General features: G+C 70.3%; 104 protein-coding genes, 1 tRNA gene and 3 pseudogenes (1 of these 108 running past the window's edge). 43 read left to right on the plus strand and 65 right to left on the minus strand.

Going from position 1 to position 113,531, the window contains the following annotated elements:
- The coding region (locus ABZX67_RS15390) for a penicillin-binding transpeptidase domain-containing protein (RefSeq protein WP_355359689.1) at nucleotides 1-1,381 on the plus strand (1,381 nt) is incomplete at its 5' end.
- 89 nt (nucleotides 1,382-1,470) lie between these two features.
- On the opposite strand, the gene ABZX67_RS15395 is transcribed toward ABZX67_RS15390, so the two are convergent.
- Nucleotides 1,471-1,935, minus strand: a complete 465-nt coding sequence (locus tag ABZX67_RS15395; protein WP_355359692.1) for a GatB/YqeY domain-containing protein — start codon at nucleotides 1,933-1,935, stop codon at nucleotides 1,471-1,473.
- Between the two features lie 77 nt (nucleotides 1,936-2,012).
- On the opposite strand from ABZX67_RS15395, the gene ABZX67_RS15400 reads away from it, so the two are divergent.
- From ABZX67_RS15400 to ABZX67_RS15420, 5 genes are all read left to right on the plus strand, one after another.
- Nucleotides 2,013-2,951 carry a metallophosphoesterase gene (locus ABZX67_RS15400; RefSeq protein ID WP_355359695.1) on the plus strand — a complete coding sequence of 313 codons (939 nt, stop codon included), beginning with the start codon at nucleotides 2,013-2,015 and terminating at the stop codon, nucleotides 2,949-2,951.
- A gap of 113 nt (nucleotides 2,952-3,064) precedes the next feature.
- Complete coding sequence (locus tag ABZX67_RS15405) at nucleotides 3,065-3,805, plus strand: Pr6Pr family membrane protein (protein WP_355359698.1); 741 nt, start codon at nucleotides 3,065-3,067, stop codon at nucleotides 3,803-3,805.
- A 28-nt stretch (nucleotides 3,806-3,833) separates the two neighbouring features.
- Nucleotides 3,834-3,907 (plus strand) — tRNA-Pro (locus tag ABZX67_RS15410).
- A 266-nt stretch (nucleotides 3,908-4,173) separates the two neighbouring features.
- Nucleotides 4,174-4,962, plus strand: a complete 789-nt coding sequence (locus tag ABZX67_RS15415) for a DUF1883 domain-containing protein (RefSeq protein ID WP_355359701.1) — start codon at nucleotides 4,174-4,176, stop codon at nucleotides 4,960-4,962.
- Between the two features lie 208 nt (nucleotides 4,963-5,170).
- Complete coding sequence (locus ABZX67_RS15420; RefSeq protein WP_355359704.1) at nucleotides 5,171-5,878, plus strand: hypothetical protein; 708 nt, start codon at nucleotides 5,171-5,173, stop codon at nucleotides 5,876-5,878.
- A 213-nt stretch (nucleotides 5,879-6,091) separates the two neighbouring features.
- Here ABZX67_RS15420 and ABZX67_RS15425 read toward each other — a convergent pair whose 3' ends face one another.
- Genes ABZX67_RS15425 through ABZX67_RS15435 form a run of 3 tightly spaced genes read right to left on the minus strand, consistent with a single transcriptional unit; the run spans nucleotide 6,092 to nucleotide 8,356 of the window.
- Entirely contained in the window at nucleotides 6,092-7,621 is a 1,530-nt protein-coding gene (locus tag ABZX67_RS15425; protein ID WP_355359707.1) for a LacI family DNA-binding transcriptional regulator, read from the minus strand.
- A gap of 50 nt (nucleotides 7,622-7,671) precedes the next feature.
- Nucleotides 7,672-8,052, minus strand: a complete 381-nt coding sequence (locus tag ABZX67_RS15430) for a helix-turn-helix domain-containing protein (RefSeq protein WP_355359710.1) — start codon at nucleotides 8,050-8,052, stop codon at nucleotides 7,672-7,674.
- Nucleotides 8,053-8,098: 46 nt separating this feature from the next.
- Nucleotides 8,099-8,356, minus strand: coding sequence for a helix-turn-helix transcriptional regulator (locus tag ABZX67_RS15435; RefSeq protein WP_355359713.1), 258 nt, complete (start codon nucleotides 8,354-8,356; stop codon nucleotides 8,099-8,101).
- Nucleotides 8,357-8,866: 510 nt separating this feature from the next.
- Here ABZX67_RS15435 and ABZX67_RS15440 point away from each other — a divergent pair.
- From ABZX67_RS15440 to ABZX67_RS15460, 5 genes are all read left to right on the plus strand, one after another.
- Entirely contained in the window at nucleotides 8,867-9,799 is a 933-nt protein-coding gene (locus tag ABZX67_RS15440; protein ID WP_355359716.1) for a hypothetical protein, read from the plus strand.
- Nucleotides 9,796-10,497: an ATP-binding protein gene (locus ABZX67_RS15445; RefSeq protein ID WP_355360037.1), complete on the plus strand. Its 702-nt coding sequence runs from the start codon at nucleotides 9,796-9,798 to the stop codon at nucleotides 10,495-10,497. The genes ABZX67_RS15440 and ABZX67_RS15445 overlap by 4 nt, the downstream gene beginning before the upstream one ends.
- A 233-nt stretch (nucleotides 10,498-10,730) precedes the next feature.
- Entirely contained in the window at nucleotides 10,731-12,023 is a 1,293-nt protein-coding gene (locus ABZX67_RS15450; protein WP_355359719.1) for a hypothetical protein, read from the plus strand.
- A gap of 301 nt (nucleotides 12,024-12,324) precedes the next feature.
- Nucleotides 12,325-12,720: a plasmid mobilization relaxosome protein MobC gene (mobC, locus tag ABZX67_RS15455; protein WP_355359722.1), complete on the plus strand. Its 396-nt coding sequence runs from the start codon at nucleotides 12,325-12,327 to the stop codon at nucleotides 12,718-12,720.
- Nucleotides 12,717-14,453, plus strand: a complete 1,737-nt coding sequence (locus tag ABZX67_RS15460) for a relaxase/mobilization nuclease domain-containing protein (RefSeq protein WP_355359725.1) — start codon at nucleotides 12,717-12,719, stop codon at nucleotides 14,451-14,453. Before mobC ends, ABZX67_RS15460 begins: the two co-directional genes overlap by 4 nt.
- A gap of 133 nt (nucleotides 14,454-14,586) precedes the next feature.
- On the opposite strand, the gene ABZX67_RS15465 is transcribed toward ABZX67_RS15460, so the two are convergent.
- The 3 genes and pseudogenes from ABZX67_RS15465 to ABZX67_RS15475 form a co-directional block, all read right to left on the minus strand.
- Entirely contained in the window at nucleotides 14,587-15,042 is a 456-nt protein-coding gene (locus ABZX67_RS15465) for a hypothetical protein (protein WP_141715527.1), read from the minus strand.
- A gap of 162 nt (nucleotides 15,043-15,204) precedes the next feature.
- Nucleotides 15,205-16,014 (minus strand): DUF317 domain-containing protein, encoded by an 810-nt coding sequence (locus tag ABZX67_RS15470; protein WP_355360040.1) that lies wholly within the window; start codon nucleotides 16,012-16,014, stop codon nucleotides 15,205-15,207.
- A gap of 189 nt (nucleotides 16,015-16,203) precedes the next feature.
- Nucleotides 16,204-16,545 (minus strand): annotated as a pseudogene (locus ABZX67_RS15475) (DUF317 domain-containing protein); the annotation flags it as partial.
- A gap of 190 nt (nucleotides 16,546-16,735) precedes the next feature.
- Here ABZX67_RS15475 and ABZX67_RS15480 point away from each other — a divergent pair.
- Together ABZX67_RS15480 and ABZX67_RS15485 are read left to right on the plus strand one after the other, a co-directional pair.
- A complete protein-coding gene (locus tag ABZX67_RS15480) occupies nucleotides 16,736-17,440 on the plus strand; it encodes a nucleotidyltransferase domain-containing protein (protein WP_355359730.1) in 705 nt (234 codons plus the stop codon).
- A gap of 375 nt (nucleotides 17,441-17,815) precedes the next feature.
- Nucleotides 17,816-18,439, plus strand: coding sequence for an amino acid transporter (locus tag ABZX67_RS15485; protein ID WP_355359733.1), 624 nt, complete (start codon nucleotides 17,816-17,818; stop codon nucleotides 18,437-18,439).
- 128 nt (nucleotides 18,440-18,567) lie between these two features.
- Here the strand turns inward: ABZX67_RS15485 and ABZX67_RS15490 are convergent.
- From ABZX67_RS15490 to ABZX67_RS15500, 3 genes and pseudogenes are all read right to left on the minus strand, one after another.
- Nucleotides 18,568-18,738: pseudogene (locus ABZX67_RS15490) on the minus strand (adenylyl cyclase); the annotation flags it as partial.
- 112 nt (nucleotides 18,739-18,850) lie between these two features.
- On the minus strand, nucleotides 18,851-20,077 hold the full coding sequence (locus ABZX67_RS15495) for a damage-control phosphatase ARMT1 family protein (RefSeq protein WP_355359736.1): 1,227 nt from the start codon (nucleotides 20,075-20,077) through the stop codon (nucleotides 18,851-18,853).
- Nucleotides 20,078-20,102: 25 nt separating this feature from the next.
- Nucleotides 20,103-23,630, minus strand: coding sequence for an NB-ARC domain-containing protein (locus tag ABZX67_RS15500; RefSeq protein ID WP_355359739.1), 3,528 nt, complete (start codon nucleotides 23,628-23,630; stop codon nucleotides 20,103-20,105).
- 375 nt (nucleotides 23,631-24,005) lie between these two features.
- On the opposite strand from ABZX67_RS15500, the gene ABZX67_RS15505 reads away from it, so the two are divergent.
- From ABZX67_RS15505 to ABZX67_RS15530, 6 genes are read left to right on the plus strand one after another with little or no spacing between them, the layout of a single operon-like run.
- Nucleotides 24,006-24,575 carry a class I SAM-dependent methyltransferase gene (locus ABZX67_RS15505; protein ID WP_355360043.1) on the plus strand — a complete coding sequence of 190 codons (570 nt, stop codon included), beginning with the start codon at nucleotides 24,006-24,008 and terminating at the stop codon, nucleotides 24,573-24,575.
- On the plus strand, nucleotides 24,572-25,888 hold the full coding sequence (locus ABZX67_RS15510; protein ID WP_355359742.1) for a N,N-dimethylformamidase beta subunit family domain-containing protein: 1,317 nt from the start codon (nucleotides 24,572-24,574) through the stop codon (nucleotides 25,886-25,888). The genes ABZX67_RS15505 and ABZX67_RS15510 overlap by 4 nt, the downstream gene beginning before the upstream one ends.
- Before the next feature lie 14 nt (nucleotides 25,889-25,902).
- Entirely contained in the window at nucleotides 25,903-27,045 is a 1,143-nt protein-coding gene (locus tag ABZX67_RS15515; RefSeq protein WP_355359745.1) for a glycosyltransferase family protein, read from the plus strand.
- Between the two features lie 4 nt (nucleotides 27,046-27,049).
- The gene (locus ABZX67_RS15520; RefSeq protein WP_355359748.1) at nucleotides 27,050-28,642 is read left to right on the plus strand and encodes a hypothetical protein; all 1,593 of its coding nucleotides are present in this window, start codon (nucleotides 27,050-27,052) and stop codon (nucleotides 28,640-28,642) included.
- A complete protein-coding gene (locus tag ABZX67_RS15525; RefSeq protein WP_355359751.1) occupies nucleotides 28,594-29,148 on the plus strand; it encodes an FkbM family methyltransferase in 555 nt (184 codons plus the stop codon). The genes ABZX67_RS15520 and ABZX67_RS15525 overlap by 49 nt, the downstream gene beginning before the upstream one ends.
- Nucleotides 29,149-29,168: 20 nt before the next feature.
- Nucleotides 29,169-29,807, plus strand: coding sequence for a histidine phosphatase family protein (locus ABZX67_RS15530; RefSeq protein WP_355359754.1), 639 nt, complete (start codon nucleotides 29,169-29,171; stop codon nucleotides 29,805-29,807).
- Between the two features lie 32 nt (nucleotides 29,808-29,839).
- Here the strand turns inward: ABZX67_RS15530 and metG are convergent, their stop codons facing one another.
- Nucleotides 29,840-31,561 carry a methionine--tRNA ligase gene (gene metG / locus ABZX67_RS15535; RefSeq protein WP_355359757.1) on the minus strand — a complete coding sequence of 574 codons (1,722 nt, stop codon included), beginning with the start codon at nucleotides 31,559-31,561 and terminating at the stop codon, nucleotides 29,840-29,842.
- Nucleotides 31,562-31,902: 341 nt separating this feature from the next.
- Between metG and ABZX67_RS15540 the strand changes: the two genes are divergently transcribed.
- The 4 genes from ABZX67_RS15540 to ABZX67_RS15555 all read left to right on the plus strand — a co-directional run bounded on the left by ABZX67_RS15540 (nucleotide 31,903) and on the right by ABZX67_RS15555 (nucleotide 36,055).
- Nucleotides 31,903-33,198 (plus strand): nucleotide sugar dehydrogenase, encoded by a 1,296-nt coding sequence (locus ABZX67_RS15540; RefSeq protein ID WP_355359760.1) that lies wholly within the window; start codon nucleotides 31,903-31,905, stop codon nucleotides 33,196-33,198.
- A gap of 12 nt (nucleotides 33,199-33,210) precedes the next feature.
- Nucleotides 33,211-34,185 (plus strand): NAD-dependent epimerase/dehydratase family protein, encoded by a 975-nt coding sequence (locus ABZX67_RS15545; RefSeq protein WP_355359763.1) that lies wholly within the window; start codon nucleotides 33,211-33,213, stop codon nucleotides 34,183-34,185.
- A gap of 103 nt (nucleotides 34,186-34,288) precedes the next feature.
- Complete coding sequence (locus tag ABZX67_RS15550) at nucleotides 34,289-34,480, plus strand: hypothetical protein (RefSeq protein ID WP_355359766.1); 192 nt, start codon at nucleotides 34,289-34,291, stop codon at nucleotides 34,478-34,480.
- A gap of 267 nt (nucleotides 34,481-34,747) precedes the next feature.
- Complete coding sequence (locus tag ABZX67_RS15555) at nucleotides 34,748-36,055, plus strand: restriction endonuclease (protein ID WP_355359769.1); 1,308 nt, start codon at nucleotides 34,748-34,750, stop codon at nucleotides 36,053-36,055.
- Between the two features lie 75 nt (nucleotides 36,056-36,130).
- Here the strand turns inward: ABZX67_RS15555 and ABZX67_RS15560 are convergent, their stop codons facing one another.
- From ABZX67_RS15560 to ABZX67_RS15585, 6 genes are all read right to left on the minus strand, one after another.
- Nucleotides 36,131-36,904, minus strand: a complete 774-nt coding sequence (locus ABZX67_RS15560) for a DUF6339 family protein (protein ID WP_355359772.1) — start codon at nucleotides 36,902-36,904, stop codon at nucleotides 36,131-36,133.
- Nucleotides 36,904-37,806 (minus strand): hypothetical protein, encoded by a 903-nt coding sequence (locus ABZX67_RS15565; RefSeq protein WP_355359775.1) that lies wholly within the window; start codon nucleotides 37,804-37,806, stop codon nucleotides 36,904-36,906. The genes ABZX67_RS15560 and ABZX67_RS15565 overlap by 1 nt, the downstream gene beginning before the upstream one ends.
- Complete coding sequence (locus tag ABZX67_RS15570; RefSeq protein WP_355359778.1) at nucleotides 37,803-39,611, minus strand: hypothetical protein; 1,809 nt, start codon at nucleotides 39,609-39,611, stop codon at nucleotides 37,803-37,805. Before ABZX67_RS15570 ends, ABZX67_RS15565 begins: the two co-directional genes overlap by 4 nt.
- Before the next feature lie 68 nt (nucleotides 39,612-39,679).
- Nucleotides 39,680-40,696: a PD-(D/E)XK motif protein gene (locus ABZX67_RS15575; protein ID WP_355359781.1), complete on the minus strand. Its 1,017-nt coding sequence runs from the start codon at nucleotides 40,694-40,696 to the stop codon at nucleotides 39,680-39,682.
- The gene (locus ABZX67_RS15580) at nucleotides 40,693-43,275 is read right to left on the minus strand and encodes a Z1 domain-containing protein (RefSeq protein WP_355359784.1); all 2,583 of its coding nucleotides are present in this window, start codon (nucleotides 43,273-43,275) and stop codon (nucleotides 40,693-40,695) included. The genes ABZX67_RS15575 and ABZX67_RS15580 overlap by 4 nt, the downstream gene beginning before the upstream one ends.
- Before the next feature lie 273 nt (nucleotides 43,276-43,548).
- A complete protein-coding gene (locus tag ABZX67_RS15585) occupies nucleotides 43,549-44,838 on the minus strand; it encodes a DNA cytosine methyltransferase (protein ID WP_355359787.1) in 1,290 nt (429 codons plus the stop codon).
- 130 nt (nucleotides 44,839-44,968) lie between these two features.
- Between ABZX67_RS15585 and ABZX67_RS15590 the strand changes: the two genes are divergently transcribed.
- A complete protein-coding gene (locus ABZX67_RS15590) occupies nucleotides 44,969-45,805 on the plus strand; it encodes a very short patch repair endonuclease (protein WP_355359790.1) in 837 nt (278 codons plus the stop codon).
- Here ABZX67_RS15590 and ABZX67_RS15595 read toward each other — a convergent pair.
- Nucleotides 45,786-45,974 carry a hypothetical protein gene (locus ABZX67_RS15595; protein ID WP_255137930.1) on the minus strand — a complete coding sequence of 63 codons (189 nt, stop codon included), beginning with the start codon at nucleotides 45,972-45,974 and terminating at the stop codon, nucleotides 45,786-45,788. The two genes, ABZX67_RS15590 and ABZX67_RS15595, sit on opposite strands and share 20 nt — an antisense overlap.
- 365 nt (nucleotides 45,975-46,339) lie before the next feature.
- Between ABZX67_RS15595 and ABZX67_RS15600 the strand changes: the two genes are divergently transcribed.
- Nucleotides 46,340-49,300 (plus strand): ATP-dependent DNA helicase, encoded by a 2,961-nt coding sequence (locus ABZX67_RS15600; RefSeq protein WP_355359794.1) that lies wholly within the window; start codon nucleotides 46,340-46,342, stop codon nucleotides 49,298-49,300.
- A 182-nt stretch (nucleotides 49,301-49,482) separates the two neighbouring features.
- Here ABZX67_RS15600 and ABZX67_RS15605 read toward each other — a convergent pair whose 3' ends face one another.
- On the minus strand, nucleotides 49,483-50,181 hold the full coding sequence (locus tag ABZX67_RS15605) for a hypothetical protein (RefSeq protein WP_355359797.1): 699 nt from the start codon (nucleotides 50,179-50,181) through the stop codon (nucleotides 49,483-49,485).
- Nucleotides 50,178-54,242 carry a CHAT domain-containing protein gene (locus tag ABZX67_RS15610; RefSeq protein ID WP_355359800.1) on the minus strand — a complete coding sequence of 1,355 codons (4,065 nt, stop codon included), beginning with the start codon at nucleotides 54,240-54,242 and terminating at the stop codon, nucleotides 50,178-50,180. Before ABZX67_RS15610 ends, ABZX67_RS15605 begins: the two co-directional genes overlap by 4 nt.
- Before the next feature lie 905 nt (nucleotides 54,243-55,147).
- Here ABZX67_RS15610 and ABZX67_RS15615 point away from each other — a divergent pair.
- From ABZX67_RS15615 to ABZX67_RS15625, 3 genes are read left to right on the plus strand one after another with little or no spacing between them, the layout of a single operon-like run.
- The gene (locus ABZX67_RS15615; RefSeq protein ID WP_355359803.1) at nucleotides 55,148-55,504 is read left to right on the plus strand and encodes a hypothetical protein; all 357 of its coding nucleotides are present in this window, start codon (nucleotides 55,148-55,150) and stop codon (nucleotides 55,502-55,504) included.
- Between the two features lie 49 nt (nucleotides 55,505-55,553).
- The gene (locus ABZX67_RS15620; protein WP_355359806.1) at nucleotides 55,554-57,371 is read left to right on the plus strand and encodes a prolyl oligopeptidase family serine peptidase; all 1,818 of its coding nucleotides are present in this window, start codon (nucleotides 55,554-55,556) and stop codon (nucleotides 57,369-57,371) included.
- A 23-nt stretch (nucleotides 57,372-57,394) separates the two neighbouring features.
- Nucleotides 57,395-58,213 carry an SURF1 family protein gene (locus tag ABZX67_RS15625; protein ID WP_355359809.1) on the plus strand — a complete coding sequence of 273 codons (819 nt, stop codon included), beginning with the start codon at nucleotides 57,395-57,397 and terminating at the stop codon, nucleotides 58,211-58,213.
- A gap of 37 nt (nucleotides 58,214-58,250) precedes the next feature.
- On the opposite strand, the gene ABZX67_RS15630 is transcribed toward ABZX67_RS15625, so the two are convergent.
- From ABZX67_RS15630 to ABZX67_RS15665, 8 genes are all read right to left on the minus strand, one after another.
- Nucleotides 58,251-59,450, minus strand: a complete 1,200-nt coding sequence (locus tag ABZX67_RS15630) for a hypothetical protein (RefSeq protein WP_355359812.1) — start codon at nucleotides 59,448-59,450, stop codon at nucleotides 58,251-58,253.
- The gene (locus ABZX67_RS15635) at nucleotides 59,447-60,202 is read right to left on the minus strand and encodes a SigE family RNA polymerase sigma factor (protein ID WP_355359815.1); all 756 of its coding nucleotides are present in this window, start codon (nucleotides 60,200-60,202) and stop codon (nucleotides 59,447-59,449) included. The genes ABZX67_RS15630 and ABZX67_RS15635 overlap by 4 nt, the downstream gene beginning before the upstream one ends.
- A 278-nt stretch (nucleotides 60,203-60,480) precedes the next feature.
- Nucleotides 60,481-61,542 carry an aspartate-semialdehyde dehydrogenase gene (locus tag ABZX67_RS15640; RefSeq protein WP_355359818.1) on the minus strand — a complete coding sequence of 354 codons (1,062 nt, stop codon included), beginning with the start codon at nucleotides 61,540-61,542 and terminating at the stop codon, nucleotides 60,481-60,483.
- A gap of 50 nt (nucleotides 61,543-61,592) precedes the next feature.
- Nucleotides 61,593-62,864, minus strand: a complete 1,272-nt coding sequence (locus tag ABZX67_RS15645; RefSeq protein ID WP_031077638.1) for an aspartate kinase — start codon at nucleotides 62,862-62,864, stop codon at nucleotides 61,593-61,595.
- A gap of 298 nt (nucleotides 62,865-63,162) precedes the next feature.
- Nucleotides 63,163-63,453, minus strand: a complete 291-nt coding sequence (locus ABZX67_RS15650; RefSeq protein ID WP_355359822.1) for a hypothetical protein — start codon at nucleotides 63,451-63,453, stop codon at nucleotides 63,163-63,165.
- Nucleotides 63,454-63,550: 97 nt separating this feature from the next.
- Nucleotides 63,551-64,210 (minus strand): DUF5063 domain-containing protein, encoded by a 660-nt coding sequence (locus ABZX67_RS15655; RefSeq protein WP_355359825.1) that lies wholly within the window; start codon nucleotides 64,208-64,210, stop codon nucleotides 63,551-63,553.
- Nucleotides 64,203-64,802, minus strand: coding sequence for a recombination mediator RecR (gene recR / locus ABZX67_RS15660; protein ID WP_023587387.1), 600 nt, complete (start codon nucleotides 64,800-64,802; stop codon nucleotides 64,203-64,205). The genes ABZX67_RS15655 and recR overlap by 8 nt, the downstream gene beginning before the upstream one ends.
- 68 nt (nucleotides 64,803-64,870) lie before the next feature.
- Complete coding sequence (locus ABZX67_RS15665; RefSeq protein WP_355359829.1) at nucleotides 64,871-65,206, minus strand: YbaB/EbfC family nucleoid-associated protein; 336 nt, start codon at nucleotides 65,204-65,206, stop codon at nucleotides 64,871-64,873.
- A gap of 285 nt (nucleotides 65,207-65,491) precedes the next feature.
- On the opposite strand from ABZX67_RS15665, the gene ABZX67_RS15670 reads away from it, so the two are divergent.
- Complete coding sequence (locus ABZX67_RS15670) at nucleotides 65,492-66,208, plus strand: SLATT domain-containing protein (RefSeq protein WP_355359832.1); 717 nt, start codon at nucleotides 65,492-65,494, stop codon at nucleotides 66,206-66,208.
- A gap of 34 nt (nucleotides 66,209-66,242) precedes the next feature.
- Here the strand turns inward: ABZX67_RS15670 and ABZX67_RS15675 are convergent, their stop codons facing one another.
- From ABZX67_RS15675 to ABZX67_RS15690, 4 genes are all read right to left on the minus strand, one after another.
- Complete coding sequence (locus tag ABZX67_RS15675) at nucleotides 66,243-66,893, minus strand: hypothetical protein (RefSeq protein WP_355359835.1); 651 nt, start codon at nucleotides 66,891-66,893, stop codon at nucleotides 66,243-66,245.
- A gap of 102 nt (nucleotides 66,894-66,995) precedes the next feature.
- Complete coding sequence (locus tag ABZX67_RS15680; RefSeq protein ID WP_355359838.1) at nucleotides 66,996-69,401, minus strand: dolichyl-phosphate beta-glucosyltransferase; 2,406 nt, start codon at nucleotides 69,399-69,401, stop codon at nucleotides 66,996-66,998.
- Nucleotides 69,398-70,138, minus strand: coding sequence for a GntR family transcriptional regulator (locus tag ABZX67_RS15685; protein ID WP_355359841.1), 741 nt, complete (start codon nucleotides 70,136-70,138; stop codon nucleotides 69,398-69,400). Before ABZX67_RS15685 ends, ABZX67_RS15680 begins: the two co-directional genes overlap by 4 nt.
- Before the next feature lie 66 nt (nucleotides 70,139-70,204).
- Nucleotides 70,205-71,587 (minus strand): aspartate aminotransferase family protein, encoded by a 1,383-nt coding sequence (locus tag ABZX67_RS15690; protein ID WP_355359844.1) that lies wholly within the window; start codon nucleotides 71,585-71,587, stop codon nucleotides 70,205-70,207.
- A gap of 199 nt (nucleotides 71,588-71,786) precedes the next feature.
- Between ABZX67_RS15690 and ABZX67_RS15695 the strand changes: the two genes are divergently transcribed.
- The 3 genes from ABZX67_RS15695 to ABZX67_RS15705 all read left to right on the plus strand — a co-directional run bounded on the left by ABZX67_RS15695 (nucleotide 71,787) and on the right by ABZX67_RS15705 (nucleotide 73,868).
- Nucleotides 71,787-72,413, plus strand: a complete 627-nt coding sequence (locus tag ABZX67_RS15695; protein WP_355359847.1) for a type 1 glutamine amidotransferase family protein — start codon at nucleotides 71,787-71,789, stop codon at nucleotides 72,411-72,413.
- Nucleotides 72,410-72,901: a MarR family winged helix-turn-helix transcriptional regulator gene (locus ABZX67_RS15700; protein ID WP_355359850.1), complete on the plus strand. Its 492-nt coding sequence runs from the start codon at nucleotides 72,410-72,412 to the stop codon at nucleotides 72,899-72,901. The genes ABZX67_RS15695 and ABZX67_RS15700 overlap by 4 nt, the downstream gene beginning before the upstream one ends.
- 154 nt (nucleotides 72,902-73,055) lie before the next feature.
- The gene (locus tag ABZX67_RS15705; RefSeq protein WP_355359853.1) at nucleotides 73,056-73,868 is read left to right on the plus strand and encodes a putative protein N(5)-glutamine methyltransferase; all 813 of its coding nucleotides are present in this window, start codon (nucleotides 73,056-73,058) and stop codon (nucleotides 73,866-73,868) included.
- A gap of 44 nt (nucleotides 73,869-73,912) precedes the next feature.
- Here ABZX67_RS15705 and ABZX67_RS15710 read toward each other — a convergent pair whose 3' ends face one another.
- Both ABZX67_RS15710 and ABZX67_RS15715 read right to left on the minus strand, forming a co-directional pair.
- Nucleotides 73,913-75,139 (minus strand): hypothetical protein, encoded by a 1,227-nt coding sequence (locus ABZX67_RS15710; RefSeq protein ID WP_355359856.1) that lies wholly within the window; start codon nucleotides 75,137-75,139, stop codon nucleotides 73,913-73,915.
- 43 nt (nucleotides 75,140-75,182) lie between these two features.
- Entirely contained in the window at nucleotides 75,183-75,605 is a 423-nt protein-coding gene (locus ABZX67_RS15715; protein WP_355359859.1) for a hypothetical protein, read from the minus strand.
- Nucleotides 75,606-75,761: 156 nt separating this feature from the next.
- On the opposite strand from ABZX67_RS15715, the gene ABZX67_RS15720 reads away from it, so the two are divergent.
- The 3 genes from ABZX67_RS15720 to ABZX67_RS15730 are packed head-to-tail and all read left to right on the plus strand — an operon-like array spanning nucleotide 75,762 to nucleotide 77,309.
- On the plus strand, nucleotides 75,762-76,598 hold the full coding sequence (locus ABZX67_RS15720) for a helix-turn-helix transcriptional regulator (protein ID WP_355359862.1): 837 nt from the start codon (nucleotides 75,762-75,764) through the stop codon (nucleotides 76,596-76,598).
- Complete coding sequence (locus ABZX67_RS15725; RefSeq protein ID WP_355359865.1) at nucleotides 76,595-76,831, plus strand: DUF397 domain-containing protein; 237 nt, start codon at nucleotides 76,595-76,597, stop codon at nucleotides 76,829-76,831. The genes ABZX67_RS15720 and ABZX67_RS15725 overlap by 4 nt, the downstream gene beginning before the upstream one ends.
- A gap of 37 nt (nucleotides 76,832-76,868) precedes the next feature.
- Entirely contained in the window at nucleotides 76,869-77,309 is a 441-nt protein-coding gene (locus tag ABZX67_RS15730; RefSeq protein ID WP_355359868.1) for an SRPBCC family protein, read from the plus strand.
- A gap of 33 nt (nucleotides 77,310-77,342) precedes the next feature.
- Here the strand turns inward: ABZX67_RS15730 and ABZX67_RS15735 are convergent, their stop codons facing one another.
- Entirely contained in the window at nucleotides 77,343-78,005 is a 663-nt protein-coding gene (locus ABZX67_RS15735; protein ID WP_355359871.1) for a DUF1326 domain-containing protein, read from the minus strand.
- A 122-nt stretch (nucleotides 78,006-78,127) separates the two neighbouring features.
- On the opposite strand from ABZX67_RS15735, the gene ABZX67_RS15740 reads away from it, so the two are divergent.
- Nucleotides 78,128-78,934, plus strand: coding sequence for a DUF2182 domain-containing protein (locus ABZX67_RS15740; RefSeq protein WP_355360046.1), 807 nt, complete (start codon nucleotides 78,128-78,130; stop codon nucleotides 78,932-78,934).
- Nucleotides 78,935-79,234: 300 nt separating this feature from the next.
- Here the strand turns inward: ABZX67_RS15740 and ABZX67_RS15745 are convergent, their stop codons facing one another.
- The 4 genes from ABZX67_RS15745 to ABZX67_RS15760 all read right to left on the minus strand — a co-directional run bounded on the left by ABZX67_RS15745 (nucleotide 79,235) and on the right by ABZX67_RS15760 (nucleotide 82,073).
- Nucleotides 79,235-79,636: a hypothetical protein gene (locus ABZX67_RS15745; protein WP_355359874.1), complete on the minus strand. Its 402-nt coding sequence runs from the start codon at nucleotides 79,634-79,636 to the stop codon at nucleotides 79,235-79,237.
- The gene (locus ABZX67_RS15750) at nucleotides 79,633-79,896 is read right to left on the minus strand and encodes a hypothetical protein (RefSeq protein WP_355359877.1); all 264 of its coding nucleotides are present in this window, start codon (nucleotides 79,894-79,896) and stop codon (nucleotides 79,633-79,635) included. Before ABZX67_RS15750 ends, ABZX67_RS15745 begins: the two co-directional genes overlap by 4 nt.
- 114 nt (nucleotides 79,897-80,010) lie before the next feature.
- Entirely contained in the window at nucleotides 80,011-80,784 is a 774-nt protein-coding gene (locus tag ABZX67_RS15755; protein ID WP_355359880.1) for a hypothetical protein, read from the minus strand.
- 374 nt (nucleotides 80,785-81,158) lie between these two features.
- The gene (locus ABZX67_RS15760; RefSeq protein ID WP_355359883.1) at nucleotides 81,159-82,073 is read right to left on the minus strand and encodes a glycoside hydrolase family 19 protein; all 915 of its coding nucleotides are present in this window, start codon (nucleotides 82,071-82,073) and stop codon (nucleotides 81,159-81,161) included.
- A 134-nt stretch (nucleotides 82,074-82,207) separates the two neighbouring features.
- Here ABZX67_RS15760 and ABZX67_RS15765 point away from each other — a divergent pair, with 134 nt between their 5' ends.
- A complete protein-coding gene (locus ABZX67_RS15765) occupies nucleotides 82,208-84,118 on the plus strand; it encodes a serine/threonine-protein kinase (RefSeq protein ID WP_355359886.1) in 1,911 nt (636 codons plus the stop codon).
- Nucleotides 84,119-84,146: 28 nt separating this feature from the next.
- On the opposite strand, the gene ABZX67_RS15770 is transcribed toward ABZX67_RS15765, so the two are convergent.
- Entirely contained in the window at nucleotides 84,147-85,430 is a 1,284-nt protein-coding gene (locus ABZX67_RS15770; protein ID WP_355359889.1) for an adenylosuccinate synthase, read from the minus strand.
- A 143-nt stretch (nucleotides 85,431-85,573) separates the two neighbouring features.
- Between ABZX67_RS15770 and ABZX67_RS15775 the strand changes: the two genes are divergently transcribed.
- The gene (locus tag ABZX67_RS15775; RefSeq protein ID WP_355359892.1) at nucleotides 85,574-86,395 is read left to right on the plus strand and encodes a diacylglycerol kinase; all 822 of its coding nucleotides are present in this window, start codon (nucleotides 85,574-85,576) and stop codon (nucleotides 86,393-86,395) included.
- Nucleotides 86,396-86,409: 14 nt separating this feature from the next.
- Here the strand turns inward: ABZX67_RS15775 and ABZX67_RS15780 are convergent, their stop codons facing one another.
- From ABZX67_RS15780 to ABZX67_RS15855, 16 genes are all read right to left on the minus strand, one after another.
- Nucleotides 86,410-86,661, minus strand: coding sequence for a hypothetical protein (locus ABZX67_RS15780; protein WP_355359895.1), 252 nt, complete (start codon nucleotides 86,659-86,661; stop codon nucleotides 86,410-86,412).
- 25 nt (nucleotides 86,662-86,686) lie between these two features.
- On the minus strand, nucleotides 86,687-87,886 hold the full coding sequence (locus tag ABZX67_RS15785) for a cytochrome P450 (RefSeq protein ID WP_355359898.1): 1,200 nt from the start codon (nucleotides 87,884-87,886) through the stop codon (nucleotides 86,687-86,689).
- A gap of 20 nt (nucleotides 87,887-87,906) precedes the next feature.
- The gene (locus ABZX67_RS15790; RefSeq protein ID WP_355359901.1) at nucleotides 87,907-88,566 is read right to left on the minus strand and encodes a response regulator transcription factor; all 660 of its coding nucleotides are present in this window, start codon (nucleotides 88,564-88,566) and stop codon (nucleotides 87,907-87,909) included.
- On the minus strand, nucleotides 88,563-89,807 hold the full coding sequence (locus ABZX67_RS15795) for a histidine kinase (protein WP_355360049.1): 1,245 nt from the start codon (nucleotides 89,805-89,807) through the stop codon (nucleotides 88,563-88,565). The genes ABZX67_RS15790 and ABZX67_RS15795 overlap by 4 nt, the downstream gene beginning before the upstream one ends.
- A 135-nt stretch (nucleotides 89,808-89,942) precedes the next feature.
- Nucleotides 89,943-90,827 (minus strand): alpha/beta hydrolase, encoded by an 885-nt coding sequence (locus ABZX67_RS15800; protein WP_355359904.1) that lies wholly within the window; start codon nucleotides 90,825-90,827, stop codon nucleotides 89,943-89,945.
- 90 nt (nucleotides 90,828-90,917) lie between these two features.
- Nucleotides 90,918-92,126: a kynureninase gene (gene kynU / locus ABZX67_RS15805; protein WP_355359907.1), complete on the minus strand. Its 1,209-nt coding sequence runs from the start codon at nucleotides 92,124-92,126 to the stop codon at nucleotides 90,918-90,920.
- Complete coding sequence (gene kynA, locus ABZX67_RS15810) at nucleotides 92,119-92,964, minus strand: tryptophan 2,3-dioxygenase (RefSeq protein ID WP_355359910.1); 846 nt, start codon at nucleotides 92,962-92,964, stop codon at nucleotides 92,119-92,121. The genes kynU and kynA overlap by 8 nt, the downstream gene beginning before the upstream one ends.
- Before the next feature lie 280 nt (nucleotides 92,965-93,244).
- Nucleotides 93,245-94,228: a DUF3152 domain-containing protein gene (locus ABZX67_RS15815; RefSeq protein ID WP_355359918.1), complete on the minus strand. Its 984-nt coding sequence runs from the start codon at nucleotides 94,226-94,228 to the stop codon at nucleotides 93,245-93,247.
- A gap of 103 nt (nucleotides 94,229-94,331) precedes the next feature.
- Complete coding sequence (locus tag ABZX67_RS15820; protein ID WP_355359921.1) at nucleotides 94,332-94,745, minus strand: DUF3151 domain-containing protein; 414 nt, start codon at nucleotides 94,743-94,745, stop codon at nucleotides 94,332-94,334.
- A 65-nt stretch (nucleotides 94,746-94,810) separates the two neighbouring features.
- Nucleotides 94,811-95,833 (minus strand): class II fructose-bisphosphate aldolase, encoded by a 1,023-nt coding sequence (gene fbaA, locus ABZX67_RS15825; RefSeq protein ID WP_355359924.1) that lies wholly within the window; start codon nucleotides 95,831-95,833, stop codon nucleotides 94,811-94,813.
- A gap of 176 nt (nucleotides 95,834-96,009) precedes the next feature.
- Nucleotides 96,010-96,558, minus strand: a complete 549-nt coding sequence (gene pyrE, locus ABZX67_RS15830; RefSeq protein WP_355359927.1) for an orotate phosphoribosyltransferase — start codon at nucleotides 96,556-96,558, stop codon at nucleotides 96,010-96,012.
- Nucleotides 96,559-96,605: 47 nt separating this feature from the next.
- Nucleotides 96,606-97,415, minus strand: coding sequence for an aldose 1-epimerase (locus ABZX67_RS15835; RefSeq protein WP_355359929.1), 810 nt, complete (start codon nucleotides 97,413-97,415; stop codon nucleotides 96,606-96,608).
- A gap of 19 nt (nucleotides 97,416-97,434) precedes the next feature.
- Nucleotides 97,435-98,268: an SRPBCC domain-containing protein gene (locus ABZX67_RS15840; RefSeq protein ID WP_355359931.1), complete on the minus strand. Its 834-nt coding sequence runs from the start codon at nucleotides 98,266-98,268 to the stop codon at nucleotides 97,435-97,437.
- Between the two features lie 33 nt (nucleotides 98,269-98,301).
- Entirely contained in the window at nucleotides 98,302-99,852 is a 1,551-nt protein-coding gene (locus ABZX67_RS15845; RefSeq protein WP_355360052.1) for a polyamine aminopropyltransferase, read from the minus strand.
- A gap of 68 nt (nucleotides 99,853-99,920) precedes the next feature.
- Nucleotides 99,921-100,457: a DUF2617 family protein gene (locus ABZX67_RS15850; RefSeq protein ID WP_355359934.1), complete on the minus strand. Its 537-nt coding sequence runs from the start codon at nucleotides 100,455-100,457 to the stop codon at nucleotides 99,921-99,923.
- 323 nt (nucleotides 100,458-100,780) lie between these two features.
- Complete coding sequence (locus tag ABZX67_RS15855; RefSeq protein WP_355359937.1) at nucleotides 100,781-101,020, minus strand: hypothetical protein; 240 nt, start codon at nucleotides 101,018-101,020, stop codon at nucleotides 100,781-100,783.
- Nucleotides 101,021-101,506: 486 nt separating this feature from the next.
- Here ABZX67_RS15855 and ABZX67_RS15860 point away from each other — a divergent pair, with 486 nt between their 5' ends.
- Together ABZX67_RS15860 and ABZX67_RS15865 are read left to right on the plus strand one after the other, a co-directional pair.
- Nucleotides 101,507-102,700 (plus strand): pyridoxal phosphate-dependent aminotransferase, encoded by a 1,194-nt coding sequence (locus tag ABZX67_RS15860; protein WP_355359940.1) that lies wholly within the window; start codon nucleotides 101,507-101,509, stop codon nucleotides 102,698-102,700.
- 276 nt (nucleotides 102,701-102,976) lie between these two features.
- A complete protein-coding gene (locus ABZX67_RS15865; RefSeq protein WP_355359943.1) occupies nucleotides 102,977-104,029 on the plus strand; it encodes a hypothetical protein in 1,053 nt (350 codons plus the stop codon).
- 4 nt (nucleotides 104,030-104,033) lie between these two features.
- On the opposite strand, the gene ABZX67_RS15870 is transcribed toward ABZX67_RS15865, so the two are convergent.
- Entirely contained in the window at nucleotides 104,034-104,576 is a 543-nt protein-coding gene (locus ABZX67_RS15870; protein WP_355359946.1) for a YbjN domain-containing protein, read from the minus strand.
- 106 nt (nucleotides 104,577-104,682) lie between these two features.
- On the opposite strand from ABZX67_RS15870, the gene ABZX67_RS15875 reads away from it, so the two are divergent.
- Nucleotides 104,683-105,135, plus strand: coding sequence for a hypothetical protein (locus tag ABZX67_RS15875; RefSeq protein WP_355359949.1), 453 nt, complete (start codon nucleotides 104,683-104,685; stop codon nucleotides 105,133-105,135).
- A gap of 27 nt (nucleotides 105,136-105,162) precedes the next feature.
- Here ABZX67_RS15875 and clpB read toward each other — a convergent pair whose 3' ends face one another.
- Nucleotides 105,163-107,763 (minus strand): ATP-dependent chaperone ClpB, encoded by a 2,601-nt coding sequence (gene clpB / locus ABZX67_RS15880; protein ID WP_355359952.1) that lies wholly within the window; start codon nucleotides 107,761-107,763, stop codon nucleotides 105,163-105,165.
- A gap of 115 nt (nucleotides 107,764-107,878) precedes the next feature.
- Between clpB and ABZX67_RS15885 the strand changes: the two genes are divergently transcribed.
- Entirely contained in the window at nucleotides 107,879-108,292 is a 414-nt protein-coding gene (locus tag ABZX67_RS15885) for a TIGR03618 family F420-dependent PPOX class oxidoreductase (protein WP_355359955.1), read from the plus strand.
- Between the two features lie 117 nt (nucleotides 108,293-108,409).
- On the opposite strand, the gene ABZX67_RS15890 is transcribed toward ABZX67_RS15885, so the two are convergent.
- Together ABZX67_RS15890 and ABZX67_RS15895 are read right to left on the minus strand one after the other, a co-directional pair.
- Nucleotides 108,410-108,727 carry a (2Fe-2S)-binding protein gene (locus tag ABZX67_RS15890; protein ID WP_073756807.1) on the minus strand — a complete coding sequence of 106 codons (318 nt, stop codon included), beginning with the start codon at nucleotides 108,725-108,727 and terminating at the stop codon, nucleotides 108,410-108,412.
- A complete protein-coding gene (locus tag ABZX67_RS15895) occupies nucleotides 108,724-109,005 on the minus strand; it encodes a hypothetical protein (RefSeq protein ID WP_355359959.1) in 282 nt (93 codons plus the stop codon). Before ABZX67_RS15895 ends, ABZX67_RS15890 begins: the two co-directional genes overlap by 4 nt.
- 131 nt (nucleotides 109,006-109,136) lie before the next feature.
- Between ABZX67_RS15895 and ABZX67_RS15900 the strand changes: the two genes are divergently transcribed.
- Complete coding sequence (locus ABZX67_RS15900) at nucleotides 109,137-110,117, plus strand: helix-turn-helix transcriptional regulator (protein ID WP_355359962.1); 981 nt, start codon at nucleotides 109,137-109,139, stop codon at nucleotides 110,115-110,117.
- Between the two features lie 180 nt (nucleotides 110,118-110,297).
- On the opposite strand, the pseudogene ABZX67_RS15905 reads toward ABZX67_RS15900, so the two are convergent.
- The 5 genes and pseudogenes from ABZX67_RS15905 to dnaK form a co-directional block, all read right to left on the minus strand.
- Nucleotides 110,298-110,669 (minus strand): annotated as a pseudogene (locus ABZX67_RS15905) (DUF4232 domain-containing protein); the annotation flags it as partial.
- 16 nt (nucleotides 110,670-110,685) lie between these two features.
- On the minus strand, nucleotides 110,686-111,138 hold the full coding sequence (locus ABZX67_RS15910) for a helix-turn-helix domain-containing protein (RefSeq protein WP_355359965.1): 453 nt from the start codon (nucleotides 111,136-111,138) through the stop codon (nucleotides 110,686-110,688).
- Nucleotides 111,139-111,145: 7 nt separating this feature from the next.
- Nucleotides 111,146-112,330, minus strand: coding sequence for a molecular chaperone DnaJ (gene dnaJ, locus ABZX67_RS15915; protein ID WP_355359968.1), 1,185 nt, complete (start codon nucleotides 112,328-112,330; stop codon nucleotides 111,146-111,148).
- 30 nt (nucleotides 112,331-112,360) lie between these two features.
- Nucleotides 112,361-113,098: a nucleotide exchange factor GrpE gene (grpE, locus tag ABZX67_RS15920; RefSeq protein ID WP_355359971.1), complete on the minus strand. Its 738-nt coding sequence runs from the start codon at nucleotides 113,096-113,098 to the stop codon at nucleotides 112,361-112,363.
- On the minus strand, nucleotides 113,095-113,531 hold the 3' end of the coding sequence (gene dnaK / locus ABZX67_RS15925; protein WP_355359974.1) for a molecular chaperone DnaK. The gene runs 1,411 nt beyond the window's last position; 437 of the gene's 1,848 nt are visible here — the last part of the coding sequence; its start codon lies off the right edge, out of view; it ends in the stop codon at nucleotides 113,095-113,097. Before dnaK ends, grpE begins: the two co-directional genes overlap by 4 nt.

The raw sequence follows: 113,531 nt of genomic DNA on the forward strand, positions 1-113,531 counted from the left end.
CATCACCGCCGTCGACGGCGCGGGCTTCTTCTGCGACTACGTACGCGAGGCCTTCCTCTCCAGCCCGGTCTTCGGGAAGGACCGGGAGGAGCGCAACAAGATCTGGAACCGCGGCGGCCTGACGATCCGCACGACGCTCGACCCGCAGGCGCAGAAGGCGACGCAGGCGTCGATAACGGAACACGTCTACCAGAGCGACAAGGTCGCGACGGCGGTGACGATGGTCCAGCCCGGCACCGGCAAGATCCTCGCGATGGGCCAGTCCAAGCCGTACGGCTTCGGCAAGGACGAGACGCAGATCAACTACTCGGTCGACAAGCGCATGGGCGGCTCGAACTACGGCTTCCCGGTCGGTTCGACGTTCAAGCCGTTCGTCGCGGCGGCGGCCCTGGAGCAGGGCAGGCCGCCGACGCAGACGTACTCGGCGCCGTACGAGATGCCGTACCCGAGCTCGATTTCGACGTGCAGCGGCAAGCCGTGGGTGAACTACGGGGACAAGCAGCGGCTGGAGAACGAGAACGAGACCGAGGTCGGCCCGTACGCGCTCCAGGAAGCGATGGCGAAGTCGGTCAACACGTACTTCGTACAGATGATCGAGGACATCGGCCTGTGCCCGGTCGTCGAGATGACGAACAAGCTGGGTGTGGTGCAGGGCAACGGCCAGAAGCTGCCCGAGGAGCCCTCACCGCTCACCCTCGGCTCCACCGGCATCTCACCGCTGACGATGGCGTCGGCGTACGCGACCTTCGCCAACCGGGGCACGTACTGCACGCCGATCGCCATCGAGTCCATCAAGACGGCGGACGGCAAGAGCCTGGAGGTGCCCAAGAGCTCGTGCACCAAGGCCATGTCGGAGCGGACGGCCGACTCCATCAACCACCTGCTGCGCGGAGTCGTCGACTCCGGTACGGGCCGGGCGGCGGGCCTCGGTGACCGCGACAACGCCGGTAAGACGGGTACGACGGACTTCCGGAAGAACGCCTGGTTCGTCGGGTACACGCCGAACCTGAGCGGCGCGGTGTGGGTCGGCAGCGCCAGCCAGCAGGTGGAGATGGAGTACATCACCATCGGCGGGCAGTACCACGAGAAGGTCTTCGGCGGTCAGGTCCCCGGCCCGATCTGGAAGGACGCGATGACGGGCGCGCTGGAGGGCAAGGACTCGCCCGACTTCGTCCGCGTCGACATCCCGGACGCGCCGAAGCCCGACGACAAGGGGAAGGGCAAGCCGGGCGACGACCCGAAGCCGGGTGGCGGAGGCGGCGGAGGCCAGTCGCCGTGGCCGGGCATCTCCCTCCCGCCGGACCTGATCGGCGGCGGCAACGGACGCGGCGGCCAGGGCAACAACGGCGGCGGCAACGGCGGTTGGGACCGGAACCGCTGAGCGGCTGATCATCTGCGGAAAACAGGGGCGCCCACCGGCGACACACCGGTGGGCGCCCCTGTGCCGTGGCTCGTGATCGGCAGTGGCTTTCAGCCAGCGAGCAGCTGCTTGACCACCGCGGCGACGCGGCCGCCCTCGGCGCGGCCGGACACCTTCGGGTTGACGATCTTCATGACAGCGCCCATCGCGCGCGGGCCCTCGGCGCCGGCGGCCTTGGCCTCGTCGATGGCCTGGGACACGATCGAGCGGAGCTCGTCGTCGCTCAGCTGCTGCGGCAGGTAGGCGTCGAGGATGGCGCCCTCCGCCTTCTCGCGCTCGGCCTGCTCGGTGCGGCCGCCCTGCGCGAAGGCCTCGGCGGCCTCGCGCCGCTTCTTCGCCTCCTTGGCGATCACCTTCTGCACCTCGTCGTCGGAGAGCTCGCGCTTCTCCTTGCCCGAGACCTCCTCCTTGGTGATGGCGGAGAGGGTGAGCCGGAGGGTCGAGGAGCGCAGCTCGTCGCGCTCCTTGATCGCGGCGTTGAGGTCTTCCTGCAGCGTGGACTTGAGCGTGGTCATGCGCACAAGTGTGGCAGGTGCGATGACCTGCACGCCCGCTGATTTCCGCGCGCTGCTCCGTCTGGGACGATGGCCTCATGCGCGCGCGATACGGAGTCCCCCTGAAAGTCACCGCAGGAATCGCAGCGGTCGGCGCGGCCGGCCTGGTCTACGCCGCCGGCTTCGAGGTCCGCTCGTTCCGGCTCCGCCGGATCACCGTCCCCGTACTGCCGCCCGGCATGCGCGACCTGCGCGTCCTCCAGGTGTCCGACATCCACATGGTGAGCGGCCAGCGCAAGAAGCGGGCCTGGCTCCAGTCCCTCGCCGGGCTGCGCCCGGACCTCGTCGTCAACACCGGCGACAACCTCTCCGACCCCGACGGCGTACCGGAGGCCCTGGACGCGCTCGGGCCGCTCCTCGAATTCCCCGGCGTGTACGTCTTCGGCTCCAACGACTACTACGGGCCCAAGCTGCGCAACCCGGCCCGCTACCTGCTCGAGAAGGCCCAGGGCCGCCACGGCCTCAACGGCAACGCGCCCGCCGTCGGCGCCGTACACAACCCCTGGGAGGGGCTGCGCGACGCCTTCGACGAGGCGGGCTGGCTGAACCTCACCAACACGCGCGGCCGCCTCAAGCTGGAGGGCATGGAGCTGGCGTTCACGGGCCTGGACGACCCGCACATCAAGCGGGACCGCTACGACCTGGTCGCCGGCGGCCCGGAGCCGGACGCGGACCTCTCCCTGGCCGTCGTCCACGCGCCGTACCTGCGTTCCCTGGACGCCTTCACCGCGGACGGCTACCCGCTGATCCTGGCGGGCCACACGCACGGCGGTCAGCTGTGCATCCCCTTCTACGGGGCGCTGGTCACCAACTGCGACCTGGACACGGACCGCGTGAAGGGCCTCTCCACGCACCGCGCCGGGGGGAACACCGCGTACCTCCACGTCTCGGCGGGCTGCGGCACCAACCGCTACACGCCGGTGCGGTTCGCCTGCCCGCCGGAGGCGACGCTGCTGACGCTGACGGCGCGGGACTGATCACGGGCGCCTAGGGGCTGGTCAAGCATCCCTGCGGCGCCCCGGGCTGTCCGGCGCTGCTCAGGCACCGCTGAGGCACCCGGTTCTGATCAAGGACCCCCTACGGTGGAGGGATGACTGCCCCGTTTTCGACGCATGTGCCCGCATCGGCGGTCGTCCCTCCCGTCCGCCGCCCGTACGCGGCCGCCTTCCGCGCCCTGATCGCGCTGGCCGCGCTCACCGGAGTCGCCATCGACCTGGCCCTCGGCAGTCCGGGCCGGGTGCTCAGCTACTTCACCATCCAGAGCAACCTCCTGGTCGCGGCGGTCTTCGCCGCGTCGGCCCACCGCGCCTGGTCGCGCCGCCGCCCGCCGCTGCCGCCGGTGATCAGCGGCGGCACCCTGCTCTTCATCACCATCACCGGCGCCGTCTACCACCTGCTCCTGGCGGACGACGCGGCACGCTTCTCGATGACCGACGGCGGCACGTCGACCACCACCGGCTGGCACCTCCTCGCCAACCACCTCCTCCACACGGTGACGCCGATCGCGGCGGCCCTCGACTGGCTGCTCCTGATCCGCCCGGGCGGCCTGCGCCCCCGCCACGCCGCACTGTGGCTCCTCTACCCCCTGGCGTACCTCATCTTCGCCCTCACCCGCGGCGCCCTCCTCTCCCCCGGCACCCCGGCCCGCTACCCGTACCCCTTCCTCGACGTCGCCGCCCACGGCTACGCCACCACCCTGACGGACGCGGCGACGCTGGGCCTGGCCTTCGCCGCCCTGGCCTTCGCGCTCGTCGGCCTGGACCGGATCAGGCCCACGCCACGGCTCCGCGAAAACCGGATTTCGTCTCCGGGCGCCGGTGGGCTAAAGTAAACGACGTCGCCGGGACACCGGCCGACATCGGGGTGTAGCGCAGCTTGGCAGCGCGCTTCGTTCGGGACGAAGAGGTCGTGGGTTCAAATCCCGCCACCCCGACAGAGAAACACCAGGTCAGGCCCGGTGCTGAGAGATCAGCGCCGGGCCTGATTTGCTTTGTGGCCCCGTTTTGGGAGCCGTTTGGGAGCCGACTACGGAATCCGGCTCCCAGGCGGCTCCCGCGAGCGCTGCCCCGAAGGACTCGCCACCGACGGGAGTCGAGCGTCCCACCGACAGGGGTTTGCCCCTGCTCCGCATCACCCTCCGCTTGTCAGGGGCGGTCCCTACCCTGAGACGTGCTCGGCCGCACGTTCCCAGGAGCAACCGTGGACCACCTCTACAAAGATCTCGGCAACCTCAAGGGAGGTTCCGCAGTCATCGTTACTCTGCGTAACCAAGCCAACGTCCAGGTGATGATGCGCAGCGAGTACAGCAAGTACAAGTCAGGGAGGACGTATCGATACCTGGGCGGTCGTGTCACTCGCTCTCCTCACCGGATCACCATCCCCAGCAACGGACACTGGGTCGTGGCCATCGACCTGGGTGGCTATTCCGGTCGTATCGCCGCCTCTGTCCAGGTCCAGCCGCCTCCGCGGGGTTTCCTCCCCCCGGCTCAGCAAGCACAGGGCAGCCCGGCCCGCTCCGTCGCAGTCCATGAGCCGGAGGAGCCTGCCGGGGACGTGCTCGGGGGCCAGACGTGGGACGTCTTCATCTCCCACGCGTCTGAGGACAAAGGCGCTGTTGCCCGACCCCTTCGGGACGCACTTGCCAAGCTTGGCGTGACTGTCTGGCTCGACGAAGCCCAGATGCGGATCGGCCACAGCCTCCGCCGCAAGATCGATGAAGGGATCAGGGCAAGCCGATTCGGCATCGTCGTGCTCTCCGAACCGTTCTTCGCCAAAGGCTGGACCAACCACGAACTCGACGGACTCGTCACCCGCAACGTGGCTGGCGAGCAGTCGCTCCTGCCGATCTGGCACAACCTGAGTGCTGATGACGTCCGGCGCTACAGCCCCTCGCTCGCGGACAAAGTGGCTATGAGCACAAGCGAATACTCCATCGAGGAGATCGCACGGCAGATCGCTGATGTGGTTAGAGAAGAAGGCCCACCTTGAGCCCGGGAGCACTGTCGCCGAGTCAGCTGCCAGCCCACCCTCTCTAGAGTGGCATGGCCACGTTCACCGGAGAAGGGAGCACACGAGCCCCGGAGAACGGGAGGTGGCCGTCGTGTCAGATGCTAGGGACGCCAATCAAGACGGAGTCAGTACGACAGGGGGACCGATGGCCAGGTGGAGTGGGCGGGGAGGCAGTGGCGCAGTTCGCGTGGCGTTGCGCGCGGTATTAGCCGGCGTTATGGGCAGCGTGATCGGTATTGCCGCATACTCGATCAGCCAGACCGGCGGGCAGCGGCTGTCGGTCATCGTGGGGTGTCTAATCGGCGTCGCCGCAGTCCTCGGTCTGGAGCTGTACCGCAGGTCAGCTCAGCTGACAGAAGTCCGCCTCGTCTTCCTCGGCAACGAAATGTCGTTCACCACCAAGGCGGACATGCGTCAGGCCGCGCAACGGATGTTCTTCCAAGCCGCCACCCGGGTGGCCACTCGCCCGCTGGAAGAAGGCAGCGGGAACCTGCGCGAGGCCCTTACCTCACTCAAGACGCTATTCGATCTCTATCGCGAGCCCCTGGAGGGCTACACAACCCCTCCTCCCCCCGCCAAGGGGGACTCGGTGTACGAACTGGCGCTGGATATCCTCAACTTCGAGCTCGCTCCGTTCCTGGCCAAGTGGCACCCCAGCCTCAAGGACTTCGAAGACCGTCACCCCGACCAGGACGAGTCCGAGTGGCCACAGCACGCCGCGTTCCGCGTAGAGCTCAGCCAACTGCAGGAACGGCTGAAGCCGTATGTAATCGGGCTGGGAGAGATCGCCGGTATCCGTGATCCGGAGCGGCACCTACGCCCGTCAGGCCGCTACGTGCAGTCCCGACTTGTCGCGCCACGGCAGGACGGGTCGAGACCTGGGCCGCAGGAATGAGTCCCCCCGGCGCAGTCGTACGGCGGACGCGGTGTCGCATGATGACAAGGGGACGATCTTCGTGGTGCAGACGCCTCGTGGGTCGGCCCCGGACGACCAAGCGATCTACGTGCCCCCATGGCCGACCGCGCCGAGACGACGGCCTCGCGCAGGCTTCGGGGACATGACTGTGCCCTCCGGCAGGGGTCGCTGGAGGGCACAGCACTCTGTTTGCTACGACTTGATGGGCACACGTGACACCTCGCGTGCCCGCAGGAGATCACTCAGCACGCGCACTGGTGACGTGCCACTCATGGCCAAACGTGCGTCGAGTGCTGCCTCCCACTGCTCGGTCAGCCCCAGCATGAGGCGCTTACGCATGCCTGGGGTGACGTGGGCGTAGCGTGCCGAGACCGAGCCGTCGATGTGGCCCATGCGTTCGTCCATGAGTACCTTCTCGGTTCCCAGGTCCTCCATCATCGTCCGGTGGGTGTGGCGAAGGCCGTGGGGCGTGAGTCCCTTGGCTATCGGGAGCCAGCAGGCTTCGGCCCGTTCGCTGGCACCCCGCCCCCGGGCCGGGACGCCGGGCCAAGGCTCGCCGAGCAAGGGCACCGGCCGTGGCTCCTGCGGCGCCTTCTTCGGGTACCAGCCAGAGACCGCCGGCGTGAACAGCCACGTCGCGAAACCGTTCCTGCGCCAGTGGGCGGCATGCTCCGGCACGACGCCGCCCCGGACGAAGCGGAGGTCCGTGATGGCCTGCTCGACCTTCTCTCGCGTGGCCTCGGTGACGCGCTCGGGGTGGTTGAGGACGTTGGACACCGTGCCGGTCGAGACGCCGGCGCGACGGGCGACGTCGACGAGCTTCGCGCCCTGGTGGCCGCCTGTGCGGGCCGCGCCCTGCCCTCGGAAGACGTATGTCTTGCCGTGGCAGGGGCACGGCACGGGTTTCGTGCGGGCGATGTGGTTGGCGACCAGCGCGGACAGCCAGTCCATCGAGTCGATGGTGCGGTAGCTGTCGTCCTTGGGCGGGCAGCGCACCAGCTCGCCCGTGTCGAGCTCGTACAGCTGCCACTCGACACGGACGGCCCCAGGGCGGACGAACGCGGTCTCCAGGCCGACGATCTCGCCCCAGCGCATGCCGGTGTACCCCTTGAGGACCACGGCGACGAACTCGTCGTCGCGGCCGGAGAGCAGGGCGGCGCGCTCGGCGGTCAGCAGGATGCCGAGCGCGTCGGTGACCACCTTCTCCGGGCCGCGATCTCGGGAACGGCCAGCGCGCTTACCCCGTCCACGCCGCCGGGCGGCCGGGTTGGACGTGATCAGGCCCTCGTCGATCGCGTCCTCGAAGATCAGGTGGAGCGTCGAGCGCCAGGTCTTGACGCTGGAGGCCGCGTACACGGCCTTCTCCTTCTTCTCCCACAGGTCGACGTCCGTGCGCAGGATGCCGGCGAGCGCCTTGTCCTCGAAGTCGGGGAGGAGGTGCTCCTCGATGTGGCGCTTGTAGTTCTGCATGGTGGAGGCCGCCAGGTCCTGGGCCTCGTACCAGCGGTTCGCGTACTCGCCGAAGGTCTCCCGGCCGAGGGCCGGGTCGCGCCAGTCGCCGCGCCGGTACTTGTTCTCGGCCTCAGCCGCTGCCCGTTGGGCCTCGCCCTTGGTGGCGAACCTGATCGCCTTGCCGTTCTCGTCGACGACCGTGTTGTGCTTGCCGGGCGCGACCTTGTACCGGCCGCGCCAGTAGTTTCCGCGCTTCTCCGCGAAACCCAAGTCCCGCTGTCCCCTTCTTCCTTGTCTCGTCTACGGCAGATTCGCTCGGGTCACGCGACAGCGCTGTACTGCTGTTGTCGACGCGGGGGACGGGCTCGTAGGCGGGTCGTCGGAGCAACGACAGGGCGACGAGGTTGCGCGGAGCCGGTCTGCGCACCGGGCGCGGAGAACGGCTCGGTCGCCCCTGCGGCTGCCTGTGCAGGCTTGGCCGGCCGCTCCTCGTAGAGGCGGATGATCTCCGCAAGGTGCTCGGCGGTGAAGCGGTAGGCACGGCCCACCCGGGTGTGCGGTATCAGGCGCCGTCGTGCTCGGTCCTTGACCCACCAGGCCGAGCAGCCGAGGGTGTCGGCGATCTCCTCGGGACAGAAGAGGCGGGGCGGAGGGGCGTCGGACGGCCTGTGGGGGCCGGGCGCGGGCGTGGATCGGTGCAAGGGGGCGGCTCCTGGTCGCGAGGACGGGGACGGATGCGTGAGCGGCTCAGGCGGCGCCCGGGCCCTGGAGGAGGGCGGCGGGTGATACCTGCAGGGCTTCGGCGATGGCGACGAGGTCGTCGATATCGCATCGCCGCTTGGCGAGTTCGATGCGGGACAGCATCGTGTTGGACATAGGACGACCCAAAGCGGTACACCACGCGGCGAGTTGACGCTGCCCAAGGCCGCGTTCCGTGCGGAGAATTCCGATGGTTCGAGCCGCCAGCATTCCTGCGGGCCCTATTTCCAGAGATCGTGCTGCCATGGCCCCAGTTGTAGCGTGCATTCGCCGGTTTGGTTAACCGGCGATCGTCGGCTATGTTGCGCCGCGCTCAATCGGTTAGCGAAGCGGTCGGGGTGCTGCGCAAGGCCGGATCCCCGAACGGGTCCCAACACCAGAGAACCTCTCTGACGTGGGGTGTTGTGTTGTAGCTTCGTCGCTCGCAGGACGTCAACGGCTTGCCGATGTGATCCTTCTGTCTCGGGACGCGGGGCAACTTTTTGGTCAACCGCCGATCGTGCTCTACCGTTTTCGCACCGCCCTCTCCGACTCGCTTTTCAGTGGCATTTCTGCCGTGAGAGATTGCGCCGGATAGGGCTGGACTTGTGCGACCTGGGTGTGGCTATGTTGACGACACCCAGGAAAGCGCGAGCGGCCATCAACGCTCCCGCGCCAACGGCCGGACATCCCCGCCCTTCACGCCCGTCTCCGCCCCCGACCGATGGTGAACCGTGGGCGCCCAGCCCACCGGCCACCGAGTGAGGACCGCCCCTCTTGGCACGAATCCGCACCATCAAGCCGGAAGCCTTCGTCTCCGAGTCCCTGGCAGCCGTCTCCCTGACCGCCGAGCGCACCTTCTTCGGCCTGCTCACCCAGGCTGACGACCAGGGCCGCCACCGCGATCACGCCGCGATCATCGCCGGGCAACTGTGGGTCCTGCGCCCCGAACACACACCTGCCGACGTCGAGAAGGACCTCGCCCAGCTCGCCGACGCTGGGCTGATTTGCCGCTACAAGGGCCCGGACGACAAGCGCTACCTGCACATCGTCACCTGGCGGCAGCATCAGAAGATCAACCGCCCCAGCACGAGCCGCCTGCCAGCCTGCCCGCACCACGACGCGCCGGCTCGCACCGCGCCGGGCGTTGGCGCGCCGGCTGCGGGGGCTGGCATCACGGAGCCCGCACCGCTGTCTCACGGAGCCCTCCGTGAGGGCTCCGGGCAAGTGCACAACCCTGCGGTGAATCCCGCCCCAAATGAGGAAACCGCAGATCAGAGCGATTTCACGGAGTCCTCCGTGAGACGGCAGGGCGGGTTCAGTGAGGGAGCGGTGACGCCTCACGGTCCGGATCTAGGACCTAGGATCATGGATCTAGGAGATACCCCTTCGGGGGGCGCGAGCGCCCCCGCACCCGGCACCGTCTCGGCCAACCAGCTCATCGCCGAGTACGCCGCCGCTTGCGCACACCGTCCGCCCGGGAACGTCCTGGGCCATCTCGGTCGTGAGGCACGCAAGCTGCTGGAGGAGGGCATCGCGCCCGCTCACGTCCGAGCGGGGCTCGACCTGCACCGCGCCAAGGGCCTGCACCCCAGCACGCTGCCGAGCCTCGTGCACGAAGCCATGAACGCGGCCCCCGCCGCGCCGGTTGTCCACAGGGCGTGGACAAACCCCGCCGATGTCGAAGCCGCCTACGGAGGTGACCTCTGACCGCCACCCTCACCCGCGAGCCCCATCGGGTCGGCCCGCTCGCCGACCGGCTCAACGGCATCCTTGCCAGTCGCGGCATCGACCTCGCCAGTGCCGCCGTCGAGGAAGGGCACGTCGAGCCCGTCACCGGGCTGGAACTCGCCGATGCCAGGATCCCCGCCCGCTACCGCCGAGCTCTGGCCGACCACCCGAAGGTCACCGTCTGGGCCGACGAGATCACCCGCGCCGGGCGCCCCGGCCCCGGCGGGCCCGGGATCGCCGAAGGGCCGTCGCTGCTGATCGCCGGCCCCACGGGCACAGGCAAGACGTACCAGGCGTACGGCGCCATCCGCAGGCTGCTCGCCCGTGGCGTCCGCCTGCGCTGGGAGGCGATCACCACCGCCGACTTCCACGCTCGCCTGCGTCCCCGCGCTGGCCATGACGCCGAACGGGAGTTGCAGACTCTGGCGCGCTGCCCGCTGCTGTTCCTGGACGACCTCGGTGCGGCCAAGACAAGCGAGTGGACCGAGGAGCTGACCTACCGGCTTATCAATCACCGGTACGAGCACATGCTCCCCACCCTCATCACCACCAACCTCCCGACGGAGCAGCTACGCGTCGCCCTCGGTGACCGCGTCGCCTCCCGCCTCGCCGAGATGACCGAGCGCGTCATCCTCGACGGCCCCGACCGACGACGCCGCACCGCGCCCGTCGCCTAACCGGCCGCCCGCCGCCTGCCTCGCCGCGCCGCCCGCGCTCACACCTGCCTTGGCCCGCGCCCGGCCTCGCGCGCGGGGGCCGCTCAACGCACTGCCATGACAGTCCTGCCCTCCCGTCTCCTCTCACACCTTGGAGCCCCCTCCTGCCTCCTCTCGCCCTCGTCCCCCTGGCTACCCGGGTAAGCGGCACGCCGCTCCTCCCCGACTGGGCCACGTCCCCGACGACGACCGTGATGCTGCTTATCTCCCTCGTGCTGCTCGGCCTGCTCGTCGGATGGCTGATCCGCCAGCAGCGCCGCCGGGCGCCCGGCACCAACCGCTGGCGCGGCACCGTCGCAGTGCCCGTCGCGGCCATGGCCGCGCTCGGCTGCACCGCCTACAGCGCCGACACGAGCTGGCGCTTCGCCGCCGACTACCTGGACATGGGCAGCACCGTCGAGCGCGCCTTCATGTTCGCCACCGCCGAGCTCGCCCTGTTCGCCACCGCCCTGATGGCACGCCAGAACCTCAACGGGCCCGCACGCGCGCCGGGGCTCCCCGGCGCCCTGGTGTGGGTAATCACCGGCGTGCAGATCATCCCCGCCTATGCCGAGTTCGGGCTCGTCGGCGGCACCGTGCGCGCTCTCATCGGCCCGGTCATGGCCGCCATGCTGTGGCACCTGGCCATGGGCATCGAGCTGCGCCACCGCACCCCCCAGGCCGCCTCCCACAGTCTGGCCGCCGTCCTTGTCCGACAGACCCGCGAACGGCTGCTGGCCCGGCTCGGCATCGCCGACCAGGACGCCGACGCTGCCCGGCTCATCCGCGAGCGCGCCCTGAGCGAAGCCGTCGCCCTGATCCTCCGCGCCGAAGCGATGACCGAGCGGCAGCGGGGCAGGCTGTGGGGCCGACGCCTCTCCTATCGCCTGCACGAGGCGCTGGAGCGGGCCGACGTCGACGGTGACCCGCTCCAGGACGAGCTGCTGCTGCGCAAGCTCGCCACTCGCAAACAAGCTCTCGGCCTCGCCTCCATCACCCTTCCCCCGCGCTGGCACGCCCCGGCTTCGTACGCCCCCAGCACTTCCGGGCAGGCCCGCCCGCGCGCCATCTCTCCGAAGCGGGCGAAGACGGCGGGCGGCTCTTCGCCGTCGAATGCGGGCAACGAAGACGCTCACCGGGTGGTCCGCCCGCAATCCGCCCGCCCGGAACCCGCAGACCGCTCCAGCGCGAGTTCCGGTGACCGCCCGCAACACCCCGCAGCCCCAGCCGACCGCCCGGAACCGATAGCGGGCGAGGCAGCGGGGGCCGATCCGGGCAATGCCGCGGAAGCGAAACCGAAGCGGCCGGGCCGCAAGCCCGACGCCTCCTGGGACGTCCTCGTCCAGTACGCCCACCGCATCCACCAGGACACCGAACGTCTCTCCCGCGACCTGCTGGAGGCGGCTGTACGCGCTGACGGCTACCGCATCGCCAGCGACCGCGCCGCCGAGGTCGTCCGCACCGTCAAGGCCGAGCTGAAGACCGCTCGCGCCAGCCATCCCCACTGAGGCAGGCCGCGGGGATCCCACCCCCCAGCTGACACCACCCGCGCCCACTCCCCCACGATTGGGAGAGCACATGCACGATCCCACCTCCAAGGCCCTCAACGACACCGCCGTCACTCGGGAGATGACGCCTGCCCCAAGCGGAGCAAGTTGGAGGTCCGGACACTCCCCCGCTGGGGGAGTGTCCGGACCCGACCCCGCCCCGGGGGTGGCGGGGCCCGACCTGCGCCAGGGGGCGCCGGACGGGAAGGCTGCGACCGAGGGCGGATCACAGCCAGGCAAGGCCAGCCACAAGGGCAAGGCCATGAAGGGGAAGTCACGCCCGCGCGACAAGAGGCAGCGCCCCGCCCACAGCGTCCGGCTCAACGAACACGAACTCGCCATCATCCAGGCTGGCGCCGAACACGTCGGCATGAGCGTGGCCGGGTTCCTCGCCTATTCCGCCCTGGCCGCCGCCCGCGACCAAGCACGTACCGCGGCGGCCATCGCCACCGAGCGTGATGTCCTGACCGCGCTGTTCGGCGTACGCCGCCAGCTCGGCTGGGCCGGCAGCAACGTCAACCAAATCGCCAAAGCACTGAACTCCGGTGCCGACGCACCACACTTCGCCGCGGCTCTCGATGATCTGCAACGCGCCGCGCAGGCCGCCCAGCGGGCAGCCGACAGGATCACTAACCGACAGGAGGAAGAGACGGCTTGATCCCTCGGATCCACAAGCAGGGCAGCAACACCCTCGGCCTCCTGCACTACCTCTACGGCAAGGGCACCCACGAGGAGCACGTCGATCCGCACCTGGTCGCTTCGTTCGACGGCATGGCCCCGGACCCCGGCCGCGACCCTTCGGTCACGAAGAAGGACCTCCAGCACCTCCTCGACCAGCCCCTCGCCCTCCTCGACGCGGACCAGCGTCCCGACTTGCACGTCTGGCACTGCTCCGTGCGCGCCGCCCCCGACGACCCGATCCTGTCCGACGAGCAGTGGGGCGATATCGCCCGTCGCATGGTCGCCGCCACCGGCATCGACCCTGGCGACGGCGCTGGCTGCCGCTGGGCAGCCGTCCGGCACGCCGACGACCACATCCACATCATCGCCACCCTGATCCGTGAGGACGGCCGCCGTCCCGATCACCACCGCTCCGGCAAACGCGCCCAGGCCGAGTGCCGTCTGATCGAAAAGGAACTCGGCCTACACCAGGTCGCACCTGGGGACGGCACCGCCGCCAAGCGGGCCACCAGTGCGGAGCGGCACAAGGCCGAACGCGAGGGTCGGGAGCGCCCGGCGCGCGAGGAGCTCCGGGAGACCGTACGGCGTGCGGTGGCCGGCGCGACGAGCGAGGAGGAGTTCTTCGACCGGCTGGCCGCCGCCGGTCTTCTGATCCGCAAGCGCATCGCGCCCTCCGGCGACCTGCTCGGCTACAAGGTCGCGCTGCCTGATGACCGCAACGGTGAGAAGGAGCCGGTGTTCTACGCGGGCTCCACGCTCGCACCCGATCTGTCCCTGCCCCGCATCCGCGAACGCTGGGCCCTTCCCGCGGAGGCTGCCGCCTCGGCAGACGGCTCCGGGCCGGAGCGACCCGCCCTGCCGGACGTGACAGGTCCCGCGTTCGCACGGCGCCGGGCCTCCGCCACCACCTGGCAGGCCCTGCTGATCATCGACCACGGCGACGACGGCACAGCGGCAGCCCAGATCGCCGCAGCCGGGGAGATCCTCGACGCGCTCGCCAAGACCTCCGCCGCCCACACCCGCGCTCAGCTGCGCGAGGCGGCGTTCGTGTTCGAGCGGGCCAGCCGCTCCCACGTGAAGGCCGTACGCGGGCACGACCGCGCCCTGCGCCAGGCTGCCCGCGATCTCGTCCACAGCGGTCCCGCCCTCGGCCGCGGCGAAGACGGCGCCACCACCGCCATGCTCATCGACATGGCCTTCTTCCTCGCCACCGCCGCGGCGAACTGGCACGCCAGGAAGCACCACAGCCAACAGGCAGCCGCCGCCGAACAAGCCGCCCATCACCTCCGCGCCGCCTACCAAGCCGCCGCAGCCCAACCCATGGCCCTCCTGCGCCAGCGAGGCCAGCGTCTGGCCGCGCGTGTCCGGCAGCGGCAAGCCGACCTTCTCCACCAGGTGCTACCAGAGCTGGCCGAACGAATCCGGGCCGAGCCGGGCTGGCCCGCCCTGGCCACCACCCTCGACGACGCCCGTAGAGCCGGCCACGACCCGGCCGCCCTGCTCGCCGAAGCCACCCGACGGCGCGAGCTCGACACCGCCACCTCCATCAGCGACGTGCTCGTCTGGCGCCTGCGCCGCAGCGCCCACCTGCCCGCCCTACCCGTAAGTCCCCACGGCACCCCGACCCAAGGCAGTCCGCGCACCATGTTCCCGGCGCCCTCCACACAGCCGGCGCCCAGCGCAGCGAACGACGCCAACCGTCGGCGCTAACCAATGGGTCGTGGATCTGTGCGGGCGCCGACGAGGCGGTGCGGCGATGGAGTACCGGTGGTTTTTCGATGCTCCATTCGCCTGCGTCGCGTTTCATCCCTTGTCTGTTGGCACAGGCGCGCTGGACGGTGGGTCAGCTGGCCGCGAGACGGGCTCTCTTCTCGGCACGTGGTTCGGCCTGCCAGCCAGGCAGGAACGCCGAGAGCATTGGGTCGCTTTCAATCTTCTGCTGGGTGAGCCGCATGCCTTCGTCGATGATCGCGTCCCACTTCTCTGTGGCGAGCTCGACGCGGCAGGGCAAGTCCTTGATGATCTCCTCGTCCACGGTCAGGTAGTTCGAGGCCCGACTCCTACCCCCGCGGCCCGTAGGCACGTAGGCGTCGGCGCCGGCCTGGTCTGGAAGCAGGGAGATGAGGACCGCGTCCCCGTCCTCAGCGATCCTTCGGGCCGCCTTGTGGGCTGCTGAGACCTCCGTCCTGGAGGGGTCTCGTTGCAGCATCTCAACCAGGGTGCTTCGGATGCTGACCGTGTCCCGACTGGCCAGCGCATTTCGCAGGGCCTCGTGGAAGGTCTCCGTCATCGATGTCATGACCGCGATTTTCACGATTGGCTGGCCTTGGGCCATGCGCTTGAGGTCGGCACCCAGTTTGTGTTCCCCCGTTCGGCAGAAACGTGCTGGGCGTCGTCGCTGACGGTCCCGCCAGTCGGGCGGAGGTCGGTCTTCAGCTGTGACCGACCCATCGGACTGGCCCTAGCTGGCTGGAGCGCGAAGGAGCCGGTCGCGTGTGCTTTCCGGCAGCACCCGGCGCAGGACCGGTGCGCTGGAGCTGAGGGAGTCGGCGAAGGCGGCAACGAGGTCGTGCGGCACGCTGGGGCCGAAGGAAGCCGCCCACAGGTATCCCGCGCCGGGTACCGGCTCGGCCCACGCTTGCCATCCAGCCAGGGCCGCCTCGTCCGCCTGAGCCACCAGCGCCCGAGAGTCGGCGTCCTGGATGAGTGGCGGCACCTCGCCAAGGCGGATGTGGGAGGCGAAGGTCGGATCGATTGCTCCCGTGCCGGGCTGGTCGACGTCACGCAGCCAGCCGTGGGCGGTAACGGCGTCGAGGACCAGCTCGGGGCCACCGAGCGACAGGGCGGGCTGATCGCGGGCGTCGAGCGCGACGAGGAAGTCGGCGAGGGCCTCTGCGGGGACCTCGGGGGTGAAGTAGGCCGACCACTGGGCGAGCGGACTGCTCGGGTCCGTACGGGCGGAGACCTGCCAGGCGATGGGCAGATTCCCCAGATGGAACGGCTCGTCCGGCCAGACCCACTGCGCCCACCGCAGGGAGTCGGGGCTGATGTGAAGGACGGTGCTGCGCAGGACCTGGCGGTCCTCCGGAGCCTCGTCCGGCTCCTGGCGACCACGGACGATCGTCAGGCTCGTCCAGCCCAGACCAGCGAGAGTGTCGGCGACGGCGTCGTAGAGACGTCCGTCGTCACCAGCCAGGTGGCGGGGGCCGACCCAGTATGCGGACGGGTCGCTGGCCGGGGTGAGTGGGCCGACCGGGAAGTCGGGATGCAGGGTGCCTCCAAAGGCGTCGGGGTACTCATTGCCGCTGGCGGTGTGTGGCGCTGGTCAGGAGTGCCGGGCCGGTTGTATGCCGGCCTCGGGTGGCAGATGACCGAGCTTCGTGTCCGCATTGCGGCTCGGCGAGGCGGACACCGGTCCACCCGAGGGGCTCCGACTCGAGCCTCTGCTGTCACACCTGCTGGAGGTCTCCAGCACGCGAGCGACTGCGGCGGCGACGATATCGGCCGGCGTCTCGGTGTCGAAGGACATCTGGTAGCCGCGTACCTTGGCCGTACCAGTAACGGCGATCTTCCATCCCTCGCTGTCGGTGCCCGGGCGGCCGGACGGGAACCATCCGAGATAGAAGGAGCCGTCCTTCGAGTTGACGTGTACGTCCGCGCGGTCGTCGACGACCAGGTTGAAGTCGTCGGCGCAGAACTGATCCATTACGAGCGTGGGCTGGCCCGGGCCGAGCTGCCACTCACGCAACCGCAGGGCCTCTATGGTGGTGGAGAATCCCGGACGCGGGGGTTCCGGAATCACAGTCGATCACCTCTTTGACCTGGTGGTTTACCAGAAGGTCGTCCACGTTGACATGCCATTGCAGCGTTGGCCAGTCATTCATCGATCTTTGCTGTCTGCCCCGGGCGAACTGCGACGAGGCGTGAGACCGCGCCGTCGTACGGCGGAGAAACGGCGTGCGTGTGGTTGGCAGAATGCTGATAGTTGCCGCATGGATGCGATCGAGGCCGCACGTGCCGTTGTAGATGAGCACCACCCTGACGCTCTGGCTGCTTTCCTGGGAGGCAGCGTCGTGACGGGCCGCCGCACGGCAATGTCGGACCTCGACATCGTGGTCCTGCTCCGCGGAGCCCCCGCCCCATACCGGGCCAGCCTCCGGAGCGACGATTGGCCGGTGGAGATGTTCGTGCACACCGAAGCGACGTGGTACGCGTACGTTGAGCGGGAAGTACGCAATCGCCGGTCGCCGCTGCTCTGGATGTGCGCCGACGGTGAGCTGCTATTCGACACTGACGGAGTCGGAGCGCGCATCGCAGCTGAGGCCCGAAAGCTGACCGCCGCAGGGCCACCCATGGTGTCAGCCGAGGAGATCGATGATCGCCGCTACGCGATCACTGACCTTCTCGACGACCTCGCAGGGAGCAGCGACCAGAGCGAGCGACTGTTCATTGCCACCGAACTGGTTCGACGGACGGGCGAGTTGGCACTAGCCATCGGCGGCTCGTGGGGCGGAGGTGGAAAGTGGCTCGCACGCCGTCTGGAGACGACCTCACCGGGGCTCAGCTTGCGACTGCACCGTGGCCTGCGGGAGGTATTAGAGGGGCGGGTAAAGCCCCTCGTAGCCGCTGTGGACGAGGTGATCGGGCAGGCCGGTGGTCGGTTGTGGGTCGGCTACAAGCGTGGTGGAACTTCATGAACCTCGCGGGGACCGAGACACGAGGGGCGGCGAACGGCGCACTAATCATCGGGCGGCGGACCTCCTGCGGGTGACGTCGGTGGCCTCCTCGCAGGGCTCTGGAGTGGCTGCGGCAGTGCGTACGCCACCGAAAGGCGTACGAAACCTCATAAAGCACCATGGCCGAGCGTGTCCGGCCCCTGGGATGGTCGTGGCTCAAGCCCCCGGCCACGAGGCCGGTCGCGAGTCACTCGCTCAAGGGTGGCTGCCAGTGGCCCTGATGCTCATGGGCGTTTATGAGCACAGGGTGCGAGCGGGCGACAGGCGCTCCAGCGAGACCGCCGACCCGCCGTCGGCCTTCGCCTCCGCCCGTCTGGTCACTGGGAGGATGGGCGGGTGAGTGCTGACGTGTTGGGACGCTGGGTGCCGGATCGTCCGGAGGATGTGGCCGCGGTCTTCGCCAAGGCGGACTTCCCGTGGTGGATCGCCGGTGGCTACGCGATCGAACTCGCGGTCGGCCGCGAGCTGCGCGCACACGGCGATCTCGACGTCCTCGTCCTCCGGCGCGACCAGGCCCGCGTACGGGACCTGCTGGCCGACTGGGACCTGCACGTGGCAGATCCGCCCGGCCAGGGGGAATTGCGACCGTGGCGTCCTGGAGAGCTCCTACGGCCGCCGCTTCACGACATCTGGTGCCGCCGCACGCCCAAGGCGCCCTGGTCCGTGCAGCTCATGCTGGGCGAAGCCGAGGGCACCCAGTGGGTCTCGCGGCGCACGCCAGAGATCCGGCTCCCGATCGACCGACTCGGGCGAACAAGCGAGACGGGCATCCCGTACCTCGCGCCCGAGGTGCAGCTCTTCTACAAGGCGAAGGCGACCCGGGACAAGGACGAGACTGACTTCGAAGCGGTACTGCCGCTGCTGGACGCCCCGGCGCGCTCTTGGCTGGCGGGCGCCATCACAGTGATCGCGCCCACCCATCACTGGCTCCGCCGGCTCCTGCCGGTCAGCCGAACGTGAGCAGTGGAACGTCGTAGAGGTCGGACTGGACCTTGGCACTGAGAAGGTGGCTCGTCCTGCCGTCGGCAGACTGGGCCTTCAGGCCGGCGGAGACGTGGTTGTACGGGAGGATCCCGCCGGTGGTGCGAAGTGGGCTCGGCGAGGGAGCCCGGACCCAACTCGCTCTTGCAGACCTCGTGGACGCTCCCGAAACGGGCTTCTGTGTGGCCAAGGCCGAGCAGGGCGGCAGCGTGGCGGGCCGATGCCTCGTCGGGTCCATCGATCTCGAGAAACATGGGCAGGCAGGACCAGGTGTCGAAGCTGGAAGGGAGGTCCGTCCACGCACACCACGGCCCCCAGGTCGCAGTAGGTAAGACCTGGCCCCGCTCGGTGCGTGGAACACGTCAGCGAGCAGTCGCGACGAGGCCAGGGCTATGGCCGAACCTGGATCAGAGCGTGAGTGCCGCTGGTACGCCACGCCGCACCGGACTGTTCGAGGGCGTCCAGCGTTCCGTGGTCCAGGCCGACAATGACGTCGGACTTCAGGGTGCGGAGGGCTGCGACGGCCCCTGGGAAGTACGCGGTGAGGTCGGCGAACGGCGCCGTGGCGTCCCAGAGCCGGTCGCCCACCAGGCGGCGGTAGTTGAGGTCGCCCTTCAGGATGGTGATCGTGGCGGCCTCGAACTCGCTCCGGAGGTCCTCGGGCATCTCCTCGTACGGCAGCGGAGCGCAGAAGAAGGGATGGGTACGGACCTCCAGGCGCCCTGACGCCATGGCCTTCCACAGTCGGCCGCCGATCGTGCTGGCTTCGCCGGGTGCCTCGGTGAGGCGGCGGAGGCAGTCGACGACGTCTGCCGTCATCGCGTCGGACACGTAGTACGGGCTGGGCTTTACATGGAGCACGACCCGTTCGGCGTGCCGGCGTTCGAGGAGGTGGTCGATGAGGATCAGGTCCGGGATCAGCTCGCGTCCGGCGTTGTCCGCCACAACGGCGACGGTCGAGGGGGCACCGGCGGGCAGGAGCTGCCAAAGCACGCCGCTGTCGTCGGCGACCAGCGCGGAGGTAGCTTCGCCGGTCGCTGGCTCCCCCGCCGAGACACGGAAGCCGAGGTCCGCGCGGTTGCCCCAGAGCGAGGCGTGGAGCAGCGCCGCAGCCCGCTCGTCGGCAGGTGCGTCGGCGAGCGCGTCCAGGGCCCGCAGCTCCTCCTCCACCGCCTCGCCGCGCAGTTCGGCCTGCTTGAACGGAGCGAAGGGATCGACTCCCTGCCACGGGCCCGTACCGAAGTACTCGATGGCGCCAAGCAGCCGGCGGTAAAAGTAGCTCTCCGCCCACAGGAACGGGGCGTCGAACCACGACCGCCCAAAGTGCTCCCGGCCCCAGTTCTTCCACTGCCGGTGATCGTGCTCCGAGGCAGCGGGCGGTTCGATGACGCCGTTGGTGATCTCGTCCAGCAGGGCATCGAGAGCCTCGTGCTGTCGGCGGCCGTACGGAAAGGCGTCTCGCACCTGCTGGATCAGGGCCGGGTGGCGTTTGGCCAGGACGCCCCAGGCGAACGAGCCGGGCTCGTTGCTCAGGATGACCGGCGCGTCGCGGTCGGCGGCCGGGCCGGAGCTGCTGTCGGCCCTGCCGTCCGAGGTGCTGGGAATCTTCTCTGTCATGGTGTGCAAGCCCTTCGCTTGTCGCTCATGAGTCCTTGATCTCCAGGGACACGACCCCCGCCGCACTGCCGATCAACACCTCGCCCGTACGAGGTTCGAAGGCCGCGCAGTGCAAGGAGGCATCCACCCTGACCTTGGCGATCTGGTGCTGCTCGCTGAGTGACCACAGGCGCACCGTTCCATCCGCCGCGGCCGACACCAGGCGGTCCCCGTCGTTGAGGAAGCCCAGCATGAGGATGCGGCCGGTGTGCCCGGAGAGGTGGGAGGTGAACCTGTCCGTAGCCAGGTGCCGTACCGCGATATCACCGGTTCCCGCCCCAACCGCGACGCGATGCCCCGGTCCGTCGACCGTGACGGCGCGGGCCCACCCGCTGGGGCTGGAGAACCGGCCCTTGAACTCGCCGGTGAGGGCGTGCCACACGCGTACGGAGCCGTCACCGCCACAGGCGGCGAGGAGCTCTCCGCTGTAGTCGAAGGCGAGCGAGCGCAGTCGGCCAGCGTGAACATCCTGGCTCCACAGCAGGGCCCCGGTGGAGAAGTCCCAAACCCGGATGTGTCCGTCGCCCGTACTCGCGGCAAGGCGGGATGCCGAGCGAGCCATCGCCACGGCCCACGTACGCGGGGTGCCCTGGTTCAGGGTGAGGGACCACTCTGTGTCGAGCAGCGACCAGACCCTGACCGCCCCGTCGCCGCAGGCCGCCGCGACGTGCTCACCGCCGCCTGCCAGGGACCAAACACGCCCATGGGCCGCCGCGAGCCTCCTGCTGACCGTCCCGGTCGAGGTGTCGATGACGCCGATGCCGCCGGCTCCGTCGCCTACCACGGCGGTACGGCCGTCGGCGGCGAACTGCGTGGACCACACGGTGTTCGAGCCGCTGGCCAGCGTCCTGAGCCTGCTTCTGCCCACCGTCCAGACGCGAACAGCCCCGTCCTCGCATCCTGCTATCACGGTGCCGTCGCCTGTTCTGACGAGCGAACGCACCCAGTCGACTCCCGGTGGGGGCTGGGTCTCGCCCGCCGGACCTTCCGCCGAGAACGCCTGGATCCTCGGCTCTTCGGTGGCGGCGACGATGACATCGTCGTGCGAGGAAAGAGCAACGGCGCGCACGCGGGCCTTAAGATCGGCGATCCGGCGAACGAGAACGAGTTGACCGTCCGCCGCGTCCCACACAGTGATGGAGCGGTCACCTGATCCGGAGGCCAACAGAGAGGAGCCGGGGGCGAAGGCCACGGAACGTACCCAGTCGCGGTGAGCGGCTCGTTCATCCAGGAGACGACCTGTACGCAGGTCGAAGAGGCGGACGAACTCGTCCTCGCCGGCCACGGCCACAAGCGACTGGGAGTCTCCTCCGATCGCCACGGACCAGACGGGAGTGCCGACGGTACGCATCGATCGCACGAGCACGAGCCTGTCCACGTCCCACACGTGCACAGCTCCGTCCTCGGCCCCGGAGAGCAGGAACGGGCCGGAGGGGGAGAAGGCGAGGCTGCGGATGCGGCGATTGTGCCCGGGCAGCACGCCGATGGGGTCTCCGGTGTCGGTGCGCCACAGTCGGATCGCTCCGTCGTCCCCCGCCGAAGCGAGGACCAGCCCGTCTGAGGAGAGCGCGGTGGCGAACACCCACCCGATGTGCGCCTGGTGGGCTCGGAGCAGCCGGCCGGTGTTGACGTTCCAGAGCCTGACCACTCCGTCCTCACCACCCGACGCGACCATGTCGCGAGCGGCGGAGACGCTGACGATCGCACCAATGTGGCCGGGGGCCGCCGCTTCCGTGGTGTCGTCCTCGGGAGGCAGTAGCCACTTCGGGGCGAGCACGGCCTCCGCACCAGTGACGCGTTCGGGGGTTCGCGTGTCCTGGGGCAGAGGTGAGCGCCGCAGCACGATGGAAAGCGTCGAGGCGATGTCAGCCGGGCTTTCCAGTCCGTTCAGCAGGTACCCGGCGCCGGTCAGGGCGCGGGCGGTCAGCCACTCCTGACGCTGGGGGTGGCCGGCCTCGTGCCGCCCGGGCAGAGCGTCGAGGACGGCGGCGTCCGCGGTCAGGTGCTGGTGTCCGACGATCGCGACCTTGCGGATCACGTACGACGGGGACGCCAGGAGGCTGACGAGCTCGGCGTCGAGCTCGGCTTCACGCAGGTGGTAGGGAAGATGGCGCCACAGATAGCCCTCGGTCTCGTCCAGCGTCTCCCACGCGCCCTCGGTGCCGTGCCGGTATGACTCGATCAGGGACCGGTGAAGGGCCGCCCAACGATCGCCGATCAGGTGGCGCAGGTAGGACCGGAACACATCGTGCAGCACGATGGCGTCCCGGTCCGCGAGATAGGCGCTGATCAGGGACCGGTCGGACAGCAGTCGGCAGAACTGCCTCACCACGTGAGGCGCCCATCCGTGCGCTGTTCGCCACCAGTGGGTGAGCACCGACACGGGGATCGGCAGCGACGGCGGGAAGACCGCGAGCGAGAGATACCGGTCCCGCAGGTCCGAGTGCCCCGCGATCGAGACGCTCTCCTCAAGGCTGCGGAGACTGGACGCGAGTGCCTGCCCGATAGCGTTCTTCCGCTGGTCCGAGTCCCAGACGTCGAATGCCTGGGGGCCGTACGCACGGATCGCCGCGCTCGTCTCGGCGACCACACGACCGGCCGGGGCACCAGAGACGACCTCCTGTGCGACGTTCGCCCCGACGATCGACGCCAGCAGGGGCCATCCTCCACACGCGCCGGCGAGGCGCGCGGCTTCGGCCTCGTCCAGGTTGCCGACATTGCGGACGAGCAGCTCTCTGATCTCGCCCGACGCCATGGGACCCAGCCGTACGACCCTGGCGGCGCTGGGGCACACGCGCACGTTCCTGGTGGTGACAAGCCGTACGCAGTCCTCCCCACCCAGCAGGAAAGGGCTGAGGTCGGCCGCGGACCAGACGTTGTCGATGACGAGGAGCGCACGCCGTCCTTGGAGCAGACGAGCCAGGTGGAAGCCGGCCTGCTCCGGATCCGCGAAAGAAGGGCGGCTGCCGTCCAGATGAACGCACAGGTCGGAGATCAGCTCGACAACCCTCGCCACCGTGCACTCCTCGCCGGTCTCCACCCACAGGAACTCCGAGAAGGAGTTCCGTACACGAGGGTCTTGGCACACCTGCGTCGCGAGCGTCGTCTTCCCGAACCCGCCGGGACCGCAAAGGGCGACTGTGGAGGCGCTGTCGTCCGCCGACGCCTCCCGCAGGACGGAGACGAGCCCCTCGAAATCATCTGACCTGTGCACCAAGCCGGGCTCCGGGACGGGTATCGGGAGGTATCTGTCCGGTGCGGGCGCGGCTGAGGACATCGGAGCACCAACCGTGTCCCAGAAGCGCTGCCGCACCTCCGCGTCGCTCCGCTCCAGCGCCGTATCCAATAACGCCTGGGAATCCGGGGTGAGAACGATCTCCTCGCCTCGGGCCTCCCAATTGGACACCGTCCGGTCGCTGACGCCGAGGTAGGCGGCGAAGCGACGCACGCTCCGACGCGTCGCGAGCCGCAGAGCGCGCGCCTCCCTTCCGGTCCAGCGCTGCACTGTGGCCACCGAAGCTCCTCCGACCGACGCCAACGACGGTAACAGCGTAGGGCGGTCTGACCAGGGGCGTAGGGCCTTCGCTGCGACAGGAGTTCAGCACCGGTTCGACACCCGGGCCGTCCCGGCCGAGGTAACCGGCGGTCCCGCGATCGCCCACGCGAACGACGGCGTTGCCACGCGAGTGCGGCACGACGGCAGCCCGCTGTCCCGCACCGCTCGGCAGTCTGCTCACCACGGAGCACTGCCGCTCCGCGTGGACGACGAAGGGGTGGGTTTCAGGTGATCGAAGCAAAGCAGCATGGCGGTGCGGGCGGATGGTCCCAGAGGCAGATCGCCTACTACCGAGCGCGAGCCGGCGAGTACGACGACTCCTACAGCGACCGCATGCACATGCCCCAGCTCGCGAACGTCCTCGACGACCTGCCGATCCGCGGCGACGTCCTGGAGCTGGCGTGCGGTACCGGCCAGTGGACCCGACTGATCTCCGACCGCGTACGCAGCCTGACCGCGCTGGACGCCGCGCCGGAGATGCTGTCCGCGGCCCGTGAGCGGATGCACGGGACCGCGACTCGCTTCATCGAGGCGGACGTCTTCAGCTGGGAGCCGGATCGCCAGTACGACACCATCTTCTTCGCCTTCTGGCTGAGCCACGTGCCGCCCGTGGAGATGGAAGCCTTCTGGGACCTCCTGAGGTGGACGCTGGCGCCGGGCGGCCGCGTGGTGTTCCTCGACGACGCACCTGCCAAGGCGGGGATCGAGGAGGCCGTCGCCGAGGCCCAGGTGCCCACTGTGCGCCGCAGGCTCGCCGACGGATCCCACCACCAGGCCGTGAAGGTGCTGCGTGACGCCGCCGACCTCACCTCGCAGCTGTGCGACCTGGAGTGGGAAGCCCAGATCGAGCCGGTCGACCAGTACCACATCGCTGGTGTCGCGCGCCCCTGGACGAGCGCATGACGAGCATCAGCGGCTACCCCGCCCGGCCGAGCGTCCGCGCCGGCGAAGTGCTCCGGCTGCACATCGCCGCATCGACCCCGCACTTCCACGTCGACTTCTACCGCTGGGGCGCGACGCCCCACCACGCCGGCCATGTCGAGTGGCCCGGCGGCACCGCAGAGTCCGGCACGTTCGACGCGGACTGGCGGTGGCCCGCCTACGAGTTCCTCGTGCCCCCCGAGTGGAGGTCCGGGGTCTACATCGCGACGCTGAGCACGCAGCCGACATCGGACATGCCGCCGATGGACTCCCGTGAGGCGCGGATCCTCTTCGTGGTCACACCCTCCGCGCCGTCTGGCCGCAGGGTCCTCTTCAAGATCCCAACCTTCACCTACCACGCCTACAACACGGCAGGGGGAGGCAGCCTCTACAGCGCCGCCCTGGTCACGATGCTCCGCCCCGGAGGCGGCGTCGGCGGCCCCGTCAAGGGCCTGCCCGACCCATACGACGCCGCCTCCCCGCGGCAGACCTTCGCTCACTGGGACGCACCCTTCATCGCATGGATGGAGCAGAACCGGATCGAGAGCGACTTCTGCACCGACCTGGACCTTCACGAAGGCCGACACCTCCATGACGGATACCGCCTCCTGGTCGCCGCCGGCCACGACGAGTACTGGAGCGGCGAGATCCGCCGAAACGTGACCGCGTTCCGGGACAGCGGAGGAAACATCGCCAACTTCGGCGCCAACACCTGCTGGTGGCGAGTACACGTGACTCCCGACGGAGCCGGGCTGCGCTGCGACAAGTTCCCACCCGGAGCCTCGGCCGAGAAGGACCCGGACAGCTCGTACGGCTGCCCGGATCACTGGTGGGAGTCGGAGCCCGAGAACTCCCTTCTCGGCGTGAGCTACCGAAACGGTGGTGGCCACTGGGACGGCCCGCGTACTCCCCTCGGGTTCACCGTCACGGATGCGGACCACTGGCTCTTCTCCGGCACGGGCCTGCGGACGGGCGATGTCGTCGGCCGCGACGGCGCGCTGGTCGGCTACGAATGCGACGGGGCGGCGTACGAGCTCGACGCGTCCGGCCGACCGCGCCCGACAGGCCGAGACGGGACTCCCAAGGACTTCGAGATTCTCGGCATCGCGCCGCTGCCCGGCGATTGGAACTTCGCGGCTCGGGAGGCGATTGACAGCCCTCGGGCGGCGACCCTCGGCCTCTACACGGCGAACGGCACGGTCTTCACCGCCGCCACGACCGACTGGGCCCGCCTTCTGGCCACCGACTCACAGGTCGCGGCCATCACCCGCAACGTCTTCACCCGTCTCTCCTGACCGAAGGGATCGTCGTGTCTGGAAACGTACGGCCGCTCAATGTGATCATCGGCGTCAACGGCATCGGCATGGGCCACTCGGTCAGGCAGAGCGTGATCGCCCAGTACCTCCGCGACCGCGGGCATGAGGTGCGCATCGTCACCAACGGTGGCGCCCGCGCGGAGTATTTCCGGGACCTCGGCTTCCCCGCTTGGGATGCGTGGATGCCGACGCTCCTTGCCCGCGCGGACCGCATATCCGCGAGTGACGCCGTACGCGCGAACATCTGGCAGGCCCCCGCCGGCCTTGCCAAGCACATGCGCCTGCGCCGGATCGTTCGCGAGACCGGCGTCCCCGACGTGTTCATCACCGACTACGAGCCCAACACTCCCCGCCTCGCGTACCACTTCAACAGACCCCTGGTCTCCGTCGATCAGCAGAGCAAGTACCGGCACCTCGACCTGCCGGCAGTCGGCCGTTACGCCCGGACCGCCGACGAGCAGCGCCTGCGCTACTTCGCGCCCCGCGTCGACCGGTCCTTCATCTGCTCGTACGTCCCGTTGGTAGCGGACGACCGAAGGCTGGAGTTCATCGCCCCCGTCATCCCCGACTCAGTGCGTTCCACGCCGGTCACGATCGAGCCCCTCGCCACGGCCTACTTCTCTCGCTACTTCGACCACGGGCCGGAAGAGTCCGTCCGAACGCTGACCAGGGTCTTCCGCCAGTACGTCCCGGACCGCGGTCTGCGGATCTACGTGCAGCCGACCGAAATCGGAAACCTGCGTCAGTACGCCGATGGCGAGATCGAGATCCGCACCTTCGACCGCGAGGCGTTCATCAGGGACATGGCGCGGTCCGAGGCTGTCTTCTCCAACGCCGGCTTCAACCTCATCAGCGAAGCCTTCGTCCTCGGCAAACCGGTCCATCTGATCCCGCTGCCCACGTACGACCAGCACTGGTGCGCCAAGGTCGTCCACGAGGCGGAACTGGGCACATCGGCGCCCCGCATCGACGGCGGAGCGGTGCTCGACTTCCTCAACCGAAGCCGGGAACTCCGCGCGAACGTCGCACGCCACCGGGACGAGCACCTCGCGGTCGACCCTCGGGAGCGGATCGCCTCCTACCTGGAGAGTCTGCCCACAGCCGCTTCGGCGATCCTCGCGCCGTCCAGGCGGTAGGCCCATGGGGACGCCACTGCTCGCCGCGTACCTGCACACCGCCGTGACCGTCTCCGCCGTCGCGGCCTGCTACCGCTTCGCGATCTCGCCCACCGTGCGGGCCATAGCGCGCCGCCCAAGCCGGTTGATCCTCATCGCGAGCATCACACCCGCCGTACCGCTCGCCTTCCTGTCCTCACCCGATCCCGGGCCGTTCCGGTGGTTCGCCATGGTCGTGATCGCGCTGCTCACGTGGCAAGGCGCGACGAGCGACTACGACGTGACGGAGCCGATCGGACCGCAACGCCTGGACAAGCGGCTCCTTCTCGTGCTAGGTGCCGCCTCGTGCTTCTGGCCCCCGGCTCTCCTCGCCTGGATGGGCGTGTACTGCGGCAAGCTCCGAGGCTGGAAGCACCACGCGATGATGCCGTTGCGGCTGCTCAAGGCATACCTCGCCTGGTTTCTCGTGGCGACGTTCTTCGAGACCCCGGGCTCCCCGGCGGCACTCCTGCTCGTCCTTGGTTGCGTCTCACTCTCCCACTACGTGAAGCCGGCCTGGAGCAAGGCCCGACTCGGGCCGCGACCCTGGTCATGGACCTGGCACAACCGCACCCACTACCTCATCGCTTCGGCATACTCCTGGGGCTGGGCACGCTTCCTACGCCCCGAGACCGTGTCCCGCGTATTGCGCCGCGCACGCGGCCTCGATCGGCCGGTCAACGTCCTCGCGATGGCGACCGAGGCGGCGGGTCTGATCGCGTTCCTCGATCGCCGTCTCCTGATCGCGGTCCTCGCGGCGACGGCCGTCTTCAATGTCGCCGTCGCTCTCGCCTCCGGCATCCTCTTCTGGGAGAACATCGGCACCAACATCGCTCTCGCGATCACCGTCGGGTTACTCCCCGCTGCGGAGTACGACGCGGCCTTCGGTTGGCCAGCCGCGCTGCTGGCACTCGCGGTGCTCGTGCTCAGCGCCGCCGACCTGCTGTGGCAGCCCTGGCACCTGGGGTGGTGGGACTCTCCTTTCACGGCCCGTGTCCACTGGCAGGTGGAGACCGTGTCCGGCGAGCAGCAGGGCCTCTACAACGGCTTCATGTGCCCGTACGAGCGGGAGTTCGGCCGCGTCCTGGGCTACTTCCTGACGAGCGAACCGGTCCTCCACGACCACCTCGGCATCGTCTGGGACCGACGGCTCCGCGACCTCATCGTCCACGCGGACGGGGACCAAGAGACGCTGCGCCGCCTCAAGAAGACCTACGGCCGCGTGCTCAAGGACGAGCAGCAAGCGAACGAGCACTTCGACTTCCTGACCAGGATGTTCAGCCACCTCAACAACGGTGTTCCGAAAGGACCGTTGCCTCGAGCGCTGCGCTGGCTCAAAGCGCCCGGCGGCCAGCTGTACCGGTGGGGCGACCTGCCTCCCTACCGCGGCGACGAAGCCGTCCGCCGCATCACCATCCGGTACGAGGAGCGCTGCTACCGCACGACGACCGGCGACTTCGTCCTGCTCGCCGACGACGTCCTACACGAGATCGACCTCGTACGCCCGAAACCCGACCACGGGAGCACCTCATGCGCAAAATCTTCATCGACTGCGGCACCAACCTCGGAGTCGTGCTGAACCGCTTCATGCACGAGCTTCCGGATCACGACTTCTACGCCTTCGAGCCGAACGCGGAGCTGATCCCCTCCATCCGCCGGCACGTCGAACAGGCCCAGGGCTCCGCCCGTATCGAGATCTCCCAGAGCGCGGTGTGGACCCATGACGGGACGATCGACCTCTTCCTCGGCCACCACGAGAGTTCCACCGTGATGCCGGGCAAGCAGGTGCCGCCCGTGTACGACCAGCAGATCGACTACACCTCGCCGATCCCGGTACCGGCCATCGACTTCAGCGCCTGGCTGCGGCGGACGGTCAGTCCCGGTGATCACGTCGTCGTGAAGATGGACATCGAAGGTGCCGAGTACCCCGTGCTCACCAAGCTGCTGGACGACGGGACGATCAACCTCATCTCCGTCCTCTACATCGAGTGGCACTACGACCGCTTTCCCGCCATGAGCCGTGCCGAGCACGACCACGTCGCCGCGGCGGTCTCCGCTTGTGTCGACGTCCGCGACTGGGACTGATACGAGGAAGGGGCCACGCCATGCGCACCAAGCACATCTACCTGATCAAGCACGGCGAGACTGAAGAGAACCTGCGGGGCATCCACCAGGGCCAGGCCGTCGGAGGCAGGCTGAGCGACCGCGGCAGGAACGACATCCGCGCGGTCGGTAACGGCCTCGCCGCAACCGGTATCGCCGTGGACCAGATGCTCGTCAGCCCGATGTCCCGTTGCCGCGAATCGGCGGCGCTGCTGACCGCGGTGCTAAGGCCGACCGACGTACGCGTGGACGAACGCCTCGCCGCCAAGAACAGCGGCCACCTCGGTGGCCGGCCCAGGGAGCTCGCCGCCTCTGAGGCAGCACGCCATGGCGTGCCCATCCACCAGCTCCGCACGCCGGGCGGCGAGTCATCGGAGGACGTGCAGGCGCGCTATGTGGACCTGTGGAACCAGGTCCACACCGGGCCGCATCGGACGACCGTCCTCGTCGGGCACGGCGGGGGCATCGCCTGCCTGCTGCTGTGGCTGACGGGGAACGGCTTCGATCGCTACCTCCAGCACGTCCCTGGGTCAGCCGGCGTCACGTGGGTCGAGGCAGACGACACGGCTTCCCACATCCGGCTGATGAACGTGCCGCCCGCGAGCCTGCCCAGCCTTCTCGACCCCCGTACCGCCCGATGAGAGCACGAACGGTACGGGCTCGGGAGACACGGTCAGGCGTCCGGGGAACCGCCGAAGCGCGCCCGGTAGGACTCCAGGTCCTCCTCCGTGATCTTCGCGAAGAGCACGGGCGGCACGGTGAACGCGGTGCCGGCCGTGACGGCGTCCAGGGACTTGGCCTGCTCGGCGGTCACCCAGGTCGCGGTGTCGTTCTCCAGGGCGAAGGCCCCGCGCATGGCGGCGGCGGTGGTCGGGATGAACGGCTCAGAGACGACCGCGTACAGGTGGATCAGGTTCATCGCGGTACGGAGAGTCAGCGCGGCGCCGTCGGCATCGGTCTTGATCTCCAGCCAGGGCGCCTTCTCCTCCAGGTAGGAGTTGCCCGCGGACCACAGGGCGCGCAGCGCGGCGGCCGCCTTACGGAACTGGAGCGCCTCCATGTGCTCCTCGTACTCGGCCAGCAGACGCGCGATCTCCTCGCCGAGCTTCGCCTCCACCTCGCCGGCGGCGCGGCCGGCCGGAACCTCGTCACCGAACCGCTTCCGGGAGAAGGACAGCACGCGGTTGACGAAGTTGCCGAGGGTGTCGGCCAGGTCCTTGTTGACCGTGGCGGTGAAGTGCTCCCAGGTGAACGACGAGTCGTCCGACTCCGGGGCGTTGGCGATCAGGAAGTAGCGCCAGTAGTCGGCGGGGAGGATCTCCAGGGCCGCGTCGGTGAAGACGCCACGCTTCTGGGATGTGGAGAACTTGCCGCCGTAGTACGTCAGCCAGTTGAAGCCCTTGACGAAGTCGACCATCTTCCACGGCTCACGGACACCCAGCTCGGTGGCCGGGAACATCACGGTGTGGAAGGGGACGTTGTCCTTCGCCATGAACTCGGTGTAGGTGACGTCGTCCGCCTTGTACCACCACGACTTCCAGTCGCGGGTCTCGCCGTCCGTGGCGGCATCCGCCCACTCCTTCGTCGCGCCGATGTACGCGATCGGGGCGTCGAACCAGACGTAGAAGACCTTGCCCTCGGCCGCGAGTTCCGGCCAGGTGTCGGCCGGGACGGGCACGCCCCAGTCCAGGTCACGGGTGATCGCGCGATCGTGCAGACCCTCGGTCAGCCACTTCCGGGCGATCGACGAGGACAGGTGCGGCCACTTCTCGCTCACCGAGTCGATCCACGCCTCGACCTCGTGCTGAAGCTTGGACTGCAACAGGAAGAGGTGCTTGGTCTCACGAACCTCCAGCTCCGTGGAACCGCTGATCGCGGAGCGCGGGTCGATCAGGTCGGTCGGGTCGAGCACGCGGGTGCAGTTCTCGCACTGGTCGCCGCGGGCCTTGTCGTAGCCGCAGTGCGGACAAGTGCCCTCGACGTACCGGTCCGGCAGGAAGCGCCCGTCGACGGGCGAATACACCTGGCGGATCGCGCGCTCCTCGATGAAGCCGTTCTCGTGCAGCTTGCGCGCGAAGTGCTGGGTGATCTCGCGGGTCTGCTGGGAGGAGCTCCGGCCGAAGTAGTCGAAGGCCAGCTCGAAACCGTCGTACACGGCCTTCTGCGCGTCGTGGGCCTGCGCGCAGAACTCGGCGACGGAGAGCCCGGCCTCCTTGGCGGCCAGCTCGGCCGGCGTGCCGTGCTCGTCGGTGGCGCAGATGTAGAGGACATCGTGACCGCGCTGGCGGAGGTACCGGGAGTACACATCCGCCGGAAGCATCGACCCGACCATGTTGCCCAGGTGCTTGATCCCGTTGATGTAGGGAAGCGCGCTGGTGACCAGGTGTCGAGCCATCCTCGGATGCTCCATTTCGTACGTACGGCGCCGGTGACAGTGCCACGGCGGGCCCAAGTCGGGAGGCTGCAGCCGATGCGATCACTCGGATCGCACGCTGGTGTCACGCATGGTGACGGAACGGGTCTACAAGCCAACGCCATCGTATCGAACCGGGGCTTTCCCCATCCCACGGGTTTTCTGACCGGTCTGGGCGGAGCGCGAAAAGCACTCGGCCGTCCAAGACAGGCGGCCAAGCGAGTCTCGTACGGCCGAGGCGCTTTCCATCTTAAAGCCACCGCCGGGCCACGGGTCCGCGCCCGCCATACACATCCGCACGCTTACACAACGAGGTGGAGAGCATGATCGAGAAGCGTGAGACCCAGCGGCTCCGCGTCGTCGTCGTGGGGCAGGGGTACGTCGGGCTCCCGCTCGCGGTGAGAGCCGCCGAGGTAGGGCACCAGGTCGTCGGCTTCGACGTGGACGCGCGGCGGGTCAAGCGGCTCATGCTCGGGGAGTCCTACATAGAGGACGTCACCGACTCGCGTCTGGCGCCGCTCCTCGCCGCCGGCGCCTACCGACCCACCATCGACCCCTCCGACTGCGCGGGATTCGACGTAGCGGTCGTCACGGTGCCCACGCCGCTCCGCGACGGAGCTCCGGACCTGTCGCATGTCGAAGACTCGGCGCTGCTGCTGGGCCATTACCTCACTCGCGGAGCGACCGTCGTCCTGGAGTCGACGACGTACCCGGGCACCACGGAGGAAGTCTTCGGCCCCCTCCTCGAAAGCACCTCTGGCCTGACGGCGGGCTCCGACTTCCACCTTGGCTACAGCCCTGAGCGCATCGACCCCGGCAACCCCACCTGGAGGCTGGAGAACACACCAAAGATCATCTCCGGAATCGACACGGCGTCCAGGGAAACGATCAGCCGCTTTTACACGTCCCTCGTCGCCAAGGTCGTCCCGGTCGCCTGCTGCAAGGAGGCCGAGCTGGCGAAGCTGCTGGAGAACACCTTCCGGCACGTGAACATTGCGCTCGCCAACGAGCTGGCGATCTTCGCCCACGAGCTGGGCATCGACGTCTGGGCCGCCATCGACGCGGCGTCCACCAAGCCGTTCGGCTTCATGCGCTTCACTCCGGGACCGGGAGTCGGAGGCCACTGCCTGCCCATAGACCCCTCCTACCTGTCCTGGCGCGTCCAGCGGACCGTGGGCCGCAACTTCCGCTTCGTCGAGCTCGCGAACGACGTCAACAACCACATGCCCGACTACGTGGTTCGGCGCCTGGTCGACGGGCTCAACAAACGCAAGAAGTCGGTCAACGGCTCCCGAGTGCTGCTGCTCGGCCTCGCGTACAAGGCCAACACCGGGGACGCCCGCGAAACACCGGCGGCGCGGATCGCGGAGCTGCTCACCGGCATGGGCGCTGAGGTCCAGGCGGCCGACCCCCACGTCAGCGACGACGCCCACCCTCGCGCCGACGGCCTGGCGAACCTGAGGCGAGTCGGCGTCACCCCCGCCAGCCTCGCGGCGGCCAACGCCGTCGTCCTCCTCGCCGACCACGACGCCTTCGACTACCCCCTGATCACCGCGCACGCCCCCTACATCCTCGACTGCCGCCGTCGCCTCGTCGGCGCACACGTCGACTCTCTCTGAAGGGAAACCCACGTGAAGATCGTGATCACCGGTGGCGCCGGCTTCATTGGAAGCAACCTCGCCCGAGCCCTGACCGACCACCCCAAGATCACCCAGGTCCGGGTGGTCGACAACCTCTCCACCGGTCGCGACGCCAACATCGCCGCCCTCGGCGTCGACTTCTTCGAAGGCGACATCCAGAACGCCGACCTGCTGGACCAGGTGTTCCGCGGCGCGGACGCCGTCGTCCACCTCGCCGCGCTGCCCTCCGTACCGCGCTCGGTCCGAGATCCCTTGGCCAGCCACCACGCCAACGCGACCGGAACCCTCCAGGTCCTCGAAGCCGCACGCCGCGCGGGCGGCCTGCACGTGATCGCCGCTTCCTCGTCCTCCGTCTACGGCGCGAACCCGCGCCTGCCGAAGCACGAAGACCTCACCACTGCCCCGATGAGCCCGTACGCGGTCACCAAACTCGCCACGGAGGCGTACCTGGGCGCCTACCACCACAGTTACGACCTGCCGGTGCTGCCCTTCCGCTTCTTCAACGTCTACGGTCCCGGCCAGCGCGCCGACCACGCCTACGCCGCGGTCATCCCGAAGTGGATCAGCGCCACACTCGCCGGCCAGCCCGTGACCGTGTACGGCAACGGCACCCAGACCCGCGACTTCACGTACGTGGGCACCGTGTGCCGCGTCCTCACCGACGCCCTCCTCCGCCGGATCGTCGAGCCCCGCCCTGTGAACTTGGCCTTCGGGACCCGCATATCCCTGCTGGACCTGATCCCGGAGATCGAGACCGCGACTGGTCAGGGCGTCCGGCGAGAGCATGTGCCCGCTCGCACAGGAGATGTCCAGCACTCCCAGGCCGACAACGGCCGTTTACGCGCGCTCTTTCCAACAGTGGCGCCGGTGACGCTTGAGGAAGGAGTCTCCGCGACAGTGGACTGGTTCCGCACCTCGGTCATAAGCGCAGCACACCGAACTGAGCCTTCTCCTGTTTCTGGCTGAACGCGGGGGCGCGACCATATCGGCCGGCCCCCCTTCGCCACTGTAAGCAGGAGCGCTGGACAGGCACCACCCCGGCCTGGCACCGGTCGGCTACGACGCCGCCATGCTGTTGGCGTACTCCCTGCTCATCCCCGCATTCGCCCACCGCGTCCGCCACACCTTCCCCGTGCTCAAAACAGAATCCGAACGCGTTGCACAGATCATCGTCATCACCGAGCTACTGCAGTCGGCTTTGCGCGGAGACCATCCAGAGTTCGTCCCTGCGCTTCACGCCCTAGCCGCGGAACTGGCCTGATAGGCGAAGATTGCGCTTCTTGACCGGCTCACCGACGCCGCTGGCACCGGCGGATGCTCGATAGTCGGGAGTGGCCCGGCACCATCCTCATGAGACGCCCACCAGCCCCGGCCCACGGCCCAACCGCCGTTGTCACTGCCTGCCTCTCGGCCACCAGGACCATCCAGCCTCGTCAAACCTTGAGATCGGCGCACCCCGCTCTGTCAGTACCCGCCGCTACTGTCGTGGTGAAGCATCGGGGGAGCGACTCTAGGGAGAGGGCCGGCTGTGGGCGGGAAGCTGAAAGTGGAGCAGGTGTATCGCTACGCGAGTGGCAAAGATCCGAAGCCACCGTTGCTTGACGGCTTTCCGAACGTCCACCACGTGACCCACTCGTCAGGTCACAAGCGCGCCCTGCTCGAGGCTGGCATCAACGGGATGGCGAAGGTGACCACCCCGGACGGCGCTCGACGCCCGGCGATCCTCATCCGGTCCAGTCCCTGGAAGGCCGGCACCGAGCAGACACCTTGGCACGACGTTTTCGACATGGACAACGGCCACGTCCGTTACTTCGGCGACCATAAAGCCGGTTTGAGCGTCCCGCCCGGCACCACCACCGGCAACGCCGCGCTACTCGACGCATTCACCGACCACCAGGGGCACACTCCTGATGAACGGGCCGCCGCTACCCCTCTACTGCTGTTCCGCGCCGTCCCCCAGAACGGAAAGCCCAAGGGCCATGTGGCGTTCTGCGGACTCGGTGTCATCGAGCGGACCGAGCGGCTGGTGCAATGGGGAGGCCGCGAGCACACGCCGTTCGTGAACTACGTCTACGACATCGCCCTCATAGACCTGACTTCCGAGAACGACACGGTCGCCTGGGAATGGGTCGAAGCCCGCAGAGACAAGGGTGTGTCCCACCCTCAAGCCCTCGACCTGGCGCCACGGGCATGGCGTGAGTGGGTCAAGCACGGTTCCTCAGCCCTCCCCAGACTTCGCCGCCGGGTCGCCCGGGCACAGGTCACCAAAGTACGCGATCAGCGACCGAAGCCGGGTGGTAGTGATGCCACGGACCTGGAGATGGTCTACAAGTACTTCGACGGTCGCAAACACGACTTCGAGGCGTTGGCCGCTGCGGTGGCGGCCCGCGTGCTGCGTGGGGCTGGCCACAGGTATGTCGAAGGCTGGCTTACACGCCGGTCCGGTGACGGCGGAGCCGATTTCGTCGGACGACTCGATCTCGGCAGCGGAAGCGGCCTGGCCGGCACGAGTCTCGTCGTGCTCGGGCAGGCGAAGTGTGTCAAACCCGACACCCTCGTCACCGCGGAGCAGATCGCTCGGGTGGTTGCCCGGCTCCGGCGTGGGTGGATCGGCGTCTATGTCACCACTGGCGCCTACTCCGAGCCGGCGCAAACCGAGATGGTGGAGGACCAATACCCGATCACCCTCCTCAACGGCATGAGCCTGGTCGCGGAACTGCGCAGCATGGCCAGGGACGACCACGGCGGCGACCTGGCGGCGTGCATCGAGCACGTCCTCGACGGTCGGGATACCGCGATCACGAACCGACGTCCCGAGGAGATCCTGCTGCAGTAGCCGTTCGCCGGCTGACCTACCCACGCGGACGGTGCACCTTCGGCGGCGCCCCCCTTCCGGGGCACACTCCCGTCGTCACGCGAGGGTCTGTGCTCCGACCACCACGGACAACGACTCTCGGAACACACCCTCCAACTCCTCGTCGAGTACTTCCGCCGACAAGGAGTCGAAGGAGATGAAAGCGTTGAGCCTGAGCACCCGCATGAGGAAATCCCGGAGCACCCGCCTCTCCGCATTAGGCGGTATGTCGAGCTCCTGCCAGACCCTGACGATCGCCCGCACCAGATATGGACTCCCACCGATCGACGTGCGTCGGGCGTAGATCTGGTCGAAATCCGACTCGCTGAGGACGGACAGCGAGGCGTAGAGGTCCTCCCTTCCGCCGTCCTCGTCATACAGAAGGTGTGCTCGCCACCACAGCCGACCGAAGACGTGGCGTGTGACGTCGGTCCCCAGTACCCGGTCACGGTGTAGGTCCGCGAACCGCCATGCGGCCACGTCCGGCAGCACGACGAGGGAGAGGAAGGCCCAGAGGTCTCCTGCGACCGCCTCCGCCGGAACGATGCCCGAGTCTCGGTGGAGGATCGTCGCCACCTCGATGTCGAAACTCGCCGCCTGCTTCCTGCTGGGCTTGGCGGGATAACCGCGCTCGGTGGCGCATGCGAGCACCGCCTCGCGTAGGGAGCCGAGCCTCTGCTCGGAAAGGCGGGCACCACCCGTGGCCGCGTAGAACATGGCCGGGTGGGAAAGGCGGGAACGATCACGCAGATATTCGACCGAACGTTGCAGATACCCCTCCCGGAGACCGGACGCGGCTGCGGGCAGGAGGCGCGGGTACAGGTAGACCATCACGTCTCCTTGGAGAAGAGGCCGACGGCGTGCTGGATCTTCGCCGAAAAGAGCGCCGGATCTGTGCGACGTGTCATGCGTAGGGAGGTGAGGGACATGCCGGGGAGGAAAGTGCGCAGAAGACCGAGCAGCGTGTGACCGAGCGTGTCCGGCTCAAACCGTGATGTGTCCGTCAACTCCTCGTCCGCCACAGCCCGCTCGATCATCAGGCGGACGACGTCCTGCCTTACGGCGGATTGGATGAGCCGTTCCGCGTACGACGCTTTCTCCGCGCGGCGAAGCGCGTTGAGCACGGCCGGTGTGCCGCTGTTCACGAGAAGCACGACGGCGCCCATCGTCGCCGCCTCCAGGTTCGAACCGATGTCGAGGTACCAAGGGGCCTTCTCCGGATAGCCGGCACTCTTGAAGTCGACCACCGCCATGGGGAACTGCGACGCGTCGCCCTGCAGCCGCACGCCAGCCCGGTGATGCCAGAGCACGGATCCTGCGCGCCGGGGGCCGGCGGGGTCCGGGTTGTCCAGAGCCTTCGCGAGGATCAGCTGGGTGTCGACGGACAGCAGACCACCACTGTCACGTCCGATCACGGTGAACGAAAACTGTGCCGAGCGAGTGCCTCCACCGTGCAGTGTGACCCGGTCGGCCAGCCGTCGAAGGCCGCTACCCGTAGAGCTCCAGATCACGGAAAGGGCGAGCTCGGCCTCGTACGGGAGTCCGGCCGTAGCCCTGACCGCATCGAGGTCGACCCCGACCACCGACTCAAGGGACAGGTCTCTCTGAAAGTCCCAGTCGGGTATGAAGGCGGGCAACGGCACGGCTTCCCCGTCCTCGGACTTGAGGGACCACTCGGCCATCATCACCGATCCGGCGGCCGCTCTGCGATAGGGATAGGCACGTCGGTTCACCGGCCGTCGCCCCCCGCCTCCGCCACGACCGTCAACTCGGTCATGGTGTCGGGGGCCGGCCTGACGATCAGAGACCAGACCGTGCCGTCACCGCCGGCCGCATGCAACGAGGACCCGGTCGTTATGGGGCCGTTCCCCGCACGCCATCCCAATACCGTGGGAATCGACGCCCCGATGGGTGGCTCCGTCTCGACACCTCGACCGTCGCCCAGCGCGACGGCGGCACGACCCTTTACGACGCAGGAGCCCGCGTCAGGCAAGGTGAATCGCTGGACGAGGACAGCCTCACCGTCGACGACGTCGTGTTCGGGGGCCCCGTCGTACAGAATGCGCCGGCGACCGGAGGGACCGCTCGATCCCCCTCTGGGGCCGGGGACCCCGCCGGCTCCGGCCGTTCCCGCAGAGGCCCGTCCGGTACCCGCGGCGCCTCCGGGGGACGTCGTACCCGTGGCGAAAACGGCTTCCGCGCCCTCGCCCGCCGTACCCGCCATGAGCCCCGCCATGAGTCGGCTCATGCCCGCGAGGGAGACGCCTTCGCCCGCCTCGTGCGATACCGAGCCGGGTCCGGATGCCTCCTTCATAGCGTCGTTGATCTTGCGGAGGGCGTGCTTGGCCAGGCGATGGTCGTCTCCGCTGAGTTTGTCCACCAACCAGGCGTCGTGCGACGCGGGCTCCGCCGCTGCGAAGACCCGGTCCATGCCGGCGTCGGCGCGGAAGACCGCCGCGTAGCCCCCGCTCTCCTCGAAGAAGGGAGGCCCCTCGATGTATCTCACCACCAGATCGACCGGTCGCATGAGGCACGTGTGATGAAGCCGCTCCCCGATCCCCGCCTCCTGTGCCACCCGAGGGGGGCTTCCTTGGGGTGAGATGAACTTCCGCATGCCGAGTCGGCCGAGGACGCGTCCCAAAGACTTGTGTTCAACGAGACGATTCATGTCGTCGTAGGCCCAGACGAACGGGCGCAGGTGGGGGACCTCCGACGGCCTGGGAACGGGAACGGTCCGGCCCTCGTGGCTGGCGGAGAAGCGCATAGGCGCGTCACCCCCCTCCGGCAGCATCTTCGGCCAAAGGTTCCAGACCATGGCGTCGACGATCCACCGCATGGCCTCGGCATCGTCGCGTTCACCGAAGACGGGGTCGAGGATCGCGACGGAGGTCCCCGTCTCGCCGTCGGGAAGGGAGTCCAGGCCGAGGCTTCTGGCAACCTCGTCAGCCTCCTCCCCGACCAGCGGCTCGACGTAATCGTGCTGGACCTTTCCCCAGAAGTGGCGGCCGGTGAAGGTCTTCGTAGCGTCGTCGCCTTCCACGGTGTAGCTCTCGTGCACCGCCCATCCGATGAGTCGGGTCTCCAACCGGTCGTCCACCCGACAGCGCGTGTGCACGACCACCGTGTGCGATGCGGAGAGGAGGTGGAACACCGCCTTTCCGAAACCATAGGTGCCACCACGACCGGTGACCTTGCTCGAGCTGCCGGTCTTGCGGACGAACGACGCGAAGTCGGACTGCCCGGGAACCGCGACGTCGGCGCGGGTGGGTCCGCCCAATCCCCTCGTCCCCGTGTCGGTCACAATCAGGATGCGTAGGGCAGGACGTGCCAGCGAGGTCCGAAGCTTGAGATGTCGAAGCTGGGGTGCGCCCATGGCGAAGAGGTCGCGCCACACCGGCGCCTCACTGGGCCCGAGCGTACGCAGTTCCACTCGGTAGTCCACGGGGCCGTCCCCGGTCCGCGCGTCCCAGCTGTTCTGGGCCGACTCCCTCACGAGAAGCGTCAGCGGGTCCAGCTCGGTGCCGTCGAGGTTCTTCAAGGCGCCCTCGGCCGTCCCTCCGCCGCCGGGGGCGTAGGGCTCGGACGACCAACGTGGGGATTCCGCGGTCATGACGTCCGCCCCACTTCGTCCAGGAAAGCGTCCACAGCCGGATCGTCCAGCATCGGCGAGTGGACGCCCGCCAGATCGACGGTGTAACGAACGTCCAGGAGTCCGTCGGGTACCGGCTCTCTTAGGGACGCCGTCGTGAGTCGGGGGAAGACCTCATCGACCTCGTACCAACGTTCTTCGACGGGTGACACGCGCAGCGCCCCTTCGTCGTCCGTCTGCGCGTGCTGGTAGCCGACATGTGCCAGTCGAAGCCACAGCTCCGACTCGTCGACACACAGCGGTGCCGCCTCCGCGGCGAGCTCGCCGACGGTGCGCCCCCGCGGAGTCCGTTCGAACCGATGCCAGGCCAGCACCAGGCGCCCGCCCCGCGGCGCCTCCAGCTGGTCGAGCGCGTGGACTTCGAACGTCCTGCGTTCGGACGTCGTGTAGGTGCTCTTCACCTCGACGGCGTGGAGACCGTCGGAGAAGTCGTGACGCCCGCCCTCGGGACCGGTCCACAACCTCACCGCGCCGGGATCCTTGTCGAGTAGACGGAGCAGGACCAACAACTCGCCGGCGATGCCGATCTCCTGCGCCTCGGTGAGCGTACGGGGCACACCGCTGAAGAGCTGGCGCCACCGGTTCACCACCGCCAAGGTCGTGCGGTAGGGGTGCCGTCCATCCGCCTCCAGGGCCACGAGGACATCGGCACACAAGCCCGTGAAGACGTCGTCGAGGTCCCTACGGGTACAGACGATATCCGCGAAACGACCGTAGGTCTCGTCGTCCTCCAAGGCCCGATCGGCGACGCGAAGCGTTCCGCCGATCCGCCCCGTAGGGATTCGTCGTCTTCCATGGAGGGGGATCAGCAGGTGTCGCAGCCTATTGCCGTCGGTCGCTACGGAGACGGAGCCGTGTTCCGTGACGACGGGAAGCGAGGAGGTCCTGAGTGCGGCTCCGGAGCCGAGTGGAGCGAGGTCCAGCTCGGCCCAGTATCGATCTAGCAGGCGCCTAAGGTCGGTACCCCCGCTCAACTCTCGTCCTCCTCGAAGAGCAGTGAGAGGTCCTCCTCCTCGTCGTCCTGCACTCGGGACAGGTCGGCGCTGTAGTACTCCACCTCGCTGTCCTCCCCTCGTGGCATCGGAAAGACCAGACCGACGCCGATGACGTGGTCGACGGCGCCGAGCGGGGCACGACTCTCGCGGTTCGTCGGCGACGGAGAGTGCGCGTCGATCGGGTAAAGGGTCAACAGCGCGGTGTCCGGTGCCTGCTCGCGCCTGGCGTTCTTCAGAGCCGCCTCGTTGATCTCCGTCAGCGCACCGAGGTCGAGGTCGACGCCGGCGTCGCGACGGCTCATCAGGGTCTTGATGTCGGCGGCGTCGTTGCCGCTCTCCCCGAGCTTCGCTCGGATAACGCGGTCGACGGCGATCCCGGGGGCGAACTCGTACCGCTTGTCCGGATCGCCGCTGAGCGGGTTTCCGATGACCGCTACGTTCCAGCGCTTGAGCGCACCGCCGCCACCGGATCGCACCCGGCGCTCGACGTAACTGCGCAACAGGCCAGCATCGCATTCCAACGACTTGCTGTGGAAGCGATACTCGTCGAGGAAGTCCAGGACGATGTCGTAGGGCACGCCTCGGAGAACGTGGCGGCCCTGGGAGCCCCTTTCCTCGTGCCGGGCTCCCGCCAGACGCACGGAACGGTCGACGAGGTCGTGGGCGGCCTTTCGGTTGGCCTTCAACCACTCGGCGTCCTGCGTACGGAAGTAACGGGTCTGCACCCGCTGGCCTCCGTACGCCGCGCTCGCCTTCACCGCGTCCCGCATCTTGCCAGCCGCGGTGATGCGGAGTGACGGGTGGGTGCGCATGCGGACGGCGAAGGTCGTCGGTGTCTTGTCCTCAATCATGTACACGTCGATGTCGCGGCGCATCTCCGACTCGACGGTGGCGATGTGCCGGAACCAGTCGCGCATCGAGTCCGTCATCCAGATGCGTGGCAGGTCCGCGTACCCGTCGCGGAATCCGAACCAACGGCCCATCTGCAGCAACGAGTCGTACGTCGATGCGTTCCGCACGAAGTAGCTGACGGCGAGGCCCTCGAGGGTCAGGCCGCGGGACAGGGTGTTGCCGCCCACCGCGATGGCGACCACCGGACCGGCCTCGTAGTCCAACCGCTTCACACTCTTCGAGTTGTCCAGGATGATGCGGCAGTCGTCCACCACGCCGGCCATCAGCGGCAGGAGGGCGTCGAAGGGGACAGGCGTCTCCCCGAGGTCCGGCTCGTTACCGGGGACGCGGGCGACCTCGGCCTCCCAGAGCCGCCTCAACTCATCGAGAAGTTCCCCGTCGGCGGCCTCGAGATACCCGGCCGTCCGCTTACGGAACGCCTCCAAGGGCCCTTCGAAGCTCTCGTGGACCAAGGTGCTCACGCTGGTGTGGATCAGCATCGTGGAGTGGGGAACGCCCGTTCCGCGCACCCGTCGAGCGGCGGTGACGAGCCAGAAGTACAGGACGGCCGTCCTCAAGGCACCGCTGATCTCGGGCACGAACCCCTCAATCTCGTCTCGTCCCGGTCGAACGAGGGGCACCTCCTCGTCGGGGACCGTGCGGATCATGTCGTATCCGTCCGGTACTTCCTGCGGGTCCTCGCCGTCCAACGCGTCACGACCGAACAGGACCTCGGTGCCGAAATGACCGCGCGGCTTCGGCAGGTTGACGACGAAGTCTTCCGGATAGAGGTCCTTGGCGGCGGGGTCGATCAACAGGTTAGCGAAGGGCGTGGCGGTGTAACCGACGTATCCCCCGCGGGGGAACAGGTCGATGATCTCCCGGATCAGGGGATTGGTGCTGCGTGAGGCGACGCTCGCCTGGTCGGCCTCGTCGTCGATGATCAGTGTCGGGCAGTTACGCAGGTAGTCGGGCGCCTTCTCCAACCACGCCTTGAGCTTCCGCAGCCTGGGCACGTTCTTTTTGATCACGCAGAGGACGTGCTGCTGACTCTTGTCACCGAAGAAGGCTGCGGGGTTGCCCGCGGGAGGTTCGAAGTCCCCGACGCGACCGGTGAGCGTGTGCCATTGGTCTATCACCGGCTCCACCAGCTGCCGCTCGAGGCGGAGCTGGGTCTGCAGCCTCAGACCGTTGTGGATACCGGCCAGGACGATGAAGAACTTGTATCCGGCGTCGGCCGCCTTCGCGATGAGCGCGGTGAAGTTGCTGGTCTTGCCCGACTGCACGTACCCGACGACCAGTCCCCTGGTCGAGAAGGCGCTCTCCAGGGGGTGGTCGAGCATCGAAACGACCTTGGTCGACGCGGAGTCGAGGCCGCGCAGGCTGTCCTCGTTCCACGACTGTTTCGCCAACAGGTTCCTGAGAGCGGGCCAGCACCTGTCGTCGTCCTGGGGACCGACGTACCAGGTCTCGCGGTTGTTCCGAACGACGGAACCAGGCTCCCGCTTCTCGCGGACGGCGATGGTCTCCTGCTGATGACGCTCCGCGATGCGCTTGGCGAGCTCGTCAGACATGCCGAAGAGCCTGATCGTCGCCAACGCCTGTTCAGGCGTGTGCGTCTTGATGAGGCGCTTGAACGCCTCATACTGACTATCGAACTCGTTCAATCCCCACCCCTTGGATGCGCGTCGTTCCGCGATCGTGGGGCTGGCGGTCCGGTCGCCGTACGGTGGGCGTCGGTGCCGCCGTCTTGTACGGCCGCGGACATCAGCTAGGCCAAGGCACCCCCACCTCGCGCCCTCCCCAGGGCACGGGCTGACAGCGGGGCACCCCGACGTTGTTGTCGAGTGAAACAAGCTTATATCTGGTCGCTACGCCAGCAGGGTCCCAGCGCAGAAAGAGGACCCACCCGATGACAGCCGCACGAGCACGTTCACCGCTCACGCGGCTGTCGTGAGCCTGCACCGCGGCTTCCGCACGCGGGGCACCCTCGGTGTGCGGGAGTCGTGGAGATCCCTCTGGGCCAGAAGCAGCGGTGCCAGATGCTCGGCGATGGCCCGTCCCAATCCGACGGGCACGGCGTTGCCGATCTGTCGCGCGATCTGGGTCCTGCTCCCACACCACTGGAAGGTCTCGGGGAAGCCTTGCAAGCGGGCCGCTTCCAGATGTGTGATGGGACGGTGCAACCACGGGTGGAGGTAGCGCCCCTTCTCCGGTTTGAAGAATTCCGTACGGATGGTGACCGAGGGCTTGTCTCGATGCAGTCGACCCATGACGTCCGCGGAGCCGGTCTTGTGGTTCTTCCAGCAACGAGAGAGGAGCTCGAAGGGAATGTCGAACCTATTCCCCCCCTCCGGGATGGACCGATAACGCGCCATCGAAATTGGCTTTATGCCATTTCGACTCAGGTGAAGTTCGTCCATGGAGAAAGGACCAGCGACCTTTTGTCCGTTCACGATTTTCCGCCGAGCGGGAAGCTCCGGGGACAACTTGCGCAAGACAAGATCCGAGATCGTCTGCCATACCGTCCGCTGAGGCCCGTCGGCAGGCCCCGGAATCAACCGGGACTGCAGTTCCATATCCGAGATTTCCTCGACACGGCTGGGAGCCCCGGAATCCGAAGGCAACAACAGATCCTTACGGATACCGATTGCAATGGTCCGGAAGCGTCGCTGCGGGACGCCGTGATCGGCGGAGTTGAGAAGGTCATCAAAAATGCGATAGTCGGAGAGAGCCCCCCCAGCAAGCGTTTCACTGATCAGATGTCGAAATTCGGGCGACTTCCTGAATGCGTCGACGTTCTCCATAACAAACACCATCGGCCGGACCGTCGAAACCACTTTCAGGTAGTGACGCCAGAGCTGATTACGCTCATCGTTCGGATCCTGATTACCGAGTCGAGAGAATCCCTGACACGGTGGGCCACCCAACACGATGTCGGCTTCGGGGAGCGCTCCAGGCCGGCCCACCCACTGTGCGATGTCCCCTTGGTGGATGTGTGCCCCGAAGCGTTCGGAGAAGTTCACGGCGTAGGTAGCCGCCGCAGCAGGATCAAGCTCTACGGCGGCGACCGGGCGGTACACCGCCCGGCCCTCATGGAGGGCTTCCACGAAGCCCTGTGTCAGCCCCCCACACCCGGCGAATAGGTCGATCGTCCGTAGCGGCGGGAGATCGGCATCGCCGCTGGCCGCCTTCCGGGAGACGCCGACTTCGGGATGTGGTTGGGTCATTGGCGCACTGTAGCCGGCTGGCCGGCTAAAGGACAACCTTGTGACCTTACAGCTCATCGGTGTTCTACGCCGGCCCTCAATCCGGTCACCCACACGGATCCTTTTTGGCGGAAACCACTACGCTCGAAGCGTGGTCCACGTACACACGGCCGCCAAAACCCCCGCTGTCGCTGAAAAGGGCGGGCGCGCCGCCCCAGTCGAGCATCCTCCGCCCCGTGCCTGGCGTCCCCGGGCCGGGATGACAAGAAGCGACCGTGTACGCGAGCAGGATCGAGCCGCCGGCGGTGCGTCCAAGCGGTTCGTCACCGTCGATGACGGCAACAGGGTGCCGGCCACCGTCGTGCTGACCCCTGTACGGAGGACGGGCCGCGTCATCGCCCGGCTCCAGTGGACGTCCGCCGGGCGAAAGCAGCGACTTCTTCTCGGTGAGGTCCATCACCCCACCCGCAGCGCCAATCTCCGAGCCGCCTGGCGCCTCGCCGAGGAGACCGGGCTCCTGGTGGAGGAGGACGTAAGGGGGTCATGGGCCACATCCGCAGGCACACGGGCCTCCATGCGCTCGAACAGGGGACGGGACACCAAACCCGAGCGCAGGCTACGGTCGGCATTGCATCGGCAGGGGCTGCGCTACAGAGTGTCGGTCAGACCGGTGCCGACTCTTCGCCGAACCGCAGACGTCCTGTTCACCAAGTACAAGGTGGCGGTTTTCGTGGACGGTTGCTACTGGCACGGCTGTCCGGCACACGGTTCGATCCCTTCAAGCAACAGGGATTTCTGGGTCGCGAAGATCGAGGGCAACAAAAGGAGGGACGCGGAGACGGACAGACTCCTGGTGGAACAGGGTTGGTTCGTCGTCCGCGTTTGGGAGCACACGGCGATCGAGGACGCGGTGACGCTCGTGCGGCTAGCGCTCGAAGAGTCGAAGAGCCACTTCAGCCCGCGGGCGATCAGAGGGGACGTCCGTTGATCAGGTCGTCCAAGGCGTCGGCTTCCCTCCGCAGGACGATCCGCCCGTCGCCATCGCTATAGGCGAGGAGGCGTGCGCCGACCGACAGGCCAGCCTCGACGAGGAGCCCCATAGGCAGCTCTACCGAACCGTCCTCGCGCACGACGATCTCAGCCGGTTCTCGGATCATTGAGCCATGATGGCACGTCGCCGTGCCCACGAAAGGGCCGCCAGCGCGTCTTCGGGATTTGACAAGGTCCAAGACGCTCAGGAAGCACACCGAGGCAGTTCGCCTTCGCCACTGCTACCGATTCGTCTCTCGGACCGCTGGCCGAAGCCGGACTCGAGCCGGCCATCTCTTCCCCCTCTTGCGAGGGCGACTTGCCTCATCGCCCTCCGTCGAGCCGGGGACTGGCTGGAGACCGTCGGAAACGCGGTCGCTCATGGTGGGTCCGTAGGACGCCTCGGAGCACGAACTCGCAGCTCACCCCGCGTTGTCAGAGCCGGCCGGCACGATGAAGGTATCAACGGCCTTCACGAAGGGGTGGACGAGCGGTGGACGTTGAGCAGGCGCTCAAGGGGTGGCTCACTCAGGAGCAGTACGAGGCGGCCGTGGCGCCAGAGCGGGAGGTCCTGGCGATCGCCGGCGCTGGTTCGGGCAAGTCGCGGACCCTTGCGGGCCGCGTCGCCCATCTCGTGGCCTCGGGGGCCCCGCCCGAGTCGGTGGTCGCCTTCACCTTCTCCGACAAGGCGGGGGAACAGATCAAGGTCAGGGTCGCGCAGGCTCTCGAGGTATGCGGTCTGGACCCCCACCTGGTCGGCGGCATGTACATCGGCACCATCCACGCCTGGTGCCGTCGGGTACTCGGCGAGATGGACGCGAACTACCGTCAGTTCGACGTGCTGGACGAGATGCGGTATCAGCTCTACCTGATCTCGCGTTACCCGAAGCTGGGGATCGCGTCGCTGAGGGACGCCCACCCCACTTCTGGGGGGTACCGGCACGGGTACTACAAGACCCTGCGGCAGCTCGGTCGGGCTTGGCAGATGATGAACGACGAGCTGCTCGACCCCCGAGAGGTCGCGGCGGAGGACCCGGAACTGGGCGAGGCCCTCGAGCGTCTGCGCAGCCACCTGGAGAAGGACCACTTCATCGACTTCTCGCTGATGCAGCGACTCGTGGTGGAGGCACTCGAGTGTAAGGACCCTGGCGCCGCGCGTGCGCTGGCCTCACTGCGACACGTGCTGGTCGACGAGTACCAGGACGTCAACGTGGTGCAGGAGCGCCTGATCGGCCTTATGCACGCGCATTCACAGACCCTCTTCGTCGTCGGCGACGACGACCAGGCGATCTACGGCTGGCGTGGCGCCGACGTCACGAACATCCTGGAGTTCACCCGCAGATACCCTCGCGCCTCCGAGCACCGGCTGCTCACCAACTTCCGTTCCACTACGGCGATCGTGGAGGCGGCCGGTGACTTCGCCGCCCAGGAGCTCGGTGCCGTCCGCCTGCCGAAGCGCCTCAAGGCTGCCGCCGATCGAGAGCCCCGCGAATTCGCCGTCCAGCACTTCCCGGACCGGCCCTCGGAGGCGGAGTTCGTGGCGGATCGTATCCAGGAACTCCTCGGCACCGAATACGAGGAGTCCGACGGCACCGTCCGAGGGCTGACTCCGGCGGACTTCGCCGTCCTGATGCGGTCGACGGAGACGTCGGAGTCCGACGGTTCCAAGCGTCACAGGGCTTTCGTGGAGGCGCTGAGCGCCCGGGGCATCCCGTACGCGCTGAACGCCGGCAGTCAGCTGTTCGATCGGGCGCAGCCCGCAGCGATCCGCAGCGCTTTCGGCCTGCTTCGTGACGGATCCCCCGACCGTGACGAGGTCGAGCGCCTCTTCCGCTCGGATCTCCTGCTGGCGTTCCCGAAGGCGGACCTGAAGCGGGTGAGGGAGGTCTTCGCCGACTGGGGGCGACGGATCCATGCGCCTGTGGCCCAGGGTGCGCCGCGGCAGCGTCTCTTCCCGCAGGAGCTCCTGCACGAGTTGTTGCACGCCCTCGATGTCGCCGACAGCGGGTTCGACGACGGGGTCATGGCGGACCTCGGCACCTTCAGCCGCATCCTGCAGGACGTCGAGTCGGTCTACGTTTCCATCGACGGAAGCAACCGCTTCGGAGACCTTCTCAACTTCCTGGAGAACGTCGCTGGTGACGGCTACGAGACCGACAATCAGATGGTGAGCCGTCCCGACGCCGTGTCGGTGTCAACGGTGCATCGTGCCAAGGGACTCGAGTTCCCCGTCGTGTTCGTGGTGGACGTGGAGGCCAACCGGTTCCCGGCCAAGCGGCGGAGCTACGACGGGTGGATGCCCACAATCCTCATCCAGCAGGCCCTCGACAACGGTTCCTATCAGACCGGGGATGCGGACCAGGCGCGCCTGTTCTATACGGCCATCACTCGGGCCGAGCGCTACCTGTACGTCACGGGGGCGTCGATGCTTCCCGGTGGCAAGCGGGTGTCCCGCGTCTCGCGCTTCGCGGCCCGCTTGTCCCACCCCGAGATCAGACGCGACCTGCTTGACCCCGGCGCTCCGCCCTGCGTGACGCCGCCCTCGACCACTCCGCGCCGCCGGGGAGACGAATCGGTCCTACCCACTACTTACTCCCAGATCCGCTCCTACATGCGGTGCCCGTACTCGTACAAGCTGGGCGAGGTCAACGGCTTCTCTCCCGCCATCCCGGAGCTCTTCGGGTTCGGCCGGGCCGTGCACGCCGCCGTGGGCAAGCTCCATGAGATCTACAAGGATTGCCCGCCGACGCCTGAAGCCGCCCGTGCCGTCGCCGAGGACCTTTTCCACCTGAAGCACGTCGCGCCCAGCACCGACCCGGTCAACCGCCCGGGCGCCTACGAGCGGGCGAAGCAGAAGTCTTCGGACGTCGTCGCCGGCTACGCCGCCGAGTACGGGCAGGACTTCGAACGTCGGCGCCAGGTCGAGCTGCCTTTCGAGGTGCCGATCGAGGGAGCCGTCATCTCGGGCGCGATCGATCTGCTCCTCTGTGTCGACGAGGCGGAGGAGATCCAGGACGCCAAGGTGATCGACTTCAAGACGATGGAAGGCGGCGACGACCCGGTCCAGAACGAGGACCTGCACTGGGAGGACCTGTCCCTCCAGGTACAGCTCTATGGCCGGGGGGCCGAAGTCGTCCGAGGCATGAACGCGCGCACGGGCGCCGTACACCTCCTCAAGGACGGCAAGCGCGTCGACGTTCCCGTCGACGTCGACGCTATGAGGGACGCGGTCACCAACGTCGAATGGGCCGTCGAGCGGATCGTCGAAGGCGACTTCCCGCGGCGCGGTTCGGCAGGCAAGTGCGCCGGCTGCGACTTCAGGCGGCTGTGCTCCCAGAAGGTCGAGCCGTTCGCCACCGACGTCGAGCCGCCCGCCCTCCACTTGCCGGACGGGAACGGCGGGAAGAGGTTCCTGCAGATCGCTGCGTTCTCCCGTACGGGGCCTGGGAAGTGAATCGCCAGCCACCGCTGCCGGACACGCGCTCACGTCCGGCAGCGGTGGCTGCACCGTTCCCATCGGGCGCGGCACTTTAACCGGCTTCGCAGGGCGGCGTGAACTACTGAAGCGGCCGAGACCGCGTGAATGCAGTGGCGATTGGGATCACCCGCTTCGGCGCACGAATCTTTCCGTCACGATCACCGAAAGTCTATTGTTCGAAGTGCGGGAGGTAGTACGGCTCGGTATGGGATCAGACCGAGACGGCGCTGTTTGACAGTCGCCGCCATCGTGATGTGGGCCCGTGCCGGCACACCGGCGGGGACCCGGACGATGAGGGCGAGCGACTCGTCGCCGACCAACGGCGTGCCGGAGGTGGCGCTGAACCGCCACTCAGGGTCGCTGTCGCGTTCTCCCATGCCGACTACGAACAGTTCCTCACGGCCGCCCTGTTCCGGTGCGTATTCGACACCGGCCTCCACGAGCATGAGCTTGGCTGTCAACTTCAGTTGGACGGAGGTCGAGACAGGGGCAGCTCGCTTCTTCGGCGAGATGGACCATGCGATCGGCTGCCGATCGGCCGGCTCGTCGGGAGCCTCCAGCCGGATACCGATGCCCGCATCCACGAAGGGGGACCCGTCATGAGCAGGGCGGAACGAACAAACCAGGCTGAGGAGCAGGTAGTCGTACTGGCCGACCTGTGACTCCAGGAAATCTTGCCAGCCCCCGTCGCCCTCGGCGGCCTGCGCGGCGGTGAGGGGACGCACGACGGGGGTACCCAACGAAACCCGTCCCGTCAGAGGGGGCAAGGGGGTGGGCGTCCGAAGGAGGAGCGTCGGCACAAGGTCAACGTCGTAGGTCGGCGCTGCCGCTTCGGTCGTCTGATCGGGGGGCGTCATGCGGTGGCTCCATTGGGGGAATCGGTGGTCCTGCGCCAATCCCCGATGAAGCAAAAGGCTCCCCAGTCACGGTAGGCGGGGTGGCGGGCACGAGTCATGGACTGGGCGGTGCGGAACGCGGTGCGCCGGTCCGGGTCGGTGGCGAGCTGTTCGTACAACGTGCTGAAGAATTCTGTGGCCACGTCCGGAGCCACTGGCCAGAGACACCCGACTATGGCGGTGGCACCGGCTGAGAGGAAAGCAGCGGGTAGGCCGTGCAGGTTGTCGTTTATGTCGAAGCGGCCAAGAGCCGACTCGCATGCGCTCATGGTGACGAGCTCGACGCCGCGCAGGTCGGTTTTGAGAATGTCGTGGGCGAAGACCCGGCCATCATCGCCGGTCTCCGGATCCGGCGCCAGGTACAGGCACTGGTACCAGGGTGCCCACTCGTTGTGCGACCCGTGGGCCGCCACATGGACGTAGCGGGCTCCGGGTAGGGCTTCGAGGAAACGGCGCGGGGTGGCGGCCGCCCCCAGAACAGGGTCGGCATCCCCCATCGAAGCGGCGACTCGTGCGGTGTGCCCCTCTAAGGATTCGGTGCCGCCGCTGTCGAACGCGAAGGCGGCCAGCGCCTGGCGCGGTGCGGGTGGTGCGGGCCGGTCCGGACGACTGAGGAAGGAGAGGCTGGGCACCTGGGTGACGGTCCAGTCGTCTGCCAGCGGGCGGCCGTCGGCGGAGAGAAGGTGAAACGGAAGGTAGTGGAGCGGGCCGTTCGGCCAGACACAGAGATGGGTCTTGCCCTGGGTGAGCCAGGAGGGCAGGGATTCAGTGAATCCGGCCAAATACGAGCCAGAATCATCGGCGAGGAACTGTTGGGCGATGCGGGTTACGTTGCGGTGCAGTGGGTCGACGGTGATCTCACGTCGCAGTGCCGCGATCTGAATCGCTGCGGGCGACACGTTGAGAGAGTGGCCAGCCTTCCACACTCGGGTCAACCCGCCATCGATGTCCGGAAACATCATCGTGCGATGAGCGAACCCCTCGTGGGTCACCGCGAGACCCTGCAGGGCCATGATGGGGTTGACCGATTCCTGGTGGTGAACCTGGCTGAGGAAGAGCGAGAGCAACACCGTCTCCTCGGGCAGCAGGGTCTGGATTTCGTCGAGCTCTAGCAGCGGGAGCCGTGTCGGCTCCCGGGCTGTGCGCAGTTCTCGGCTGATCCGGCGATCGGCGGCACGCTGCAGGTTGCGCACCTCGGCCTCGGCGCCACTGTCAGGTTCCGCCTCGCCGGAACCCAGGTAGAAGAGCATGGCTGTCTCAGCCCCACCGGGGAGTTCGAAGTCGGGGAGCGGGTCGGGTAGCCCTGCTTCGGCAAGTCGTGCGTGGCGGAGCATCCGATCCAGACCTGTGGAGAACTCCAGTGGGCCCGGGTGCTCCGTCACAATGGTGAAGTCCATGCCCTTTGCGGCCTGGTGCACTCTCGAAATCGCCGAGAGATCGACGGTATCGCCGGTCAGCTTGTAGGTCAGCGACTGGTAGAGGTCACGCAGTTTCCAGTCCACCGTCTCGTCCGTGCCATGCCGCAGGAACACGGATGCCGGGATCAGCGCGTGAGCTGCCCGGATCGCTGACAGCCCCTCGCAGGCATGTGCGCACTCCAGCCCGGCGTCAAGGGCCGCCAGCGCGAGATCGATCTGTTGGCACGCTCCGAGATGGAATACGGCCGAGGCAAAGTTACGGGCGGCAAGCTCCGGTTCATGCTCGGCCTCGGCACGCACGCCTAGATCATGGGCGAGTACGGCGTCGAGATAGTGAAAAGCGTCGTTGTGCTGCCAGAACAGCTCGGGGTCTAGCTGCCGTGCCTCTTCGATGAGGTCGCGACCGATCTCACCGGTCTCCGCGGAGTTGGCATGGGCTGCGAGATGAACGAGTGTCGCCGCGCGTTCTGCGGCGGACCACCCTTCGGCTTCTGCGAGAGCCCGCACTTGGCCGGCGACTGTGTCCACAGGCGCCGATTCCGGGTAGCACGCCAGCCGGTCGTCGGCGAGGCAGTGCACCTCACTCGCCCAGCGTAGTCGGCGGTGGGAGTCTCGTGCGAGATTAGGCAGCTCGCGGTCGGCCGCCTCGAGAAGCTGGGCCTGGAGGTCGAGGCGGTGGGCTTCAGCGGCGAGGGTGAGTGCCTCCGCGAAGACACAGGATGCCTCGTGCTCCCCCTGCCGCGCCCGGATGACCGAGAGGGGCACAGGGAGCAAGCCGAGTGGGGCGTCTGGCAGGGCCAGTTCGCCGAACCGGTACAGGATGCGGAGTACGTATAGACGGCTCAGCGGATCGCGCCGTGGGTCCAGGACATCGAACGCCTTTCGGGCGGCAAGCAGGATCTCTCGGTCGTAGGACTGCTGCCGCACCCCGGCGAGGAAGGACAGTGCCTCGGCCAGAGACCTGAGGACTCGCCCCAGCGCATGACCCGACGACAGGGCCGCGGCATCCCGGAGGTACCTGACCGCCGCCTCTGCCGCTTCCGCAGCGGGTGGCATGTCGGGACCTGCGGTGTGGGGGGAGTCGTCCGGGTGGAGGGACCGGTACCGGATCTGACGGTCCTGCCAGAGGCTGAGCGCGCTGCTGAAGGTCAGCCCCGGAAGTTCGCCGAAGTATGGGCTGAGGTGTAGCAGCCCGGCGGCGAAGAGGGTCTCGGCGAGCTCATCGGTTTTGTTGTGTTCGCGCAGTACTTCGATCTGGGCCCGGACGACGTCGTGGGCGCGGCGGAACAGTATTCCGTCGGGACGTCTGACCAGGCTCAGACGCGCGGCTTCGACATACGCGTCGGCCGCCTGCCACCAAGGGCTCTCAGGCCCTGTTCCCCAACGCGCGGTTGCGGCCTCCAGCGCAAGGGTGAGTGTGGGAACAGCGTCCTCCGGCGCCCCGGAGCCCACGAGGCCCATGGCGCCGGTCACAACGGAGCCGACTGCCTCCTTCGAGAGCGGGAAGGCCGGGGCGACGACACGCTGGACCGCTTCGTCCTCCGGAATGACCCGTGCGACGATCTTAAAACCGAGTTCGGCGAGGTCTCTTGCTTGGTGCTCGCTGTCCGGTGCAAGCGGTGCAGCCGCCTCCTCCTTCTCTCTTTCCTGCTCTTCCTCGGGGTCCAGAACCGTATGCTCGAGGAGCAGGCCCATTACCCTGCATAGGTTTATGCGGTTCTCCGACTCGCGTCCCGAAGCCGTATCAAGATCGACGGCCATGCGCAGCCACGGGACTGCTTCTTGCAGCAGAGCGACGGCTTCCAGTAAAGGCTCGCGCTCAGCGCGGCGGCCGAGGGTTACGCCAATGCTTGCCGCCGCGTCCGCCTGCTCGGCAGAGCCTTCCGGGGCCTCGGCGAACGCCGTGCGCGCCGCGGACTCGGCCGCAGCGAGATCGGCGAGGTCGGCGGAGAGCCCGAGTCGCTGCAGGTGGACGCTTGCCAGGGCCAATCGGCGACGGGCGCGCAGGGCGGGCGACTCCTCGGAGAGCGCGGCCACGGCAGCGAGCAGTTCGACGGCGGAGTCGATATCGACCATACGGTCGGCGAGCGCGCGGTCGGCGACCGCCGCCCGGTCGCGGAGGGCGATGCCCAGCATAGTGTCGCGGTAGGGGGTGCTGGCGGAATCGTGGAGTAGGGCTACCGCCTCGTCGAGCGCCGACGGATCGCCGCTCTCCTCGGCGTCCTGTAAGAGATCGTTTGCATGGTGGACAGGGTCCTGCCACGGGTTGTGACCGGTTTCCTCAGTGAGCTCGGACCACAGCTCCCGGGGCACGCGTCGGTGATCTACCAGGTACAGCAGGCCGAAGACATGCATAGCCCTGGCGTGGTCGGCGGCCGACAGCGCAACGTCATCATGTGCGAGAGACCGTGCCCAGTGGTACGCGGCGACCGTGTACAGGATGTCGGCGTCCACCGCCCCCCGCTGCTCCAGGGCCTCGCCTGCGGCCGCCATCAGTTCTGCGGCGGCTTTCACCCCTGCGTCGTCGAGTACGACATCCGGCGCCCCGCCGCTATGGAAGGCCCTGACTCTGTCGGCCAGTTCTCTGAGCAGCGCATCCCTCACCCCGTAACCTCCTGAGCGCCCAGGGTAGGCGATCGCTCCATCAACCGCTGGCGCAAGCAAGAGTCAGTGCTGCGTCCGACGCGTTTATAGATCCGCCTGTTTGAACGGACGGCGCAGCATCTGTTGGACCTGGGAGCCATCTGGGAGCCAACCCGCTCCCCGAGCCCCTTCCAGGCCACGCGACACCACTACAGCCCAACGCTTTGATCAGCGCAAATACCAACCGCACTGGCGAGATCAGCAACCGAACCTCGTTCGGGACGAAGAGGTCGTGGGTTCAAATCCCGCCACCCCGACAGCTGAAACACCAGGTCAGGGGCCTGATCCGCGAGAGCGGATCAGGCCCCTGACTGCTTTCTGTCAACGTGAGAGCCGGATTCGGAATCCAGTTCCCGAACATCCCGCTCACAGGCAGCAGCGGGTCCACCATGCGGAGGCAGTCGACACACAGTCGACCGGGACGACTCCGAGCCGTCCACCGAGGGGACACGTCTTGCCAGTGATCAGCGCGGCGCTCCTTGAGATGTCCGGCTGCTCTGATGATTGGTTAGCTACACGGTCGCGTTCTGTCCTTGGGCGCGCTGTGGAGTAACTCGTTCGACTGCGAAGCGAGTTGTCCTTGAGCATCACCGTGTCGAAGCGGTGAGTGCGTCGAAGGGCGGCGTCCACGTCGGCCCCCGCCCCGCAGCCCCCCTCACCCGGTCGGACGCCCCCCGGTCGACGCGCAGCCCCACCCCCCGCACGCTCGGAGGGGAATCACCGGACAGAGAGGGGCGGCCATGAGCAGCCAGGCCGGCGGCGGGCATGGTGGCGGGGGGACCGAGCAGCATGCGTATGCGCATCACGCCGGGCCGCCGGGCGGGGGGCGGGGGTCGCAGCGGAGTGGGTGGGGGTCCGCTGGGGCGATGTTCGCTGGGGTGTTGCTGCTGGTGGAGGGGGTGCTCGGGATGTTGCAGGGCATCGCGGGTATCGCCGAGGACGATGTGTACGGGCGGATCGGCGAGTACGTCTTCGAGTTCAGCGTCAGCGCGTGGGGGTGGATCCACCTGGTCCTCGGGATCCTCGTAGCCCTCATCGGGGCCGGGATCCTCAGCGGGGCGACGTGGGCCAAGGCGAGCGGTGTCGCGCTCGCCTCGCTCGCCGTGATCGCGAACTTCGTCTGGTTGCCCTACCAGCCCGTCTGGGCGGTGATCTCGATCGCGATCGGCGTCTTCGTCATCTGGGCGCTGTGCGCGGAGGACACCCCGCCCGCCGTGCGCTGACCTCCGGGCGCCATGTCCCCGGGCCCGTGGCGTCGGGTTGGATAGGGGCATGACGGATGCACACGCCACGCCCGACTGGGAGCTGCGGTTCCGCGCCCCGCGCGTCTCCCTGCCCGACTGGGCCGAGGACGCCCCCGACCGCGCGCTGTTCACGTCGAACGCGACCGGCACGTACGAGCTGTACGCCTGGGACCGCGCGACCGGAGCGCAGCGGCAGGTCACGGACCGGCCGAACGGTACGACCGACGGCGTGCTGTCGCCGGACGGCGCATGGATCTGGTGGTTCGCCGACACCGACGGCGACGAGTTCGGGCGCTGGATGCGCCAGCCGTTCGGGGGCGGCGACGACGAGCCGGCCGCGCCGGGGCTGGCGGCGTCGTACCCGGCGGGCCTGGCGATCGGGCGGGACGGGACGGCGGTGATCGGGTGCTCCACGGACGAGGAGGGCTCGACGATCCACGTCGTACGGCCCGGGCGGCCGCCCGTGGAGATCTACCGGCACCGGGAGTCCGCCGGGATCGGCGACCTGTCCCACGACGGGACGCTGCTCGCGATCGAGCACACCGAGCACGGCGACGCCATGCACGCGGCGCTGCGGGTGGTCCGGCTGGACGGCGCGGTCGTGGCGGAGCTGGACGACACCAAGGGCGGCACGGAGGAGCTCGGGCTCGCGGTGCTGGGCTTCGCGCCGGTGGAGGGGGACACCCGGCTGCTGGTGGGGCACCAGCGGCGCGGGCGCTGGGAGCCGATGCTGTGGGACGTGGCCACCGGGACCGAGACGGAGCTGGGGCTCGACCTGCCCGGCGACGTATCGGCGGAGTGGTATCCGGACGGGTCCGGGCTGCTGATCGTGCACGGTTTCGAGGCGCGCAGCGACCTGTGGCGGTACGAGATCGCCACGCGCGAGCTGGTGCGGGTGGGGACTCCCGCGGGGTCGGTGTCCAGCGCGACGGCACGGCCGGACGGGACCGTGGAGTACCTGTGGTCGTCCGCCGAGCGGCCACCGGTGGTGCGGTCCACCGCGGGCGGCGTCGTGCTGGAACCCCCGGGCGCGAAGGCGCCCGCGTCGGTGCCCGTGGAGGACGTGTGGGTGGACGGCCCCGGCGGCCGCGTCCACGCGCTCGTGCAGCGCCCCGCGGGTGCCGACGGCCCGCTGCCGACGGTGTTCGAGGTCCACGGCGGCCCCGCGTGGCACGACAGCGACGCGTTCGCCGCGGCGCCCGCCGCCTGGGTGGACCACGGGTACGCGGTCGTACGGGTCAACTACCGGGGCTCGACCGGCTACGGCCGCGCGTGGACGGACGCGCTCAAGCACCGCATCGGGCTGATCGAGCTGGAGGACATCGCGGCGGTACGGGAGTGGGCGGTGGCCTCCGGCCTCGCCGACCCCGCGAAGCTGGTGCTGGCGGGCGGCTCGTGGGGCGGGTACCTGACGCTGCTCGGGCTCGGTACGCAGCCGGAGGCGTGGGCACTGGGCCTGGCCGCCGTGCCGGTGGCGGATTACGTCACGGCGTACGAGGACGAGATGGAGGCGCTGAAGGCGCTGGACCGCACGCTGTTCGGCGGGTCTCCGGAGGAGGTGCCGGAGCGGTACCGGGTGTCGTCGCCGCTGACGTACGTGGACGAGGTCAGGGCGCCGGTCTATATCTCGGCGGGTGTCAACGACCCGCGCTGCCCGATCCGGCAGATCGACAACTACGTCGACCGGCTCGCGGCGCGGGGCGCGGTGCACGAGGTGTACCGGTACGACGCCGGGCACGGCTCGCTGGTGGTGGAGGAGCGGATCAAGCAGGTGCGGCTGGAGCTGGACTTCGCCGCCAGGCACCTGGGGACGCCTGCGCCGGGGACCCCGGCGCCGGGGAAGTGACGGGGTTTCCGTACCGTGGAGGGGTGTACCGGTTCCTGACGACACCCCGCTGGTGGGGGATCAACGTCTTCGTCCTGCTGGCGATCCCCTTCTGCATCTTCATGGGGACCTGGCAGCTCGGCAGGTTCGAGGACCGCGTCGAGTCCCACCAGGAGGCGGAGCGGCGGCCCGACCCGGGCGCGGCGGCGCAGGCCGCCGAGCCGCTGGACGAGCTGCTGCCGGTCACCAAGGAGACGTCGGGCCGCCAGGCGACGGCGACCGGGCGGTACGGGCCGCAGTTCCTGGTGCCGGGGCGCGAGCTGGACGGCCGCACCGGTGCGTACGTGCTGACGCTGCTGCGTACGGACGGCGGCAAGACGCTGCCGGTGGTACGCGGCTGGCTCCCCGAGGGGCGCGAGGCCCCGGCGCCGCCGGCCGGCGAGGTCACGGTGACAGGGGCGCTCCAGGCGTCGGAGAACACCGGCACCAAGGGCGTGCACGCGGCGGGCGGGCTGCCGGCGGGGCAGATCGGCATGATCAGCGCGGCGTCGCTGGTGAACCTGGTGCCGGACGACGTGTACGACGCGTGGGTCACGCTCACCACGTCGCCGTCGGGTCTGAAGCCGGTGCCGGCGACGGCGGCGCAGGGCAGCGGGCTGGACCTGAAGGCGTTCCAGAACCTGGGCTACACGGGCGAGTGGTTCGCCTTCGTGGGCTTCGTGCTCTTCATGTGGTTCCGCCTGTTCCGCCGCGAGGCGGAGGCGGCGCGGGACGCGGCCCTCGGCCTCGCCCCGGAGGACCAGGCCGCCGCCCCGCAAGCCCCGGAGAACCAGGCCCCGCAGGCCTCCGCGACGCGGGGCTGAGGCACCGGGCCCGGCGAGACCCGCCCCCGAGGAGCTGCTACTCCGCGCCCAGCGGCGCTGTGTAGTACACCGTGCCCGCGCAGGCCTTCGGGATCGTGGTCTCCGCGGTCGGGGAGCCCGCGGCCGGGGTGTGGGTGATCGTGACGCTGCCGTCCGCCGGGGTGCCCTCCTCCGTGGCGAGCTGGGGCTGCGTGCCCTCCGGGGCCGTGCCGGTCGAGCCGGTCGAGGCCGTGCCGCCGTCGGCCGAGGGGCTCGGGTCCGGGGACGGGTCGCCGCCCGGCGTCGTCGTCGGGCACGTCTCGCTCGGCACCCAGGCGAACCTGACCTCGTACGCCCCCGAGGGCTTCAGCAGCAGCGCGCCGTCCGCCGTGCCCGGGGCGTCCGGGAGGCCCGTCGCCGCGTCGCCCGGCGTGTGGCGGGCGCGCGTGACCTTCGCGCTGTCGGCCGCGCCGCTCGTCCGGACGCCGATGGTGCCGTCGCCCGCGATCGCGCAGTCGGCGCCGGAGACGTTGGCGATGCGGAAGGTGCCGTACACCTTGCCCTCCGCGTCCGGCTCCCCGGCCTGCGCCGTGGTCACGGCCAGCTGGTCCGCCGCGCACACCGGTGTGCTCGGCGGCACGGGGCGGGTCGGGTCGGCCACGCTGCCGCCGACCGTGCCGTCCGAGGCGCCGGAGACGGACTCCGGCGGCTTCTGGGCGTCGCCTCGGCCGCTGCCTCCGGGCCCGCCCGGGCCCTCGCCGCCGCCCGTGACACCGCCGCCGGGGCCGGCTTCGCCGCCCTCGCCGCCGGTCTCCTCGCCCGTGCCGCCCTGGACCTGCTCGCCGTGCCCGGCGTTGACCGGGCGGTCGTCGGAGGTGCCGCCGGAGCCCGCGACGTGCACGAACGCGGGCACCGCCGTACCGAACAGCAGCGCCGCGGCCGCCATGCCGACGAGGGCCTGCCGCTTGCGGGCCCGCCGCGCCGGCACGGCCTTGCGCAGGTGGTCGAGGGCGCCGTCGGAGGGCCGCAGGTCCTCCACCGCGCCCTGGAGCATCCGGCGCAGGGCCAGTTCGTCGTCCTCGAACGCGTCGGCGCCGAATGCGTCCGCGCCGGAAGCTTCCAGACCGTCCAGGCGGTCGCCGTCGTTCACAATTCCGTTCCCAGTCCGGTGGTCGTTCACGTGCAACGGTCCGTCCGGCCCGTACAGCTCGAACCCGTCCTCGCCCTTGGCGTCCGGGCCCTTGTGCCGCTCGCTCATGCGTTGGCCTCCATGGCGACGCGCAGCGCCGCGATGCCACGTGAGCCGTACGCCTTCACCGACCCGAGCGATATGCCCAGGGTCTCGGCGACCTGCGCCTCCGTCATGTCCGCGAAGTACCGCAGCACCAGCACCTCGCGCTGTCGACGCTGGAGCCCGCGCATCGCCTTGATCAGCGCGTCGCGCTCCAGCTGGTCGTACGCGCCCTCCTCGGCGCTCGCCATGTCCGGCATCGGCTTGGAGAGCAGCTTCAGCCCGAGTATGCGGCGGCGCAGGGCGGACCGGGACAGGTTGACCACGGTCTGCCGCAGGTACGCGAGGGTCTTCTCGGGGTCGCGGACGCGCCGGCGGGCCGAGTGGACGCGGATGAACGCCTCCTGCACGACGTCCTCGCACGAGGCCGTGTCGTCCAGCAGCAGCGCGGCGAGACCCAGCAGCGACCGGTAGTGGGCGCGGTAGGTCTCGGTGAGGTGGTCGACGGTCGTCCCGGCCGCCGCGGTCGCGGCCGCGGCCGTGTTCGCGGCGGCACCCGGCACGCCGACGGTGTCGGCGGCCTCGGAGGCGCCGCGCGGGGACGGTATGCGGGTGGTACGCCTAGCAGCGGGCATCGGCGCGATCACCGGCATGCCGCCGGGCGAACGGCGCTGACGGGGCCGCCGGAGCGGCTGCGCCGGCCCGCCGCCGGGGCGCGGCGGGGCCACGGCCGCGCCGCGGAGCGGGACCACCGCTGTGATGTCGAGTACCTGTGCCACGCCTGTTGGACACGCTTCCCCCCGTCAGGGTTGTACGCGCACGTCACCGGTTTTGACCGTGCGAACGGTGCGTCGATTACCCTCATGCGTACTCGCTCTTCCCCTTTTGCCCGTTTCGCGCGGCAGCGCTTAAGGGGCGACCGCGTAGACGCTTCCCGCCCGACCACCGGTTGCAGCAAGGGGGACAAGCATCGTCGAACATGCCATCGCCCCAGTTCAAGCGGTACGGTCCGAAGACTTGCTCACAGGGCGTTCACAGATCCTATAAAGGCCGGTGGTCAGTCCACCGACAATTCCGCGGCGATGACCTCCGCCACCTGCGCGGTGTTCAGCGCGGCCCCCTTGCGGAGGTTGTCGCCGCACACGAACAGCTCCAGGGCCCGCGGGTCGTCCAGGGACCGCCGTACCCGCCCCACCCACGTGGGATCGGTCCCCACGACGTCGGCGGGGGTCGGGAAGTCCCCGGCGGCCGGATCGTCGTACAGCACCACGCCCGGCGAGGTGGCGAGGATCTCGTGCGCCCGGGCTACTGTCACCTCGCGCTCGAAGCGCGCGTGGACGGAGACGGAGTGCGTGGTCACGACGGGCACGCGCACGCAGGTGGCCGTCACCCGCAGCTCCGGCAGGTCGAGGATCTTGCGGGTCTCGCCGCGCAGGCGCAGCTCCTCGGAGGACCAGCCGCCCTCCTGGAGCGAACCGGTCCAGGGCACCACGTTGAGCGCGAGCGGGGCGGGGAAGGGCCCGGTGTCGTCGCCGACGGCCCGGCGTACGTCTCCGGGGGCGGTCCCCAGCTCCGCGCCGGCGACCCGCACCGTCTGCGCGCGCAGCGTCTCGACGCCCGCGTGCCCGGCGCCGCTGGCGGCCTGGTAGGTGGAGACGACGAGCTCGTCGACGCCGAACTCGGCGTGCAGCGCGCCCACCGCCACGATCAGCGCCAGCGTGGTGTCGCCGGGGCAGGCGACGATCCCGCGCGGCCGCGAGCGGACGCAGTGCGCGTTGATCTCGGGGACCACCAGCGGCACGTCCGGGTCCGCCCGGAAGGCCGGCGAGGCGTCCACCACGACCGCGCCCTTGGCCGCGGCGACCGGCGCCCACTGGGCGGCGACCTCCTCCGGCGCCAGGAACAGCGCCACGTCGACGCCGTCCAGCGCCTCGTCGCCGAGCGCGAGCACCTCGGTCTCCGCCCCGCGCACGGCCAGCTTGCGGCCGGCCGAGCGGGGGGAGGCGACCAGGCGGATGTCGCCCCAGACGTCCGCGTGCTGCGACAGGATCTGGAGCATGACGGCGCCGGCGGCCCCGGTCGCTCCCACGACCGCGAGCGCCGGCTTGCGGGGCGTCATCGCGCCGTCACCACGCGGTCACCCGCGCCGTCACCGCGCCGCCAGGACCGTCACCGGCCCGTGCCTCCGTAGACGACGGCCTCGTCGGAGTCGCTGTCCAGCCCGAAGGCGGTGTGGACGGCGCGGACGGCTTCGTTGACGTCGTCGGCGCGGGTCACGACCGAGATGCGGATCTCGGACGTCGAGATCAGCTCGATGTTCACGCCCGCGTCGGACAGCGCCTCGAAGAAGCCGGCCGTGACGCCCGGGTTGGTCTTCATGCCCGCGCCGACGAGCGAGATCTTGGCGATCTGGTCGTCGTAGCGCAGCGAGTCGAAGCCGATGACGTCCTTGCGCTTCTCCAGGGCGTCGATGGCCTTGCGGCCCTCCGCCTTCGGCAGCGTGAAGGAGATGTCGGTCAGCCCCGTCGACGCGGCGGAGACGTTCTGCACCACCATGTCGATGTTGATCTCGTTGTCCGCGATGGTGCGGAAGATCGCGGCGGCCTCGCCCGGCTTGTCCGGCACCCCGACGACGGTGATCTTCGCCTCGGACGTGTCGTGGGCGACACCGGAGATGATGGCCTGCTCCACCTTGCGGTCCCCTCGCGGTTCGTTGCTGACCCACGTGCCCTGGAGGCCCGAGAAGGACGACCGGACGTGGATCGGGATGTTGTAACGGCGTGCGTACTCGACGCAGCGGTGCAGCAGCACCTTGGAGCCGGAGCTGGCGAGCTCCAGCATGTCCTCGAAGGAGATCCAGTCGATCTTCCGGGCCTTCTTCACGACCCGGGGGTCGGCGGTGAAGACCCCGTCGACGTCGGTGTAGATCTCGCACACCTCGGCGTCCAGCGCCGCGGCGAGCGCGACGGCGGTCGTGTCCGACCCGCCGCGGCCGAGGGTGGTGATGTCCTTCTTGTCCTGGGACACGCCCTGGAAGCCTGCGACGATGGCGATGTTGCCCTCGTCCAGCGCCGTACGGATCCGGCCCGGCGTGACATCGATGATGCGCGCCTTGTTGTGGACCGAGTCGGTGATGACGCCCGCCTGGCTGCCGGTGAACGACTGGGCCTCGTGGCCCAGGTTTTTGATCGCCATGGCCAGCAGGGCCATGGAGATGCGCTCTCCGGCGGTCAGCAGCATGTCGAACTCACGCCCGGCAGGGATCGGAGATACCTGCTCGGCGAGATCGATCAACTCGTCCGTCGTGTCGCCCATCGCCGAAACCACGACGACCACCTGGTGGCCGTTCTTCTTGGCATCGACGATTCGCTTGGCGACGCGCTTGATGCCCTCGGCATCGGCAACGGAGGAGCCTCCGTACTTCTGCACGACAAGGCCCACGTGCGCTCCTCGCTCAGTCCGTTTGCGGTCAGCTCAGTCTAACGAGCGGCCGGGATTCGCCCCTCCGATATCACATGGTGAGATGTCCCGCTCATCTTGCGATCGCACCCGGGGACGGCCCCACAGCCGCTCGGGCTGGCACCTGCCCCTCCCGAGCGGCCGTACGCGCAATGTGGGGCGGGTCACGCGGAGGGTACGTACGCGAGGCCGTGCGCTCCCGGTTCGCCGGACCTGCCCACCTCCAGCGTCGCGACGGCCGTCCGGCGACGAGGAGATCGTCAGCGGGAAAGCGCCCACCTCAAAGCCGCGCGCGCTCCTCGAAGCCCTCGTACACGTGCAGCAGCCCCGGGACCTGGGCGCCCAGCGCCGATCCGCCCGCCGTCACGCGCAGCTCGCCCGCGAGGACCAGCCCGGTGGAGGTGGGGTGCACCGGGAAGACGAGCCCCTCGGTCGGCAGCGTGCGGACGACGGCACCGGTCGACGTGTCGATGACGCGGACTCCGGCGGCCCGGTCGACGAGGCGCTCGCCGCACGCGGCCTGCGGAGCCGGGTCGTCGCCACCGTCCCGAGCTGGACCGCCGCGCTCCACCTGTGCCGCGAGACCGACTGGTGTGCCTGGCCCCCGCCGGGGCCGCCGACGCCTTCGGCCTGCACACGTTCGAGGGCCCGCAGGGCCGTCCGCCGGACTACTTGCTGGTGTGCAGGCCCAGCGGGCCCGCGATCTCCCGGGCCATCACCCGGCCCGCCTCCTCCGCGAGGGCGTCCTCGGCCAGGTCCTCGTCGGTGTCGAGCCCGTCGAGCTCCTCCAGCGGCTGGTCCAGGCGCACGTGGGAGACGAGCGACTGGAGGGCGCGCAGGGTCGCCGAGGCCATCGGGCCCCAGTTGGAGAAGTACGAGAACTGCCACCACCACAGCGCCTCGGTGGTGCGGCCCGCGCGGTAGTGGGCGAGCCCGTGGCGCAGGTCCATGATGATGGCGGCGAGGTTGTCGGAGATCCGGAACGGCACGGGCGCCTTGCGGGGCTCGTACGGGTCGAAGACCTCCGAGAAGACGTCCACCGGGTCCAGCATCGTCGCGAACCGCTCGCGCAGCTCGTCCACGTCCATGTCCGGGCCGGCGTCCGGTTCGTACCGCTCGTCGGGGACGATGTCCTCGTGGGCGCCCAGACGGCCGCCGGCGAGCAGCAGCTGGGAGACCTCCAGGAGCAGGAAGGGCACCGCGCTGTCGGGTTCGTCGCCCTTGGCCACTTCCGTGGTGGCGACGATGAAGGACTCGATCGAGTCGGCGATCTGGACCGCGAAGCTGTCCGGGTCCAGCGTGTGCGCGTGGAGAGTGGCGTCAGACATCGAGGAGTCGTCTCCCTTCGAACGCTCGCCCGAGCGTGACTTCGTCGGCGTATTCCAGGTCTCCGCCAACGGGCAGCCCGCTGGCGAGGCGCGTGACCTTCAGGCCCATGGGTTTGACCATCCGCGCCAGGTACGTCGCGGTGGCCTCCCCTTCCAGGTTGGGGTCGGTCGCCAGGATCAGCTCGGTGACCGTGCCGTCGGCGAGTCGCGCCAGCAGCTCCCGGATCCTCAGGTCGTCCGGCCCGACGCCCTCGATCGGGCTGATCGCACCGCCGAGGACGTGGTACCGCCCACGGAACTCGCGCGTCCGCTCGATCGCGACGACGTCCTTGGGCTCCTCCACCACGCAGATGACGGCGTCGTCCCGGCGCGGGTCGCGGCAGATGCCGCACCGCTCCTCCTGGGCGACGTTGCCGCACACCGCGCAGAACCGCACCTTCTCCTTGACCTCGAGCAGGGCGTGGGCGAGCCGGCGTACGTCGGTGGGCTCGGCCTGGAGGATGTGGAAGGCGATCCGCTGGGCGCTCTTGGGACCGACGCCGGGCAGTCTGCCCAGTTCGTCGATGAGGTCCTGAACCACGCCTTCGTACACGGAAAGCCTCTCCTGGAGTGCTGTGATGCTTACGGTAGTTGCTGGACGGACGACTTAGAAGGGCGGGCCTAGAAGGGCAGGCCCGGCATGCCGCCGAGGCCCTGGGCCAGCGGCCCGAGCTTGGCCTGCTGGAGCGCCTGCGCGTTCTCGTTCGCGGCCTGGACGGCGGCGACGACGAGGTCGGCGAGGGTCTCGGTGTCCTCCGGGTCGACCGCCTTGGGGTCGATGACCAGGGAGCGCAGCTCGCCGGAGCCGGTGACGGTGGCCTTCACCAGACCGCCCCCCGCCTGACCGTCGACCTCGGTGCGCGCCAGCTCCTCCTGGGCGCGGGCGAGGTCCTGCTGCATCTTCTGGGCCTGCTGGAGGATCTGCTGCATGTTGGGCTGGCCGCCACCGGGAATCACGGGCACTCCTGGCATTTCGACGATGAGTATTCGGTATGCCGAGCCTACGTGGTCGCCGGACGGTGCGCCTCATCCATGGGGTGCCACTCCTTCGGGTGAAAAACGGGCGTGCCCGCCACCTGATCAAGACCCTCTTGCGGGCGGAAATACCGGGATTCCAGGCCGTTGACCCCCCATTCGGCGGTAGGAAGAGGGCATGCGCACCCCGCGCACCGTAGGTCACCGCACGTCACGTCATCGATATGTCACGTTGAGCTGTCACGTTGAGCGCAGAGGAGTGCCCCGGTGAGCCAGCCGGAGATGCAGCCCGGGGGCCCCGCCCGGGGGGAGGGCGACAGCCCGGAGGGGTACGGCGGCGATCTGACCGGGCGGCCGTTTCCGCTGGGCGACTGGGGCGAGCCGGCTCAGCGCCTGGACGAGCTGTACCGGTGGGTCGAGACCAACGCGCTCCGCACGGCCGAGTGGTACCTCTCCGACCGCGTCTGGAAGCGCCGCTGCGCGCGGGCCCTGCGCGTCGGTACGGCGCTGGGCGCGGTCGTCGGCGCCGCGCTGCCGCTGCTGGGCCACTGGCAGTGGGGGTACGTCCCCCTGCTGGTCGCGGCGGCGTGCGTGCTCTGCGACCGGTACTTCGGGCTGACGTCGGGCTGGATGCGGGACGTGGCGACGGCACAGGCGGTGCAGCGCCGGCTCCAGGCGCTCCAGTTCGACTGGGCCTCCGAGTCCGTCCGCGAGGTGCTGGGCCCGACGGAGGGCACGGCGAGCGAGGCGGCGGAGCGGTGCCTGGGGGTGCTGCGGCGATTCGCCGAGGACGTGACGGAGCTGGTGCGTACGGAGACGGCGGAGTGGATGGTGGAGTTCCGCTCCGGCTCGGCGCCGCTGGTCCTGCAGTCCACCCTCCCGACCCCGGCCCGGCAGGACGCACCGCCCCTGCCGGGCCGGTTCCCGCTGCCGCCGGGCACCCGCCCGAACATGCCGCGCCAGCGCCCCCCGGAGCCGCGGTAGCCCCCGGGGCGAGCGGAGAGCCGGGGCCGGTCGCTCAGCTGAAGATGATCATCGAGCCCTGCCCCAGGCTCCGCGTCGCCGCCGCGTGCAGCCCGAGCCACACGTGCCGTTCCCGCGCGAAGGGGCTGTCGTCGTACGGAATCGGCCCCGCCGGTTCCTCCAGCGACGTGGGCCGCTCCGGTGGCAGCGGCGCGGCGGGCGGGTTCGCCGGGTCGATGCCGATCGAGGGGGCGACGTACTCCAGCTCCCGCAGCAGCCCCTGGGCCGAGCCGAGCGGCCCGCCGCCCGCGAGCAGCTCGTCGGTGGACAGCGGCGCCGGGAAGTCGACGGGGACGTACGCGCCCGCGTGGTCGTAGTGCCAGACCAGGTGCGACTGCTGGGCCGTCGACTCGAACATCTCCAGCAACTGTTCGTAGTCCCCGCCCAGTTCGTCGACCGGGGTGACGGCGAGCCCGCAGATCTGCAGCAGGTACGCCCGGCGCAGGAAGTGCAGGGCGTCGTAGTCGAACCCGGCGACCGGCGCCACGTCACCCGACAGGCCGGGCATGTAGGCGAAGACGGGCACGGCCGGCAGGCCCGCCTCGCGCAACGCCTTGTCGTAGGCGGCGATCTCTTCCGCGAAGGGGTTGTCGGGGCTGTGGCACAGCACGTCGACGAGCGGGACCAACCACAGGTCACAAGCCAAGGGACACTCGCTCTCCTCACGAAGGGCACGTCAGGACAGTGACGGGCAGGACGGTGACGGCAGGACGGTTCGGGACAGCCACGGAAGCCTAGTTGAGGAGCTTCAGTGCAGGTCCCATACCCACGCACCGGCGATCCGCTCACCAGGTCGCCCCAGAAGCTTGGACACGGTCTCGTAAAGAGCCTCCTGGTTGTACTGCGACGGCAGGACGACCACCCCCGCCCGCCAGTACTCCAGATCCGCCCGGGCCTGCTCCTGCCGGCGCGGGCCGATCGCCGGGACGCGGCCGCTCCAGCGCACCTCCCGCAGGAGGTTGGAGGTGTGGCGCGGCACGGCGCCGTAGATCCCGATCCGGTCGGGCCCGTACGGCCCGTTGAAGTACCCGCCCGGTACCGGGAAGCCGAAGCCGGTCTCGGCCTGCCAGTGCAGCGCGTCCGCGCTGCCCGGGTCCGGCAGCGGCACCGGCACGATCGACTCGCCGGGCCCCAGGTACTGCCGCCAGGCGCCGTACGCGAGGAAGCCGGGCACCGGGGCCCGCTCGCGGACCGGGTACGGCGTGGGCAGGATCGGCAGCAGCGCGAGCGCCACCGCCGCGAGGCCCGCGACCCGGTACGTACGGTTCCGGGAGGCCGCCAGCCGGTCCACGGCGAGGGCCACCAGCATGCCGAGCACCGGTGCGCAGATCATCGCCACGCGCGACTCGATGACCGACTCGAAGAGCGGCTTGTCGGCGAGGAACCGCCACGGCCCGGGGACGATGACGTCGGTGTACGGGATGCGGACGCGCGGGCCGAGGGAGAGCAGCGCCGCGCAGAGCGCCGTGGCGGTCAGCGCCTTCACCAGGGGCCGGCGCCACAGGCGTACGGCGATGGCGAAGGCGAGCGCGACGAGCGGCCAGCCGTAGAAGGCGTTCTGCTCGGTGCGGTTCATGGCGAGCTCGTCCGCCGTGGCCTCGTCGCCGGCGAGCGACCGTCCGGCGAACTCCAGGAAGGCGAGCGGGCCGTTTCCGGCGTTCGAGCCGTGCAGCACGCTGTGGTAGCTCTGCGGGCCGAAGAACTGCCAGTACAGCGGGAAGGCCACCAGCGGCAGGCAGACCGCCAGGGCCACGCCCAGGCCCTTCAGCAGGGGCCGCCACGCCGCCCGTGCCACCTCGCGGTGCGCGAGCGCGTACGCGAGGGCGAAGAGCAGCATGCCGACGGCGGCGAGCAGCAGCGGCTCCTCGCCGAGGAAGATCTGGTACGTCGTGAAGAGCCCGAGCAGCACCCCGTCCCGGACGACCGCCTTCCCCTCGCACAGCCGCAGGGCCCGGTCGATGAGGACCGGCATCATGAAGAGGAGCAGGAAGTTCGGGTGGGCGTTGCCGTGGGAGATCATCGGCGGCGCGAAGGCCGCGAGGGCGGCGCCGGTCGCGGCGGCCCACCGGTTGCGGACGATCCTCCGCGCGAGCAGCCAGTACCAGGAGCAGGCCGTGGCGGCCAGGCCCAGGGTGAGGACGAGGGCCCAGGTGACCGTCGGGCCGAGGGTGAGCGTGACGGGGGTCAGGGGCACGGACAGGCCGAGCATGACCGTGTTGGCCATGAGGTTCACGCCGTCCGGATAGTTCTGGACGGTGGTGAAGAGCGGGTTGCGCAGGTGGGTGACGTTGTCGGCGGTGACCGCGAAGAACCACTCCCACTGGTTCTGGTCCTGACCGGCGTCGGCCAGGTACGCGCGGTCCAGGTCCGCCCACAGTCCCCGGTAGAGGAGGACGGAGGCGAGGACGAAGAGCCCGACCACGGCCAGGTCCGTCCGCCGGACGGAGCGGGCGCGCAGCGTCACGAGTTCGGCCAGCACGCGCGCGTAGTCCAGGGGCGCCACCTTGGAGCCCTCCTGGTGGGACCAGCGCACCGGAACCTCCGCCACCGCCCAGCCGGCCTGCCGGAAGAAGCGCAGGATCTCGACGTCGATCCCCCACCCGTCCAGGCGGGAGTCGGCGAAGGCGGCCCGTGCCTTGTCGCCGTCGAAGAGCTTGAAGCCGCACTGGGTGTCGCGTACGCCGGGTACGGCCACGGCCCGTATGAACCGGTTTCCGAGACGGCCGAGCCATTCGCGCAGGCGGTGCTGGTGGACCTCTATGCGGGAGTCCGGGTGCGCGCGGGAGCCGATCGCGGCGTCCGCGCCCTCGGCGGTGAGCTCCTTGTCGAGCCGGTCCAGCTCCTCGACGGGTGTGGCCAGGTCGGCGTCGGTGACGAGCACGCGGCGCCCGTAGGAGGCGAGGACGCCGCGCCGCAGGGCGTGGCCCTTGCCGCGGTTGTCGAGGCCGGTGATGACGTGGACGCGCGGTTCCTCGGCGGCGAAATCCCGCGCCACGCGCGCGGTGGCGTCCGTCGAGCCGTCGTCGACGACGATGACCTCCCAGTCGCCCCAGCGGCCGGGGTCGGCGCTCAGGTGGGCGCGGATGGCGTCGAGGGTGGGGCGCAGGCGGGCTTCCTCGTTGTACGCCGGGACGACGACGCTGAGGTCGGTCACGGGCGCGCCCGCTCTCGCCCGCCGGGGAGGTCTCGCCCGCCGGGGAGCTCCGGCCCGTCCGCCCCCGCGATGCGCTCCAGGTGGTCGGCCCAGGCCAGCGCGTGCGCGTTGTACGCGTCGATGACGGCCATGACGGCGTCCGGGTCGCCGAGCGTCACCGCGTCCACGAGCTCCTCGTGGCCGCTCCACAGCCAGTCGCACGCCCGCCGGTCGGCGCGCAGGTGGGGCACGGTGAACACCCAGGCCTGCACGCGCAGCCGGTGCAGGAAGTCGGCGATGTAGCGGTTGGCCACGAAGCCGCTGAGCTCGCGCCAGAAGCGCAGGTCGTAGCCGATGAGGATGGCCAGGTCCCCGGCGCGCGCCGCGCGGGACGCCTCCTCCGCCCGGCGCCGTACCGACACCAGGGGGGCGCCGTGCACAGCCTTCACATGGGCGGTCAGGCGCTTGAAGACACCGTCCACGATGAGCGCGCGGGCCTCGACCATGCCCCGGTAGTCGTCGACCGAGAACTGGTGGACGCGGAAGCCCTTGTGCTGGTCGGAGTCGAGCAGACCCTGCGCGGCCAGGTCGACGAGCGCTTCGCGTACGGGCGTCGCGGACACGCCGTACTGCTCGGCGATCTGCTTGACCGTGAATTCCTGCCCGGGTTGCAGACGCCCCGCGAGCACCTCGTCACGCAGCGCGTCCGCGATCTGCTGGCGCAGGGTGTTGCGGGTCACCCCTCCGCTCGCGGGCATGGTTCTGGCCCCCTCCGTCCGGTTCCGGACACCTTAAGCCAGCCGGAGGGGGCGGACTCCAGCCGGTTACTGTGCGTGCTCGGTGTACTCGTCGGCCACCGAGAGCGCCGCGTCGAGGGCGGCGAGGCCCTCCTTGGCCTCCGCCTCGGTGAGGGTGCAGGCCGGGACGGCGTGGGTGCGGTTCATGTTGATGAAGGGCCACAGGCCGTTCTTCTTCGCGGCGGCGCCGAAGGCGGCCATGGGCGCGTTGGCCTCGCCGGTCGCGTTGTACGGGACGAGCGGCTCGCGCGTCTCCTTGTTCCGCACGAGGTCGAGCGCCCAGAAGACGCCCAGGCCGCGCACCTCGCCGACGGAGGGGTGGCGCTCGGCGAGCTCGCGCAGGCCGGGGCCGAGGACGTTCTCGCCGAGGTGGGCGGCGTTCTCGACGACCTTCTCGTCGGCCATGACCTGGAGGGTGGCGACGGCGGCCGCGCACGCGAGCGGGTGGCCGGAGTAGGTGAGGCCGCCGGGGTAGGGCCGCTTGTCGAAGGTGGCGGCGATCTCGGCGGAGATGGCGACGCCGCCGAGCGGTACGTAACCGGAGTTGACCCCCTTGGCGAAGGTCAGCAGGTCCGGTACGACGCCGAAGTGGTCGGCGGCGAACCACGCGCCGGTGCGGCCGAAGCCCGCCATGACCTCGTCGAAGATCAGGACGATGCCGTACCGGTCGCAGATCTCGCGGACGCCGGCGAGGTAGCCGGGCGGCGGGACCATGATGCCGGCGGTGCCGGGGACGGTCTCCAGGATGATCGCGGCGATGCTGGCCGGACCCTCGAAGGCGATGGTGTCCTCCAGGTGCTGGAGGGCCCGCTCGCACTCCTGCGCCTCGGTCTCGGCGTAGAACGGCGAGCGGTAGAGGAACGGCGCCCAGAAGTGCACCACACCGGCGGTGGCGGTGTCGGAGGCCCAGCGGCGCGGGTCGCCTGTGAGGTTGATCGCGGTGGAGGTGGCGCCGTGGTACGAGCGGTAGGCGCTCATGATCTTGGGGCGGCCGGTGTGCAGCCGGGCCATGCGGGCGGCGTTCTCGACGGCCTCGGCGCCGCCGTTTGTGAAGAAGATCTTGTCGAGGTCGCCCGGGGTGCGCTCGGCGATGAGGCGTGCGGCCTCGGAGCGTACGTCGATGGCGAAGGCGGGCGCGAAGGTCGTCATCTTCGCGGCCTGCTCCTGGATGGCCGCGACGACCTTGGGGTGCTGGTAGCCGATGTTGGTGTAGACGAGGCCGCTGGTGAAGTCGAGGTAGCGGTTGCCGTCGTAGTCCCAGAAGTACGCCCCCTCGGCGCCGGCGACGGCGAGCGGGTCGATCAGGCCCTGGGCGGACCAGGAGTGGAAGACGTGCGCGCGGTCGGCGGCTTTGACGGCGGCGCCGGCCTGGGGATCGGCGTGCGCGGCGAGATCGGCATGAGGGGTCATGCGGCCCAGGGTAAGGATGTGCTGGTGGAGGTTGGTATGGCCATCTTGTATGGCGGAAGGCGCGGGGGTCGGCAAGGTGTCGGGGGACGCAGCTTCGGCGTGCCGGTGAGGGTCCTGCGCCCGACTGTTGACAGCATCCTGTCGAGATGACAGCATGTAGTCATAACGCGCACGCTTGTGCGATCCACGGGAGGCCACCATGTCCGGCACCACCGCATCCACCGCATCCCAGACCCCGCTCAAGACCGTCCACCTCGCGGTGTACGACACGTTCGCCGACTGGGAGACCGGTCACGCCACCGCGTGGCTCGCGCGCAGCGGCTTCGGCGTCCGCACGGTCGGGCTCACCACCGACCCCGTGACCACCGTCGGCGGTCTGCGCATCACGCCGGACCTGGCGCTGGCGGAGCTGCGGCCCGAGGACAGCGCGCTGCTCATCCTCACCGGCGCCGACCTGTGGGACGCGGGCGACGATCTGGCGCCGTTCGCGGCGAAGGCGCGCGCGTTCCTCGACGCGGGCGTGCCGGTGGCCGCGATATGCGGGGCGACCGCCGGGCTCGCCCGCGAGGGGCTGCTCGACGGGCGCCCCCACACCAGCGCGGCCCCCTTCTACCTCGCGGCGACCGGCTACAAGGGAGCCGAGCACTACGTCGAGGCGGACGCCGTCACCGACGGCGACCTCATCACGGCCGGGCCCACCGAGCCGGTGGCCTTCGCTCGTGAAGTCCTCGGCAGGATGGGGGCGTTCGAGGGTACGAAGCTCGACGCCTGGTACCGGCTGTTCCACGACTCGGACGCCGCCGCCTTCGAGGAGCTGAACGCGTGACCCCGGTCGAACGGCATCTGCAGGAGCTGCTCAGCCGTACCGCGCTCGGTGTCTTCCGGCTGAACGGCCAGCTGCTCGCGGTCTCGGAGAAGCTGGCCCGCCCCGCCGGGCTCACCGCCGCGTGGTGGCAGGTCCTCGGGGCCGTGCTGCGAGAGCCGCTGCCCGTCTCCGGCATCGCCCGCGCCATGGGCATCACGCGCCAGAGCGTCCAGCGGATCGCCGACCTGCTGGTCGCGGAGGGCCTCGCCGAGTACATCCCCAACCCGGCGCACCGGCGTGCGAAGCTCCTCACCCCCACGGAGCTGGGCCGGGAGTCGGTCGCCCGCATAAACCCGGGCCACGCGGACCTGGCGGCCCGTCTCGCCGCCGAGCTGGGCGAGGAGGCGTTCGACGAGACCGCGCGGGTGCTGGAACGGCTGTCCCGGGCGCTCGACAGGGTCACGGACGAGCCGGCGGCGACAGCCCCGGGCGGCCCGGCCACCGCGTGAACACCCCTGTAGGGTGAGGCTTCGTCAGCAGTACGGACCGAGGAGGTGAGACCCGTTAACGCCACGCCAGGTCGGGTGCTCTCCTCTCACGGCTCGTAGGGACACGGTCACACAGTCACCGCGAGAGCGCCCACAGCTCTCGAAAGGCTTTCCCATGGCTGTACCTCCCCCGCCTGCCCTGCCTCCCCTCGACACCGTCGTCGCCGCCCTCCGCGCCGCGGGATGCGTCTTCGCGGAGGACGAGGCGGAGTTGCTCCGCTCCACCGCCCGCACACCGCGGGAGCTCGACGCGATGGTCGAGCGGCGGGTCGCCGGACATCCGCTGGAACACGTCCTCGGCTGGGCCGAGTTCCGTGGCGTGCGGTTCGCCGTGGACGCGGGGGTGTTCGTGCCGCGCCGCCGCACCGAGTTCCTCGTCGAGCGGGCCGAGGCGCTCGCGCCGCCCGGCGCGGTGGTCGTCGACCTGTGCTGCGGCTCCGGCGCGCTCGGCGCGGCACTCGTCGCGGCACTCGACGGCGCGGAGTTGCACGCCGCCGACATCGACCCCGCCGCCGTGCGGTGCGCGCGCCGCAATGTCGCCGCGACCGGGGGCATGGTCTATGAGGGAGACCTCTACGCGCCGCTGCCGCCCGCGCTGCGGGGCCGGATCGACGTACTGCTCGCCAACGTCCCGTACGTACCCACCGAGGAGGTCGCGTTCCTGCCCGCCGAGGCGCGGGTCCACGAGGCGCGCGTCGCGCTCGACGGCGGCGCGGACGGGCTGGACGTGCTGCGGCGCGTGACCGCCGAGGCGGCGGCCTGGCTGGCCCCGGGCGGCAGCCTGCTGTTCGAGACCAGCGAGCGGCAGGCCGACACCGCCGCCGGGATCGTCGCCGCCGACGGGCTCACCCCGCAGGTCGTCACCTGCGACGACCGGTACGCCACGGTCGTCATAGGCACCCGGGCGGTCATGGGCCGCCGGGCCTGACCGGCCCGGCGGCCGACCCTGCCTGGCCAAGGGCAGCGGCCGCGTCAGACACGCACGCGGTACACCCGCCTGAGGTGCTTGTGCTCGCCGAGTGCCCAGAGGCTTCGCCCGTCGACCGGTTCGTAACTGAGGTCCTCCGGCCCCTTGGACAGTTTGCCGAGGAACGCCGGGCCACCGGTGCGGCCCTTGTGCCGCCACAGGTTGCCCTGGAGCTTGCCCGGGGCGGACCGGTCGTTCGCGGAGTAGTACGCGTCCTCGCCGACACTCACCGCGCCCTGGACGTACCTGGTGCCGAGCCACCACGACTCGTCCGCTTCACCCCGCTTGATGTAGCCGGTGCGGTCGTCCACCTCCCAGCGTGCGGCGACCCCCTGGGCCGTGCTCTCCCGGAACTCGCTGACGACCAGCGACACCCCGGTGCTCCGCGTGCGGTCGAGGGACAGCTGGGAGTGCAGCAGTCGGCTCCCGCGCGCGTTCTCGTAGATGTGGTGCAGGGGCAGGAGGTAGTCGTAGCCGTACGCCCGCTCCTTGCCCCGCCCGGTCACCTTGATGAGCTTGGAGACGTCGAACACGCTCATGCCACCGCGCCTGACGTGCGTGGTCTCCCCCGGCCGGTTCGCGATGTAGAGGAAGTTCCCGGCCCAGGCCATGCCCCCCGCGTGGATCGACACGGGGCGGAACGACGGCTTCGCGCCGGCCTTCGAGGACTGGACCGGCTCCACCAGCAGCACGTGCTGGTAGCGCGGAGAAGCCGGCCCGCCCGTCACATCGACGAAGCTGACCCGGGCGCCCCGGTCCTCGAAGCCGTCACCTTTCGCGTACCAGGAGACCGCCACGACGCTCCGCCCCTCCAAGGGCTCGCCGTAGCCGTCGTACGTCGTGGTGATGCCCTGCGGATACCAGTTGGACCTGCGGTCCCAGGTCTTGTCCGGGGCCCTTCGGCCGCCGTCCCAGCCGAAGCCGTACCGGAAGCCGAACGGCTCGGGAACCGTGTTCTTCGCCCCCTCACGGTCGTCCCAGTCCCCCACGACGGTGCCCTGCTGGGTCGCGGTGGTGAGCACCTGGGCCAGAGTCGCGGCGGTCCAGGTACTCCTGAGGCGATCACTCGCGTCCGCCCAGGGGAGGAAGCCGTCGACACCCCCCTTCATGACGACGGTCGCCTTGGGCGGCGCGGCCGCGTACGCCGTCTCCGGAACGAGCAGCCCGCCGGCCGCGGCGGCGAAGGGCGCCGCGGCCATGCCCCTGAGTAACGTCCTGCGTGTGGTGTCCATGGCTCGGACGGTAGGGCCGCCACGCCGTCCGCGGGCCCGGAACTCATGTCCCGGACATGTCCCGGACAGCCGCGACGAGCGTGCTGCGAAGCAGTACCGGATGGACGAAGCGGTCCGCCGTGCGCGGCGGGCACCGCCAGGCGAGCGGCCAGGTGTTCCCGGTGAGCGCGGGCACCGGCACGTAACTCACCCTGCCCTCGCACGCGTTGAACGGCGTCGCCTCGCGCGGCCACGCGCGGCCCGCCGTACTGCCGGGCGGGAGCAGGAAGTACACGCCGCGCCGCCCGTTCGCCTCGATGACGACGGGCCCCGGATCGCCCGCCGTCATGTGCTCCATGATGTCGGCGACACGGCGCCCGTCGTCCCCGTCGACCCGCACCGCGTCGAATTGCACCCCGGCCTTGCGGAGCTGGAATCCCGAAGCCGGAATCCAGTCGATGTTTTCGTGGCAACTTGGCGTATTCACAGGGACATTGTCCGGTGCCCGGGCTAGCGTCTTCCACGACTGCGCGAATGGGTCGGTACGCCGTTGACCTGCGTGAACAGCCGCCCGCTGCAGTCGAATTCGGCCAGGACTGGTTGTGACCGGTTGAGACCGGTTGAATCGAGGCGGTGACCTGAATTGGCGCGAGCCGAAAACAAGGAAACAGCGGGACCGGCAACGCGACTCGTCGCGGATATGGTGCGCATGCTGCGTAAGCGCAAGGGCTGGACGCAGGAGCAGCTCGGCAAGGCGATCGGCTACACAGCGGCGGCGATCAGCGCGCTGGAGACGTACGCGCAGCCGCCGAGCGACGCGATGCTGGTCGCGCTGGAGAAGGTGCTCGGGGACGGCATGGGCTTCTTCGAGCAGGCGCGGTTGTACGTGCGGCTGGACAAGTACCCCGAGCAGTTCAAGGACTACGCGCCGCTGGAGCAGAAGGCGGTGGGGCTGTCGCTGTACGCGACGCTCGTCGTCCACGGCCTGTTCCAGACGGAGGAGTACGCACGGGCGCTGATCGGCGGCGGCTACCCACCACTGCCGGACGAACGGGTCGAGGAACTGGTGGAGGCGCGGATGCTGAGGAAGGAGCTGTTCGAGCGGAAGCCGGTGGCGCTGATCGAGGTCATCCTGGAGGAGTCGGTACTCACACGGGCGGTCGGCAGCAAGGAGGTCATGCGGGAGCAGTGGGCGTACTTGGCGGAGCGCGCGAAGCGGCGCAATGTCACGCTCCAGGTGCTGCCGCTGGAGGCCGGGTTGAGTGGCGAGTACGCAGGTGGCCACGGCGAAATGACCTTGGTCGAGACTGCGCAGCACGACCACCTCGTGTACCTGGAGGCCCAGGAGGAAAGCTTGCTGATCAAGGAGCCCGCAAAGGTGAGTACGTACGCACAGCGGTATGCGAGGATCCGAGCACAGGCCCTGGATCCCCGGGAATCGCTGGGCCTCATCGAGCGGTTGGCAGGAGATCAGAGATGAGCAGCACCCTGCGCTGGTTCAGGTCCAGCTATAGCAACGCCAGCGGCGGCGAGTGCGTCGAAGTGGCCTTCGACTGGCACAAGTCCTCGTACAGCAGCGGTAGCGGCGGTGACTGCGTCGAGGTCGCCACCTGCGCCCACGCCGTGCACGTACGGGACTCCAAGAACACCGATGGTCCCACGTTCGCCGTCGCGCCCGGTGCCTGGAGCACCTTCTTGGAGTGGGCCGAGTAGGGTTGTCCGTAGGACAAACCACCCGAAAGGGGGCGACATGTCCTCGATCAAGGAAAGCGTCGAGATCGCCCGCCGTCCCGAGGACGTCTTCTCCTACCTGACCGACCTCTCTCGCCTGCCCGAATGGCAGGAGAGCGCCCTATCGGCCACCCCGCTCGGCGACGCCCCCGTGGGCGTGGGGTCGCGGGTCCGGGTGACCCGGCAGGTCGGTCGTCGGCGGATTCCGATGACCATGGAGTTGAGCGAGTTCGAAGCGCCGAGGAGCTTCCGCATGGACGGTGTCGACGGCCCGGTCCGTGGCCACGTGCGCGGCACGGTCGAGCCGGTCGGCGACGGCCGGCGGTCGCGTGTGACGCTCGACCTGGACTTCGAGTCGCACGGGATCGGCAAGGTCCTCGTGCCGCTCGTCGTACGCCCTCAGGCGAAGAAGGAGATGCCGAAGAACGAGCAGCACCTCAAGGAGCTGCTGGAACGCTAGGCAACGCCAGGCGCGACACAACGGTTACTCGGGTTACTCGTCAGGGCCGGTCCAGTCGAAGGTGATGTGTTTGCTGGACTGGCCCTCGCGGCTCCACTGGAAGCCGTACGCGTCCGCCCGGTCGGCGGTCGAGCGGCCCCAGGTGGCGAGCTGGCCCGGCCCGGTCTCGCAACCCGGCAGGTTCGTGACCTGCACGCGTGCGCCCTCCGGGGTCGTCGGGCCGGTGAGCGCCTCGGCGCGGGCCTCGATGCGGCCGGGGATGGCGGCGCTCCAGGAGGCCAGGTCGTCCTCGATCGAAAACTCGATGGGGGCGAACTCCATGCCCCGCATCTCCATGGCGGCGCCGCTGACGAAGGCAGCGGGCCAGCCGCCGGCCTGGCCGCCGAAGACCATCTCGATGGCGTCGCGCTGGGCGGAATCGGCGCGCTCGTCGATGAAGATGGCGGCGTAGGCGTCGGAGTGCTCGGCCCAGATGTTCCCGGTGAAGGACGCGAGCATCAGGACGTTGAGGTCGTCGAGGACGACGTCCCCGTAGCTGCCCTCACGGATGTGCCAGACCAGGGTCCCGTCGCACTCGCCGGCCGTGGGTGGCTGTGCGAACGAGCACGGGCACGGGATGTCGCACTTGCAGGTGTCGAACCAGTCGCCGACGACGTGCCAGCGCGGGACGGCTGTGTCGGTGTCGGTGTCGCTCATCTCCGGACCTCCTTGGGCGCGCGCCGCCCCCCTTCCAGGGTGCACCCTGGAAGGGTCTCCTGCGGAGGGGCAGCGCCACCGTGAACCACTCCAGGACCACCACCGCTACGCAGCACCGCCGCATGGCCACCGAACCCCCGCTGCGGCGGGGGAACCTTCTGCCGCCCCGGGCGCTCGCCATCGCCTGGTCCCTGCTGGTGCTGATCGCGGTCCTCGCGTGGGTGCTGACCGTCGGGCAGGCCCGTCACATGGGCGTCGAGCCCGGGACCATGGGCATGGCCCTGCCCCTCTTCCTGCTGCTGTGGCTGCTGATGATGGCCGCCATGATGCTGCCGTCCGTCGCGCCGGTGGCGGTCACCTGGGCGCGGGGCATCGTGCGGCAGTCGACGGGCGTGACGCGGGCGGCCCGGACGACGGCGTTCGTCGCGGGCTACCTGCTGGTGTGGACGGCCTTCGGACTCCTCGCGTACGGGGCCCTGGCCGCGACCGGGGACCTGGTCCGCGACCACCCGGACGCTGGGCGCTGGATCGCCTTCACGGCCTTCCTGCTGGCCGGGCTCCAGCAGCTCGGGCCGCTGAAGAACGTCTGCCTGCGGCACTGCCGGAGCCCGATGGGGCAGCTGATGCGGTACGCGCAGTTCCGGCGCCGGGCGCGGGACTTCCGGGTGGGGGCGCACCACGGGCTGTACTGCGTCGGCTGCTGCTGGGGGCTGATGGTGATCCTCGTACCGCTCGGGGTCATGAACATCGCGGCGATGGCGGGGGTCGCGGCCGTGATCTTCATCGAGAAGCTGTGGCGGCTGGGGCCGTGGTTCTCGACGGCGGTCGGGGTGGTGTTCCTGGTCCTCGCCGGTCTGGCACCGTTCCAGGACGGGCTGCTGCCGGGGCTGCAGGCGCCCGAGGAGCCGATGCACATGGACATGCACTGAGCGTTCTACTCGGCGGCGTACTTACCGAGGTCGCTCGCCTCGAGTGCGGCCTTGTCGTTGAAGCCGATGACGTAGCCGTCGACGTCGCGGATGTGGAACATCCCGGCGAACCCGACGGGCTGGTCCTTGAGGACCGGGAGCCACTCCGGTCTCGCATGCCGGCCGGGGCCGACCGGAACGGCCGCCGAGGTGCTTGGTCGGTGACCGTAACCAGCACTTAGGTCAGGTGGGGTCCTACACCCGCCGCACCCGGGCGGGTGCGGGCCCCGGGCGCGCTCCGGGCCCCGCACCGCACTCGCGTCAGCGCTTCTCGGGCAGCCTGATGGTCCGTACGAGTGGCATGTCCGCGTACAACTCCGGCTCCGCCGTGACCACCGGTCGGCCATCGGGCCAGTCCGGCGTCGGGCGCGACAGGTGGACCGCGTGGCCGACGCGCCACTCCACGCCGTCCCGGATCAGCGCGCCGACGGCGCACACGCCCGCGAAGTCGAGCTCCACGATCTCGGCGGCGGGCAGGGCCCCGACGTGCTCGGCCAGGCCCTTGCGGACGCCGTCGGCGGCCGTGAGGCACATGGCGGGGACGTAGACGTGCCGGGTGGGGCCGCGCTGGGTGTTCGCGATGAACTGGGACGCCAGGACGTTGCCGGAGCCCAGAGCGAGGAGCGCGGACTCGTCGTACACGACGGCGGTGGAGGGGCTCACAGGCTGTCCACAGGCCGCCCGGCCTCCAGCTCCTGCCAGACCTGCTCCGCGCGGTCGTGGTCCTCGTCGGTCAGCGTGACACCGAAGTGCGTCTCGCAGTACGCCTTGGTCTCCTCGTACCGCTTCCGGAGCTCCTCCTTGGTCGGCGTCGCCCCGGCCAGCTCGGCGATCAGGTCGCGCATGGTCATGCCGCGCTCGCGGGCGAGGACCATGAGGCGGTCGCGGACAGCGGGGTCAACCTTGACGGTGGTGTCGGCCATGACGACAGTATACCGGCGGTATACCGTCTCGGGCGGGTCAAGCAAGGTGGTCATTTCGACCTTTCACTTGTTCTCTTGGGTGACCCGGCCCTCCGGGCGGAGAGCCGGGAGCTTTCAGCTGCGGCGGCCGCGCACCAGCTCCCGCAGGCCCGCCCCGCGCCGGGCCGCCGTCTCGCGGAAGGAGGCGCGCGCGGCCGGGGCGGGATGGCACTGGAAGCAGGGCTCACCCGGCGGCACGGGGCGGCGGCACCGGTCGCACTCGGCGCCCTCCCTCGGGGCCGCCGCCGGGCGCGGTGCGGGCTTCTTGCGGCGCAGGCGGTCCGCCACGAGGGCGGCGGGGGCGTGGACGCGCGCGGGCAGGCCCGAGGTCAGCGCCTCCCGGATCACGGCGTCGGTGGCGCCCGCGGCCCACCACTCTCCGACGAGCGCCCGCAGGGGCGCGGCCTCGGCCGCCCCCATCGCGAGGCGCGGTTCGGTGCGGCCGAGAGAGGTCAGCAGCGCGACGGCCCGGGAGGGAGGTTCTTCTTCCCCGGTTCTTTCTCCCTTGGGGAGCGGGCCTGGCGCGGCGTGGCCCGGGCCGCCGAAGGCCGGGTTTCCGCCATTTTCCGGAACCGGAGCCGGACGCGGAGCCGGGGGCTCGGGCGCGGGGCCCGCCCCCGGAGCCGGGGGCTCGGGCGCGGGGGCATCGGGGTCGTACGGGGTGTCGAAGACCTCGTACTCCGTGCGCAACTGGCCCTTGCCGTCCCGGCGTACGAGCCTGCGCAGGTAGCGGGCCTCCTCCAGCTCGTGGAGGGCGGCGCCGATGCGGTCGCGGCCTTCCTTGCGCTTCTCGGCGAGCTTGCGGATGGAGGCCTTGGCACCGTCGGGGAGGCTGATCAGATATGTCAACAGCCCGACCGCGCACCACGAGATGGAGTCATCGCGCAGGAGAGCGTTACCGAACGTGGTGAAGGCGCGGGGGTGCGTTGTACGGTGGATGCGCATTGGGAGTCCTCTTCCTGATGCCGAGCCCCCGGGTGTTCCAGCACTGCGGGGGCGTCATGCTTGATGTGCCGCGAATGTAGCGCCGCACGTCCCCTTTGACGCAATCAACTCCCTTTTGTCATACGGTCATTCGGATACCGTGGACCCGAAAACCGGTCTCCGGTCCCACCTGCGGTTTCGCAGCGAAAAGGGGTGGCCGTCCACCACCGGCCACCCCTTTGTCATATGCCGAATTCACCCTCCCGGGCGAGTCCCGGGTGAGTCCCGGGTGAGGGCTCTCAGCAGCTCAGATTCCCGCCCGTCGGCACGCCCAGGATCTGCGCGAAGCGCTGGTAGGTGCTGACGCGGCTCTGCACCTGGGCCGGGTTCTTGCCGTCGCACTCCAGGGCACCGTTGATCGCGCGGATGGTGTGACCGAAGCCCGCACCCGTCACCATCGCGTTGTGGGCGGTCATCGTGCCGGGACCGTTCTGGGTGTTCCAGTACCAGAGGCCCGTCTTCCAGGCGATGGGCGCTTCGCGCTCGACGCGGTAGGGGTGGTTGAGGAGGTCGATGCCGAGGGCGTCGCCCGCCGCCTTGTAGTTGAAGTTCCAGCTGAGCTGGATCGGGCCGCGGCCGTAGTAGGCGGCGGTCCCGGCCGGGCAGCCGTAGGGCTGGTTCCGGTCGCAGTAGTGGGGGTAGTTGGCGGTGTTCTGCTCGACGATGTGGACCAGGCCGCCCGTCTCGTGCGAGACGTTCGCGAGGAAGGCCGCCGCCTCCTGCTTCTTCACCGTGTCGCTACCCGTGGTGGCGAAGGCGGGGTACGCGCTCAGCGCGGCGGTCAGACCGCTGTACGTGTAGAAGGCGTTCCGGTTCGGGAACATCTGGTGGAACTGCGCCTCGCTCACCACGAACCCGGACGGCGACGGGCCGGGATTCCCGGAACCGGAGCCGCACGCGCCCTGGTCGGACCAGACGTCGGCGGTGCCGGGGCGTTCGTTCTGGGTCCACCACTTCGCCAGCCAGTTGCGGCCGTTGTACGAGGCGGTCCCGCCGCCCGTGTAGACGGCGGAGGCGCTCCAGGGGGCCGCGCACTCCGCAGCCGAAGCAGTGGACGAAGCAGCGGACGAAGCGGAGGCGGCGGGCAGGAGGAAGACGGTCAGTCCGGCGACCGTGGCGAAAGCGGCGCATAAGGTCAACAGACGTCGCAGCATGGGGCTCACCCTTTCGTGGGGGGCCACCAACGAAGCGCGAATGGCCTGCACCTGTCAAGGTCTAGACCACGCCTTGTTTCTCGACCACGCCTTGTTACGGTGCCTCCGGCCGCCCTCTGGCATGCTCTGTTCGCGTGAAGCCTCTGACTGGTGACGACCCCGTCCAGATCGGCCCGTTCCGCCTCCTCGGCAGGCTCGGGTCCGGTGGCATGGGACGCGTCTACCTCGCCCGGTCGGCCGGTGGGCGCACCGTCGCCGTCAAGGTCGTCCACGCCGAGCTGGCCGCGCAGGACGAGTTCCGGCGCCGTTTCGCGCGCGAGGTCGCCGCGCTGGAGCGGGTCGGCGGGGTCGGCACCGCGCCCGTACTCGGCGCGGACACCGGGGCCGAGACGCCCTGGGTGGCCGTCGGATACGTCGCCGGGCCGTCCCTGCGCACCGTGGTCGGCGACGAGTACGGGCCGCTGCCCCCGGCGTCCGTGCGGTCGCTGGCGGCCGGGCTGGCCCGCGCCCTGGAGCACATCCACGCGGCCGGGCTGGTGCACCGGGACCTGAAGCCCGCCAACATCCTGCTCACGGTCGACGGGCCCCGGATCATCGACTTCGGCATCGCGCGCGCCGTCGACACCCTCACCGACGGCGGGCTGACCAGCACCGGCGCGGTCGTGGGGTCACCGGGCTACATGTCGCCCGAGCAGGTGCGCGGCGAACGGCTCACCCCCGCCTCCGACATCTTCTGCCTCGGCTCCGTGCTGGCGTACGCGGCGACCGGCTGCCCGCCCTTCGGCACGGCCGACAGCGGCGTCCACGCCATGATGTTCCGCATCGCCCACGACGAGCCCGACCTCACCGGGCTGCCCGCCGAGCTCGACGAGCTCGTACGCGGATGCCTGGCCAAGGACCCGGATGACCGCCCGACCGCCGCGTGGCTGGCCGCGCACGTCGAGGCCGCCGAGCCGTGGCTGCCGGGCGGGCTGCTGGCCCAGCTGGGCCGCCTCGCCGCCCGGCTGCTGGACGAGGACGGGGAGCCGACGCCGACGCCCGTACCGCACGAGACGCGCGAGACGCGCGAGACGCGCGAGACGCGCGAGACGCGCGAGACGCGCGAGACGCGCGAGACGCGCGAGACGCACGAGGCCCGTGAGAAGAGGGGCCGGCGCCCGCTCCTCGTCGGCGCCGCCGCCCTCACCGCGCTCGCCGTCGCGGGCGGCCTGGCCTTCGCCTTCTGGCCCCGGACGCCCGCGGCGGACCGGTCGGCCCCGACGGGCGGCTCCGTGACCGACAACGCCGGGAGCGGGAACGTCGTCCCCGCCGCCTTCCACGGCGCCTGGGAGGGCGTGGTCAAGGGCACGCAGGAAGCCCCGTACGAGACGGCCCGCATCGAGATCGGCACCGGCGTGCCCGGCGAGAAGGCGGGGACGTACGTCCACGTCGCCGGCGAGCGGCTGTGCATGGGGCGGTCGACGCTCGTCTCGGCGGACGAGGACAAGGTCGTCTTCGGCGAGAGCGACGTGACGACGAGCGTGCCTGCCAAAACCTGCACCCCGGCCGCCCACCAGACGCTCACCCTCACCTCCCCCGACGTCCTGAAGTGGACCTCGGGCGCGGCGACCGCCACGTTCCGCAAGGCGCGGTCCGGGCCGCAGGTGGTGCCGGAGGCGTTCCTCGGCCACTGGAAGGACGTCCCGCACCCCGACGTGTCCGATCCGAACCAGGACCTCTACAGCCACGAGGTGATCATCATGCAGGGGCCGGTCGGGGCGCCGGTGGTCCGGTTCCAGCAGAGCTACCCGCACACCGACGAGGAGACCGGCGAGCCGGTGGCCGGCACGTCGGTGAACTGCGCCGAGACCGCCGTCCTCGGCGGCGCGGGCGACCTGCTGGTGCTGGGCCCGGCCACGGTCGACGCCGCCGCGTCCGACCGGGAGTGCACGGCGTCCGGCGCGTCGGTGAACCTGCGCATCCAGCGGGTCGACGGCAAGGACCGGCTGCTGGTGTACGGGATGGACGCGGACGGGGAGCCCGGCGAGTTCTCCAAGGAGGAGTAGCCGGGCTCCCCGTCGTGCGGCCTGGGTCCTACAGGAAGGAGTTGATCTCGATCGTCTCGGTGCGGCCGGGGCCGACACCGATCGCCGAGATCGGCGCGCCGGACATCTCCTCCAGCGCCTTCACGTACGCCTGCGCGTTCTTCGGCAGGTCGGAGAAGGACTTCGCCTTGCTGATGTCCTCGGACCAGCCGGGCAGGTACTCGTAGACCGGCTTCGCGTGGTGGAAGTCCGTCTGCGAGTACGGCAGCTCCTCGACGCGCTTGCCGTCGATCTCGTACGCGACACAGACCGGGATCTGCTCCCAGCCCGTCAGCACGTCGAGCTTGGTGAGGAAGAAGTCGGTCAGGCCGTTGACGCGGGTGGCGTACCGGGCGATGACCGCGTCGAACCAGCCGCAGCGGCGGTCGCGGCCGGTGGTCACGCCGCGCTCGCCGCCGATGCGGCGCAGCGCCTCACCGTCCTCGTCGAAGAGCTCCGTCGGGAACGGGCCGGCGCCGACGCGGGTCGTGTACGCCTTGAGGATGCCGATGACCCGGCTGATCTTCGTCGGGCCGACGCCCGCGCCGGTGCAGGCGCCACCGGCGGTCGGGTTGCTGGACGTGACGAAGGGGTACGTGCCGTGGTCGACGTCGAGCAGCGTGCCCTGGCCGCCCTCGAAGAGGACGACCTTGCCGTCGTCGATGGCGTTGTTCAGGATCAGCGTGGTGTCCGCGACGAACGGCTTGATCTGCTCCGCGTAGCCGAGCATCTCCTCGACGATCTTGTCGGCCTCGATCGCGCGGCGGTTGAAGACCTTGGCGAGCAGCTGGTTCTTGTTCTCCAGCGCCGCCTCGACCTTCTGGGTCAGGATCGACTCGTCGTAGAGGTCCTGGACGCGGATGCCGACGCGGTTGATCTTGTCCGCGTACGTCGGGCCGATGCCGCGGCCGGTGGTACCGATCTTCCGCTTGCCGAGGAACCGTTCCGTCACCTTGTCGAGGGTGACGTTGTACGGGGTGATCAGGTGGGCGTTACCGCTGATCAGGAGCTTGGAGGTGTCGACGCCGCGCTCGTTCAGCCCACTCAGCTCGGAGAGCAGGACCGCCGGGTCGACGACGACGCCGTTTCCGATGACCGGGGTGCATCCCGGGGAGAGGATTCCGGACGGCAGAAGATGCAGCGCGTACTTCTGGTCGCCGACGACGACCGTATGGCCGGCGTTGTTGCCACCCTGGTAGCGCACCACATAGTCAACCGATCCACCGAGCAGGTCGGTGGCCTTTCCCTTGCCCTCGTCACCCCACTGAGCACCGAGCAGCACAAGTGCGGGCACAGGCGTACACCCCTTCCGGGCGGGGCATGTCCAAGGTCAGGGGCGTGAACGCCGCCTGTTGGTGTGCCCCGGAATAGACGAAGCCCCTGGCGCAATAGCGCAAGGGGCTCTTGCACAAAGAGACTACCCGAGGAAGGACCGAGGTGTCGGCTCACGACCAGCTCCTGGTGGTCATCGACCCGGTCGCCCGCCGAAGTGACGGCGAGTCCGTACGGATCGCGAAAGATGTACTGCTCGCCGGCGCAGAAGCGAAAATCTGCCTTCCGGACGGGCCCGAGGAGTTCGCCCGCGCCCTGGCCCGGCGCGGCGCCCGGCGCCCGGTGGTGGTCGGGGACGACCGGGCGCTGCTGCGGGCGGTGGCTCATTTGCACCGGGGCCGCGAGCTGGCCGGGGAGGCCCTGTCGGTGATCCCGGTGGGGCCGCGCGGGACGGTGGAGCTGGCCGGGGCGCTCGGCGTGCCGCTGGGGACGGTGGCGGCGGCCCGGGCGGTGCTGGACGGGTCGGCGCGGCGGCTGGACCTGCTGGTCGACGACAGCGACGGCGTGGTGGTGCGGGGCCTGCGCATCCCGGCGGGGCCCGCGAGGGCGGCGGGGGAGACCCCGTCGGTGTGGGACGCCTGCCGGTCGCTGGTGCGGACGCTGGTCCGCCCGGCGCCCTCCGCCGTGCCGGGGACACGCCCGGGGCCGGCGACGCGGACGTACCGGCTCCGGGTGGAGGCCGACGGGCGGGTGCTGTGCGACCTCGACGACCTGGTCGAGGACGTGACGGTGCGGTCCCGGGACGGTGTCGCCGAGGTGGTCGTACGCCCCCGGGCGGCCGACCCGGTCCGCGCGGAGGCGGCCGCGGTCACCGTCTCGGGTGCCTCCTTCCGCTACCGCGCGGACGCCCTGGTCACGGGCCCGGTGTGGACGCGTACGTGGACGCTGCGCCCGTCGGCGTGGTCGCTGATGCTGCCGGCGGCGTAACGCTCAGCGACGGCCTACAACGCGTCCAGCGGGCCCGTCATGGGGTGGGGGTTCGTGTCGCTGTCCTCGTCGTCGTCCGCCGAGCCGGGGAACATCAGCCACGCGCTGCCGGATATCAGGCCCAGGGAGGTCAGGCCGAGGGCCCACTTGAGGAGCCGCATGCCGCCCGTCCAGTCGTGGGGCGCCCCGAAGACGACCCAGAAGGCGAGGGCGGCTCCGGCGAGCAGGACGAGGACAGCGGCGGTACGGCGCAGGGCAGTTGACATCCGTCCATGATTTCACCCGTGCGGCTCAGACCTCCACCGATATCCCCTTCAGCCCACGGATCACGAAGTGTGACCCCCGCTCCGGCTCCTCCACGAGCCGCAGCGTCGGCGCGCGCTCCAGCAGTGCCGTCAGCGACGCGGCCAGCTCGACGCGGGCCAGCGGGGCGCCGAGGCAGTAGTGGATGCCCGCGCCGAAGGAGACGTGGGGGTTGTCCCGGCGGGACAGGTCCAGCGTGTCGGGGTGGTCGAAGGCTGCCGGGTCGCGGTTGGCGGAGCCGAAGAGCAGGGCGACCTCGGAGCCGCGCGGGATGGTGGTGCCATCGATCTCGATGTCGTCCAGCACCCAGCGCTCGAAGAGCTGGAGCGGGGTGTCGTAGCGGAGGAGTTCCTCCACAGCTGTGGACAACTCGACCTCGCCCGCCCGCAGGGCCGCGAGCTGCTCGGGGTGGCGGAAGAGGGCCCACCAGCCGTTCACGGTGGTGTTGACCGTCGCCTCGTGGCCCGCGTTCAGCAGCAGCACGCACGTGGAGACCATCTCCTGCTCGCTGAGCCGGTCGCCCTCCTCGTACGCGGCGACCAGCGCGCTGATCAGGTCCTCGCCCGGCGCCGTACGCCGCTCGGCGATCAGGCCCCGCAGGTACGCGGAGAACTCGACCGACGCGGCGACGGCCGCCCGCGCCGTTTCCTCCGACGGGTTCAGCTCGAACATCCCGCAGATCGCCGCCGACCACGGCCGCAGCAGCCCCCGGTCCGACTCCGGGATGCCGAGCATCTCCGCGATGACCGCGACCGGCAGCGGCTCGGCGACGGCGGTCAGCAGGTCTCCCCCGCCCTCCACCACCAAGGCGTCCACCAGCTCGCCGGCGAGCCGGTCGACGTACGGCCGCAGCCGCTCCACCGTCCGCGGCGTGAACGCCTTCGACACCAGCCGCCGGATCCGCGTGTGGTCCGGCGGCTCCAGGTCCAGCATCCCGTGGTCGTTGAGGGTGTGGAACGGCTCGTGCGCGGCCGGGGGCGGCGTGCGGCCGAAGTCCGCGTCCGTGAAGCGGTGCCGGTACGTCCGCCCCAGCCGCCGGTCCCGCAGCAGCGCGGACACATCGGCGTGGTGCGGCACCAGCCACTGGCGCGTCGGCTCGAAGAAGTGCGCCCGGCCCCGGGCGCGCAGCTCGGCGTAGGCGGGGTACGGGTCGGCCACGAACTGCGGGGACCACGGGTCGAAGTCCATGCGCCGACCTTACGCAGCGCTCAGCCCGGCGTCACCAGCCTCGCCTCGTACGCGAACACCGCCGCCTGCGTCCGGTCCCGCAGCCCCAGCTTCACCAGGACGCGGCTCACATGCGTCTTGATCGTGGACTCGGCGACGACCAGACGGGACGCGATCTCGGCGTTCGACAGGCCCTGCGCGATCAGCACCAGCACCTCCGTCTCGCGCTCCGTCAGGTCGCCGACCTGCGCCGACGCCGGCGCCCGCGGCGGCTCGGCCCGCTGCGCGAACTCGGTGATCAGCCGCTTGGTGACGGTCGGCGCCAGCAGCGCCTCGCCCGCCGCCACGACCCGTACGCCGTCCGCCAGCTGCCGCGCCGAGGCGTCCTTCAGCAGGAAGCCGGACGCTCCGGCGCGCAGCGCCTGGTACACGTACTCGTCCAGGTCGAAGGTGGTCAGCACCAGCACCTTCGCGTCGCCGTCCGCCGCGACGATCTCGCGGGTGGCGTCGATGCCGTTCATCTCCGGCATGCGGATGTCCATCAGGACGACGTCCGGGCGCAGCTCCGCGACCCGCGCGATGGCCTCGCGGCCGTTGACGGCCTCGCCCGCGACCTCGATGCCGGGCATGGCGTTCAGCAGGACGGAGAAGCCCTCGCGGACCATCATCTGGTCGTCGACGATCAGTACGCGGATGGTCATGCCGGATCCTTCACCGCGGGCACCGGCAGGAACACCGCGACTTCGTAGCCGCCGTCGTCCGTCGCCCCGGCGGTCATCTCGCCGTCGAGCATCGCCACCCGCTCCCGCATGCCCGTGATCCCGTGACCCGGTCCCGGTGAGGGCTTCACCAGTCCCTTCGCCGGGCCGTTGACGATTCTGAGGCCCAGGCCGCCGAGGACGTACGCCACCTCCACCTTCGCCGCCGCGCCCGGCGCGTGCCGCAGTACGTTGCTGAGCGCCTCCTGCACGATCCGGTACGCGGAGAGCTCCACGCCCTGCGGCAGCTCCCGCACCGCGCCGGTCACCGCCGACTCGACGGCGAGGCCCGCCTCGCGGACGTTGGCGACCAGCCCGCCGAGGTCGGCGAGGGTCGGCTGCGGGGCGTCCGGCGCCTCGTAGTCCTGGGCCCGTACGACGCCAAGGACGCGGCGCAGCTCGGTCAGCGCGGCGACGGCGTTCTCGCGGATCGTCGCGAACGCCTGCTCCAGCTCGGGCGGCGGGTTCTCCACCCGGTAGGGCGCGGCCTCCGCCTGGATGGCGACGACCGACATGTGGTGGGCGACCACGTCGTGCAGCTCGCGGGCGATGGTCGTGCGCTCCTCCAGCAGGGTGCGCATGGACCGCTCCCGCTCGGTGACGGACTGCTGGGCGGTGATCTCCTGCCGGGCCTCGCGGCGGGTGTGCAGCACGGCGACGACCAGCAGGACGAGGGCGGACATGACCATCATGGGCGCGGTCTGGTTGCCGCTGCCGTGGCTGAGGACGGCCTCGCAGAAGAACCCGTAGATCCCGGTCAGCGCCCACATCCACACGGCGGCGCGCGGGCGGGTCCGGGCCGCCGCCACGGTCAGCACGACGAGGTGCGCGCCGAAGCTGGTGGGGGCCCAGGGCCAGCCGTCCCAGAAGCCGGAGAGAACGCTGACGAACGGGGCGGTCAGCAGCGACAGCCAGAAGGCGGCGACCGGCCGGACGAGCGTGAGCAGGACGGCGGCGGCCGGGACGAGCCCGGTGACCGGCTGGCCGTCCGTGTACCCGAGGCCGAGGACCACCAGGGCGGCCCCGACCACGAGGGCGTGCGGGAACCACGCGAGGTAGCCGCGTATCAGGCGTGGCAGCCGCCTGGTCACCGGTCCGTCCGTCCCCATCGGCGGGAGCAGCCGGTAGGCGAGGGCGTCGTCGAGGAGCTCACGGCGCAGGCCCTGGAGCAGGCCGTGCGCCATCCGGTACTCCGGGCTGCGGGTCTTGGTGTCGGTCACGCCGTCCACCGTAGGCGCGCGCCCGGGCGGCGGTCGTCCCCTTCGGTGCGGATCCTTCCGGGTCCGTCCCAGGTACTACCGGGTACTACCGGGCTCCCCTCACCAGGCCAGCTGGGCGATCTCCTCCGCCACCACCGCGCACGCGTCCGCCGCCGGGTCGATCAGCGGGAAGTGGCCCACGCCGTCCAGCAGCGTCAGCCCGACCATCTCGCCCGCCCTGGCCGCCGCGTCCACGTACGCCTCGGCGACGGCCTGCGGGACGACGGTGTCGTCACGGCCCTGCACCACGGCCGTGGCGATGCCCGTCGGCAGCAGGGCGGCCGGGTCGGCCACAGCCGCCCGCTCCTTCCATTCCGCCTCGCCGCCGAGCAGCTGGGACACCGCACCGCCGCAGACGTCCAGCTCCACCGCGCGCTCGAAGTGCGCGATGGGCGCGAGGGCGACGACGCCGCGCAGCTCGGGCGGCGCGTCGAGGCGCCAGGGCGAACCGGCGGGCAGGACATGCCGGGCGGCCGCCCACAGCGCCAGGTGGCCGCCCGCCGAGTGCCCGGTGACGACCGTGCGCCGCGGGTCGGCCTGCGGCAGGTGGGTGCGTACGAGCCCGGGCAGGGCGTCGAGCGCGGCGGCCACGTCGTCGAAGGTCTCCGGCCACCGCCCGGCGACCGGGCCGTTGCCCCGGGGCGCGGGGATCTCGCCGCCCCGGCGGTACTCGACGTTGGCGACGGCGAAACCGCGGCGCGCCAGGAAGTCCGCGAAGGGCGTGACGTGGCGGCGGTCGTACGGAGCCCGCCAGGCGCCGCCGTGCAGCACGACGACGAGCGGCGCGCACTCGCCCTGGCGCGGGGCGTAGAAGTCCACGACCTGGTCCGGGTGGTCACCGTACGCGGCGGTGGAGTCCGGGTCGACGGCCGGATGCGACAGGGCCGACGCCTCCTCGGCGGCGTCGCGAGCGGCGCGTGCGGCGCGTGCGGCAGGGTCGGGCATGGTTGCTCAACCTTTCGGTGACGGGGCCGAATTGGCCTGACCTGCGGGGACGGTACCAGGACTGGCGCCCCCGCAGATCAGGGCCGAACATCAGCCCGTACGCCCCGAAAGAACGTCCACGAGCACGTCCGCCAGCACGCGCGCCGCCCGCTCGGTGTCGGCGAACCCGACGTACAGCGGCGTGAAGCCGAATCGCAGCACGTCAGGGCGGCGCAGGTCGCCGACGATGCCCCGGGCGATGAGCTCCTTCATCACGGCGGGAGCCTCCGGGCAGCGGAACGCGACCTGGCTGCCGCGCTCGGCGTGCGCCTCGGGCGTCACGGACGTGAGCCGGCCCTCGGGGACGTACGCGCGCACGCACTCCAGGAAGAAGTCCGTCAGCGCGAGGCTCTTGGCCCGTACGGCCTCGATGGACACCCCGTCCCACACGTCCAGCGCCGCTTCCAGCGCCAGCATGGAGAGGATGTCGGGCGTGCCGACACGCCCGCGCACCGCGCCCTCGGCCGCCGCGTACCGCGGCTCCATGGCGAAGGGGTCGGCGTGCGAGGTCCAGCCGGGCAGCGGGGAGTCGAAGCGCGGCTGGTGGCGCTCGGCGACGTACAGGTACGCGGGCGCGCCGGGGCCGCCGTTGAGGTACTTGTACGTGCAGCCGACGGCGAGGTCCACGCCGTGCGCGTCCAGGCCCACCGGGAGCGCGCCCGCGCTGTGGCACAGGTCCCACACGGCGAGGGCGCCGGCGGCGTGGATCGCCGCCGTCGTGCCGGGCAGGTCGTGGAGGCGTCCGGTGCGGTAGTCGACGTGGTTGACCAGTACGGCGGCGGTCCGCGGGCCGACGGCGGCCGGCACGTCACCGGGCGCGGCCGGCACCAGCCGCCTGCCGGTCATGCGGGCGGCCGACTCGGCGAGGTAGCCGTCCGTGGGGAACGTCGTCGCGTCGACCAGGATCTCGTCGCGGTCCTCGCCGGCCAGCCGTACGGCCCCGACCAGCGCCTTGAAGACGTTGACGCTCGTCGAGTCACCGACCACCACCTGGCCGGGCGCCGCGCCGACGAGGGGCGCGATCCGGTCGCCGATCCGCTCGGGCGCGGTCCACCAGCCGCTCTCGTCCCACGAGCGGATGCGCAGCTCGCCCCACTGGCGGTTGATGACGTCGGCCACGCGGTCGGGCACGTGGCGGGGCAGCGCGCCGAGCGAGTTGCCGTCGAGGTAGACACCGTCGTCGAGCGCGAACAGCTCGCGGTGCTTGGCCAGTTCGTCCTTGGCGTCCAGCAGGGACGCCCGGTTCCGGAGTTCAGACATGACTGCGCGCCGTCCACAGCTCGGGGAACACGTTCTTGCGGGCCCGCTTCTCCAGCCAGGCCACCCCGGCGGAGCCGCCCGTGCCCGTCTTGGAGCCCATCGCGCGGCGCGTGGCCACGAGATGGTCGTTGCGCCACCGCCACACCAGCTCGGCGACGTCCGTCAACGCCTCGCCGAGGCGCACGAGTTCGCCGTTCTGGTCCGGGTCCGCGTAGACGCTCGCCCAGATCTCCTCCACGGCCTGCGACGGCTCGTACCTCTGCGACAGGTCGCGGTCGAGGACCTCCGCCGGCACCGGCAGGCCGCGCCGCGCGAGGAGCCGCAGCACCTCGTCGTACAGGCTCGGCTCGTACAGCGCCTTCTCCAGCTCGGCGTGGACGCGCGGCGCGCCGCGGTGCGGCACCAGCATCGACGCGGACTTGTCACCGAGCAGGAACTCCAGCCGCCGGTACATCGCCGACTGGAAGCCGGAGCCCTCGCCGAGGGCGCTGCGGTAGGAGTTGAACTGCGCGGGGGTCAGCTGGGCGAGCGGCGTCCAGGAGGCGTTCAGCGCCTCCAGCTCGCGCACGGAGCGCTTCAGCGCGTCCATCGCGACGGGGAGGCGGTCCTCGCGCAGGGCGCGGCTCGCGGTCTCCCACTCGTGGACGATGACGGTGAACCACAGCTCCATGACCTGGGTGGTGACCAGGAAGACCATCTCTCCCGGATCGTCCGAGAGGGGGTGCTGGAGGTGGGTGAGGACGTCCGCCTGGACGTAGTCCTCGTACGGCGTCGTGCCTGCGAAGTCGAGGTTCGGGGTGTCCGAACCGGCCGCGGAGGCGTCGGGGGAAGTAGACATCGCTGTCTCCATCAATGCGTGCTACCGGGTAGCGGTCTGCCCCCCTTTTGGGCGCTCGGTTCGCCTCCGGGGCGCTCAAGCGTGCGTCGACGGTCGATCGTGCTCGGCCGCTCGTACCTCGCGACCTCCGCGCGTTCTCCCTTTCGACGCCCGCGCGCCCCTTTGGCTCACTCGCGAGTGTCCCGGCAGGTAGGGCCCCGGTCCCCTCGGGATCGCACACGCGTGCGCCTGCACGGTGTCTGTGTGCGACCCCAGTCGCATCATGACACGACCGGCTTCCTCACACGATCGGCCCCGTGAGGTACCGGCCGTCCTCGGCGTACGGCCAGGCGTTGGAGACGCAGCCGTCCAGGCCCTTGATCTGCTGCATCATCACCGGGGCGGGCTGCCCGGGGCCCGGGCAGCCCATGTGCTGCCGGATGCCTATCTCGTGCCCGATCTCGTGGTTGATGATCAGGTGCCGGTACTCGGCCGGGGTACCGGCGAACGTGGGCGAGCCGAGCATCCAGCGCTTGAGGTTCACGACGACGCCGTCGACGGTCTCGCAGTTCAGCTCGCCGCCCGTGTCGAGCCCCTGCGCCCCGCACAGCGCGTCGGCGGTGTCGGGGGTGGCGATCCGGATGACGAAGTCGGCGTCCTCCGTCACCAGCTGGAAGGAGCCGCGGCCGTGCGCGGCCCAGCCCCGCGGGTGCGCGAGGATCCCCTCGATCTCCTGAGCGGCCTGGGCGGCGGAGATCTCCAGGCCGCCGACGCCGTCGATGCCGTCCTCGACCTGGACGCGGTAGCGGCGCAGCGGGCCGGTGCCGACCTTGTCGCCGCCGGTGCGGGCGGTGGTGAAGGTCCCGGCGCCGGAGGACGGCACGGAGGACGGCACCGCGGCCGGGGGCTGCTGCTCCGGGGGCCGGGCCTTGCCGGGCTCCGGGGCGCGGGGCGAGGCGCTGCGGCTCGCGCGCGGCGAGGCGGCGGCGGACCGGTCGGGCGACGCGCTCGGCGGCGCCGGCTCCTCCAGCGGAGTGCCGGCGGGCGGCGCGAGGGTGCTGCCGGCGTTTCCGGGGCGGCCCGCGGCGGTCGGCTCGTCCGTGCCGCCGTCCCGCCACTGCGCGACGGCGGCGGCGCCGCCGAGGCAGAGGGTCACCAGGCCGAGGGCGAGCAGCACCCTCGGGACGGCGGAACGGCGGGCCGCACGGCGGGTGCCGCCGCGCCGTCTGCCGCCACCGCCCTTGCGGCGACGGCCTCCTGTGGGTGCGGCGGCACGTTTGCCCACGAGTGATCTTCCCCCCGGTGATTCGCTGGCTTGTGCGATCGTACCGGGCGGTAGACGGCTGGGCGGGGCCCGTCGTGGAGGCGGGCCGCGCCTTCGGGGCGGGTCAGCCGAGGGTGTCGGCCGCGAGGGGCGAGGAGTCGCGCAGGAACGTCGAGCAGCGCTCGTACTCCTCCTGCTCACCGATCGCCTGCGCGGCGCGCGCCAGGGCGTGCAGGGCCCGCAGGAAGCCCCGGTTCGGCTCGTGCTCCCACGGCACCGGGCCGTGGCCCTTCCAGCCGTTGCGGCGGAGGGCGTCCAGGCCGCGGTGGTAACCGGTCCTGGCGTACGCGTACGACTCCACGACCCGGCCGGCCTGGAACGCGTCGTCGGCGAGCTGCGCCCACGCCAGCGAGGACGACGGGTACTTGGCGGCGACGTCGGAGGGCGCGGCACCGGAGGCCAGCAGCTCGCGCGGCTCCGGGTCGTCGGGGAGGTGCGTGGGGGGCGGACCGCCCAGCAGGTTCTCGTGAAGGGACATGCCCCTAGTGTCACAGGCCCGGCACCGCGGGAGCGATGCCGGGCCTGTGTCGGACGATCAGGTCGTTACTTCAGCTTGGTGCCGGTGGAGCGCAGCGCCGCGCACGCCTCGGTGACGCGCTGGGCCATGCCCGCCTCGGCCAGCTTGCCCCAGGTGCGCGGGTCGTAGGTCTTCTTGGAGCCGACCTCGCCGTCGACCTTCAGCACGCCGTCGTAGTTCTTGAACATGTGGTCCGCGACCGGACGGGTGAAGGCGTACTGGGTGTCCGTGTCGATGTTCATCTTCACGACGCCGTTCTCCAGCGCGGTGGAGATCTCCTCCTGCGTGGAGCCGGAGCCGCCGTGGAAGACGAAGTCGAAGGGGTTGGCCTTGCCGAAGCGCTCGGCGACACCCTGCTGGAGGTCCTTGAGCAGCTCGGGGCGGAGCACGACGTTGCCCGGCTTGTAGACGCCGTGGACGTTGCCGAAGGAGGCGGCCAGCAGGTAGCGGCCCTTCTCGCCCAGGCCGAGCGCCTCGGCGGTGCGGATGGCGTCGTCGACGGTGGTGTACAGCTCGTCGTTGATCTCGTGGGTGACGCCGTCCTCCTCGCCGCCGGTCGGGGTGATCTCGACCTCAAGGATGATCTTCGCGGCGGCGGCCTGCGCGAGCAGCTCCTGGCCGATGGCCAGGTTGTCGGCGAGGGTCTCGGCGGAGCCGTCCCACATGTGGGACTGGAACAGCGGGTTCTCACCCTTGGCGACGCGCTCGGCGGACAGGGCGAGCAGCGGACGCACGTAGCCGTCCAGCTTGTCCTTCGGGCAGTGGTCGGTGTGGAGCGCGACGGTGATGTCGTACTTCGCGGCGACGATGTGCGCGAACTCGGCCAGGGCGACCGCGCCCGTGACCATGTCCTTGCTGTACTGGCCGCCCAGGAACTCCGCACCACCGGTCGAGATCTGGATGATGCCGTCGCTCTCGGCCTCCGCGAAGCCCCGCAGGGCCGCGTGCAGAGTCTGCGACGAGGTGACGTTGATGGCCGGGTAGGCGAACTTGCCTGCCTTCGCCCGGTCGAGCATCTCGGTGTAGACCTCGGGGGTTGCGATGGGCATCTGTCCGCTCCTTGTGATGTGCGGTTGCGTTCGTTGCTATCCCTGACCTGGGGGCGACGTCATCGTCGCACTCATCATCCCAGACGGGGGCCCGAGCTCCACCGGCGCGTGCCAAGAGGGGCGGTCCGTTTCACGTGAAACAGACCGCCCCTCGGCAACACCGCAGGTCAGATACGTCAGGCGAGACCGAGCTCGTCGAGGGCGTACGCGTAGAGGTACGGCACACCCGCCGTCTCGCTGATCTTCTCCGCCGCGCCGGTGGCCCGGTCGACGATCGTCGCCACGGCGACGACCTCCGCGCCCGCCTCGCGGACCGCCTCGACGGCCGTCAGCGGCGAACCGCCGGTGGTGGAGGTGTCCTCCACGACGAGGACGCGGCGGCCCTTGATGTCCGGGCCCTCCACACGGCGCTGCATGCCGTGCGCCTTGGCCGCCTTGCGGACGACGAAGGCGTCGAGCTGCCGGCCGCGCGCGGCGGACGCGTGCAGCATCGAAGTGGCAACCGGGTCGGCGCCGAGGGTGAGGCCGCCCACCGCGTCGTAGTCGAGGTCGGCGGTCAGATCGAGCATGACCTGACCCACGAGCGGTGCGGCAGCGCCGTCCAGGGTGATCCGGCGCAGGTCGACGTAGTAGTCGGCCTCCAGACCCGAGGAGAGGGTCACCTTGCCGTGCACCACGGCCTTGTCCTTGATCTGCTGCAGCAGCTCGGCACGTACGTCAGTCATGCCCCCGAGCTTAAGCGCCGCCGCTCACCGCCGCTGACAGCCACCGCTCACAGCCGCCGCCACGCCCAGGTGGACTCGATCTCCAGCGGCTCGATGGGCGTGACCAGGCGCGGGTGGGTGTTGAGGCCGTTGGGCGGGCCCGACTGGGGCTCGACGCAGACGGCTTCCTCCTGCTCGTCGTAGACGACCACCCACTCGGCGCGGCTGGTGACCTTGAGCTCCAGGCGCCCGGGCCAGGTGAGGGTGACGTCCACGCCGTCGGGCATGCCGAAGCAGTCGTCCCAGGGGCCGGTCCGCGGGTCGATCCGGCGCCCGGTGGGCAGGTGGTCGTCCCCGCGCTCCTCCTGCCAGGCGGCGGTGAAGTCGAGGCGCACCTCCTCGCCGTCACCGTCAAGGGTGCGGTTGAACCAGGGGTGCCAGCCGGCCTGCGCCGGGAAGGAGTCGCCGTACGTCTCGACGCCGAGCCGCAGGGTCAGCGCGTCCTCGGTCAGCTCGAAGATCTGGGTGACCCGCCCCGGGTACGGCCACGGCTCGGCGAGGTCGTACGTGAACGCCGCCTCCGCCTTGTCGGCGCGTGCGGTGTGCCAAGCGGCGTCGCGACCGGTGCCGTGAATGGCGTGCGGGGGCGCGTTCAGGCGCAGCTGGTGGCGCGTCGCGCCGTTCAGGAACCGGCCGTTCGCGACCCGCCCGCACCACGGCACCATCGGGAAGGAGCCGTACCGCTCGCCCTGCCGGAGCAGTTCCGTGCCGGCGATACGGAGGCTCTCGATACGGCACCCGTTGTCCGGGCGGACGGTCAACTCCGCGTCTCCGGCCACGAGCCGGACGCGCGCGCTCTCGGCGCTGCTACTGGTCACGTCAGTCACACCACCGACACTACTTCCGCCGGTTCCGGCGCCGCAGCGCGCGCCCGGCGACCACGGCGGACGCGAGCGCGAGCGCGGCGGCGGGGGCCAGCCACCGCAGGGTCGCGGTGGCCGACGCGGCCTCCGGACCCGGCGTGGGCGCGTAACGCCCGCGCGGCGGCGCGTGGTCGACCTCCTCGGCGCTGCGCCCGATCATGGTCCGCCGCGCGTGCGCGGCCTCGGCGGGGGGCTCGTCCGGCCCGAACGCGTCGGCGTCCTCGTCCTCGTCCGCCGGGGAGTCCAGGGCGGAGGGAGGCACGGGGGTGTCGTACAGCCGCGTCTCGGCGCCCTCGTCGACCCCGTCGTCGTCGACGTCGACATCGTCCACGTCAACATCGTCCTCGTCCTCGTCCGGAGAGGCGGACCAGTCGGGGGCCGTGGCCGTGTTCGCCAGGGACTCGGCGAAACGGTCCAGCAGGCGGTGTGCCGTGGCGGCCGTCGCGTCGGCCGGGAGTTCCGCCAGGCGGCCGTCCGCCCGGAGGGTCGCGGTGATGGCGAGCGTCGTGCCGCCCTCGGCCTCCGCCGGACGCACCGTCATGGCCAGCTTCACCGAACCGGAGCCGCGCACCTCCGTGCCCTCGCCCTCGACGGCGTACACGCCGTCCTCCTGCTCGGTGACGCGCAGGGTGCCGCGGTAGGTGATCGAGTGACCGCCGGCGCGCACCTTGAGGCGGCCCGACAGCGGGCCGGCCGACGCGTCGGCGTCCTGTTGGAGCCCTGGGACGCAGCGGGCGACGCGGGCGGGGTCCGCCAGGACCTCGCGGACGGCTTGCACGGTGACCGGAACGAACACCTCATGCTCCATGGGAGCCGAGCCTACCGACGCCCGGCGCTCACGTCACTCGGCGTACCGCGGGTGTACCAGCGTGGAGGGCGGCAGCTCCCCCGCGGGGGCGGGGCCGGAGCAGTGCCCGGGCGGCGCGCCCGGCGAGGGCGGCGGGCCGGACACCGCCGCGAGGAGGAACCCCCAGTCGCCCGGCGCCGCCCCGCCGCCCGTGGAGCGGTCGGGCCCGGCGGCGAAGCCGGAGCGCCTCCCCGCGACGCAGTACGCCCGGGTCGAGAAGCCGGCCGCGCGCAGGGTGGCGTCCACCGTCCAGTAGGCGTGCGGCCGGGACGCCGACGGCCCCGCGTGGACGGCGAGCCGCCCGCTGTCGTCGAGCGCCCGCGCCGCCAGGCCGTAGAACTCCTGGGAGTAGAGCTTGGTGGAGGCGGTGATGCCGGGGTCCGGCAGGTCCGACAGCACCACGTCGTACACCCCCGGCTCCGCCGCCTCGCGCAGCCAGCGGAAGGCGTCGGCGTGCACCACCCGCACCCTCGGGTCGGCGTACGCGCGGTCGTTGAGCCGCGCGAGGGCCGGGTCCGTGCGGGCGAGGCGCACCACGCCGGGGTCCAGCTCGACCACCGTCACCGCCTCGACGTCGGCGTACCGCAGGACTTCGCGGAGCGCCAGTCCGTCGCCTCCGCCGAGGATCAGCACGCGCCCGTGCCGCCCGCGCATCGCCGGGTGGACCAGCGCCTCGTGGTAGCGCCGCTCGTCGTGCCCGCTGACGCGCAGCCGCCCGTCCAGGAACAGCTCCGGCGGCTCGTCCGCCCCGCCCGTGAGCACCACTTCCTGGACGCTCGTCTGGACGGCGACCCGCACCCGCTCGCCGTACACCGCCCGCCGCGCCGCCCGCTCGAAGTCGTCGACCAGGGCGGCCGCGGTCGCCAGCACTCCCAGGACCACCACATTGGCGATGGCGAGGAGCCACCGCTCACGGCCCGTCAGGTCCCGTGCGAACAGCCACAGCACGAGCGCCCCGCCCGCGACCACGTTGACGGCCCCGGTGAGCAACGCGCTGGTCAGCTGCCCCAGCCACGGCAGCAGGAGGAAGGGGAAGGCCAGCCCGCCGACGAGCGCTCCCACGTAGTCCGCGGCGAAGAGATCCGCGACCGTGCCGCCCGGATCCTGCTCGGGGCGGTGCGAGATCCGCTGGATCAGCGTCATCAGCAGCGGTATCTCGGCGCCGATCAGCACGCCGATCGCGAGCGAGAACGCGACGAGTGCCTCCCGCGCCCCGCCCGCCCACGCGAACGCGGCGTACAGCACCAGCGCCGAGCAGCCGCCGACCAGCGCCAGCGCGGCCTCGACGAGACCGAAGCCGACTGCCGCGCGGCAGCGCAGCCGCTTGGCGAGCAGCGCCCCCACGCCCATCGCGAAGACCATCACGGACAGCACGACGGACGCCTGAGTGACGGAGTCCCCGATGAGATACGACGCGAGGGCGACCAGCTCCAGCTCGTACACCAGCCCGCAGGCGGCGCAGACGAAGACCGCGAACAGCACCAGGAACCGCCCCGCGCGCTGCCGCAGGGGCAGGGCCGCCGCGGCCCGCGCGGACGGCGGCACGGCGGTGCGGGAGGCGGACGGTGCTTCGATCACTCCATAACGCTACGTCGCGCCCTGGTGACCACTCGTCACCCACACGGGTGGACTTCCCGCGGTGCAGGCATACGGACGCCCACCCTCGTCCTGGTGACGACCAGCTGCCCCTCCTGCGGGTACGCGTGCCAGGTGCGCCACCGCACCTGGCCTTCCTGCCGCTGCGCCAGCATCGCCGTGAAGGCGTGCGGCGAGCCCGGGAACGTACCGGCGAGGCCGTGGGGATGGTCCGCCACGAGCGCGAGCAGCTCCTGCGCGCGCCCGGCGAACGACCCCTCGGACAACGTCTCGACGCGGGCGGCGAACTCGTACTCCCACGCACCGATCCGCTCGGCCACGCCCAGCGGCAGCGGCGTGCTGCTGCCCGGCATGCAGGCCACGGTCTCCGAGCATCTGCCCCGCTCCTCCTCCAGCAGGACCTGGTGCGAGGCGCCGAGAAGTCTCAACTGGATCGTGGCGCCGCCGAGTTCGAGATCGAGCACGGCGAGGGCGGGCAGCGCCTCGCGCCCCAGCGCCCAGGCCAGGTCGTCGGCGCGCGTGTCGGTGTACGCGGTGTTGAGCGTCGTGAGCATGGGTCGTCTCCGCAAACACGGTTTGACGGGTGGACGGGGGCGTCCCGGGAAGGCTTCAGAGGGACCGGCGCATCTCCGCCTCGGGGTCCACTCACGAGGTCCGAGGACTGGATGGTTTCGACAGCGAGGGAATCACGAACTGCGAGTGACTCACAGCGGTTTTACCCAACTTGCTGTGGTTTCCATCCCTTGGGGGGCCTGACGGTTCAACTGTTCAACATAAATGGACCGGTAGACCCTACAAACGGTCAACGCAAGGGAGCCCGGCGCGAGTTGTGCGGCGCCGGACCCCCTCAGTGGTGTCGCGGACCGGCTGCCCCGTGTCAGCCGCCTCCGCCACCGCATCCGCCCCCTCCGCCACCACCACCGCCGCCGCAGGAGGAGGAGCTGCCGCCACAGGACGAGCCACCGCCGCACGAGGAGCCTCCCCCGCCCCCCGCCCACCAGCTGTTGCCGCGCCGGCGCGAGCTCCGCGGCCGGCCGCCGCTGTCCCCGGCGCGCGCGGCGAGCACGATCACCAGCGTGGCCAGGCCCGCCGCGACCACGATCGGACCGATGTCCATGGGCTTCCCCTTCCCCCGTCGTCATACGTGAGTGGGGGATGCCCCCACCGTCCCCCGCCCCAATCGGAATTGAGCAAGTCCAGAGGTTTCAGCTGCACCCGCCCCCGCCGCCACCGCAGGACGAGCCGCAGGAGCTCGAACAGGACGAGGAGCTGGAGCACAAGGCGCCGGAGGAGGAGCTGGAACAGGACGAAGAGCCGGACGACGCGCCGGACGACGCGCCGGACGCGCTCGACGAGGAGCGGGCCGGCTTCGCCGGCGTCCTCGGCACGTACGGGCTATCACCCGCCCACCAGCTGCCGCTCCCGCTGCCCCGTATCTCCTGGACCCTCTCCTCGGACCTGACGACCGCCAGGACCACACCACCCACGATGGCGACGACCGCCGCCACATACAGGATCGCTTCCATGGCGGGGGGATCCCCCGGCCACACGGCGGTGAAAGCAGACTTGAGCCAGTCCAGAGGTTCGGCTCAGGATGGCCGCCATGACACTGCCGCCGCGACCGCCGCGCCCCCTGCTGAACCGCCGCCTCGCCGCCTTCGGCACGACGATCTTCGCGGAGATGTCCGCGCTGGCCGTCCGCACCGGCTCCATCAACCTGGGCCAGGGCTTCCCCGACACCGACGGTCCCGAGGAGGTCCGGGAAGCGGCGGTGCGCGCCCTGCGCGACGGCCGCGGCAACCAGTACCCGCCCGGCCCCGGCATCCCGGAGCTGCGCACCGCCGTCGCCGAGCACCAGCGCAGCCGCTACGGCCTGGCGTACGACCCCGACACCGAGGTCCTCGTCACGGCCGGCGCCACGGAGGGCATCGCGGCGGCCCTGCTGGCACTGGTCGAGCCGGGCGACGAGGTGATCGCGCTGGAGCCGTACTACGACTCGTACGCCGCCTGCATCGCGATGGCGGGCGGCACCCGCGTCCCGGTCATGCTGCGGCCGTCCGGGGACCGGTTCACGCTCGACCTGGACGAGCTGCGGGCCGCGGTCACCGACCGCACCCGCCTCATCCTGCTCAACACCCCGCACAACCCCACCGGCACCGTCCTCACCCGCGAGGAGCTCGCCGCCATCGCCGCGCTCGCCGTCGAGCGCGACCTGCTCGTCGTCACCGACGAGGTGTACGAGCACCTCGTCTTCGACACCGCCGAGCACGTGCCCCTCGCGACCTTCCCCGGCATGCGCGAGCGGACCGTGACCCTGTCCTCCGCGGGCAAGACGTTCTCGTACACGGGCTGGAAGGTCGGCTGGGTGACCGCGTCCGCCCCGCTCGTGACGGCCGTCCGCACCGCCAAGCAGTACCTCACCTATGTGAGCGCGGGCCCCTTCCAGTACGCCGTCGCCGAGGCGCTGCGCCTGCCGGAGGCCTACTTCACCGGCCTCCGCGCGGACCTGGGCGCCAAGCGCGACCTGCTCGCCGGCTCCCTCGCGGAGGTGGGGTTCCGGGTCTTCCGGCCGCAGGGCACGTACTTCATCACCGCCGACATCACCCCGCTCGGCGAGAAGGACGGCCTGGCCTTCTGCCGGAGCCTGCCGGAGCGGTGCGGCGTGGTCGCGGTGCCGACGATGGTCTTCTACGACGACCCGGAGGCCGGCCGCGCCCATGTGCGGTTCGCCTTCTGCAAATCGGAGGGACTGCTCCGCGAGGCGGCGGACCGGCTCCAGGCGCTCAAGCGGCTGTAGCCGCTCGTCGGGCCGCTGTCACGGCGACACGCGCGCGGGGGACCCGGCCGGGGCGGCGACCACCCGGGCGGATCCTCTGCGCTCGCGCCGCCGCCGTGCTCCGCACAGGGTCGGGGTGAACCGTCCCGCGCACGCGCACGGAGGTGCACCCTGTCCGCCGAGACGTCCGCCGAGACCTTCCGCCCCGGCGCGCCGAGCGCGGCCTGGCGGCCCCTCGCCGCGCTGCACCGGGCCGCGCCCGCGCTGGGGCTGTTCGCCGCCGCCCGGCTGACCGGGATGCTGGTGATGGCGCTGTGGGCCTGGCACACCGGCCGCTCGCCGCGCGCGCTGCTCGCCGGTTCCTGGGACTCCGACTGGTACCTGCGGATCGCCGCCCACGGCTACGGCAGGACGCTGTACTGGCCGGACGGCGCGGTCCAGTCCGACCTGGCGTTCTTCCCGCTCTACCCCGGGCTCGTCCGCGTGGTGACGGCGGTCCTGCCGGTCACGGGCGGCACCGCCGGGCTGCTGGTCTCCTGGACGGCGGCGGGCGCGGCCGCCTGGGGCATCTTCCGGATCGGCGAGCGGCTGTACGGGCGGGGCGTGGCGACCGCGCTGGTGGCGCTGTGGGGGCTGCTGCCGCACTCGATCGTGCTGTCGATGGCGTACACGGAGCCGGTGATGACCGCCTTCGCGGCCTGGGCGCTGTACGCGGTGCTGACCCGGCACTGGCTGTGGGCGGGGGCGCTCGCGGCCCTGGCGGGCGCGGCGCGCCCGAACGGGGTCGCCGTCGCGGCGGCGGTGGTGGTGACGGCCGTCTGCGCCCTGGTGCGGGACGCACGCAGCCGGACCGACTGGCGGGTGTGGGCGGGGGCCGCGCTGGCCCCGGCCGGCTGGGCGGGCTACGTGCTGTGGGTGGGCGCGCGCCGCGGCGATCTGCTGGGCGGCTACTTCGCGGTGCAGGCCGGCTGGACGTCGCGGTTCGACTTCGGGGTCGGCACCCTGCGCTTCGTCCGCACCGTCGTCACCCGCCCCATGGACCTCGGCTTCACCATGTCGCTGGCGCTGACGGCCGTCGGGGTGGTGCTCCTCGCGCTCTTCCTGCTGGACCGGCCGCCGCTGCCGCTGGTCGTCTACACGGCGGTGCTGGTGGTCATCGCGGTCGGCGGCTCCGGGTTCTTCGAGTCGAAGCCGCGTTTCCTGCTGCCGGCGTTCCCGCTGCTGGTGCCGGTGGCGTACGCGCTGCGGAAAGCCCGGCCGGGGGCGGCGGTCGTGGTGACCGCCGCCCTGGCCGGGCTGTCGTTCGCCTACGGGGCGTACGTGCTCACGCTCGCCACCATGGCCCTGTGACCGCCTATTCGGCGTCCCCGTCCGGGCCGCCGGCGCCCTCGGCGCCCTCCAGGCCGAACTGCTCCACGAGCCACTTGTCGAACTCGATGGACGCCCGCACCCAGCTGACCGTCGACTGCACGAAGTGCTCCAGGTTGACCCCGGTGCCGATCAGCATCTGTGCCTCGCCGATGAGCCGGACGGTGGCGCCGCCCTGCTCGTCCTCGTGCAGGTGCGAGTAGACCTTCGGCCACAGGGTGCGGCGGTTCCAGTCGTCGATCGTCTCGAGGATCTTCTCCTTGTTCTCGACCGGGTGCGCCCGGTCGTAGAAGGTCCGCACCGAGTAGACCTGCTGGTCGCCCTCGCCGCGGAACATGAAGTACGTGCGGAACTCCTCCCAGGGCGCCGCGAGGTCGCCCTCGTCGTCGACGACGTACTTCAGCTCCATCTGCTCGAGGAGCTGCTTGACGAGATCCTGGTCCGGGACGACGGGGCCCGCCGGTCCTGCGGCCTGCTGCGGCTGGGGCTGGCCCCCGAAATTCGGAATCGAGGACGGGTCGATGCTCACCGTGAATTTCCCTTCGTACGATTGCGGCCATCCTCTCCCATCCCCGCCCGGACGTGGCAAGCGCGGACGGCGGCGATCCGCTGCCGGCTGACATGATTCCGTGCTCATGACGGGGAAGAGCGGAAAAGAAGAGAAGCGGCGCGGTACGCGCTGGGGATGGATATGCCTGGCCCTGCCGGCGGTCCTGGGGCTGCCGGCCGGCTGTCTCGCGTGGGGCGCGTACTCCCTGAGCGAGTCCGGCCGGGAGCAGCCGGTGCCCTGTGACAAGGCGATGGCCTACGCCCGGGGCGCCCTGCCCGAGGGCGCCCGCGACGCCCGCTGCTCGGGCGCCCACTGGCAGGACACCTACGTCAGGGCCGAGTTCCGGATGGAGCGTGCCGCCGCGGAGCCCTGGATCGCGAAGACCTGGCCGGCGGCGGAGCCCCGCGCCGGGTCCTGCGACACGGACCTGTGCCTGCACGCGGAGTACGGCGACGCGGACCTCTCGGCCGTGGGCCTGGAGGTGACGTACGAGGACGGGGAGACCGCCCTCGTACGCCTCTTCGCCCACGGCACGTAGCGCCGGTGCCTTCCGCCGGGCCTTGCGCTACCGCACCGCGCCCACGACCAGGCCGTCGTCCGCGCGGTCGACGCGGACCGTGTCGCCGTCCCTGACCTCGCCCGCGAGGATCTCCTTGGCGAGGCGGTCGCCGATCGCCGTCTGGACCAGGCGGCGCAGCGGGCGGGCGCCGTACGCCGGGTCGAAGCCCTCGATGGCGAGCCAGTCCAGGGCCTCGGGGGTGACGTCCAGGGTGAGGCGCCGCTCGGCGAGGCGCGCCGCCAGGCGTGCGATCTGGAGCTTCGCGATGTGGGCGAGCTGCTCGCGGTCGAGGGCCGAGAAGACGACGATGTCGTCCAGTCGGTTGAGGAACTCCGGCTTGAAGGAGGCGCGGACGACCTCCAGCACCTGCTCCTTCTTCTGCTCCTCCGGGGTGACCGGGTCCATCAGGAAGTGGCTGCCCAGGTTGGAGGTGAGGATGAGGATGGTGTTGCGGAAGTCGACCGTACGGCCCTGGCCGTCGGTCAGCCGTCCGTCGTCCAGGACCTGGAGCAGGATGTCGAAGACCTCCGGGTGGGCCTTCTCCACCTCGTCCAGCAGCACCACGCTGTACGGGCGGCGGCGCACGGCCTCGGTGAGCTGGCCGCCCTCCTCGTAGCCGACGTAGCCGGGGGGCGCGCCGACGAGCCGGGAGACGCTGTGCTTCTCGCCGTACTCGCTCATGTCGATGCGGACCATGGCCCGCTCGTCGTCGAAGAGGAAGTCGGCGAGCGCCTTGGCCAGCTCGGTCTTGCCGACACCGGTGGGGCCGAGGAAGAGGAACGATCCGGTGGGCCGGTCGGGGTCGGAGATCCCGGCGCGGGTGCGGCGGACCGCGTCCGACACCGCCCGTACGGCCTCGGTCTGGCCGATCAGGCGGCGGCCGAGCTCGTCCTCCATGCGCAGCAGCTTCTGGGTCTCGCCCTCCAGCAGGCGCCCGGCCGGGATGCCGGTCCAGGCGCCGACCACGTCGGCGATGTCGTCGGCGCCGACCTCGTCCTTGACCATCGTGCTCTTCCGGTCACCGGTCTTCGCCGCTTCCTGCTCGGCCTCGGTGGCCGCCTCCAGCTCCCGCTCGACGGCCGGGATCTCGCCGTACAGCAGCTTGGACGCGGTGTCGAAGTCGCCGTCGCGCTGGGCGCGCTCGGCCTGGCCGCGCAGGTCGTCGAGCTTCTCCTTCAGCTCACCGACGCGGTTGAGGCCCTGCTTCTCCTTCTCCCAGCGGGCGGTCAGGCCGCGCAGCTCCTCCTCGCGGTCGGCGAGGTCGCGGCGCAGCTTCTCCAGGCGCTGCACGGACGCGGGGTCGGACTCGTTCTTGAGCGCGAGCTCCTCCATGCGCAGGCGGTCGACGGAGCGCTGGAGCTCGTCGATCTCGACGGGCGAGGAGTCGATCTCCATGCGCAGCCGGGACGCGGCCTCGTCGACGAGGTCGATGGCCTTGTCCGGCAGGAAGCGGGAGGTGATGTAGCGGTCCGAGAGCGTGGCCGCGGCGACGAGCGCCGAGTCGGCGATCTGGACCTTGTGGTGGGCCTCGTACCGGCCCTTCAGGCCGCGCAGGATCGCGATGGTGTCCTCGACGCTCGGCTCGGCGACCAGGACCTGCTGGAAGCGGCGCTCCAGGGCGGGGTCCTTCTCGATGCGCTCGCGGTACTCGTCGAGGGTGGTGGCGCCGACCATGCGCAGCTCGCCGCGGGCGAGCATGGGCTTGAGCATGTTGCCCGCGTCCATGGCGGAGTCGCCGCCGGCGCCCGCGCCGACGACCGTGTGCAGCTCGTCGATGAAGGTGATGATCTGGCCGTCGCTCGCCTTGATCTCGGACAGGACGGTCTTCAGCCGCTCCTCGAACTCGCCGCGGTACTTCGCGCCCGCGACCATCGCGCCGAGGTCGAGCGCGACCAGCCGCTTGTTCTTCAGGCTCTCCGGGACGTCGCCCTTGACGATGCGCTGGGCGAGGCCCTCCACCACGGCGGTCTTGCCGACGCCGGGCTCGCCGATGAGCACGGGGTTGTTCTTGGTGCGGCGGGACAGCACCTGCACGACGCGGCGGATCTCCTGGTCCCGGCCGATGACCGGGTCCAGCTTCCCTTCGCGGGCCGCGGCGGTGAAGTCGGTGCCGAACTTCTCGAGGGCCTTGTACTGGCCCTCCGGGTCCGGTGTGGTCACGCGGCGTCCTCCCCTCGCCTTCTCGAAGGCGTCCAGCAGCTTGCGCGCCCCGGCGCCCTGCCGCTCCAGCAGTTCGCCCGCCGGGCCGCCCTTGGCGGCGACCCCGATGAGCAGGTGTTCGGTCGACACGTAGTCGTCGCCGAGCTCCTTGGCGCGCTGCGTGGCGTCGGCGACGACGGCGAGCAGGTCGCGGTTGGGCTGGGGCGGGGCGACGGTGGAGCCGGTGACGCTGGGCTGGGCGGCGAGCAGCCGCTCGGCACCCGAGCGCAGCGAGGCCTGGTCGGCGTCGACGGCGGCGAGCAGGTCGATGATGTTCTCGTTGTCCTGGCCCTCGAGCAGCGCGAGCAGCAGGTGCGCGGGGGTCAGGTCGGGGTGCCCGTCGGACACGGCACGGCTGGTGGCCGCGTTGAGCGCGTCCCGGCTCCGGTTGGTCAGCTCGGCGTCCACGTCGACGTCTCCTCCTCTTCTTCCATTCCTGGCTTTGACTCATCCAACGTACACAAAGTTGAGTCTATTCCACTCAAGCTGGCTCGCGGAAGCCACCCCCGGTAGGTTCCGGCACATGGCCATAGACCCCCGTAACCCCGGCGACTCGTACCTCGGCTTCTGGCGCGAGTACCACATGTGCACCCTCACCACGCCCCGCCCGGACGGCACACCGCACGTCGTCGCGGTGGGCGTGACGTACGACCCCGAGGGCGGCGAGAAGGGCATCGCCCGGGTGATCACCAACAAGCACAGCCGCAAGGTCGCCAACGTGCTCGCGGCGGGCGCCGACGGGGCGCGGGTCGCGGTCTGCCAGGTCGACAAGGGGCGCTGGGCCACGCTGGAGGGCGTGGCCCGGATCCGTACGGAGCCGGACGTCGTCGCGGACGCGGTCGCCCGGTACGCGGAGCGCTACGGCCGCACACCCTCGCCCAACCCCGACCGGGTCGTCATCGAGATCGCACTCACGCGCGCCATGGGCCGCGCCTGACCCGGACACAACAGGTCCAAGAAGGCAAAAAGCACAGCGGCACCATCGTGTTCAGGTCACGATGGTGCCGCTGTGTGGGGGAAGCACCTGAGCGATTTACAACGACGGGGGAACCGCTCAGGCGCTGCGGGGGGTGGCGGTGGTGGTCTCCGGCTCGACGAGCTGGTGGTCACGCTGGTCGAGGTTGACGAAAATCATGCCGTAGCGAATGGCGCACCGGACGGGCTGTGGGGCCCCGCGGGGCCGGCGCAGGCAGCGGTAGGCGCGGATGTCCTCGTCGTCGCCTCGCGTGATGACGATGGGCTCACCGAAGAGGGTGACCATCAACGAATCGCCACTGTGCGGCACGGCCGTGACGAGGTCGATGAAATGCCACCCGGAGCGGTAGGCCGACGCCATCTCGCGACGGAAGCGCGAGTCGTCGGGAACGTTCATGCGCCCGCGGACCCCCAACCGGGATCGTTGGCGGCCGGAGCGGTCCCGCCCCAGCCCGGGTCCAGGGCTTCGGCGGCGAGCGGAGCCTTCGCACCCCAACCGGGGTCCAGGGCTTCGGCGGCGAGCGGAGTCGCTCCACCCCACCCGGGGTCCAGGGCCGCAGCGACGTGCGTCGTCCCCGCGCCCCAGCCGGGATCCTCGGCGGACACCGCGATTCCCACCCCTGCAGCAGCGAAGAGCGCGACGCCGGCGACGGCGTGTATGAGCTTCTTGGCCATGACCGAGCAACCTCACTTGACGGTAATTCATCCCGCTCCCCCGCAGTCATGACGATGACTCACTCCCCACGCTTTCACCACTGGCTCAATGCATCATGTTCCTGAATCGGAAAAAGCCTGGGGGTGTACATATGCAACCGGATCGGGATGGACACGGACATCCCCATAGTCACTTCGAGCTCTGCGAGACGGGTTCCCAGCTCTACGCGGACGCTCTTCGCGCCGGGCGCATCGCGCGTGCCGAGGTCGCGCCGGCCCCGTGTCTCCTCGACCTGGACCTGCTGCGACCGGACCCCGACGACGCACAGTGGCTGCGGCCCGTGCCGCCGTCCACGGCGCTGGCCCACCTGATACTGCCGATAGAGAAGGAGATACAGGAGCGCAGACGGCTCACCCTCGCCCTCGCCGACGCTTTCGAGCCATTCATGGCGGTCAGCGCGCAGATGCCGTCCACCACCCACGCCATCAGCGTGCTGGAGGGCCTGAAGCGCATCAACGCCAGCCTGGACCGCGCCGTCGCCGACTGCTCGGTGGAGCTCCTGACCGTACAGCCCGGCAGCGGCCGCAGCGCCCACACCTTCGGCGAGGCCCTGCGCCGGGTACGGCCGCTCCTGGGCCGGGGCATCAAGATGCGGACCCTCTACCAGCACACGGCCCGCCACCAGCCCATCACCCTGGCCTACCTGGAGCGCATCGGGCCCGAGGTGGAGGTGCGCACGCTGGAGGAGATCATCGACCGGCTCATCATCGTGGACCGGAAGGTCGCCTTCGTCCCCGCCAGCCGCGACCGCCAGGTCGCCCTGGAGCTGCGCCACCCGGGGCTCGTGGAGTACCTGGTCGGCGTCTTCGAGCAGTTCTGGCTCCAGGCCATCCCCCTGGAGAAGCCCGTCACCTACGAGCCCCACCCCCACGGCATCAGCGGCGTCCAGCGCTCCATCGCCAAACTGCTCGTCGAGGGCCACGTGGACGAGGCGATCGCGCGGCGCCTCGGCATGAACGTCCGCACCTGCCGGGCGCACATCGCCAAGCTGGCCTCCGCGCTCGGCAGCGGCAGCCGGGCGCAACTCGGCTACCTCATCGCCCAGTCCGGCATCCTGGAGCACGGCGACTGACCGACGGGACCGATCGACCGGACCGATCAGCCCGCAGGCCTGGCCCACGCGGTGGTCTCGACCGCGTCGGTGTGGCCGAGGTCCAGCGGGCCGCCGTCGCCGGGCGCGACAGTCCGCGGCGGGACGCAGCACGAACGCCGAGGGCCGCGCCCTGGTGTCGAGGTTCGAGCCGAGCCGTACGGTGACGTCGTGCTTCCGCCGCTCCGCGTCGAGGACTTCGAGCGCGGGGTAGCCGCTCACCTCGAACGGCTCCGTACCGCAGTTGAGCAGCGTCACCCCCATGCCCCGCACCCCCATGGCGGCGTTCACCAGGCCCGCGGAGACCCGTACGCCGGAGTCCGGGCACGCGCCGGCCGCCTCGGCAGCCGCCTCGGGCGCCGGAGAGGCCGTCGTACGGACCGGCAGAGGCCCGCCGCGCCCCTCTCGTCGTCGCAGGCCGCCACGAGGGCCGCCAGAGCCACCAGCAGCGCCGCCGTCGGCAGGCGTCTCGGGGTACGCGTCCGGACAGCCTAAAGGCCCCCTCCGTACGCCGAAGGGGGCCCTTGGGAACAGCTGTTGCCGCTCGGGATTACTGCTCGGCTCGCTTGGTGGCCGGACGCCACACCACCAGCGCGCTCGCCTGCTGCACGTCCTGGTACGGCACGAGGTCGCGCCGGTAGGAAGCGTGCACCTGGGCCTCGCGCTGGCGCATCGCCGCCGCCGCGCCCTCGACCGCCGCGCTGAGCTCGGCGACCCGGGCCTGGAGCGCGGCGACCTGGTTCTCCAGCTCGATGATCCGCTTGATGCCGGCCAGGTTGATGCCCTCGTCCTGCGACAGCTGCTGCACCTGGCGGAGCAGCTCGATGTCGCGGGCGGAGTAGCGCCGGCCACGGCCCGCCGTACGGTCCGGCGAGACCAGACCGAGCCGGTCGTACTGCCGCAGCGTCTGCGGGTGCAGCCCGCTCAGCTGGGCCGCCACCGAGATGACGTAGACCGGCGTGTCATCGGTCAGCTCGTACGGATTGCGTCGACGTCCGTCCATCACCATCTCAAGCCCCCTTCGCGGCCTGGAACAGCTCAGCTCGCGGATCCTCACCCGCCATCGCCTGACGGTACGTCTCCAGCGCCTCGCGCGCCTTGTCGTTGAGGTCCTTCGGCACCGCCACCTCGACGGTGACGAGCAGGTCCCCGCGCGTACCGTCCTTGCGCACCGCGCCCTTGCCGCGGGCGCGCATCGTACGGCCGTTGGGCGTACCGGCCGGGATCTTCAGCGTGACCGGCGGCCCGCCGAGGGTCGGGACCCTGATCTCCCCGCCGAGCGCCGCCTCGTCGTACGAGACCGGCACCGTGACGGTGAGGTTGTCGCCCTTGCGGCCGAAGACCGGGTGGGCGTCCACGTGGACCGCCACGTACAGGTCGCCGGCCGGGCCGCCGCGCTCGCCGGGCGCGCCCTTGCCCCGCAGCCGGATCCGCTGCCCGTCGGCGACGCCCGCCGGGATGCGGACCTGCATGGTGCGCGAGGACTTGGCGCGGCCGCTGCCGTGGCACACCTCGCAGGGGTTCTCCGCGATCAGGCCGCGGCCCTTGCAGTCCCGGCAGGGGTCGGTGAGCGAGAAGCCGCCGCCCGTGCCGCGCGACACCTGGCCGGTGCCGACGCAGGTCGGGCAGACGCGCGGGGTGCCGTTCTTGTCGCCCGTGCCCGAACAGGCCTTGCAGGGCTGCTGGCTGGACATCCGCAGCGGGACCGTGGCCCCGTCCACCGCCTCGGTGAAGCTGAGCGTCACCTCGGTCTCGATGTCCTGGCCCCGGCGCGGCTGCGTCCGCGCGCCGGCACCGGGCCGGGCGCCGCCGCCGAAGAGCCCGCCGAAGACGTCCCCGAGCCCGCCGCCGAAGCCGCCGGCACCGCCGCCCCCGCCCTGGGCGCCGCCGAAGAGGTCGCCCAGGTCGAAGTTGAAGGTGCCGCCGGCGCCGCCGGGGCCGGGCCGGAAGCCGCCGTTGCCGAAGAGGGCGCGGGCCTCGTCGTACTCCTTGCGCTTCTTGGGGTCGCCGAGGACGTCGTTCGCCTCGGAGATCTCCTTGAAGCGCGCCTCGGCGGCGGCGTCGCCCTTGTTGGCGTCCGGGTGGAACTCGCGGGCGAGCTTCCGGTACGCCTTCTTGATCTCCGCCTCGGTGGCGTCCTTGGGGACGCCGAGAACCTTGTAGTAGTCCTTCTCGACGAAGTCCTTCGTGCTCATCGACGTCCCTCCTCTCGGACGATCATCGCGTCAGCCCTCCTCGGGGCCACCGCTCTCCTCGTCGGCGGACTTGTTCTCCTGCGCGGACTCCGGGCCGGACCCCTTGGCGGCGTCCTTGTCGGCGTCCTTGGCCGCGTCGGCCTCCTTGGGCGCCGCGCCCGGCTGGGGCTCGGCGACCGCGACGCGCGCGGGCCGGATGGTCCGCTCGCCGATCCGGTACCCGGGCTGCAGGATCGCGACGCAGGTCGTCTCGGTGACGTCCGGCGCGTACGAGTGCATGAGTGCCTCGTGGATCGTCGGGTCGAAGGGCTCGCCCTCCTTGCCGAACTGCTGCAGGCCCATCTTGGCGGCGACCGTCTCCAGCGATTCGGCCACCGACTTGAAGCCGCCCACCAGCTCGCCGTGCTCACGGGCGCGGCCGATGTCGTCGAGCACGGGCAGGAGCTCGGTCAGGAGGCTCGCGACGGCGATCTCCTTGACCGCGACCCGGTCGCGGTCGACGCGGCGGCGGTAGTTCTGGTACTCGGCCTGGAGCCGCTGGAGGTCCGCGGTGCGCTCGCCGAGCGCCGTGCGGGCCTGGTCCAGCTGGGCCGTCAGGCCGGCCAGCTGTGCGTGTACGTCCCCGGCCGGGGCCGCCGGGCCGTCGTCCGCGGGGCTCGTGGAGCCCGCGGCGGACGTGGCGTCGGCGGCTTCGGCGGCGTCGTCGGGAGTGGCGGCGCCAGAGGGGACGTCGGGCTTCTCCTCGAAGCCCGGGGTCTCCTCCGTCATGCGGCCCCCTTCGGCTTCTCGTCGTCGACGATCTCGGCGTCGACCACGTCGTCGTCGGCACCCTGGGCGGCGCCCGGAGCCTCACCGGCACCGGCGGCCCCGCCCGCGGCCTGGGCGTCGGCGTACATGGCCTGGCCGAGCTTCTGGGAGACGGCCGCGACCTTCTCGGTGGCGGTGCGGATCTCCGCGGTGTCCTCGCCCTTGAGCTTCTCCTTCAGCTCCTCGAGCGCGGACTCGACCTCGGTCTTCACGTCACCCGGGACCTTGTCCTCGTTGTCCTTGAGGAACTTCTCGGTCTGGTAGACGAGCTGCTCGCCCTGGTTGCGGGTCTCGGCGGCCTCGCGGCGGCGGTGGTCCTCCTCCGCGTACTGCTCGGCCTCCTGGCGCATCCGGTCGACCTCGTCCTTCGGCAGCGAGGAGCCGCCGGTGACGG

The sequence above is a fragment of the Streptomyces sp. NPDC003036 genome (genome assembly GCF_040611175.1).
Taxonomy (GTDB): domain Bacteria; phylum Actinomycetota; class Actinomycetes; order Streptomycetales; family Streptomycetaceae; genus Streptomyces.

Coding starts and splice junctions, on each gene's coding strand:
- ABZX67_RS15395 (WP_355359692.1), bottom strand. CDS start 1,935: ATGACCACGCTCAAGTCCACGCTGCAGGAAGACCTCAACGCCGCGATC.
- ABZX67_RS15400 (WP_355359695.1), top strand. CDS start 2,013: ATGCGCGCGCGATACGGAGTCCCCCTGAAAGTCACCGCAGGAATCGCA.
- ABZX67_RS15405 (WP_355359698.1), top strand. CDS start 3,065: ATGACTGCCCCGTTTTCGACGCATGTGCCCGCATCGGCGGTCGTCCCT.
- ABZX67_RS15435 (WP_355359713.1), bottom strand. CDS start 8,356: ATGGCAGCACGATCTCTGGAAATAGGGCCCGCAGGAATGCTGGCGGCT.
- ABZX67_RS15450 (WP_355359719.1), top strand. CDS start 10,731: ATGCTGCTTATCTCCCTCGTGCTGCTCGGCCTGCTCGTCGGATGGCTG.
- mobC (WP_355359722.1), top strand. CDS start 12,325: ATGAAGGGGAAGTCACGCCCGCGCGACAAGAGGCAGCGCCCCGCCCAC.
- ABZX67_RS15465 (WP_141715527.1), bottom strand. CDS start 15,042: ATGACATCGATGACGGAGACCTTCCACGAGGCCCTGCGAAATGCGCTG.
- ABZX67_RS15480 (WP_355359730.1), top strand. CDS start 16,736: ATGGATGCGATCGAGGCCGCACGTGCCGTTGTAGATGAGCACCACCCT.
- ABZX67_RS15495 (WP_355359736.1), bottom strand. CDS start 20,077: ATGACAGAGAAGATTCCCAGCACCTCGGACGGCAGGGCCGACAGCAGC.
- ABZX67_RS15505 (WP_355360043.1), top strand. CDS start 24,006: ATGCACATGCCCCAGCTCGCGAACGTCCTCGACGACCTGCCGATCCGC.
- ABZX67_RS15510 (WP_355359742.1), top strand. CDS start 24,572: ATGACGAGCATCAGCGGCTACCCCGCCCGGCCGAGCGTCCGCGCCGGC.
- ABZX67_RS15520 (WP_355359748.1), top strand. CDS start 27,050: ATGGGGACGCCACTGCTCGCCGCGTACCTGCACACCGCCGTGACCGTC.
- ABZX67_RS15525 (WP_355359751.1), top strand. CDS start 28,594: ATGCGCAAAATCTTCATCGACTGCGGCACCAACCTCGGAGTCGTGCTG.
- ABZX67_RS15530 (WP_355359754.1), top strand. CDS start 29,169: ATGCGCACCAAGCACATCTACCTGATCAAGCACGGCGAGACTGAAGAG.
- metG (WP_355359757.1), bottom strand. CDS start 31,561: ATGGCTCGACACCTGGTCACCAGCGCGCTTCCCTACATCAACGGGATC.
- ABZX67_RS15540 (WP_355359760.1), top strand. CDS start 31,903: ATGATCGAGAAGCGTGAGACCCAGCGGCTCCGCGTCGTCGTCGTGGGG.
- ABZX67_RS15550 (WP_355359766.1), top strand. CDS start 34,289: ATGCTGTTGGCGTACTCCCTGCTCATCCCCGCATTCGCCCACCGCGTC.
- ABZX67_RS15560 (WP_355359772.1), bottom strand. CDS start 36,904: ATGGTCTACCTGTACCCGCGCCTCCTGCCCGCAGCCGCGTCCGGTCTC.
- ABZX67_RS15585 (WP_355359787.1), bottom strand. CDS start 44,838: ATGACCCAACCACATCCCGAAGTCGGCGTCTCCCGGAAGGCGGCCAGC.
- ABZX67_RS15595 (WP_255137930.1), bottom strand. CDS start 45,974: ATGATCCGAGAACCGGCTGAGATCGTCGTGCGCGAGGACGGTTCGGTA.
- ABZX67_RS15605 (WP_355359797.1), bottom strand. CDS start 50,181: ATGACGCCCCCCGATCAGACGACCGAAGCGGCAGCGCCGACCTACGAC.
- ABZX67_RS15615 (WP_355359803.1), top strand. CDS start 55,148: ATGTTCGCTGGGGTGTTGCTGCTGGTGGAGGGGGTGCTCGGGATGTTG.
- ABZX67_RS15620 (WP_355359806.1), top strand. CDS start 55,554: ATGACGGATGCACACGCCACGCCCGACTGGGAGCTGCGGTTCCGCGCC.
- ABZX67_RS15630 (WP_355359812.1), bottom strand. CDS start 59,450: ATGAGCGAGCGGCACAAGGGCCCGGACGCCAAGGGCGAGGACGGGTTC.
- ABZX67_RS15640 (WP_355359818.1), bottom strand. CDS start 61,542: ATGACGCCCCGCAAGCCGGCGCTCGCGGTCGTGGGAGCGACCGGGGCC.
- ABZX67_RS15655 (WP_355359825.1), bottom strand. CDS start 64,210: ATGTCTGACGCCACTCTCCACGCGCACACGCTGGACCCGGACAGCTTC.
- ABZX67_RS15685 (WP_355359841.1), bottom strand. CDS start 70,138: ATGCCCGCGAGCGGAGGGGTGACCCGCAACACCCTGCGCCAGCAGATC.
- ABZX67_RS15690 (WP_355359844.1), bottom strand. CDS start 71,587: ATGACCCCTCATGCCGATCTCGCCGCGCACGCCGATCCCCAGGCCGGC.
- ABZX67_RS15695 (WP_355359847.1), top strand. CDS start 71,787: ATGTCCGGCACCACCGCATCCACCGCATCCCAGACCCCGCTCAAGACC.
- ABZX67_RS15705 (WP_355359853.1), top strand. CDS start 73,056: ATGGCTGTACCTCCCCCGCCTGCCCTGCCTCCCCTCGACACCGTCGTC.
- ABZX67_RS15710 (WP_355359856.1), bottom strand. CDS start 75,139: ATGGACACCACACGCAGGACGTTACTCAGGGGCATGGCCGCGGCGCCC.
- ABZX67_RS15725 (WP_355359865.1), top strand. CDS start 76,595: ATGAGCAGCACCCTGCGCTGGTTCAGGTCCAGCTATAGCAACGCCAGC.
- ABZX67_RS15730 (WP_355359868.1), top strand. CDS start 76,869: ATGTCCTCGATCAAGGAAAGCGTCGAGATCGCCCGCCGTCCCGAGGAC.
- ABZX67_RS15735 (WP_355359871.1), bottom strand. CDS start 78,005: ATGAGCGACACCGACACCGACACAGCCGTCCCGCGCTGGCACGTCGTC.
- ABZX67_RS15740 (WP_355360046.1), top strand. CDS start 78,128: ATGGCCACCGAACCCCCGCTGCGGCGGGGGAACCTTCTGCCGCCCCGG.
- ABZX67_RS15750 (WP_355359877.1), bottom strand. CDS start 79,896: ATGGCCGACACCACCGTCAAGGTTGACCCCGCTGTCCGCGACCGCCTC.
- ABZX67_RS15760 (WP_355359883.1), bottom strand. CDS start 82,073: ATGCTGCGACGTCTGTTGACCTTATGCGCCGCTTTCGCCACGGTCGCC.
- ABZX67_RS15780 (WP_355359895.1), bottom strand. CDS start 86,661: ATGTCAACTGCCCTGCGCCGTACCGCCGCTGTCCTCGTCCTGCTCGCC.
- ABZX67_RS15785 (WP_355359898.1), bottom strand. CDS start 87,886: ATGGACTTCGACCCGTGGTCCCCGCAGTTCGTGGCCGACCCGTACCCC.
- ABZX67_RS15790 (WP_355359901.1), bottom strand. CDS start 88,566: ATGACCATCCGCGTACTGATCGTCGACGACCAGATGATGGTCCGCGAG.
- ABZX67_RS15795 (WP_355360049.1), bottom strand. CDS start 89,807: ATGGCGCACGGCCTGCTCCAGGGCCTGCGCCGTGAGCTCCTCGACGAC.
- ABZX67_RS15800 (WP_355359904.1), bottom strand. CDS start 90,827: ATGCCCGACCCTGCCGCACGCGCCGCACGCGCCGCTCGCGACGCCGCC.
- kynU (WP_355359907.1), bottom strand. CDS start 92,126: ATGTCTGAACTCCGGAACCGGGCGTCCCTGCTGGACGCCAAGGACGAA.
- kynA (WP_355359910.1), bottom strand. CDS start 92,964: ATGTCTACTTCCCCCGACGCCTCCGCGGCCGGTTCGGACACCCCGAAC.
- ABZX67_RS15820 (WP_355359921.1), bottom strand. CDS start 94,745: ATGTCCCTTCACGAGAACCTGCTGGGCGGTCCGCCCCCCACGCACCTC.
- fbaA (WP_355359924.1), bottom strand. CDS start 95,833: ATGCCCATCGCAACCCCCGAGGTCTACACCGAGATGCTCGACCGGGCG.
- pyrE (WP_355359927.1), bottom strand. CDS start 96,558: ATGACTGACGTACGTGCCGAGCTGCTGCAGCAGATCAAGGACAAGGCC.
- ABZX67_RS15840 (WP_355359931.1), bottom strand. CDS start 98,268: ATGGAGCATGAGGTGTTCGTTCCGGTCACCGTGCAAGCCGTCCGCGAG.
- ABZX67_RS15850 (WP_355359934.1), bottom strand. CDS start 100,457: ATGCTCACGACGCTCAACACCGCGTACACCGACACGCGCGCCGACGAC.
- ABZX67_RS15855 (WP_355359937.1), bottom strand. CDS start 101,020: ATGGACATCGGTCCGATCGTGGTCGCGGCGGGCCTGGCCACGCTGGTG.
- ABZX67_RS15860 (WP_355359940.1), top strand. CDS start 101,507: ATGACACTGCCGCCGCGACCGCCGCGCCCCCTGCTGAACCGCCGCCTC.
- ABZX67_RS15865 (WP_355359943.1), top strand. CDS start 102,977: ATGCTGGTGATGGCGCTGTGGGCCTGGCACACCGGCCGCTCGCCGCGC.
- ABZX67_RS15875 (WP_355359949.1), top strand. CDS start 104,683: ATGACGGGGAAGAGCGGAAAAGAAGAGAAGCGGCGCGGTACGCGCTGG.
- ABZX67_RS15885 (WP_355359955.1), top strand. CDS start 107,879: ATGGCCATAGACCCCCGTAACCCCGGCGACTCGTACCTCGGCTTCTGG.
- ABZX67_RS15890 (WP_073756807.1), bottom strand. CDS start 108,727: ATGAACGTTCCCGACGACTCGCGCTTCCGTCGCGAGATGGCGTCGGCC.
- ABZX67_RS15895 (WP_355359959.1), bottom strand. CDS start 109,005: ATGGCCAAGAAGCTCATACACGCCGTCGCCGGCGTCGCGCTCTTCGCT.
- ABZX67_RS15900 (WP_355359962.1), top strand. CDS start 109,137: ATGCAACCGGATCGGGATGGACACGGACATCCCCATAGTCACTTCGAG.
- ABZX67_RS15910 (WP_355359965.1), bottom strand. CDS start 111,138: ATGGACGGACGTCGACGCAATCCGTACGAGCTGACCGATGACACGCCG.
- dnaJ (WP_355359968.1), bottom strand. CDS start 112,330: ATGAGCACGAAGGACTTCGTCGAGAAGGACTACTACAAGGTTCTCGGC.
- grpE (WP_355359971.1), bottom strand. CDS start 113,098: ATGACGGAGGAGACCCCGGGCTTCGAGGAGAAGCCCGACGTCCCCTCT.